A 115,343-nucleotide genomic window follows, 5' to 3' on the forward strand; every position below is an offset into this window, starting at 1 on the left:
ATTGTATATTTAATTTTTAAAAGTCACCCTTCGGATGGCTTGTTTGCTATGCCATCATATTTTTATAGCTATTCATACTTTAAATTTCAACCTTACTCCTTTATAGTTTATACTTTTTCTTAAGACGAAGAACTTCATCTCTAAGTTGGGCTGCTCTTTCAAACTGTAAATCTTTAGCAGCTTGCTTCATTTCCTTCTCTAGTTTTTCTACATGATTTCCTAAGTCTATTTTATCAGCTTCTAATGCCTCTTCTAAGCTGCCGTATTCCACAACTTCTTCTGCCACAGTAGATACTTCTAACAACTCCCTAATATCTTTCATTACTGTGGTAGGAGTGATGCCATGTTCTTCATTATATTCCATCTGAATTTTTCTTCTTCTATTAGTTTCCGATATAGCTCTATCCATAGAGTTAGTTATATTATCTGCATACATTATAACCTTGCTCTCTGAATTCCTTGCTGCTCTTCCTATAGTTTGAATAAGGGAAGTTTCACTTCTTAGGAAACCTTCTTTATCTGCGTCTAAAATTGCCACTAATGCTACTTCTGGAATATCCAGTCCCTCTCTTAAAAGGTTAATTCCAACTAATACATCAAATTCCCCTTTTCTTAAATCCCTTATAATTTTCATTCTTTCAATAGTATCTATGTCTGAGTGTAAATATGTAGTTTTTACTCCCATTTCCTTAAAATACTTAGTTAAATCTTCTGCCATCTTCTTTGTAAGAGTAGTAACAAGAATTCTAAAACCTTTTTTAACTGTAGACTTAATTTCTCCATACAAGTCATCAATCTGTCCTTTTATTGGCCTTATAACAACCTCTGGGTCTAAAAGTCCTGTTGGTCTAATAATCTGCTCTGCCACATTTTCCGAATGATCATATTCATACTTACTTGGAGTTGCACTTACAAATAGAACTTGATTAAGCTTACCTTCAAATTCATCAAATTGCAGTGGTCTATTATCATAAGCAGAAGGAAGTCTAAATCCATATTCTACTAAAGAATTTTTTCTTGATCTATCTCCGCCATACATTGCCCTAATTTGCGGCATAGTAACATGACTTTCATCTATAAATAGAAGAAAATCATTTGGAAAGTAGTCAATTAAGGTTTGTGGTGGAGTTCCTGGTGGTCTTCCATCTAATATTCTAGAATAGTTTTCAATACCAGAACAATATCCAACCTCTCTCATCATTTCTATATCAAAATTAGTTCTTTGCTTTAATCTTTGAGCTTCTAGAAGCTTGTCTTGACTCTTAAGTTCCTCTAATCTTTGTTCTAGTTCCATCTCAATTTGTGTTATAGCAATTTCTAGTCTATCTTTAGAGGTAGCAAAGTGAGAAGCTGGGAAAATAGATACGTGCTTTCTTCCACAGATTATTTCTCCTGTGAGCACATCAAATTCCCTTATCCTATCTATTTCATCACCGAAAAACTCAACTCTTACCCCTTTATTTGTAGAGGCAGCCGGAAAAATATCCAATACATCTCCTCTAACTCTAAAGGTTCCACGAACAAAGTTAATATCATTTCTTTCATATTGTATATCTATTAATTGCCTAATAACTGCATTTCTGTCCTTTTCCATACCCTCTCTTAAGGATACAGTAAGCTTTTTATACTCTTCTGGATTACCTAGACCATAGATACACGATACAGAAGCTACTACAATAACATCTCTTCTTTCAATTAATGCAGAGGTTGCGGAGTGACGTAGTTTTTCTATTTCATCATTAATAGACGCATCTTTCTCTATGAAAGTATCTGTTTGAGCTACATAGGCTTCGGGTTGATAATAATCGTAATAAGATACAAAATATTCTACTGCATTTTCCGGAAAAAATTCTTTGAATTCTGAGCATAACTGAGCAGCCAGGGTTTTATTATGAGCCAATATTAGGGTTGGTCTTTGAACTCTTTCTATAATATTGGCCATGGTAAAAGTTTTTCCTGAACCAGTTACACCTAACAGGGTTTGAAATTTTTTATCTTCTACAATCCCTCTTGCTATACTGTCTATAGCCTGAGGTTGATCTCCAGTTGGCTTAAATTTTGAGTGAATCTTAAAAGCTGTCATATATTCACCTCGCTATTCTTTGTTTTCTCCATCATCATCTTCTTGTTCATTTTTTCTTAATTTATTTAATACGTCTGTAAAATTTCCTTCTTCTGTTTTCATAATTCTAGCTTTAGAAGGAATATTTCTTGGAACAATAACTATTCCAATTCTCGATTGTTCCTTGGTTTTTGTATGACTAATTTCTTTAATTTCACCATTTACCTTCTTGATCTTCATCCAAAGATAACTAGGAATAGTTTCTAAAAAGTTGAACATCATCTCATCAGTAGTTACCTTGTTATCATTAATTTCTAGTATTAAGTCTCCAGATTTTAAGCCCATGGAACTTGCAAGAGATTTTGGCGCTACTTCAAGAATCCTTATGCCTTCTTCATTACTAGCATACATAGGTTCATGCTTTCTTTCCGTATATCTTTCAAATGCAAGCATAGCTTCATGAGCTAAAGGTGTAATTACTAATAGCAATATTTGAACTGGAACACCTAAATTACTTAATGTTGAAAGTAATGAAGTAAAAATACCAAATCCAATAATTAGAGTGCCAGAAAATAAGGTTTTTGCTTTTTTGCTCTTAGTAAAAGTCACTGAAGAATAGCCTACTCCAGCAAATAAAGGCATTGCTCCAATAACCATAGTTTCAAATAAAGCTTTATTTACGTTATGATTTACTATTGGCCACCATTGTGGAGTAGCTACAGCATTTCCTGATATAAAGTTTCCACTAGTAGCCTCCATCATCATTAGAATTGCCACAGGCATAATCCACTGTCTTTTAAAAGCGAAGCCTCCTACAATTTTTTTATCTCTTCCTCCAAAAACAGGAATGGCCCCTCTTCTCCCATCTAGCATTACTAATATTCCTTCAACTATGTGCATTACACCAATTAAGATTAAAAGACTAGTCACATCAACTTTTAAAAGGTCTAACTCTGGATCTTTTATAATATTGGAAATTAAATGCAAAAATATGGACGTAAGTCCTAATATGGCCCCTGAGTATGATAAACACACAAATCTAGGATTAATAAACATAAGTAAAATAGATATCATGAAAATTATGTAAATATTAGAGTTCATATGAAATACTACCCCTAAGTAAGTAAAGATAATACTAGCTAGCACTCCTCCAAATATGCCCATAACAATTTGAGAAATAGTAAGTTCAAAAGCAGAGGTGGTGTTTTCCCCCATAATCATCTTCTCAAGAGTAGTGGTTTTTCTATTTTTTGTATAAAACACAATCCCCATCATTATTAAAACAAAGGCATAGGTCGGTTCCACAATAGCATAGGATACTTGTGTTAAGGTATAAATAAGTAGCTCCATTTTTAATGCCTCCTCTCACATTATGCTAAAACTACAAATATACATATTAAATCAATAGTTAGTTTAATTCAATACATAAATTATTTTCTAAGCCTGTACTTACAAATTAAGTATCCGCCCTGAGATTTATAGAAAATAACTAACCCTGTAAGTATATCTCATAGCTTACACTTGTTATTTCATTGCATCCTCTCTGGCAGATACTTAATAAAACATTATTTTATTTTTCCTCTTGCAATCTCTAAGGCCTTTTGAAGTTGTGGATCTGCACTTCTATTATAAGGTTTTTCCTTTAGTTCTGTAGGATAAGCCACTTCTACATCTGGCATTATACCTATACCATGAATATTTTGACCATTTGGAGTAAAGTACTTAGAGATTGTAACTTTAAGTGCTGTTCCATCCCCAAATCCATCTTGATCTCTATAGAAAGTTGTTTGTACTACTCCTTTTCCAAAGGTCTTCTCTCCAACTAAAGTTCCTAATGCATAATCCTTAATTGCTCCCACAAAAATTTCCGAAGCACTGGCAGAGCCACCATCAATTAGTATAGTAAGCGGTAATCCTTCTGCTACTCCTCCTACAGAATCATAATTATTTCTCTTTTTCTGTTTATCTTCTGTGTAAACAATGTTTTTCCCTTTAGTTACAAAGTTAGAAGTCATTTTAACTGTTTGATCTAACAATCCACCTGGATTTTCTCTTAAATCTAACACTAAGCTCTTCATACCCTTTGAAGATAGGTCTTTTAAAGCCTTCTCAAAGTTAGCTGCAGTATGTTCATCAAACATGGATACTTGAATATATCCTATTCCATTTTCTATAATTTCACTTTTAACTGTTACAGTTTCTATTTCTGCTCTCTTTGCTTTAACTTCAAAGGTTCCTCTGGTTTGTCTTGAAAGTGTTAACTTAACCTCTTCTCCTGCTTTCCCCTTCATCATAGAGGTAGCCTTTTCCATATCTTGTGCTGCTACAGCTATGTCATTAACACTTTCAATTATGTCACCCTTTAGAATTCCAGCTTTCTCAGCGGGTGAATTTTCAAAAGTTGAAATAACCACTATTTTATCTTCCTTAGCTCCAATTTGAAGTCCAAGTCCCACATAGCTTCCCCCAGTTTGAGAAGCAAAATCAGAAAACTCTGCCTCATTCATATAAACAGTATATGGGTCTTTTAATGCTGAAGCCATTCCCTTGGCTGCTCCTTCAATGATTTTATTTTTATCTATTTCACCAATGTAATACTTATCTATCTTATCCTTTACGGTATACAACTTTTCAAAGTCCAGTACATTTTCATAGGTCTTTCTGCTAACTAAAACTTTTCCGTTAGGCATCTTAAAAGAAATAAAGTTTGTAATACCAAAAGTAAGGACATTGGTAAAAAGCACTATTGCCACAGTTCTTCTTATCCATTTTCTTTTTTCACTTTTCATATTCCCATTGTCCATGAAATCCACCCTCTCCATATAGTCCATATATATTATGTATGTAAATACTAAATAATTATAACACTTTCAGGTAATTTTTTATAATTATTTCAAGAAACCTTATGTTGGACCCTATAAATTCATTGCTAAACATGCAAACACTCATTCTATATTATTAACTTTAAATCATATTTTATCTATATGCAATAGAGACTAAGAAAATTTTTCTTAGTCTCATAAATTTAATCTTTAATTTTAAATTATGTTATTAATAATAATTACTATCTAACAATGAAATTAACGCTCTATAGCTTTTATTGCCTTAAGGGCTTATGAATATGAATTTTACTCATACTGAATAAGTTAAAATTCCATCATGGAACCCTTTAAAACACTAAATTTATCCCTTTAAACCTTTAAGAATTTTCTCATGGAAATAATACTGCCTACTGTCCCTATAAAGGTTCCTGCTAAAATAAATTCCCAAATTACTACTTTCCAAACATAAGATACCCCTATTAAAGAGAATCCCATTAATGCCTGAGAAGGCAATTTACTTACTAATAAATTATAAACTATGCTTAGAATAATAGTAGAAATTATCCCTCCAATTATACCAAGCATAACACCTTCAATAATGAATGGCCATCTTATAAACCAGTCTGTAGCTCCTACATATTTCATTATTCCAATTTCACGTTTTCTTGAATAAACAGTAATTTTTATAGTATTACCAATTAAGAACAGAGACACAATTATAAATACTACGAAGGATACAGCTCCAACTACTTTTACTGAATTAGTTAGTGCTGAAACTTTTTCTATTATATCTCTTGCATCTGCTATGCTTTCAACTCCTTCCGCATCCTTTACAGCTGCTACTATAACATCTATTACCTCTGGTTTATTAACTTTTACAGTATAAGAACCTGGAAAAGGATTTTTTGTTTCTAAACCAGCTGTCAAAACTCCAGCATTATCATTTAACTGTTCCTTCACTTTTTCTAAGGCTTGTTCCTTAGTTTCAATATTTACTTCCTTTACTCCCTCAATTTCGTCTAAGGTTTTTTTAAGAGAAGTTTTTTGTTTCTCGGTAATTTCATCCTTAAAAAACACTTTCATTTCAACTTTAGAACCTAACTGTTCCACTGCCTTATTAACATTTACCATGGTTAAGGTTATTACCCCTAAAATAAATAGTGTTGCTGCTACAGTTGCAACAGAAGCAATACTTAAAGTTTTATTTCTTTTAATACTCTTTAATGCATCATTAAAAAAATACTTAATAGAATCAAATTTCATATCCGTATTTACCCCTTTCCTCATCTCTAGCTACTGTACCTTTTTCAATGGCAATAACTCTTTTCTTCATAGCATCAACTATGTCCTTAGCATGAGTAGCCATAACAATAGTGGTTCCAGCTCTATTTATATCACTGATAATATCCATAATCTCTAAAGATGTTTCAGGATCTAGGTTTCCAGTAGGCTCGTCCGCAATTAATATAGATGGACTATTTACAATAGACCTTGCAATAGATACTCTTTGCTGCTCTCCTCCTGATAATTGGTTAGGAAATGCATTTCTCTTTTTAGTTAATCCAACCATGGCAAGAACAGATGGAACCTTCTTTTGAATTTCTCTTTCACTAGCTCCAATTACTCTAAGCGCAAAAGCCACATTTTCAAAAATATTTAAAGTTGGTATTAATCTAAAATCCTGAAATACCACACCAATCTTTCTTCTATAAAAAGGAACTTCCTTATGACCTAGTTTTGTAATATTAGTACCTGCAATTATAACTTCTCCTGCTGTTGGGTCTACTTCTTTTAATAACATTTTTATGAAGGTTGATTTTCCTGCTCCACTAGGACCAACAAGGAAAACAAACTCACCTTTATCTATTTGTATATTTAAATTCGATAGTGCAAGAACATTGTTATCGTAGACTTTAGTTACATTCTTAAATTCTATCATGTAGACTTTCACTCTCCTTAAAACTTTTTAAGCTATCTTTGTGCAAAATAAATCCATGTGTGTAAAAAATATATGTTCATTATAACATAAAAATACAAGATAAAATAACTAAAAACAAAAAATATGGTTGAAAACCGTTAATTTTGTATAAAAATTAATGGAAATGTTGTAATAACATTTCCACCTTCGACAATAATTGGCTTAAATTTTAGAAGAAATACATATTCCATAATACTACATCAAATATAAGAAAATAGAATAGTATTAATGTACAAATACACATTATAGCTCCAACTAAATTAAATTTAACAAAATACATTCTCCATTGTTTTTGGTAATTTAACGGCCCTAAAGTATCTGGTCTTAAAAACGCTAGGGCACAAATAAACAAACCAAAACAAGCCATAATTATCCCTGTGCTTCTAATACCTTTTAAAATTATTTCTAGAGTTATAGGATTTTTGCTTAACAAACAATATAACACAGTAATAACTAGACCTGCCAAAATTGGAATTACTGATATCTTTAGCGAAAGCTTTATGCAATATAAAAAATCCTCAAAAAAATCTGATATTGAACTTTTCATGGGCTTCTCTCCTTACTTAAATATAATTCCTAGGACACATTAAAATAAATAACAAGTCAAAGATGTGAATGATAACTTGAGTTCACAAGCAGGCTTGTGCCGACAATGAAACAGGTTCCTTAGGTGGTAGAGATATCTAAGATTCTATTGACATAGTATAAATCAAAATTAACGATACTACTGACTTATTTATTTTTTCAAGATGTCTAAAATGTAAAGCTTAAGCTTCTGTTAAGTTTTTGCTTTAGTTTAAAAATATTAAAAATATTAAAAATATAAATCCCTACCTCATAAGAAGGATTTTATTTTTCCCAAAAACTTTAGAATGAAACTAAACTTAACCTACAATAATTAAACCACCATCTTTTCAAAGTGTAAGTCAAATACCTACAATAACCAAATTATTCTTAGAAATGTTATGAAAGTAGTGTAAAAATTATATCATAATTTGTCTGAAAAATCACTAAATCTTGTAGATTTTATTTGTTAATACTTTTTTAGCTTTTAAATATCATTAAATTGACTTTTTAGGCTGTAAAGCTGTTGGTTTTGTTATCATAAGAATATCCTATATCCCTAAACTTTTTTTCTAATACTTCTATTTCTATATTATAATAAGAAGCAAGATCTTCTAAGGAACTAAATTCATCTCTGAGTTTCATATTCACAATGCTTAATGACATATAAGAATCCATATTTAACAAGCTATCTTTATCCATAACCTTCCTCCTCTTATTTAACCAAGTAATATAACTATATAAAATTAAAGGTGGATTTTAGAATCCACCTTTAGTAATTGATAACCTTATTTATAAAAATAAAATTATAATAGAATTATTTTATTTCAAGACCTTTTTTAACTGCTTTCACAATGTCTTCTGCAGTTAACCCATAAGCTTTTAAAAGCTCTGCTGGCTTTCCACTTTCTCCAAAAGTATCTTTAATTCCAACTTTTAATACAGGAACAGGATGTAAAGAAGTCACTGTCTCTGCAACGGCTGATCCAAGTCCACCAATTACACTATGCTCTTCTGCAGTAACAATAAGTCCTGTTTCTCTAGCTGCTTTAATGATTAACTCTTCATCAATAGGCTTTATTGTGTGTATATTAATTACTTTAGCCTTAATCCCCTCTTCTGCTAAAAGATTTGAAGCTTCAAGAGCAGCATCTACCATTATACCAGTGGCAACTATTGCCACATCTTTTCCTTCTCTTAAAGTAACACCTTTTCCAATTTCAAACTTATATCCTTCATTATCATTTATAACTGGAACACCACTTCTTCCTAGTCTTACGTAGCATGGTCCATTATATTTTACTATAGCTTCAATAGCTGCTTCAGCTTCCACTGCATCACTTGGACTTATAACTACCATATTCGGAATACTTCTCATTAGTGCAATATCTTCAACAGATTGGTGAGAAGCTCCATCTTCACCAACTGTTATTCCTGCATGAGTTGCACAAACTTTTACATTTAGTTTTGGATAGCATATTGAGTTTCTGATTTGTTCAAAAGCTCTTCCAGCTGCAAACATAGCAAAAGTTGATGCAAAAGGAATCTTACCGCAAGCTGCAAGACCTGCTGCTACAGTCATCATATTTCCTTCAGCAATTCCCATATTTATAAATCTATCTGGACAAACCTTTTTAAAATCTGCTGTCTTAGTAGATTTAGATAAATCTGCATCAAGAACTACAATATTTTCATTTTCTTGGCCTATTCTCGCAAGTGCTTTTCCATAGGCTTCTCTTGTTGCTATTTTACTCATTATGCTTCCCCTCCAATTTCACTTAACGCTTGTTCACATTGCTCTTTATTAGGAGTAGAACCATGCCAACCTGCTTCATTTTCCATGAAGGATACTCCCTTACCTTTTATTGTTTTACAAACTATCATAGTTGGTTTATCTTTAACTTTTTTACCTTCTTCAATGGCATTTTTAATTTCTACTAAATCATGGCCATCTTCTAAGTAAATCACATTCCAACCAAAAGCAACAAATTTGTCTGCAATTGGATTTGGATTCATTACCTCTTCTACATCTCCATCAATTTGAAGTCCATTGTAATCTACAAAAGCGGTTAAATTATCTAACTTATAATGAGCTGCTGACATTGAAGCTTCCCAAACTTGCCCCTCCTCAAGTTCACCATCTCCAAGTAATACATATACTCTATAGTCCTTTTTATCTAGCTTTCCTGCAAGAGCCATTCCTACTGCTGCTGAAATTCCTTGTCCTAAGGAACCAGTAGACATATCTACCCCTGGTATGTAAGTCATATTAGGGTGACCTTGTAACATTGCCCCAATTTTTCTTAACCCCATTAACTCTTCCTTATTAAAATAGCCTTTTTCTGCAAGGACACTATATAACACTGGTGCAGCGTGTCCTTTTGAAAGCACAAATCTATCTCTATTTGGATCTTTTGGATTCTTTGGATCCACATTCATTTCATTAAAATATAAGGTAGTCATAATTTCTACCGCAGATAAGGAGCCACCTGGGTGTCCTGAACCTGATTCTGTTAACATCTTAATTATATCTTTTCTTATATTCCTAGTAATACCTTTTAATGACTCTAGTGACTTTTCCATAGTATACCTCCTAGATTTACTTCTATGTTTATTATAACAATTTTCTTCTTTTTAACAATAGCTAATTATAATTTATTCAACATTTTCTTATTATAAAAGTATTTTTTATGTTACTCTAATAACAACCATCTCATTTCTATAAGAGAACTTTTCTATGAAAATTAAAGATTTATGATATCCTACTTAGCGCTATTTTACATTTATGCTATATCTTTTCTATGGATAATGCTGTTTATTCCTTATAATTCCATAATATATTATTCCTAATGTTACATCAACTTGCAAAATCATTTCTTTATCTCAAAGCTCTACTTTAGGCATTTGAAAATAAATAACAGGTCAAAGATGTGAAGGATATTTTGAGTTAGACCAGGAAACAGGTTCCGCAGATAGTAGCGCTATCTAAGGGTTCTGTTGACGCAGTATAACTCAAAATAGACAAACATACTGACTTACTTATTTTTCGAAAATGCCTTATTAGTTTTAACTATTTTCTGCTTTTTCAATACTTAATAAATTTATAAAATTTAAAAGACTGCTAACAAAGGTTAACAGTCTCAGTTTGAACTAATCTAATTAATTTAAACTAATAAATTAGTTTTATAAACTTTAATATATTAATTTTTACTTTTAACTTTTAAGTCTAAACTGATCATCAATGCAACATCTACTTTTTCCATGTCCTCATCTGTCATGTGACCAATCTTTTCTTTAAGTCTTCTTTTATCTAGTGTTCTCACTTGTTCTAGCAAAACTACTGAATCTTTATTCAAACCATACTCCTCTGAAGATATTTCAACATGAGTAGGGAGTTTCGCCTTATTTATCTGAGAAGTTATTGCTGCAACAATTACTGTAGGACTATATCTATTTCCAATATCATTTTGAATAATGATTACTGGTCTAATCCCACCTTGTTCTGAGCCAACTACTGGACTCAGGTCAGCATAAAAAATATCTCCCCTCTTCACAACAGTTGTCATGAGGCATTCACTCTCCTAAAGCCTAGCTTCATATTCAATTAAATCATACATATCCCTTTCAAAACCAATTTCTGCACTTTCCAGGTTCAACTCTGCCATAGCTAAATAGCCATGCTTCATTTCTTCTAAAAAAGTGGAAGATTTTCTCTCTTCTATATATAGTATTAACCTATCATCAATAAATCTACTAATTTTTTTACTTTCTTTTTGAAAAGCTTCATTAAATTCTTGGCAAAAAGTCTTTGAAAGTTCTGCGACCAATTTCTTTGAATTAGACATGGAAATTTAATACCTCCTGTTAACAATAACAACTATATGTACAGATTAATTATAATTCAACAACTGTCATTATGTCAAAGAAATTAAATCATTTTTCTACTTTTTACAACATATTTTTTAATAAGCTTCCCTAAAATTAAGACTTAATTATACATAATTCCTTACTTTCACAATTTTGCCACCCTTTTTGTAAACTCTTGGAACTCTTTTACTTACTGCACAAACTACTTCATAACTTATAGTTCCAAGTTGGTTAGCAATATCATCTGCGGTAATGACGTTGTTATACTCATCTTCTCCTATAAGTATAACCTCATCTCCAACTTTTACACCTTCTATATCTGTAATATCTATCATGCATTGATCCATACAAATTCTGCCTACTACGGGAGCTAATTTCCCACCTACAATAACTTTAGCCTTCTCAAACAATAATCTAGTAAATCCATCGGCATAACCAATTGGTAAGGTAGCAATTATACTTTCCCTTTTAGTTATAAAAGTTCTTCCATAACTAATATACTCGCCTTTTCCTAAGGTTTTTATGTGTACTATATTTGCTTTTATAGACATTACAGGGTTTACCTTAATCTTATCTTTCTGTACTTCTTGTGATGGATAATAACCATACAGTATTATTCCAGGTCTTACAGCATTATAGTGTACTGCTGGCAAATCAATTACTGCTGCACTATTGCTTAAATGTTTTATAGGAATGTTTATCCCAAGATTTAGTAGCTTTTCATTAAACTCATTATATTTTTTGATTTGAAGCTGTGAATAGGTTTTATCAAAATCATCAGCACAAGAAAAATGAGTAAAAAGGCCAACTATTTCTATATTAGGAAGTTTGCTTATATTAAATATTTCCTGAAGACTCTCTTCATTAGGCAAAAATCCTATTCGTCCCATTCCTGTATCCACAGCTATATGGACTTTACCAATTTTATTTTCTGAAACTGCCACTTTTGATAATGCTTCAGCATCACTAAAAGTATATATAGTTTGCTCAATATCATACTGAAGTATTCTTTCATGTAGAGTTGGAGGTGTAAATCCCAAAATCATTATAGGTACAGTAATTCCACTTTCTCTAAGTTCAATGGCTTCAGTTATTACAGCTACTCCAAATCTATTAGCACCATTTTCTAAAAGAACCGGAGCTATATCAACAGCCCCATGTCCATATCCATCTGCCTTTATTATAGCAATTATCTCTTCACTATTGGACACTCTTTTAATTTCTCTCATATTATTAGCAAGCACATCTAAATCAACTTCTGCCCAAACAGGCCTTAAATCTTTAAACAACTTATTCACCCCACTAGTCAATTGGAGGAATTAATTTATAACTCCTCATCATTAATTTTCTCAGTCCAATTAAAGTTGTCATAAGTGTATCTTACTCTCTCTTTTTCTTTTTCATCGTAAATCACTAGCTTCTTAGGTAAGTTGTCCTTTATACTTACATACATAATTCCTTTAAATAAGTTTCTGTTACTACCAGGAATTAAAATTTCTATAAGTAAGAAGTCTTCATCATTTATTGTTTCCTTCTTATAGCCTATATCTTCATTTGTATATATTAATCCTATGTATTCTCCAATAAATCCATACTTAAATACCTCATCAAAACTCTTATCAAGCTTATAGTCTTTGCTATTCTCTTTATCTACTACAGTTATTTCATCACCTTTAAAAGTAAAGTTTCTTCCTCCATTGAGGTCTAACTTGTAAGCTACATTTTTTTTATAAGTTTGATGACCAGTATAAACAAGAGTCTGCATGTCATTGACCACTTCAATAGTTACATCACTTCTGTATCCTGGCTTCTCTGCTAAAATGGTAATGATTTCTTCTGTGCTATGTGGTTTTGATAGCTTAGTTACACCCACCCCTATTAGTATGCATAGTAAAAAAGTTGTAACAACTCCTAGTAATGTAAAAATAACCTTTCTTTTCATAATTGCCCTCCAAGTAATTTATACACTACTATATTTATTATGGTAAATAACATACTATAACTAAGAATTTATATTGTAATATGAAATTGTGTAGTTATAATAGTTTATATTTTACTACTAAGTTTTATGTAACTGATTAAATATTTATCGGATCTTCTTTTAAGAACTAATTTAGTTCTTGGATAAATTAGATTAACTTTGCTTACTACTAATGATATCCTTCATTATAAAAGGTAATTCTTGTATTAAATGAGAGGCGCTAACACAAAACATCTCTTCTGCAAGCTTGTCTCCACAGTAGCCATGGATATATGCTGCCAAGTAGGTTGCTTCAAGTGGCTCATATCCCTGTGCTATAAATGATGCAATAATACCCGTTAGAGTGTCTCCCATTCCTCCTGATGCCATAGCACTATTTCCAGTTGTATTTAAAAATACATATTCTCCATCTGTTATAATAGTCCTATGTCCCTTCAGAAGTAGTATTACTCCATTTTCTTTAGCAAATTTCTTAGCCACCTTTACCTTATCTTCTTTTATTTCATCAATACTAATACCTGTAAGTCTTGCCATCTCACCATAATGGGGTGTAAGTATTATTTTATTGTTCTTACACTGTAAAAGTTCAAGTTTGTTTTGTAGTACATTTAATCCATCCGCATCTATTACTATTGGACATTCACTTTTTAGTATTGTTTCGCTTAAAATGTTATAAGTTAATCTACTATTTCCCATGCCTGGACCAATAGCTATAACGTTGCTTTTAGCTATGAGATTATTAATTTTTTCAGTATCTTCATAACTCAATGTCATAGCTTCTGTAAGTTTTATACTCATAATATCTTGTAGTTCTTTTGGTGTACAAAGTGTTACTAACCCAGCTCCACTTTTTACTGCTGCTTCTGTTGTCAAATAAGCTGCACCTGCATATCCCTTTGAACCAGCAATAATGAAAACTCTTCCGTAATCACCTTTATACCCTTCTTCTACCCTTGGTTTTAATAATGACTTTACAATACCTTCATCTATAGTTATTTCTTTATTACTAAATAAGAAAGCTCCTAATTTATTCTTCTTTAGTACATTCAAGGTTCTTTCCATTGGAATTCACCTCCAAAACTGCATAAGCTATAGCATTATCCTCTCCGTGAGAAATGCTTAATTGTAAATTATAATCCCCTTGTTTTTTAGCAATTAAATTTGCCTTTCCTTTTAACACAACAATAGGCTTTCCTAGAGTAGTACTTTCAATTATAATATCCTTTAAACTAAAGCCTCTAAATCCTGTGCCTAAAGCTTTTGAAACCGCTTCTTTTGCTGCAAATCTTCCTGCTATATACTCTGGTCTTAGATTTCTTCCCTTAAGATATTGAATTTCTTCATAAGTAAAAACTCTTTGTAAAAAGCTTTCATTTTTCTCCAAAGCCGCTTTTATTCTTCTTATCTCAACTATGTCTACTCCAACACCTATTATCACATTTCCACCCCCTTTATCCCAAAGAACCATTTTATTTAGTTTAAGGCATCTGAAAATAAATAATATTTTTTTGAAGATGCCTAAACTGTAACCAAACTAAATATCCCCATAAATTAATTACTAGGTTACTATGTATGAATAAAACCTCTAGTAAAATTTGGTTCTTTAAAATATCTTACCATAAAATCTAATTTTATTGTATAGCCTCACAAAATGAATTTTAATTTTATGCTATCTACCAACAAAATATTCTTATATTATTAATCCTTGAAATAAGGTTTAGGGATTTTACTAATTTATAAAAATAATAAAATATCTAGGAATATCTTAAACACTAAAACTTTCTGTTTAGGCCTTTGAAAATAAATAACAACTGAAGATAGATAAACATACTGACTTATTTATTTTTGAAGGAACCTTATAGCTTTATATAAAAAAAGGGAGTAAAACTCCCTTAGCAATTGGCTATTACTTTAAGCTCTTCATCAAAATCACTTATATACTCATCAATGTATTCTCCAGCAATATCTATAAAATGAATTGGTGATACCATATTATCATTTAACAATTTTAATAAAGCTTTTACCTTATGTCTTTGAGGACTTATATATTTTTCATGATCGCTATGAATCGTTGTAGCTTCTCCATTAACCATCTCTTGTGTTTCTACCTCAATTCCATATGCCTGTACATTTCTCTGGTTACCATCAACTTCTATAAGAAAATCACTTTTAAGAAGTTTATATACGTATGTAAACTCTCTTCCTTCTTCTACTACCTTATTCATCAAAGTTTCAACTACCACTTAGATAACCCCCTTGTTTTCACTAACTTTATGAATAAATTTTAACATTAAGAAAAAGAAAATTGTGTCACTTAATGGAGGTTTTTTTTAAATATTCTCCCTTAAAATTGACACAATTATCATAGAATTGATATACTAATGTACGAAACACAAGACCTTTTTCCTTACTTTTCCAATTGCTAGGTCATTATTGTTATTTTTATGTCGGAAACCTCTAAATTTGTCGTGGCTTTTTTGTAAAATAGTCACAACCTTTTTGTAGAAAATATACCTTTGATACTTCCACCTTTTTGTAAAATTCATAATTTTATCCAAACAGTCCTTAACCTTTTTGTAAAAAACTTCAATTATAACGCATGAACTAATTTCACAAACCATTATGTATGTCGAAATTTCATTAACAAATACATTAAATTAATCCAAATTACATAGTGGATAAGCTAAACTTTTAGGTATCATCTTTTATAGTTCCCATGATAGAAATTTACCTTATCCATATCCAAGATGTCTTAGGAAGATCAAAGTAGGGTTCATGCATAAGTAAGTCCTAACTTTGATTCCCCATACATTTAAAATAGCCTAAAGTTGTGACTTTATATTTTGTACAGCTCTTTTTACAGTTTCTAAGTTTTCATCTTTTAGTTCTCCTCTTGAAAACTTAGCTTTATTATATATATCTGTCATTTCATCCAGCTTATCTACATTATCTACTTTAATTTTGGTTACGTTTTTAAGCTGTGAAGCAGTCATGTAAGGTTTGAAAATTTCAACCTTTTCAGTAACTTTTTCAAATTCACTGTAGCTATAAAGAATTTCTTCTCTAAGATTTCCTCTTTTTCTAAATATAGTTTTTTTAAGTTTTTGGAAGATACCTTCTTTGTTCTTTTTCTTATTGATAAGCTTTTCCTTGAACTCAACATAGCCTTCTTCCCTTTTTTCCACTTTAACTAAAGCTGAAAGGCTTCTCACAATTATTATTAAAATAGCTGCCGCTAGGAAAATTTTTAGTAGTATTGCTACATATGCTATTGAAGCTTCATCTCTATACGTATCCTGCTGAAAAAGTAGTTCTGCTGGTATCTTAAGCTTATCAAATCCTTCAAATACAGATTTAGCCTTCATCGCTCTAATTGCAAATAGCTTACCTAAAAGCTCAGCTCCATATGCAATAGGATAACTAACAATAGTAATAATAATGTTGAAAATTATGTTTAATACATAAGTTATTCCTCCATATATTGCTCTAGTTATAGTTGAAAACATCTTATAGGTATGCTCTTGAAATATAATAACCATGAACCCTATAATTCCTAGATTTATATATTTAGAATGCTTACTTCTGATATTGTAGCTATATCTTAAACTTTCCCTTAAGTTTATAACCACTAAAATCAGATACATAACCAGTACTCTAAACATTTTTTCTAGCAATGGAGACGAAAAAATAAGAATAAATAAAGCAACTCCCACCATAAGATAAGCTCCAGAAATCCACTTTTGCTTATACTCATAGTAATTTATTTGATTAGGTTCTTCCTTATAAACTGCAATTATTGAAGTTATAAAGAATAAATAATTTAATACTGCTTTATAAAGATCATAATACATAACCCACAATATTACCGCTCCTATTATTATAGGAACAGAAAGGGTTATGTGTTTTTTATACTCTTTATCATACAAATACTCCATTAAAAATACATTAAATAATGTGATTAAATAAAGATTAAAGGATACTTCATTAGCTAGAAATGTACAAGTTAACATTGTCCAAATAATATATATCATCAGCACATAGGTTGAAGAGTACAGAGTTTTTATTTGCCTATACCAACTCATTATTTTACTCCCCCTTTATATACTATTTTTTCTACCCCGTCTATACTAGGTAAATTGGACTTTAAAGAAACATCTATAAGCTTCAACCTATAGCCATTTCTCCTAATTTTAGTTATTACATTTATATCCTTTTCATTAAAATATGGAGATATAATTACATAAGTACAATTAGGGTTAAAGTACTGAAGTCTGCTGGTTAAATACTCATTAAAATCACACTTTATGGCCAAATCCACCCTTGCACACATCTCCATAATACTACTAAAATTATTCATAGCTGGTTGTATTTCATTTGGAGCTTTAGTATCAAAGGTTACTAATTGTGCATTAGTCCATAGCCCCGTAGGGATACCTTCCTTTAAAGCTTTAGCTGCTAAAGAAGCTGCAATTCTAGCTCCTGAGTCAATGGCATCGTTTTGAATGTTTGTCCAATAAGGATCCCCACACTGAATATTCAAAATAATAACTAATTCTCGTTCAGAAGTGTAGTCATAATCCTTGACCATGAGTTTATTCATTTTTAAACTGGACTTCCAATGGATATCCTTCATTCTGTCTTCAACATTATATTCCCTAATACCTTTGATGAATAGTGGATCCTTGTGTACCCATCTTCTAACTGCATCTTCTCCCTGAAAGTTAGTAATATCAAATTCATACTTATTTATGCCATGAATTTTTGGATAAACTAAAATTTCTATATAGTCTTCTTTTTCCTTTGTACTGGCAGAGAACCCAAATATATCTCCTAAGTTTATTCTCATATTTTTTATCAAATAAGCGCCCCTTTGAGCACCTACTAGAGTATATATTCTTTTTTTCCTCTCATGCCACTTAACGGAATACTTACTAACATGCCAAATATCATTGCCTTCCTTAAAGATAGTGGCTTCTGTGCCATATTTCAATCCTGAAGGAATTTTTTCTTCAATTGCTAAGAAGAATAAGGGTAATCTCTTATTATTTTCTAGAACCATAGTCATTTCAAAGGTTTCACCTTCTACTATCCTATTATTTTCTATGGTCCTATATATTTTAAGATTATCAAAGCCCTTTCTTCTAGTAAAATCAGCAAATATCACAAGTAAAGCAACCAGAAATATAAAGAATAAATATTTAAGTAACATGGTATCACCCCTATATTTTTTCTAAGGGTGTTTCAACAGTATTCAATATATCATTAATTACGCTTTGTGCTTTATTATTTCCAATATTTATTTCATTTTTAACTATAATTCTATGACTCATAATTGGTACAGCAAGTTCTTTTACATCTTCTGGAATAACATAATCTCTTCCTTTAATAGCCGCTAAAGCCTGACACCCTTTCATTAGGTTTAAAGATGCCCTAGGGCTGCATCCAAGCTCTATTTCTTTGTGAGTTCTTGTAGCCTTAACAATATCTAGAATATAATTCTTAATTTCTTCACTTACATGAACCTTACTATAATTGTTTTGCACATACTGTATCTCTTCCATAGTCACTACTGATTGTAACGTTTCTAATGGATCCGAATCCATAAATCTATCTAGCATCTGCTTCTCTTCGTTATAGTCTGGATAACCCATGGAAAGCTTGATAAAAAATCTATCTAGTTGAGCTTCTGGCAATGGGAATGTTCCAAATTGCTCTACAGGGTTTTGTGTGGCTATAACAAAGAAAGGTTTTTTTAAAGGAATAGTGTTTCCTTCTACAGTAATTTGTCGTTCCTCCATACACTCTAAAAGTGCAGATTGTGTTCTTGGAGTTGCTCTATTTATCTCATCTGCTAATACTATTTGACTTAAAAGTGGTCCTTCCCTAAATTCAAATTCTTGACTACGTTGATTATAAAAATAAATTCCAGTTAAGTCTGATGGTAATAAATCCGGTGTAAACTGAATTCTTTTGAAACTACAATTCATAGTTTTAGCTAAACTCCTAGACAATTTTGTCTTACCAAGTCCTGGAACATCTTCTAACAATACATGTCCTGAAGTAATAAAGGCAACAACAATTTTGTCTATATTATCTGCCTTTCCTATTATTACCTTTCTAATATTCCCCCTAACTTTGTTTCTAAATTCTTGAAATTTAATAATCTCCATAAATTAACCTCCTAACTATATGAATATATTATACCAACTTTATGGGGTAATTTTATATAGTTTTAAATAGTTTTCAAAATATTAAAAATTCTGCTTTAATAGAACCCAATTTCTTATAAAAATAAAATTGCCTAGACAAAAGAGAGGTAAATACACATTAATAACTAATGTGAGATTTACCTCTCTTGCATATGTTTCTTTATGTCTTCTCTTAATCTATATAAACAACTCCAGTTATAAATAATTCAACTGCTTAAGCTGTTTATCTATGGAGAACTCTAATTACAATTCATCCTCCCTTGATTTACCCAAGGATTTTGAAATATGAATAAAATAAGGTATCATCTTCAAATCCATACTCCTAAAATAATTTTCAAGTCTAATTATGTATGTAAAAGTTTAGGAACTATCAAATAAAAATTTATTGCTTATTTTACTTATACTATCTTTTCGTTAACCCTTTTGCTGCTCATAAATTGAAACTCATCTGCAATCACTTCAGAAATAAATTTCTTTTGTCCCTCTGCATTTTCATAAACCTTAGTTTGTAACCTTCCAGTAACGCTAATTATACTTCCTTTAACTAAGTATTCACTAACAATTTCTGCTTTCTTGCCCCAAAGCACTACGGGTATAAAATCTACTTGCTTTTCACCTGCTGGAGTTTTATAAGGTCTATCTACAGCTAACATAATTCTAGTTAATACCTTGTTATTATCCTCCAGAACTTTCATTTCTGGGTCTTTAGTCAATCTTCCAACTAAAACAATTCTATTCATGGTTTACCTCCAAGATATATATTCTTCTTTTAAAGATTTTATCCATGATAGAAATTTATAATCATTCTAGGAAAAAATTTAATATAAATAAGTGTTAACACTTTGTAAATGCTTATTTTCTTAGGTTCTATTGGTTAACTTAAACATGTTAAATTATATAAGGTCAAAACTATTTTTGTCTACTATATACAACTTAGTTAATTGTAAATGTCCGAAAACTCCAGTTCAATTCTTTGAACGTTTCCTGCATTACCAGTTTTTCTTTTCTCAGCAATACTTTCCTTCTTTGATAATACATTAGGAAGTTCTACAATAAATTCACTCCCTCTATTCTCCTTGCTTCTAACATACACTTCCCCTCCATGAGCTTGTACAATAGATTTAACTAAAGATAATCCTATTCCACTACCTTCATGGGACCTAGTAAATAGTGACTCATTTTGAACAAACCTCTCAAATATCTTCTTATGCATTTTTTTAGGAATACCTATGCCGTTATCCTTAACAGATATTTTCACCTTATCCCCTAGGTCTGATAGTTTAACATAGATTTTCCCATTTTCTTTTGAAAACTTTACTGCATTAGAAAGAAGATTTAGCATCACTCTCTCCATATTTTCTCTATCAATGCCAATTATTTTTTCCTCTATGTCTGTGTCAAATACAATAGACATGCCCTTGTTTTCAATATATTCTACAGTAGATAGAGTAATATCTTCTATTACCTTTACTATGTCATAATTCCCAAAATCCATTTTTTGATATCCAACATCGATGCGAGTTATATCTATTAAATTATTTATAAGTCTCAGCAATCTATAGCAATTTTGCTTCATTATTTTAACATATTTCTTTTTATCTATATGCTCTGCTTCTTTTCCTTCATTAAATTCTAATACCTGAACAATGCTTAAAATTATATTTAACGGAGTTTTAAGTTCATGAGATACATTGGAAATAAATTCAGTTTTTAATTTATCATATTTTAAAGCTTGATCTAGTTTGAATTTATCCTTTTCCGCTTTTTTTCTTTCAGTTATATCATGAATTACAAAAATAATTGACATCTTGTTGTCAAAGAATATTGGAACGGCTCCCATCTCCACTTGAATCTTTGTTCCATTTTTTCTCTTCAAAATTACTTCCTTGAATTCTGATTGCTGAATATTTTGATATACTGTATTATACATTTCATAAGCATCTTTTAAGCTATCTTTATGTACAAACTCCATTATTTTCTTTTTGTTAAATTCATTTAAAGATTGAATTCCTAATATTTTAAACAATGCATCATTAGCAAATGTAACCTTATCTTCATTGTAAATACCTACTCCAAAAGGCATGAATTGAAGTATTTTTGAGTAGCTAGCTTGGCTCCTTTGAAGACTTTGCTCTACCACTACTTTCTTAGTAATATTTTTACCAATAAAGACGGTGTATATTTCATCCCCCTCTTTAAAACACATAGCTGTGAGCTCTACATATATTTGTGATCCATCTTTTCTCGTAAGCTTTCTCTCTACAACAGGAAGCATAGTATCACTTACCATTAACTTTTTAGCATCACATATAACATTTTCCTTTGCATCTAAGTCAAACTTTACTAAATCAACAAACTCTTGACCAACTACATCTTCTTCATTAGTTTTCCCAAGAAGTTCAATTCCAGCCTTATTTGCAAATAGGATTATTCCCTTTTTTACTAAAACTACAGAATTAGGTGTATGAGTAATTATAGTTTTTAATGTACCTTCACCAAGCTCATTTAATCCTTTTACATGAACATTGTCTTCTGCTGTTTCTAAGCCCTTGTATCCACTACTTGTTATATCAGCAAAGTAATCATTAACAAGCTTTTGCTCTTCATGTAATAAGTCATCTAATTTAAGCAAAAGAAGCATAGCTTCAACACCATCAAAAACTACGCCTTTTCCTACTATTTCTACTTTTATATTTTCTTGAAAAGATGTACTTATCTTGGTTTTTATTCTATTTAATATTTTTCTTTGGTTTAAAAACTCATAATCAAATTTTATTTCTTCATCACCCATAAACTGTACAAAGTTATCTAGTGGTAAATCCTTTATCTCCATTAAAGTAGAGAGTCTTAAAAATCTTATAGCTCTTTCATTGGAGTATAAAATCTTATTATTTTCACCAATAATTATTACAGGGTCTGAAAGAATATCATAAAATTCAACATCTACATTAGTAATTGAAATCATAGATATCCTCCTATATAATAGAAACTACTTTATTTATCACGAATAAATCATGCAGTTTATATTTTACACTAAAATATAAGGGTCTTTCACACATTTTTTCCGTTAAATTTCTTTTAAATTCTACATACTATGTCGATTATCTGTATTTTTTTAAATTTAATTATAGTTTTAAAATTATAATTACCACAGTATTACTTTTATTCTCTTTCTTTTAAACTACATTATTATTTTAGTAGGGCGTTGTATTAATATATCACATCCTTATAATGCCATTTTTGTAATGTTATTCAATCCTTCAATACCCTTAATTAATAAAGAGGTCATATGTCGAAGTAGCTATTCCATTTGTCGTAAAAAACTTGCAATGCTAATTATTTATCCTACATTAATTCCTAGTTTTCTCGTGTCCTATTCATATGTACTATAGAATTTTTCACATTACAGTTATCCTATTATTAGTTATAGCTCTTATAAGTTTAACTAAAGATTATCCCCGAGTATGAACTAGGCCCTATTTAAAAAGTAGTGACTACATATTTTTATCTATAATTTGAACCCTTCTAATTATAATTCACTGATACTATTTTCAGTGAAAAACCTTCAATTTCTTATATAATAAAATAGAACAAAAATGAATATTGGTTTAATACCCATCTTTGTCCTATTTTATAGATAATTAAATTTACTACACAATTATAAATAACCTTTTATAATTGACTAATTTATATTACTTTTCTACGCATTGAATTTTCTTATTTCTGCATCTTTTACATACTTTTAATTTAGTCCCATCTCCTAAAGTTTTATCATACAAAACCTTAATTCTTTCAGTTTTACACACTGGACAAGTCCCTCTTCCTCTTGATTGTAAGTTCCATAATGCTTTACCTCTGTTTTGTTTTGACATAAAAAATCCCCCACTTTACATTTAATTAGTATAAAGCTTAAACTCACCATGTCTTTATAAGTTTATTTAAGCTCCCAACTCGAAACCCATAAAAGAAAACTACTATGCTTCAATGTGCATCTTATAACTTTCTTTCACTGTCGTTTCCTTAAATATTATTATCAGTGAAGGATTTTTATGACTATTTTACTAGATCTTTTAGGTAGTTTTTAAACTCTTCTTTTAGATCTTCTCTCTTTAATGCATATTCAACTGTTGCTTGTAAGAAACCTAGCTTATCCCCAACATCATGTCTTCTACCTTCAAAAACATAAGCATACATTTCTTCTTTAGAAATTAAAGTTTTAAGCGCATCTGTAAGTTGAATTTCTCCACCTTTTCCAGGCTTAGTGTTCTCTAATATGTTAAATATCTCTGGTGTTATTATATATCTTCCTAAAATAGCTACATTAGATGGAGCTTCTTCCACCTTAGGTTTTTCCACCAAGTCTTCAACCTTATAAGTTCTATCTGAAACCTTTAATCCCTTAACTATTCCATACTTATTAACATTTTCTCTATTAACCTCTTGAACTCCTAGAATAGTAGCATTTTTTTCTTCATAGGCTTCAATTAATTGCTTTAAACATGGTACTTCACTATCAACTATATCATCACCTAACATAACTGCAAAAGGTTCATTGCCTACAAAAGCTTTAGCACAGCTAACAGCATGACCAAGCCCCTTTGGCTCCTTTTGTCTTATGTAATGGATATTTGCCATATTTGTACTTTCATTTACTATATCTAACAAATCTTGTTTTCCGCCCTTTTCAAGGTTTAACTCTAATTCTATGGCCTTATCAAAATGATCTTCTATAGGTTTTTTATTTCTTCCAGTTATAATAAGAATTTCCTCTATTCCTGCTGCTACGGCTTCTTCAATTATGTATTGAATTGTTGGTTTATCTACTATTGGAAGCATTTCCTTAGGCATTGCTTTTGTAGCAGGTAAAAATCTAGTACCTAATCCTGCTGCAGGTATTATGGCTTTTTTTACTTTCATTTACATCACCTCATAATATACTATGTAAAATATATAAGAAACTTATATTATTTTTATCATTTATCTTAAACATCTGAAAATAAATAATACTTCAAAGATATGAAAGATATTTTTAGTTCTCAATCAAGCTTGCGTTCACAAGCAAGCTTGTGCCGACAAGAAAAACTGAATTAATTTACATCCATTTATACTAATAGAACTATTTTACCATAAAACTGTAGGGAAAGTAAAAGATAGCGAAAACTTCGCTATCTTTAGGAGGATAGTTAGGATTATGAGTTATGGCACATAAACTTTAATTAGTTTAAGCTGTCCCAGAACTTCTACTTTTCCAAGGGAGCATGGTATTAATATACTTTCACCTTTAATTATTGACTCTTCTCCATGAGAATATACAATTTTACCCTCACCTTCTATACAACTATATAAAAAGAATTTTTGATTTTTTGTATTATCCTGAAATTTTTCTTTAATAATATACTCTTCAAGTGCAAAATACTTACAGTATATATACTTCCTTACTTCATATTCACTAGTAGTGAATACCTGTCCTTGAATCTTATTACTACTTAAACTAAAATCTATTACTTTCATAGCCTTATCCACATGAAGTTCTCGTCCTCTGTTATAGTCATATACTCTATAAGTAATGTCGCTACTTTGCTGAATTTCAAGGAGCACAACTCCTTTACCAATGGCATGAATTAGTCCACTCTCTATATAAAATGCATCACCCCTTTTCACTGGAACAATATTCAAGCATTTCTCTAAGGCTCCAGTTTCTATGCCCTTCATAAATTCATCCTTACTGCATCCTTTTGTTCCTATTATTAGATTGGCACCTTCCTCAGCTTCCAATACATACCAAGCTTCTGTTTTACCCCTATCATTTTCTAGCTCTTTTGCAAAATAATCATTTGGATGAACTTGAACTGATAAATTATCACTAGCACTAATAAATTTTAATAACAAGGGAAACTCTTCCTCTATAAAACCTTCACCTAAAATTTTATTCTTTTCTAAGGCAATTAAATGTTTTAAGGCAACTCCTTCATATTTACCATTTGAAATTATGCTGGCCCCATTCCCATGACAACTAATTTCCCAGCTCTCTCCGATATCTCCCTGTGGTAAGTTATCCTTTATAGCTTCTAATCCTCTACCTCCCCAAATTTTCTCAAAATATATGGGTCTAAATTTTAATGGATACACCTTATCACCTATTTAAATTGCTATGCTAAAGCTTTAAACTAAATAATAGGACATAAGTATTTAATTTAAAGGAAAAACTATGAAGAGGTTCTTCATAGTTTATTTAGCCACTTACTATATAATATTGATAAGGTTTGCTTTCTGTTACTTTATGTTCTTTTAATTTTTAGGCATTCTCAAAAAATAAATAAGCCAGTATGTTTGTCTATTCTATCTCTTATTTTCACTTAATCTATACCTTAATTCTTTATCATGAGCCAAAAGAGCATTTAACTCTCCTCCTAACAAAATTGTAGTAGATGTAATTTGAAGCCATAACATCAAGATTATTATTGCTCCTATACTTCCATAAATTGCTGAATAATTTCCATAGTTATTTACATAATAAGCAAATAACATGGATAGTACAATCCAAAGAAAACTAGTAAAAATAGCTCCTGGCATTACCTCTAACCATCTCAATCTTTTACAAGGTATATAGTAGTATAAAGCTGTAAAGACAACTATCATACCTAAAAAACCTATAGGATATCGAATTAGTTGAACATACCTAATGATGTTACCATCTAATCCCATCCATCCAATTAAATAATTTCCTATCATTTCTCCGAATACTAAAAATAAAAGAAGGAAGATTATTACTAAGGAAACTCCTATCATGAAAACTACAGAAATAAAAATTACCTTTATAAAGCTTCTAGTTTCCTTTTCTTCATAGGCTTCATTTAATCCATACATTATTGCTCTAAACCCTCTAGAAGCAGTGTATAATGAAAATATTAAGGAAATAGATAATAAGTTAGTATTTCTGGTTTGCAGCAGTTGCAAGGTTAAGGTGGAGACTGAAACATATAATTCTGATGGCATTAAACTTGCTAAAGTACCTAAAACTTCATTGGGATTTACCTTAGTAAAACCCACCATAGTAAGTAAGAATATTAAAAAAGGAAAAAAAGCAAACATCATATCAAAGGCCATTTGAGAAGCTAAGGCGGATACATTATGATGCTTATACCTTAATATCATTTTAATTATATATTGAGTTAATCTCATTTTTTCTTTCTCCCGTCAAAATAGAATAGTTATGATTATAATGTGATATTTTTTGCATTATAATATATTGTATTTATTTAAAACAAATTTATTCCATTAAAGAAATACTAATAAAATTTGATAATATAGTATAATTAATACAGATTAAGTTTTTTCAGTATTTTATAGAGATACTTTTTGTTGCTATTAAGAATCTTTAATTAAAAGTGAAAATCAATTTATCATCAAATCTTTTCACTATAGTTTCCATATTGATTTATTTCATATTATAAGTTAATCCTTAACTTATAAGCTATTCTACCTTGGTTCACATAAGGCTTTTTGAAGATAAGTAATAAATTTTAATCAAGAAAGCCTATAATAATATTAAATCCTATAACCAATATAATTATAACCGAAATTGGGTAATTATTACTATATGTTAAAAAGTTTAGTTTATTTGGAGGTAGTTCTATGAAAATTGCACTTGCTCAAACTGATATAATGTGGGAAGATAAAAAGGCTAATTTAGATATAGCTGAAACCTTTATTAAAAGAGCAGCTGAGGAGAAAGTAAAGTTAATTCTTTTTCCAGAAATGTCTTTAACAGGATTTACAATGAATGTTGAAGTCCACGGAGAATATTATGAGACTTCTAGTAAAAATATGAATAATGATAAAAGTCACTGGAATTTTAATCGTACTTTAGACGCTATAAAGCAGCTTTCAATTAAGTATTCAATAAATATTGGTATTGGTTATATTGAAAAAGAGTTAGAAGAATCTAAAGGAAAGAATAAATATGCTGTGATTTCAGCGTTAGGAGAAGTTATTAGCAATTATACTAAAATTCATCCCTTTACTTTTGGAACAGAAAGCAAATATTACTGTGGAGGAGATAAAATATCTTACTTTAACATAGATGACTTTAAACTATCCACTTTTATTTGCTACGACCTAAGATTTCCCGAAATTTTTCAAATAGCCTCAAGGGAAGCTGAACTTATAACAGTAGCTGCCAATTGGCCTAAAGCTAGAATTAACCATTGGGTTGATCTTCTTAAGGCAAGGGCCATTGAAAATCAATGTTATATAGCTGGAGTTAATAGAGTAGGACATGGGTATGGTATAGAGTATAATGGAAATTCTTTAATAATTGATCCTCTTGGAAATGTTATTGGTAACTGTTTAGAAGGTGTAGAAGGCTTGATTATTGCAGAATTAGATGTGGATTTGGTTCATAACCTAAGAAAAGACTTTCCACTAAAAAAAGATAGAAGGGAATCTTTATATAGGGAACTTGCTGGAGAAATTATAGAAAGTATTCATTAATCTAACTAATAAATCCAATACCTAATTATAAAATTATAACTACTACAACACTATAATTAACGAAAATTAAAGGACCACTGACATATCTTTTGCCAGTGGTCTTTTTTTCTAACAAATCTATAAGCTTATTTACTTCCCTATGGTATATCCTACTCCATTTACATTAATCCCCGTTTGAATCCCCTCTGTGGAAGTCTTATTAAGATTTACATATCTTTTACTTTTCTGATTTACCCCGTGATTTACTACATCTCTAAAATCACTACTTATAATATATAAAGCAACTACGATAAAAATTGGAATATTTGCTATAGCTATGGCTATTCTATAATTTTTCATAACTAATCCCCTAATTATTATTATTTTATAAACATTAATAATACAATTTAATTTATGGTTTTAAAGAAATTAAAACTTCAAAAATATACTTTGATTATAACACTCTCTTTAGTGTCTCTCCAATTTTGTCATATATAACTAAATCTGCTCTATTATCATATTGAGTTACGGATTTATTAATTAAAACTAATTTATCTCCCCTATAGTATCTAATAAGCCCTGCTGATGGGTAAACAGTAAGTGAAGTTCCGCCCACAATTAACACCTCTGCATTCTCAATAAATGAGATGGATTTATTGAGCACCTCTAAATCTAAGCTTTCTTCATATAATACTACATCTGGCTTTACAATATGACCACAAGCATCACATTTAGGTATATCAATAGAATTAATAACAAATTCTAAAGGAAAAAACTTACTGCAATTAGTACAATAATTTCTGTGAATTGAGCCATGAAGTTCTAATACATTATTACTACCAGCTTTTTGATGAAGTCCATCAATATTTTGAGTAATTACTGCCTTTACTTTCCCCGCTCTTTCAAGGTCTGCTAGGGCTAAATGCGCAACATTAGGCTTAGCATCATTGTAAATCATTTTCTCTTTATAAAATTCATAAAACTCCTTAGTATGTTTCATAAAAAATCTATGGGACAGGATATCTTCTGGTGGTAAGTAATTGTTAGTTTTCTCGCTATAAAGCCCATTAGCACTCCTAAAATCAGGAATATTACTTTCAGTAGATACTCCCGCTCCACCGAAAAAAACAATATTATTAGATTTATCTATGATTTCTTTTAGTTTAGTAATACTCATATTCTCACCTCGCTCTATATGATACAAATTATACCACTATTGTTAATTGAAATATAGAAATGTATTCAAAGCATTCTTGTAAATAATTTATTTTTATACACAAAAAGGATCCCCCAATCAAATAGTAAAACCAAATGATTGGGGTATAGCTTATAATATATTGATTTATTATAGTCACCTAATGATCTGTGGCATGCAATAATACCTAAAGATAAACTCTTTTAAAATTAAGTATTACGTACCTTCTCAAAAGAAATTAACTTGTGTATAGATCCATATCCTCAGATTGTAATTTATATAGTGCTCAATAATCTAATTCTAACTTTCACTTGTCTTTTTAGCCAACTTATCTTTTGCAAAAATTAAAGCAATCATTAAACATAGAATTAGGAAAGTTATATCTAAAATGCTTTGAAATAATGTATTTGACATGCTATATAAAGAATATGGCATTCTATATATTATTCCATATATCAGTACAAATATCATAAATATATTTATGCCCTTCTTATCTTTCTTATATGCAAAAACATAATATATTGCAAAACTAATTAATATTATTAATCTGCCTATATCCATAAATTTGATTCCTCCTTTCTACTTTATACTGTTAGATTCCCTCCTAATTGTGTCAACACTGTCAAACAATAATGACTCTAAACCATTAATATAATCAGTTTCTAAATAAACTTTATTGTTAATATATTAAATTAAATTTATAAAAAAAGATTATATTATACCTGCAATAATAATTTGAAACTGAAAATAAAAATTTACTGTTATATTGCAATTATATTCGTATTTATATTTCTAGTCTATAATATCTGTTAGACACTATATTGCATTTTTTTACATGGTTTCCCTTAATCATTACCTACTTTAACAATTCAATCTATCCTTAAAGCTTTTATATGTACTTTTATTATTTATAAACTTATGTTTTCATATTTATTAATTTAAACTATAAATTTTCGTTGAAATCAATATGTAATTATATTTTTATTTACTATCCTCTTTCTTTGTTATATTGGTAAACTCCTCAGTAATCTTAAAACCTAAGTTAATAGAAAGTTTATTTATTTTAGCTAATAGTTCTTCTTTTTTTACTCCTGTTAAAGGAGTAGGTCTATAGTCATTAACATTTTCCTTAGAGGAAATGCTAGCTGGAATTACTCTTACAGCATAATTCTCTAATTTTTTATTTATAAAATTCGCTTTAACTTGAAGTATGTATTTATCCTTATCTGCAGGGTTGCTATGACCTCCATAGGCAAAGTTCCCTAGACTATATGTTATTATTTTCCCTTGTAACTTTCTAATCCTTGAATAACATGCGGATGTTGCGAAGTAATAAAATCTGCTCCCTTATCTATATATTAGTTTTTTCCTTTTTGCTCTTCTTCTCTGTATCCTACCCATAGTGCCTCCTTTATCTTTAAACTTATAAAAGGGCTGCATCATAAAATATTTTTATGAGCAGTCCTTAACCTTCTTAAAATTTTTGGTAATTATATAGGCTTCCTGAGTGAAAATTATTCTATTCTTTATGAATTTTATTCATCTTTAAAAATCTAAAGTGATTCAAGAAAGTAGCTTCACTGTGTGAATTGAGTCTTAACTTTGGTTTCCTAAAATAAAACACTCACCTAAATTCCTACTTAATAAATTATAAAATTACTTTACTTAAAATTTCAATTCCTTCTTCTATATCTTTAACATTTACCATTTCTAAATTTGTATCCTTATATCTTACAGGATATACTAAGGTTCCTGTTTTTACTCCGTTACCTTCTTTATGAATTCTTGCTCCATCTCCACCTTGTTCACTAAAAATATAGTGAGGATTTTTCCCTAAGCTAGCGAAAGCTTCTTCAAGGATTTCTTTTATTTCATGATGCATTATTAAGGTTCTGTCCATAAACTTAATTCCAACACCATTCCCAAGCTTAAAGTTTCCTTTTCCACCTAAGTTATCTGTTGCTTCTTCTCCATCTATAACAATAGAAAACATTGGATTTATGCTGTAAGCCGCAGCTCTGACCCCTCTTGCTCCTACTTTATTTTGCGTAGAGAACACAAAGAATAATTCCTTATCTAACCCACTTAATACTTCTCTATTTTGGGCTAGGTTTTCCATAACCTTTAACACCATATAGCATCCAACTCTGTTGTCTAAGAAAGGAGCTATAATATTATTTCTTTCTTCAATAATATTTGAGCTAAATACAGCCACATCCCCTTCTTCTATAAGTTCAAGAGCCTCTTCTCTTGAAGATACTCCTAAATCTATATATAAATCCTCAATTTTTGGATTATCCTTTGTTGCACATATTCTTCCACTGTTACCATTTTCAAATTCCACAATAGTATTTATCATTGATGGTTCTTTAAAATCACCAATTTTGCCTACTCTTGCAAAACCCTTATCATCAATATAAGTTACAATTACTCCCATAGTATCCATATGAGCTGTAATCATAAGTCTTTCTTCTTCCTTTTCACTTCTCTTACCCATTTTTACAATTACATTGCCCATCATATCTACTTCATGACACAGTTCAAGTCTGTTAAGTTCTTCTATAATAACTCCACGTATTTCCTCTTCATGCCCACTAACACCAAAGGCACTTAGTAACGCTTCTAATAATCTATCCATTTTAGTTCCCTCCTATTATCCATTACAATATAAAACTCTAGAATCCGCATAAACACTATATCTTCTTATATTCTTATCTTGTTTTATAGTTATATTTATATATTTATAACTTCTTTTATTATTTTCTCTATATCTTTATAAGCTATAGAAATTTATCTTTATATTCCTATTATTTATCTTTTAATAAGTTCTAAGCCATTGATTTACTGATAATGTTCTATCCTTAAAGACTTTTTAAGTATTCCTTTAAAAGAAGCACAGTATTTTTAAAATCTTCTTTTGAGGCTACTGATACTGAGGAGTGAATATATCTGCAAGGCACAGATATTGTAGCAATTTTAGCTCCTTCTCCCACAGTATGAATTGCTCCAGCATCATTTCCTCCTGCTATGGCCTTTCTTCTTTGATATGGTATATTTTTTTCATCTCCTATAGCCATAATGTCTCTTGCAATATCTTGATCAAAAATACTTGTTAAATCCATGATAGATATAGCTGGTCCTTTACCTATTTCAGTGGCACTTAAGTGCTTTGGAACTGTTGGCATATCTGCACATATAGTGCCTTCAAGAGCAATACCTAAGTCAGCTTTAACATTCAAAGCAGAAATAAAAGTTCCTCTTTCTCCAACTTCTTCTTGTATATTAAAGGTACCGTATAAATCAACATTATAGTTTTCCTTTAGGATTTCTATAAGGATTAGGCAACCAATTCTATCATCAAAAGCTTTCCCTTTAATTAATCCTTCACCAAAACTATCATACTCCATATCAAAAACTACATAGTCTCCCATTTTTATAAGCTTCTTAGCTTCTGCTTTAGAATTTGCACCAATATCAATACAACAATCTCTATAGGATAAACCCTTTTCCCTTTCATCCTTACCTTGAAGATGAATAGGCTTTCCGCCTATTACTCCTGGTATTTTATCTTTCCCAATTAAGACTACCTTTGATGGAATAATTTTTTCATTTATTCCCCCAAGAGCTCTAAATTGTAAAGTTCCATCCTCATTAAAGCCAGTAACAATGAATCCTACCTCATCCATATGAGCATCTATTAATACTTTTTTTCCCTTACCCTTTTTATGAACAATAATATTTCCTAGTCTATCAACTTTCATTTCATCTACATAAGGGGCAACTTCACTTTTAATTAATTCTCTTACATCACCTTCAAAGCCTGAAGGACCTGGAAGAGAACAAAGTTTATCTAATAGCTCACCCTTTTCTAATAGGTTGTCTAATAGCATAGTAATCCCTCCAATTCTTCACCATTAAGTTTTTCTATAAGTTTAGCCATAATACGGCCTGTATTTTTAACATCCTTCATATTAACAACTTCTACAGAGGTGTGCATGTATTTAAGTGGTATAGAAATTAATAGGGTTGGTATTCCCTCTCCTGCTATTTGAATGTCCCAAGCATCTGTTCCTGTATTTCCTGGTTCTACTTCAACTTGATAAGGTATATTATATTCTTCAGCAACTTCCGTAAGTTTTTCTCTAACCTTAGGATGAATATTTGGTCCAATACAAATTACTGGTCCTCCTCCTAAATTATTTTCTCTTTCCTGAGCTCCCATCTTACCACTATCAAAGGTAACATCCACTGCAATACCTATATCTGGATTGATGCTATTGCTTGCTGTTTTTGCACCTCTATGTCCTACCTCTTCTTGCGCGGAGCATACAAAGTATACATCTAAATCATGATTTACGTTTTTGAGTTCTTTTGCACAGGTATAAAGAGAAACTACTCCTGCTCTATCATCAAGAGCTTTACAAGTTACATTATCATTTAGCAATTCTCTAAAACCTCTTTTTACAGTTACATAATCTCCAACCTTTACTATTTTCTCTAGAGTTTCCTTGGAATAACCTGTATCAATAAGCAATGATTCTAAAGTTATTGCCTTATTTCTTTCTTCGTCCTTCATTAAGTGCGGCGGTTTAATTCCTATAATTCCTAGTATATCTTTTTCGCCATGAACAACTACTTCCTGAGAAACTAGAGTTTTAACATCTATTCCACTAACTCTAAACTCCAAAAAACCATTCTCCTTTATGGCTGTCACAGACATAAATATTTCATCTAAGTGAGCCATAAGCATTATTTTCCCTTTGCCCTTTCCTTTTTTATGGATAATGATGTTATTTAAGTTATCTACAGAAACATGTCCAAATTCTGAAAAAGCTTTATGAATCTCATGATGTAACCAATGCTCCCTTCCACTAGGACCATGGCCCTCACAAAGTGTTTTCAGTAATTCCTTTTCCTCCATTGTGACTCCTCCTTAATGTTTAAGTATCGTAATTCATACTTAATTATTATTTTTTATATTAAATCCTCATTCCTTATAAAAGTTTATTTTGCAAAACCTAATACTACTACATAATGTAACTGTTAACTCTAGCCTTAAACATAACGTAATAACAACCTAGGCAAAAACCACCCTATTGGCAGCTAGATTAAAGTAAATATTATATTTGTTGGAAATTTCAAATAACTATACTTTTATTATAAGATTTTTCCAGTTAAAAATCAAAGGTCTTTATAAAATTAAATATTATGAAACCAAGTGCGCATATTTTGCTGTAACTACTAATATTTAATTGGATATAATAATATTTTCTTCAAGGTAAAGATAAAAGCACTATTTACAATAGTGCTCTTCTGATTTAACATTTAGTATTAAATTACGCTAATTTATATCATAATGATTTTTATAGTACAAACAACTGGCTTTCTTAAGATAGTATATACTATTTATTGCAACTTCATTAACCTTCTAAATAAAGTTTTATTGTATCTTTTAAAGATATAACCTCAGCAAAGCGCTTATCCCAAATTTTATAGTTATAGAATTCATAAAGTTTATTTGCTGGTAAAAACTCATTATCAAAAGTCGTATTTGTCTCTTCTGGCATTATAATTTTATATCCGTAATCAAAGGCACTTTTACAAGTAGCATCAATACAATATTCTGTTTGAAGTCCTACTAATATAATTGTGTCTATACCCTTGCTTACTAAATATTCCCTTAGGCTAGTTTTAAAAAAGGCACTGTTATACTGCTTTTCGAAGATTGCTTCGCTACCAGTAGGAGCTATATCCTCATAAACTTGCCACCCCTCTGTTCCTGGTTCAAGCTCACTGCCTTTTCCGTCATCGTGGCGTACATATATAACTTCCTTATTACTAGTCCTTGCACTGGAAATAAGTTTCTTAATATTTTCAATTACAGTTTCCTTATTATAAGGCTGAGCCTTAACAAGTGAATTTTGAACATCTACTATCATTAAAACAACATTGCTCATTTATTTCTTCCTTTCATTAAAGGATAAATAATTTACTAACCTATAGTAAATTACATTACCCTAATTATATAAAATAATTTTAATCTTTTTATGTAGCTTAATATAACTAAATTCTAATCTACATAAAATGCTTTATATTTTTATTATAAGAAATAGTATATAATTTGTATAACGAATATTATTGCTTATATTAATCTATTGTATCGATAGTAGGAGAAATATATATGAATTACGATTTTTATAAAACTTTTGTAGTATTAGCTGAAACTAAAAATTTTTCTAAGACCGCTGAAAAACTAAACATCGTACAATCAACTGTTTCTAATAGAGTACAAGAATTAGAAAAGTATCTTGGAATTGATTTATGTTATAGAACTAATAAATCTGTGTTACTAACACAGTCAGGTTTATGGTTCCTACCTTATGCAAAAAGAATAGTTGCAATGGAGGACGAGAGTATAAGGATGCTAACTAGCCTAAAATATAAGAATACTGTCAGAATAGGAACGGTTCACTCCTTATACTCAAGCTATCTTAAAAAGATGGTAAAAAAGTTTATGAAACTCAGTCCAGACACATCTCTTGAAGTTAAAATAAGTCATACCCCAAACTTGTTAGAAATGCTTTCTGATGGTCTTATTGATATTGGCCTTGTTTCTAATTTACCAAAATCAAATAAATTCACTTGTTCACATATGTTAAAAGATGAAATTATACTTACTACTAAAAATCATGAAAATTATTTTAGCTCTATATCTATGAGCGATGTAAAAAACATTCCTCTTCTTTATGCTGATTCAGGAGATAATTTCATTGAACATATTGAAAATTACCTTCAATGCAAACTTGAATTTAAATTTAGCATAGATCAAATATCTGAAATTGTAGAATACTTAGAAGAAGGCTTTGGATACGCCTTTGTTCCAAAATCACTAGTTAATAATGCTATTAAAGAAGGCTACTTAAAGGAAGTTTCAGTTAAAGATGCGCCACAATGTAATGCAAATGCATACGTTATTATAGAAAAAAATAATATTAAAAGAGAAATACTAAATTCATTTCTTCAATTGTTTTTAGATAATAATATAACTTCCTTAATATAATGCAACTGAAGTAAGTATCACGATTAATTTTTTGATAGATCTTAGAAAAAATCCATTCTATGTAATACTGGTTTTAAAAAACTTAGAATTTTTTATTATAATGAATCAAAACACTTTAACTTATAAACTGAACTTACCTTACTTACCTTAAATCTCTTTAAAGATAAATAAAGTTAATCATGAATAAATTAGACTTTGACTAAAGAAGCCTATATAAATACTTAAAATCAAAGCACTTGGTAATTAAACTTACTAAGTGCTTTCAATAGCTTATAAACTGTTTATTTAAATTCTATAATCATACTTCTGTGAAGAATTGTTTATTTACAAGATTCTACTCCTTTAAGCTCTTTATGTTGCTTAAGTACATAAACTATTATTTAACTAATCTAGAGTAATTTCTTAAAAAGCATTATCTTCCGCTTTAACTTTGTAATAATCAGCTTGTTTCTTTACTTGGTCCATGTTTCTACCAATATTAGGCAATATGTGATCAAAATAGTTAATAAGCTCATTATATAGAGTATCCCATAGTTTATTTTTAAAAGTTACTACCTTGCTATAAAGAAGCTGCTTTTTATCTTCTATAGTATTGCAATCCTTAAAATTCTCTTTTTCAAACAAAGTCTGAAATTCATCATCATTATAAATATATTCTTTAAAGAAATTTTTTTGTATATCATCTGTAACATCATAAAAGTTAATAAGTAAATTTAAAGATTGATCTTTTAAAATTTCTTCACTGTCATAAAACTTGTACAAATCTTCTAATCTACAGCATAATTTAATCTTTCTGTCTTCACTAAAGCAATTAACGTAGTTAATCCCATCTATAATTACTTTATGACAGTACATTTTCTCAAGAGTCTCCTTCTTGGTTGAAAGTTTTTTCATAATATAATCATAGTAGTTCTTTTTAAAGTCATTAAAAGTGCTGACTACAAAAGTGTACAATATGAAATGAAGTTTTTCACTAAATAGATCACAAATATTTTCAAAGTCTTCTATAGAATTAATAAAGTAAATAGGTTCCTCAAACTCTACATTAAATATTAAGTCTAGATTGTATTTTACTTCAGAAGTTAGAGTATCAAACTTAGTTTTACAAAGTCCAAAAATCTTTGAAAGATAGGTATATTGACAAATGAAAAGCTCTCTACAAATATTATAAATCTCAAACTCTACCTCTTGCGGACTAAGGTTCTCACCATATAAAACCTGGTTTTTCTTGCTGTCCTCTTGATCAACTTTAAAGCTTAAGTAATTTTTTATTATATTTCTATAATTTTGAAGCCTGTCTTTCATTCCTATTAGTAGGTTCTGTCTAATTTTTTCTACAAAATAAGCTACTACAATAAAAGTTATATCATTTTTTAGCTCTTCCTTAAAACTCTCTGTTGTAGAAATAAAAGTTTCTCTCATTTCTAATATCTTATCCACATAAATTTTTTCTTCTAGTGAGTCTCTTTCCTTTTCCATGTCCTTAAGAAATTTTTTAACTGTCCATAAGAATACTTCATAATCTTGAACCCTATCTTCAACTAACAGCCTAACCTTTTCCTCTGCTAGGTCAATTCCCTTATATAATTCTTGAAGCTTATCACTAAAACATTCCTTAGTTAATACTTTTAAGTCCTCTTTAATCTGTTGAGAAACATCATCCTTTTTAACAAAAGTAGTTAGTTCAAGTATGAACTCATGTTGATATAGGAATAAATTATCTTCAAGAACCCTCTTAATTTCACTCCCTATAGCAAATAAATCTTCTTTATCCAATCTAATGCTATAATCGCTTTTCTCTTTATTTATTATCAAAAAGGAATGAAATAACTGAAGAATATTATATTTAAAATTATAAAAATCATAGGTTTTATGCTCTACTATATGTTGTATTTCTGTTAAAATATCTCCTTCACTTTCTTCTCTGCCAAAGTAGCCCTCAAATATTTCAACTAAATTCTCTAAAAGCTCCGTGGCATCCACATAGGATTTTATATTATTATAAAGCGAAGTCTGTAATTTCTCTTCATTACACATAGAAATTCAACTCCTAATTTAGTTTCACTCTATTTATTTCTTTGATTAATTATTCTACATTCTTTAGTAAATACCTTTTAAAATTAATGAAAATTCAAAATGAAACTTAAGATTTTTGGGAGGAATTTATTTCAAAATAAAAATAGGCTAGTCTAAAATAACTTATTTAAGTCACTTTAGAAAGCCTATTTTACACCATTTAAATTTTATCTATGTTAACTTCCTTATCTATAGAGAATAGATACAAGCACTTTTCTTTTACCTCTTTACCTATTAATTTCTCAATCGCTTCTCCATAATAGTTAAGCTGAGTCCTATATCTATCTACAACTACCTGTTCTTCTCCCTTAGGCACATAGTCTGTCTTATAGTCTAGAATTATAGCCTTTCCTTCCTCTTCAAAGTAGCAGTCTATAATTCCCCTTAATACTATTTTTTCCTCATTATATATTTCACCTGATAGAGAATTATCTAAAAGGGTGCTGCTTACTTCCATACGGAAAGGAAGCTCTCTTTTTAAGGTTCCATTTTTATAGGCTTGTAACATTCTAACGCCTAGACCACTTTGGAAGAAATTATAAATTTTTTCCCCTTTAATTACTTTTGTTTCTTCTGGAGTTAAAATCTCTCTAAACTGCATTTGCTTTATTTGCTCTTTAATTTCCTCTAAGGTATTCACCTTTTCTAAATCTAATCTTTGCATCACTCCATGAAGAGCTGTTCCCACTTCAGCAGGGGTAAGTCCCTTCTTCTCTTGTAGAAATAGTGGAGCCTTCATAAGCGGCTTATTGTACTCCCTATGGTAATCATCCTGTAGCCTTTCTTCATCTTCAGTGAAGTTTTCCACAATATCCATGGATTTTAGCTTTGAAACTGTGATTACTGTTGGTAACTTTGTTGCTTCTTCATACTTATATTTGTAGTTTAAGTTCCTTTCAATAATTTCTCTATATTCTTCGTTAATTGGAGCTTCTTCTAGTTCCTTCAGTTTTTCTTCTATTGAGATAGTGGTCTCCTCTTCTTCAACAACCTTAGTAAAATCAGCTTTATTATGAAAAACTACTATCCATTTTGATTTATGGTGATTTATATCTTCTATATTTATATCATCTTCAAACTTTCTTAAAGACTCACCATCTATATGCTTCATAATAGCCGGTGCTACCCAATCCATATAGTTTTTTTGTCTTGAAGTATAGTTTTCTGATATTATATCTTCTTCATCCCTTGCCGCCTCTGCCCAGTCTTCTATTTTTTTATGGAGCTTTTTATGGGAAGAAACCAATATTAGTTTTTCCTTAGCTCTGGTCAGTGCAACATAAAGTAGTCTCATTTCCTCTGATTTGTTTTCACCTTCTATTTTCTTAGATATATAATCCCTTTGAGCAGTGCTTAAGGTTACTCTCTTTTCTAAATCAACATACATAGGCCCATAGCCTAACTCATTATGGAATAGAATCCTGCTCTTTAAGTCACTTTGATTAAACTGCTTACTCATACCACATAGGAATACCACGGGAAATTCTAGTCCTTTACTTTTATGAATGCTCATAACCCTTACCACATCTTCATTTTCCCCAATAATTTTTGCGGCACCTAAATCCTCACTATTCTTTTGAAGATTATTTATAAAGTTTATAAAATTATAAAGTCCCTTATAGCTAGTTCTTTCAAATTCCTTAGCCCTTTGAAAAAGAATTCTTAAGTTTGCTTGCCTTTGAATTCCTGCTGGCATAGCTCCCACATATCCATAATACCCCGTTTCCATACAAAGCTCCCAAATTAAATTGTTTATAGGAGTATACCTCGCCCTATTTCTCCACATCTGAAGTATTCTTAAAAATTCTTTAATTTTCCTAGTAAGAGGCTCTTCACTGTCTTCTGTTTCATTGTTTTCATTAAGAATGTCTAAATAATTATCTTCTTTAGCGAAGCTCATATTCTCAGATTCATTGCTTACATTAGAATCTTCGCTAGCATTTCTGCTAAATTGTAAGTTATAGTCTTCTATGACATCTAATCCAAGCTCTTCTTGTAAATTCACATCTTTTATTAAGCTATGTTCTCTCACATACTTCCTCATAGCATCATAAAAGTTAAGCTTCTTATCAATTAGTCTTATATCGGCTAGTTCCCCTGAGGTAAAGCCCCCAATAGGTGAGCGAAGTACTGCCACAAGAGGAATATCTTGAAGTGGATTATCTATAATTTGAAGTAGACTTATAATTGTTTTCACTTCTATGGTATCAAAATACCCTGTGCCACCCTCAGCATATAGGGGAAGATTCAAATTTTTAAATTCCTCTACATAAATTGGAGCAAACTTATTTGCTGAACGAAGAAGTATTACAATATCTTTAAATTGCACCTGCCTATAGCCCTTTAGGTTTTTATCATAAACCTTAAAGGTATCCTTGCCTCTATACTCCATAAGTTCTTGGATTCTTTTAGCCACTACCCTTGCTTCAATTTGAATTGCATCTAACTCTTCTTCCTCTAACTCTCCTTCCATTTCCTCCTCTAGATTTTCCTGTTCTTTGGATGAACTAGTAGTTTCTATTAAACTGATTTTTTCTAGAATTTTTTGTTCTCCTTTAAATTCACCATCACAGCTTACTTCATCTTCTCGCAATGTGATTTCTTCTTTGGACAATTCTACCTCATTATCAAGGGAAATTATGTGAAGCTCTACAGCTCCTCCCGCAACACCTTCCTCATCTAAAGGCTGAAACTCTGCTCCAAGCTTTAACTCCTCCTCTTCAGTATAATGAAGTTCCCCAACCTTTTCACTCATAGTAGAGTTAAAGATATAGTTAATGCCGTTAATAACTTCTTCTCTGCTCCTAAAGTTTTTGTGAAGGGTAATTAATCTATTATCTCCTCCCTCTTCTCTAGCGTAGCTATCCTTTTTTTCTTTAAATAATTCTGGTTTTGCCATTCTAAATCTATAAATACTTTGCTTTAAATCTCCTACCATAAACCTATTTCTAAACCCTGATTCTTTTCTTGAAATAAGATTTACTATTTCCTCCTGCACATCGTTAGAATCTTGATATTCGTCTACCAGTATTTCTTCAAACTTATTTCTTAAATCTAAAGCTACTTGAGAAGGTACTTCCCTGCCTTCTTCGTCAATAGTCTTTAGAATTTCAAGGGCAAAATGCTCCTGATCATTAAAGTCAATTATTCCTCTTTCTCTTTTCTTTTTAGAAAATTTCTCTCTAAACTCAATAACTAAAGTTGAAAGTTCCATCATGAGAGGATAAAGTTCCTTAAGTCTTTCAGCATTTTCTGGAGAAGTAAAGGAGAGAATTTTTTCACTGACTCCCTTATAAATATCCTTAGCTTTGTTCCTTAAGGTTTTAACTTCTTCTTGAAGGATTTTTTCCTCTTCATCTTTTAATCTAACTGTAACTAGTTTTCCAAAGGAAGTATCCTTTATGAAAGAGTTTAATTCTTCAAAGGATGTTTCCACCATTCCCTTTGCACCCTGAGTTATATCTAAGTCACTTTGAAGGTTTTCCCTATATTTTTCTAAAAAATCATTTTCATCAATGAGCCTTAAGCCTCGCTTTAAAAATTTTTCTCCTAGGGTTAACTCCTCTATAACTTCTTTTACAAATTCTTCTTTAAAGGAGAACTCTTTAAAACCCTCAGTTACATTAAAATCCTCAGCTTTTTCTAGAAGCCACTTCTTAGGATTTGGTGTGCTCATAGAAAAATTATATAACCTTTGAATTAAGTCATATAATGCTCTATCACTTTTATTGTTACAATAACTTTCCACAAGTTTATGAAAGCTTTCATTTTCTTCATTGTATTTTTCTTCAAAAACCTCATCTAAGGATTCTCCACGTAATAGAGCAATTTCCGTACTATCTCCCACTCTAAAGCTAGGATCTAAATCTATTTGATGAAAGTTATTTCTTATTAGGTTTAAACAAAAGGAGTGAAGTGTCGAGATATTAGCTTTATTCAAGAGAGTAAGCTGCTTTTGAAGATTACTGTTATTAGGATTTTTCTCAAGCTCCTTTGATATAGCTTCTCCTATTCTCTCCCTCATTTCTGCAGCTGCTGCATTAGTGAAGGTTACAATAAGCATTCTATCTATATCCACAGGATTATCTTTATTTGTAATTATCTTTATAATTCTCTCAACTAATACTGCAGTTTTTCCTGAGCCCGCTGCTGCAGAAACTAAAATATCCGCATGCCTAGTGTTAATTGCCTTCAATTGATCTTCTGTCCACTTGACTTCCGATGCTTTCTTTTCACTATGAGAAGCTTCCTTACTAGTTTCGTCACCAGTTAGACTAGCTCTATCTAATCCCGTATTATCATCTTCTCTATTTTCCATCTCTCTCATCTCCTTTCGCATTAGCTTCTTCTTCAATAATTTTGATTATATCCTTTTGAGGTAAAAGCTTAGGTGTATTGTATTTATTTAAACCTAAGGTGCTATCAAATTGACATATAGATAAAAAGTCACAATACTCACATTGAATAATAGTAGATTTCTTACAAGGCTCAATACTGATATTTCCGCTAAGCATTTCCTCACAAATTTTAATCACATTTTCCTTCATATGGTTTTTTAACACCTTAAAACCTTCGTAGGTTACAGCAGTGGTACCCCTATCTGAAAACTCCGGCTCCTCTTCACCTTTCTTAGGCTTTTTAAGACTTACTGGAATTACTGAAGAGGTTCCTCCTTCTTCAAGAGTTATATCCATTTCCCTTACTATATCTAAATCCTTTATTACAAGCCCATGCATTTTAAGGCTTTTTAACATTTCTTCCTTAAGCTCCTCATCGGTTAACTGCTTTTTAGCTTGAATTAAAGGATCATCAATAGAAAGGTACAGCATAGCTGCTGGATTTGTACTTTCCTTCTTAAAGGTTTTCTCTAAGGTTAAAATAGCATCTAAATAAGTTAACAGCTGAATTTGAAGTCCATTATAAACCTCATGTAAATTTAGCTCTGTTTTACCAGATTTGTAGTCCACTACCCTATAATAGGTCTCCCCATTTATTTCAGCTTTGTCTACTCTATCTATTTTTCCCTCCAAGGTAAGTCTTTCCCCACTAGATAAAGTAATCTCAATTGGAGGATAATCATCTTCTGGTCTAGAGCCAAAGGAAATTTCATAACCAAGAGGCTTAAAGTTTCCTCTTTCCATCTGCTCATCAATAATTAATACCATTCTGTGAAGAACTCTTTTTAGCCTTTTAATTACATATTCATGCCTTTTAGAACTACTTAAAATGGAGTTTTCATCAATGGAAATTAAGTATTCAACAACTTCTTCAATGGAAGCTTCAACAAACTTCTCTTCTAACTTACCCCAAGTTTTACCTTGTTTCTCCACTATTTCTGAGAACTTTTCTAATCCCTTGTGAAGAAAGTTACCTAAATCTGGAGGAGCAAAGGTGTAGACTTTCCTTTCTTTTGCTCTAAGTCCATATTGAACAAAGTAAGCAAACGGACAGTGAGCATATCTTTCTATTTTAGATACACTAAAGTTGTTTCCATAAAGCTTTCTTATTTTTTCAGCTTTAATTTCTTCTACAGCATTAGTATAAGAAAAACCTGAAAGTACTTTGTTAGTTACTTCCTTGTAATCCTCATGTTCCTTAAAATATCTATAAGCCTCTTTCCAAATTGGATGAATTTTATCTTCTTCTATATAATCCCTAATTTTACTTATCAAGTGATTAAAAGCAGGAGTTTTAGCCACTATTTCCTCATAGGTTTCTTCTTTAGCAACTTCTACTCCAATGCTACTATGCTCTGTAATTTTTCTAAACAAGGTTTTTAATCTTGGAATTATTATAGAATAACGCTTTGCCCTTCCTTCTGCATCTGCAATTGGGTATGATATACAAAGATACTTCCTTGGCAAAGTAAGAGTATTATAAATTAAAAACTGCTCTGCAAAGGCTTGTTGAAGGCTATTATCTGCTACACTAACTCCATTGCTTTGAAATAATCTTCTATCGGAATCATTAAATAAACCTTCATCATTACTGCTTCTTGGAAAGACTCCATCATTTACTCCAATTACATAAAGTGCCTTAATTTCATGGGTTCTAATTCGTTCTGCACTACCTACAATAACTGAATCTAAGGAGGGGGGAATTAATCCCATTTGATTTTGCATAATACCCATGGTAAAAATACTATTAAATTCATCAAGAGTTACTTCTTCATTTCCTAATACTTCTACTAGTTGATCCATGATTTCTATAATCAAATTCCAAATACTGCTGTATTCCTCAACTAAAAGCAAGTTATCCTCTGCTTTAAAAACTTCTATATACTGCTCTACCTTTTCATATACATTACCTGCTTTTAAAAAATTAAAAAGGCTAGTAGTAATTCCTTTAACAGTTTTTTCTCCCTTTAAAGTCTTCTGTAGAGAAACTATAGAACCTACAGCTTTATCCCTCAGTGCAATAATATTAGGATACTTTTCACTTTCCCTCCAAAACTTATCCTCTGTCCAACGTTTTTTGCTCTTTATTCCATATTCCAGTACGTAGTTTTCAAGCAAATCTACTTCTTCTCTAGATAAACTATTAAAACCAGCCTTAATATACCTTAAAACTGCCACATCGCTCCAATTTCTGATAAACACTTCAAGAATTGAGGTTATATATATTATCAAAGGATTTCCTGATACATCTTTTTTATTGTCAATGAAATGAGGAATTTCATATTCATTAAAGATTACCTTTGTAATTTCCTCATAGGCTTCTAAGTCTCTAGTTACTACTGCAATATCGTTAAACCTTAAACTCTTTTCTCTAACTAATCTTAAAATATCCTTTGCTATATATTCCATTTCCACATAGGAGTTTTGAGCTTTAAAAATCTTTATATCTTCTGTTTTCTCTTCAAAAGGTTTGACCCCAATATTAAAGTAATTTTTTTCAAGAAAAGCTAATTCTTTAGAGTTTTCAAATCTATGATTAATCTTTAAATATAGTGGGTTTTTAGGGTAAAATCCATAATCCTGTGCAGTCTTTATTAAGGTACTTTCTGTAATGAAAACAGGATAAAAAGGATTGCTTTCGTCCTCCTTATTTCTTACCTCATCACCACTATAAGGTAGTGTAATATTTACATTTTTCCCAAGCTTAAAAAGCTTTCCAATAACATTGTACTGTTGAGGTGTAAATCCACTAAATTCATCAATCCAAAATTCTGCTCCCTTTAAAAACTTACTCTCTTCTAATTTTTCATATAAAAGAGTAAGATCATCCTCTGGGTCAAAATATCCCCTATTAACCTTATTTTGAAAACTATTGTAAATTAAACTTATATCTGAAAGCTTATGAAATAATAGTGGATTATCTGAAACCTTATCCTTTAATTCTCCTAAAACTTCCGGGGTTACATTATGTCTTTTAAGCTCTGTAATCACATCAGATATGGTATCTACAAACCCTCGTTGCTTTGATACCTTTCCAAAGATACTTAATTCTTCCCTAGATTCCTGTAGTATCTTATTAATTATCATAGCTTTCCCAGTGGAATTCATATGCTTGTGCGCTATACCCCCAACTTCACTAAATACTGTAAATGCAAGTCTTTTAAAACTTAGTACATGAACATTATTTATTCCTGTAGCCCCGATTCTTTGAATCAATGATTTTTCTGCTCTGAAAGAAAGTTGTTCAGGAACCACAAGAATTAAGGGATGCCCAGCCCCTTCTTTGACTTTATTATAAATTTCTTCAATACAGGTGTAGCTCTTTCCTGTACCAGATCTTCCATATATAAATCTAATACCCATTATATTCACATCCTAATTATTCTTAATATATAAAGTTTACCAATCTCTTAACTCTTAATTGCTTTGCTAGAAGGATTTTTTTATCATAACAAAATTTCTTTTGTTTACAAAATTCTTTTTAATTATAAAGTTTCCCCTAAAGTTCTTATATCTAAGTGTTTAACTACAGGTTTAACTTCTTCTATAATTATATCTTAATTTTATATAAATAAACAAATGAATACTATGGGTTAAAAGCACTAATTTTTACAGAAATAAAGATTAAATGTAGTAAGCTATCACTTCCCAAATTATTGTACTTATTTACATTTTAAGCTACTAATATAGCAATTTATGGCTTAACACTCCTCAAAGTTAAATTTGAAAAACTTAGAATACTTTTAATTTAATATGAAACTTTTTGAAAATAGTGTATAATGATATTGTTTATAAATTGTTTTATATGGAGGGAAAGTTATGAACAAGATTATTACAATTGAGGAAGCTGTTTCGCACATTAATGATGGCATGACTGTTATGATTGGCGGATTCTTAGCTGTGGGAACACCTGAAAAACTTATAGATGCTTTAGTTGCCAAGGGTGTAAAGGATTTAACTATAGTAGGTAATGATACTGGCTTTGTTGATAAAGGAATTGGTAAGCTAATAGTAAGCAAACAAGCTAAGAAAACAATAGCTTCTCATATTGGTACAAACCCAGAAACTGGTCGTCAAATGAACGAAAAGGAAATGGATGTAGAGCTTGTACCTCAAGGTACTCTTGCTGAAAGAGTTAGATGTGGTGGTGCAGGACTTGGTGGTTTCTTAACTCCAACTGGTCTTGGCACAGTGGTTGAAGAAGGAAAAGAAAAAATTACTGTGGATGGAAAAGAGTACTTATTAGAAAAACCATTAAGAGCTGATGTAGCCTTAATTTTTGGTTCAAAGGTTGATAAAAAAGGAAATGTTTATTATAACGAAGCAACTAGAAACTTCAACCCATTAATGGCTACTGCTGCTGACTTAGTTATAGTTGAAGCTGAAGAATTAGTTGAAGTTGGTGAAATAAATCCAAATGAAGTTATGACACCTTCAATATTTGTAGACTACATCGTAAAGGGGGATAAATAACATGGATAAGAACATGGTTAGAGAAGTTATTGCTAAAAGAGTTGCAAAAGAATTAAAGGATGGAGACGTTGTTAATCTTGGTATTGGTCTTCCAACTTTAGTCGCTAACTATATTCCTGAAGGAATAGATGTTACTCTTCAATCTGAAAACGGATTTGTTGGCATTGGACCTGCTCCAGCTGCTGGCGAAGAAGATAAGGACTTAGTTAATGCTGGTGGCTTACATGTTACAGTACTTCCTGGAGCTGCTTTCTTTGATTCTTCAGTATCCTTTGGAATCATAAGAGGTGGACATGTTGATGCTACAGTTTTAGGCGCTCTAGAAGTTGACCAAGAAGGAAACCTTGCTAACTGGATGATACCAGGTAAAAAAGTTCCTGGAATGGGCGGAGCAATGGATTTAGTTGTAGGAGCTAAGAAGGTAATTGTTGCTATGGAACATACTGCAAAAGGTGCTCCAAAGATATTAAAGAAATGTACATTACCCCTAACTGCTGCACATCAAGTTAACTTAATCGTAACTGAAATGGCTGTAATGGAAGTAACTCCTGAAGGCTTAGTATTAAGAGAACTTGGACCAGAGTCTACAATTGAAGATGTTAAGAACGCTACTCTTGCTGACTTAATCATTCCTGAAAATGTAGGAAGAATGGACGTTTAAACATAATTTAAAAATAAAATAAAAAAATAAGACTGCTGGTATTTTTTCAGCAGTTTTATTTTTTTCTGTACTTTCTTCTGGTTCAGGGTTCGCATCTATTATTTTTACTAATGAAAATAATTTTTTAATAATATGAACTTGTAAAATCAAACTTTGCAGATTGGTTAAAAACTAAAAGTGAAAAGATAATCGTTAAAGATAAAAGTCAAAGAGTTTTTTAGGCTTAATTCTCTAGTCTTCATTATTTCCCGCAAATTATAGTGAAACTACAAATAAGAGTTTTAATTATTTTCTCTTACTTATTATTTATTACTTACTGATAAATTTTAATTAAAATTGTATAAATGTTAATTCTCATAAAATATATACTCCTTATTTATTTGAAATCTCCCCTGTTATTAAAACTTTTATCAAAATTTACAAAGGATAAAAACCTATCCTTTGCAGATAATAAACTTGTAATGAGAACTTCCACTAAGAGTTATCTCATTACTGCTAACAACTTTATTAGTTTTTAGCTAATCTTATAGCTGATTAACACTATTAATCTTTTATAAGGTAGAACTTTATGAGCTTAAAATTAAAATTAAAAGGAGTGGATTAACATGGAAAAAAACAAAAGTATAGGATGTATAGTTAGTGAATGTAAATATCATGCTCAAGAACAAAATTATTGTACATTAGACCAAATTCAAGTTGTTAAACATGAAGGTCATGCTGAATCAAAACAATGTACAGATTGTGGTAGCTTTGAACTAGGAAGACAATAATATTAAAATTTTAAAATCTAACATTAAAACAACTAATTATAAAGCATCATACTTTAATAGTATGATGCTTTATAATTTTACTTTAAAATCTCCTTCATACCCAATAATATAATTGAATACTACCTATTTTTATAATATAATACTTATGTCGATATATTTACAAATCTTTCTACATAAGAGTTTCATATAAACTCGGTTTTTTATTGTTTTTATAACATATTTTTTATTATCTTCAAGTTAGTACAAGCTATTATCAAATTTTTTTTATACTTATTAAACTTAGTTAGCAAATGCTAACCAAAGTTTAAAATTTACATAAAATATAATAAACAATTATTAAATTACTTATTACTTAAGGTTGTTCTTAAAAGTAACATTAACTAAATAAGGAGGATGATGGATTATGTTAGAAACTTCATCAAGAAAGAAAAAAAAGAAGAAGAGTTTCTTTAATAAATATATTATTTTAAGCATATTATGTATTGCGATAATATCAATACTGCCTTATACAAAATCTAAAGTTTCTCAATATGAATCTCAAAATCAAGAGCTAAGAAAACAAGTTGAAACACTAAAAAAAGAGAATGCTGATCTTGAAGAAAAAAATAATTCTCTTAGCAATTCTAAGAATCAGCTAGAGGAGAAAATCAATTCTCTTCCAAAATCAACTCAATAATGAATATAAGGGGAATGGGAGCTTATGAAGAATTCTAAATCTAATGTGTTTTTATTAATTGGCAAAACTGTATTTTTTCTTGCAGTGTTCCTTTGTTTAATAGGTACTGCATTTACTCAAAGTAAAGCAATTATGGCAAAATCCGAAACAAAAAAGCTTCAAGCTGAGCTTGATGAAATTAAATCATCTATTGATAGCTTATCTCAAAAAAATACTTCCCTTCAGACTGAAGTTAATGATAAAGAAAAAGCATATAAGGAAGCTATGAAAAACTTGAAATTTGCTTACTTAACTTTTGATGATGGCCCTTCTAACCATACAGGTAAAATTTTGGATACCTTAGATAGGTATAAAGTCAAAGCTACCTTCTTTGTTAACTACAAAGAAGGCAAGGATGAGGTATATAAGGAAATCGTAAAACGTGGACATGTTCTAGCAAATCATACTTACAGTCATGATTATAAAAAGATCTATTCTTCTAAGGAAAATTTTATTGCTGATGTTGAAAAACTAGACAATGAACTTGAAAAAGTTACTGGACAAAAGCCATCAAAGATTTTGAGATTCCCTGGTGGCTCTAATAATACAATAAGCTGGAATCATAGTGGTTCTTCTCGCTTTATGCCTAATTTAGCACAAGAAATGACCGATAAAGGCTATACCTTCTTTGATTGGAATATAGATTCAACAGATGCCTCAACCTTTAGACAAGAAAAACAGATTATTGTAAGTAGAGTTTTAGGGGATTGTAATTATGTTAAACATGCTAATATATTAATGCATGACTTAGATCCAAAGGATACTACAGTGGAAGCACTTCCTGAAATAATTGAAGGACTAAAGAATCAAGGCTTTATGTTTGATGTTTTGAGTCATGATTCACCAAAGGTACAATTTACAGAAGTAAATCAATAAAAAAAGAGGTTTCATTCTATTTAAAATGAAACCTCTTTTTTTATTGCTTATTTTTCTTATAATAACTTAACTCAATTATTTACTGTATTACTTTTAAAATTAAGTGAAAATCTAATACAGGCTCTATAATGTATATTATGAACTAATCCATCATTCGAACTATAACTTCTAAGGAGACCTCTTAACCATTTTCACCTATAATTGTGATTTTCTTTGAAAATACTTATTTACTAGTACCATGGCAAGAGTTGCACTAATGATCCCTATAACTGCTCCCCCTACTACATCTGATAAATAATGAACGTATAAGTACATTCTCGAAAAAGCCATAATTACTGCTATACCTAGGTAACCTAACTTATACCTATCCATACTTCTATAGAGAACCCAAGCTGCTGCAAAGGAAGAACTTGTATGTCCAGATGGAAAAGAATAGCTTGTTGGTACTTTAATTAAAGCATTTTCTATTGGATATAGGGTGATTGGTCTTGGCCTTTGAACTATCTTTTTTATACTTAAATCTGTAAAAAGCAAACTTATAAATAGAGCTATAATACAAGTTATCCCTACTTTTCTATACTTTTTTGTTGATATTAAGATCAAACTTATGATTATCCATATAATTCCGGCTTCCCCTAAGGCAGTAATCTTTGGCATTAGAAAATCAAATATTGAATTTTGAAGTCCATAGTGTATAAAATCTACAATAACTTTATCTAAGCTTTGTAAAAACTCCATCTAAAATTCCTCACCTTTAAATTCTTCTGGTTTTTCACAGCACTTATTAAACTTATATAATATACTTTCTACAATCCTCTTTGAAGCTTTTCCATCTCCATAAGGATTTATTGCTGACTTCATCTTATTATAAACCTGCTGATTATTTAAAACATCTTCAGTTTCCTTAATAATTTTATCATAGTTGGTACCTACCAATTTAACAGTACCTGCTTTTACAGCTTCTGGTCTTTCAGTAACATCTCTCAATACTATTACTGGTTTTCCTAAATGAGGAGCTTCTTCTTGAAGTCCCCCTGAATCAGTCATCACCATAAAACATTTATTCATTAAATTGTGAGCATCACTGGCATCTAAAGGCGGTAATAGATGTACTCTCTCTGTTTCTCCTAATACTTCCTTTACCATATCTTTTACTACAGGGTTAAGATGAACTGAGTAAATCACCTCTACATTTTCATTTCTACCAACTATTTCTTTTATAGCATTACAAATATTTCTTATTCCACTACCCCAGTTTTCTCTTCTGTGAGCGGTAACCATGATTATTTTCTTATTAAAATCTATTAAATTTAACTCTTCACATTTAAATTTATAATTATCTTGTACAGTAAAGTTCATAGCATCAATTACAGTATTACCTGTTACAAATATATCTTCTTCCTTTACTCCTTCTCTTAGAAGATTTTCTTTAGAATTAGCCGTTGGTGCAAAATGCATATCTGCTAAAACTCCTGTTAGCTTTCTGTTTATTTCTTCTGGGTAGGGAAAATGCTTATCAAAGGATCTCAATCCTGCTTCCACATGCCCTACTTGAATCTGCTTATAAAAAGCTGCAAGACTTGAAGAGAAGGTGGTAGTTGTATCTCCATGAACCAATATTAAGTCTGGAGTATACTGATTAAAAATCTCCTCCATACCTATTAATATTCGATTAGTAACTCCTGATAAGCTTTGCTTTTCTTTCATTACATTTAAATCAAAATCTGCAGTTATATTAAAATGCTCTAAAACCTGATCTAACATTTCTCTATGTTGTGCTGTTACACAAACCTTGCTTTCGATTTCTTCACATCTTTCTAATTCCTTAATTAGAGGTGCCATTTTTATTGCTTCTGGTCTAGTTCCAAATATAGACATAACCTTAATCTTTTCCATACTATTCTCCTTACTATTATATTTCTTCCTCTTTATACTCTTCTATTCCATTCATCGTTAGAAGTTCTTTAAATCTTCCTTCCTTCATTGCATCTCCTTCAAGAGTTTCAGTAAAGCCAAAAAAGTAAGCTCCTTTATTTTGTAAATACTCTACTAGTTCCGAAAAAAACTCTTCTTGCTCTATCCCACTGGATATAGAGATAACCCCATCTATACTAAAAGCATTTTCTCCTATTAATAAGTTTCTATCTAAATTCATTCTTTTTCTCTCCTACTAAAGCTTTACTCTAAAGATACTTTATGTATTTTAAAGTTCCTTAATCACTTATTATGATTATACCAAAATAATCTATTGCTATCCACAAAAACCCTTGACTGTATTTTTTATAGTGCTATAATTATATAAAATTTATTTTACTATTGACAACCATAATCTTTTGAAATATATTGTTTTTTGTGTAATAATCATAGTATGATAAACATATAATATATTTATATATTTTTTTAATTCGATGAAGAGAAGAGTAAGCTTCTAATCCATTTACAGAGAGAAGGTACAATAGCTGAAAGTACTTTTAAATGAAGAGTTGCTGAAAACCACCTCTGAGTGACTTTAATAAAGTTCGTTGACTACGTTATAGTCTTAAAAGTTGGCATAATATTTTTATGCAAATTGGGTGGAACCGCGGGTATAACTCGTCCCTTTTCATTAATGAAAAGAGACGAGTTTTTTTATTTCTCTTATACTATCTAGTAAACAAATAAGGCGGCTTTGAAAAATTCACCCTTATATTTGGAATTTTTTCTTTATATGCCTACTTCAAAATAGAAAACAATACCAGAAAGGAGTACTAAAAATGATAAAAGTAACACTTAAAAATGGATCAGTAAAAGAATATGAAAATCCAATATCAGTTCTTGATATTGCAAAAGACATTTCAGAAGGATTAGCTAGAGTAGCGACTGCTGGAAGTGTTAATGGAGAAACAGTAGATTTACGTTTTATAGTTAGTAATGATTGCGAGCTTAGCATATTAACCTTTGATGATGAGGAAGGCAGAAAAGCCTTTAGACATACTTCAGCTCATATCCTAGCTCAAGCTGTTAGCAGGCTTTTTCCAACTGCTAAATTAGCTATTGGACCTGCTATAGATAATGGTTACTATTATGATTTCGATACTGAAAGACCATTTACTAATGAAGACATTGACCACATTGAAGAAGAAATGAAAAAAATAGTTAAGGAAGACTTAAAAATAGAATTATTTGAACTTCCAAGAGAAGAAGCTATTGCCTTCATGCAAGAAAAGCAAGAGCCTTACAAAGTAGAACTTATTCAAGAGCTACCAGAAGGTGCAAAAATTACTTTCTATAGACAAGGTGAATTTGTAGACCTTTGTGCTGGTCCACACCTTATGTCTACAAAATCTGTAAAAGCTTTTAAATTAACAAAGCTTGCAGGTGCTTATTGGAGAGGTAATGAAAAAAACAAAATGTTATCTCGTATTTATGGAACTTCCTTTACTAAAAAATCTGATTTGGATGCACATCTTGAAGCGATGGAAGAAGCTAAAAAGCGTGATCATAACAAGCTTGGAAGAGAGCTTAAGTTATTTACAACTTCAGAGCCAATAGGTCAAGGACTTCCCCTATTAATGCCAAAGGGTGCTAAAATCATTCAACTACTTCAAAGGTTTGTTGAAGATGAGGAAGAAAGAAGAGGCTATGTTCTTACTAAGACTCCAATGCTTGCAAAAAGCGACCTTTACAAGATTTCTGGACACTGGGATCACTATAAGGATGGTATGTTTGTTCTTGGACATGAAGAAACTGACACAGAAGTATTTGCTCTTCGCCCAATGACTTGCCCATTCCAGTTTATGATTTATAAGAATGATAAGAAAAGTTATAGAGACCTACCAATAAGATACGGTGAGACTTCTACTTTGTTTAGAAATGAATCTTCTGGAGAAATGCATGGTTTAATTCGTGTAAGACAGTTTACAATATCTGAAGGACACTTAGTATGTACTCCAGAACAACTTGAAGAAGAGTTCAGAGGGGTTGTTGATTTAATCAACTTCATGATGAATACTTTAGGAATTCAAGATGATATAACTTACCAATTCTCTCTATGGGATGAATCTAGAAAAGATAAATATATAGATAGACCTGAAGAGTGGTATGCAACTCAAGATAAGATGAGACAGATTCTTGATAACCTAGGTATTAACTATAAAGAAGCTATAGGTGAAGCTGCCTTCTACGGTCCTAAACTTGATTTACAATTTAAGAATGTTCATGGAAAAGAAGATACAATAATCACTGTGCAAATTGACTTCTCTCTAGCTGAAAGATTTGGAATGACTTATATCGATAAGGACGGAAAAGAAAAACATCCTTATATCATTCATAGAACTTCTATAGGCTGCTATGAAAGAACTCTTGCTATGCTTATTGAAAAATATGCTGGTGCTTTCCCTGTTTGGCTTGCACCTGTTCAAGTTAAGGTTCTTCCAATCTCTGAAAAATACCATGATTATGCTGAAGAAGTTACTAAAGCCTTTAAAAACAAAGGAATTAGAGTTGAAACTGACTACAGAGCTGAAAAGATTGGTTACAAAATCAGAGAAGCTCGTAATGAAAGAGCTCCTTATATCCTAGTAGTTGGAGAAAAAGAAGCTGAAAACAGAGAGGTTGCAGTAAGAAGCCGTAAGAACGGTGATGAAGGTGCACTTCAACTAGATAGCTTTATTGAAAGAGTATTACAAGAAATAGAAACTAAGGAAAAATAATTTTTCCAAGTTCCAATAGATTAAGGCATCTGAAAATAAATAACAAGTCCAAGATGTGAAGGCTATTTTGCGTTCACAAGCAAGCTTGTGCCGACAAGGAAACTGGTTCCGCAGATAGTGGGGCTATCAAAGGGTTCTGTTGACGCAGTATATCACAAAATAGACGAGCAGATTGACTTACTTATTTTTTGAAGATGCCTAATGCTTTATATGTAATAAAATAGGGATATCCATTTGCGGATACCCCTATTTTTTTGCCTATTCTATAATCCTCTAAGCCTTTCATCTTTATAATAGCTATCATTTGTAAGAATATAATCTATTTCTTTTAGAATTTTATTTTTCTCCTCACTTAATACTCCTCCAAGATTTATATAATTAGAAGCATGGTTGCTTCTAAACACGGTATCTTTGACTTCAATATTCTCAAGAAATACTTTCATTTCCTCCATAATTTCCCTTGGACTTAGTAAAGAAAACTCACCTGAAGCTATTTTAAATTGTAATTCAGTTCCTTCTTCAATCATTAAAGTTAAAATTCCTAAATAATTAGGGTTTATGGCATTAATGATATTTGCACTTTCTATGGCATGTTCCACAGTATCTTCTCTTCCACCAAGACCTGAAATAAGAGTAACTGAAAGAGCTATCCCTGCTTCTCTCACCTTCTTACCAGCTTCAATAATTTCCTTAGAGGTTACCCCTTTATGTATGTCCTTTAATATTTTATCACTGCCACTTTCAATACCTAAATAAATTATTCCCAGTCCTTGATCTTTAAGAAATGTAAGTTCTTCGTTACTTTTTCCTAGTATAGACTTAGGTGATCCATATACTCCAACTCTCTTACACTCTGGAAATAGTGATTTTATGTTCTGAAGTATAGTTATTAAATCTCCTGTGTTTATAATCAGTGCATCTCCATCAGCTAAAAAAACTTTTTCGACCCTGGAATATCTCTTTCTTGCCTCCTTGAAATCCTCAATAATTTCCTTTAGAGGTCTAGTTCTAAAAGTCTTATTTTTATACATACTGCAAAAACTGCAGCTATTATGCGAACATCCAATGGTGGCTTGAACTATTAAACTATAGGCTTCACTTGGTGGTCTATATAAGGTTCCTTCATATCTCATTTATATCCTCCAATACATATATCATACTTCTTTTTTATAAACTTACTTCATCATTTAATAAACTACTGATGCAGTTAATATGATTTGTAATTAAGAGCCTCAAAAGTGCTCCATAATAAATAAGTCGATTTTCATCAATTTGTTTAAAATCTATACAAATTACATATTTTACACTGCACTATATAGTATCACCTCTTATAAGGTTCCATGGTAGAACTTTAACTTGTTCAATATGAATGAAATTCATATTGATAAATCCTTGAGGTAACTAGGGTAGGACTCGTATATAAGCTAAGTTTTACCCCTGTCTCCCTATATATAAGATTATACATAAAAATACAGTAAAATAAACAAAATAAAAATAGTTCTATTTTATAATATTGGAGGATTTCTTATGAAAAAATTTATATGCTTTATACTAGGACTTTTTATCCTAGGTTCAAACAATATTAGCTTCAAGAACTTTAACACTAAAACTATAGCCACCATTAGTCAAGAAGATACTACAAATACTTATGAATTGAGTACCTTTAATGCTCTTGAACCCTTGATTCCCCATATAACTAGTGGTATAAGTTCTTACTACGGAAGAAATAGATATATTGATTTTGAAAATGCAAAAGTAATAGACTTTAAACCCTTAAGTGATGATAACAAATACTATGAAGTTACTCTTCAATTAGTTACCTGTGAACCTGACCATAAGGGTCCCTATGGGGTAGATAGAATTACTTTAGTCCATGAGTTCGGTAATGTAAAAATTACTAACTTTATTCACATTGCTACTTCTCAGAAAAAGTGATAAGCTGTGCCTATTTAACATGTATATAAATGATGAGATTCTTTCTTTTCATAGTTGATTAAGATATACTCAAGGTATTTTCGTGTGTTCCATTATGGTTTAAATATCATGGTGTTCTTTTGGTTAAAACACCACCTTTTTAAAAACATTGTAAAAGAGCTATAAGAGCAGAATAAATTTTGCCCTTATAGCTCTAAAACTTTCATCCGAAAATTCCAGCTGCTTTATTATTTTGAAATTAAAAGAAGTAACTCTTTCTGATAAATTATTCGTTGATAAAATTAATTATCCATATAAAATCATCTTAAACTTTACTTCTAATTCAATTAGTTGAATTATACAGCCAATGGGATTACTACTTTTTATTATTAAAAGGATTTTTAAATTTAGTGAATTTTAAATTAAACTTCCTCTTAATAAATATTACAATTAAAGTTATTGCTCCAATTACTACTGCATAAGGAAGAATTGTAGCAATTAATATTAGGAAGCCTTTGCATAGTTCAATTAATCCTTTAGTTGAGCTTTTTAAAGCTGTAAGAATTTTTTCACCTAAAGTAACAGGGGTTTTCTCTTCTGGAGTTAGTTCTACAACCTCTAAAAGATTTATTGAAACTTGAGAGTAACTCACCATGCTTTCTAACTTCTTTAGAGTTCCTGTAAGAGATTCTATTTCGTATCTTAGTTCAGATAAGCGTTTTTCTAGTTCTATGATATCTTTAAGCTCACCAGATTTTTTTAGAAGGTCTAGGATTCTCTCTTCTTGTATTTTTAAAGTTTTAAGTCTAGCTTCAGTATCAAAATATTGGGAAGTTACATCTTCTCCGCTAATGCTTTTTGATATTACATTTCCAAAATTACCAATACCATTTATAAACCCATCAAAAGCATCTTTTGGCACTCTTGCTGTAATATTAGCATTTCTATTTTCCCTGTATATTGCTTTTCCACCTTCATTATATATTTGCTTACCATTAGTGTTTCCCTGAACATTTGAACTTTCAACATAGCCCCCCTTTGTTTCAATTTCCTTTAGAATACTATTTAGACTTTCTTCAAATTTTAGAGTTTCTAAAACTGCATTGCCCTTCTTTATTATTTTTCTTTCACTATCAACCATTGCCTTATTTTCAGTAGCTTTATCACTACTCGCTGCTGGTTTTTCACCTGGCTTTTGTATTCCAACTCCATTTTCACTTTTTACGTTGTCTGAAACCTGATTCTTCTCTAATGCAGCAGCGGGTGATTTAGTACTTGACCCATCTTTCTTACTACCACAACCAGTAAAAATAAACACAGATATTAATGCGGTGGCTAAAACCTTAAATAAAAACTTATTATCCTTCATAAAGCTCTCTCCTTTACTTTTACTACATATAAAAAATTAACTTACATATTAACTGATTATTTATGTACAATTATCAAATATTGTTATTATATATACGAAAGATAGTCATAAAAAAGTCATAATTCCCAAATATTTATTTCAGTTTAACCTTCAAATTAACTCTAATTTATGCTTTCACACCCATTATCAAATATAGTTATTACTTGTAAATTTTCACATATATTTCAAAAGTCATTAATTACAGCACAAAACTTGTTGATTTTCTATAGAGATATGCGAGTTCAAACTATTGAAAAAATACAAATTAAAATATCAATGAATTTCCTGATTTAAAAATATAACAACTATTGAGTTTTCTTATCTATACAGGACAAATTAAAATTGCTGCATAACCATAAAAGCTATGATATTTTAAGTCCCCTAACAATTCTTAAAATATCATAGCTCTTATTTAATATTTTTATTTAATCTATTACTTATAATAAGATAATGCATGCTTACCCATTGTTTGCCATATAGCTTTAAAGTTTTCTTTTGAAACACTTTTGTTTTTACTATTATCTAATGGGTCGTTATAGTAGACATTATTCTCATCATACCCTGTAAGTAGCACTGCGTGCTGTGATAAATTAACAGTAATATTTTCCCCATTACTAACCCATTGTGCTTGCCTTGTTGGTGGTTTAAAATCAACAGTTACCCATACAACCACTGGCCTTTTATCTGCTAAAACCTTCTCAATATCACTATAATCAACACCATTTAAGATTAAGGATTTTCCTGGCATGTATTCTTCAACTAAGGGTTTTAAAGGCTCTGGGTATATCGAATACCCTGGGCTTTTCCCAGTGATATCACCTACAAATCCCACATTAGGATTTCCCCAACTCCCTATTGAAGATCCATTGTAGGTTATTGGGGTAGTATCTTTTTTAACCTTATCTGCTAAGGTCATTTTATCTACTGAAATATTATTATAATTTAACATCATGGTAAGCGAAGTTATCTCACATCCGTTTTTAAGCTCTGGTAATTGACTAACAACTGGAATATCTAACAATACAGATTTTGGAGGATTCTTTTTTGCTTGCTCCTCTTCCTTTTTCTTCGCTTCTTCTTGCTGTTTCTTTTCAGCTGCAAGTCGTATTTCTTCCTCTTTTTTCTTTTTTTCTTCTTCTTTTTTTGCTTCTGCTTCTGCTTTTAGTCTTTCTTTCTCTTCTTTTTCCAACCTCTTCTTTTCTTCCTTTAACCTTTTTGCCTCTTCATCAGAATCTGTATATTCTATTTTTCCCTTAAAAGCAATTAGGCTCATATGACTCTTAAGTGCTAAAAGCTTATCATCTTGAAATTGGTAAAATAAGAAAGCACCAACTAATACACATACACTAATTATAAGCATAATTGTAGAAATAACCTTCTTCATAGCTTTTGCCATCCTACCTTAATCTGATTTATTTAGGTATCTGAAAATAAATAACAAGTCAAAGATGTGAAGGATATTTTGAGTTAGACAAGGAAACAGGTTTCTTAGGTAGTAGCGCTACCTAGGGGTTCTGTTGACGCAGTATAACGCAAAATAGACAAGCATACTGACTTGTTTATTTTTTGAAGATGCCTTATTACTTTATTATTCGGTATATTACCGAAAATCTTTAGTTATGCTTTTGATAAACTAATATAACTTAAGCTTCAACTTCAACTTCTTCTGCCTTATTATCAACGCTCACTTTTTGTGGTTTTGTAACTACATATACAGAATATATTATAATAATCGCTCCAAAAAGTTGCATAATAGTTAGTTTTTCTCCTAGTACTATAAAGCTAAATATAAAAGTAACCACTGGAAGTAAGTTCATAAATAGAGAAGTAATTTCCACTCCCAATTGCTTCATAGAAAAAGTGTAGGCAAAGTTTGCTGCTGAAGAACATATTATAGCTAAAAATAATAAATTAAATATTATAGTTCCATTAATCATATTAAACCTTATAGCTTCACCTTTTTCAAAAAGTAAAAAGGGAAATAAACCTAGGGTACCAAAGATAGCTTGATATGTTGTTATAGTAATATCTGAATACTTATTAAATAGTGGTTTTGTAAATACCATATATAAACACCACGATACTACACTTCCAAACATAAATATGTAACCTAAGGCTGTCCCACTTATAGCATCGTTTCCAATAACAAAATAAACTCCTATAATAGATAAAATAATGCTTCTAATACTTCTTAAGCTTATTTTACTTTTATATGCAATGGCATCTGAAATTAATGCACCTATAGGTAAGGTAGCTACTATAATGGCAGAGGTGTTTGCAGAAATCCTCATTACACCATTATTTTCACACCAAAAATATAAAGTGGTGGCAAAAAATCCAGTGAGAGCCATAAGCTTTAAATCCTCTTTCTTAACCTTTTCTTTATTTGTTTTCATTTTTACTACTATTAAAATACTAGTTGCTATTATGAATCTTACAACTGCAAAAGCTACTGGAGAAAATGCCTCTAACACTATTTTCATGCTAATGAAAGAAACTCCCCAGAACATAATAGTTCCAATCAGTGCCAAATATGCAGTGGTTTTTGTTTTATCCAAACTCCCAACCCCTTCTTTTCATCTTATAGTTTATTAATATTACAAATATCCAAAGCTAAGAATTTATTTTGTCCTTAGCTTTGAATAAAAGCTTGTTTTATCCTAATTATAAGTTCTCTTTTTCAAATTTTAGTAGCCATTCTTTTCTCCAAAGTCCTCCACCAAAGCCTACTAACGAACCGTTAGCACCTATTACTCTATGTCATGGAACAAATAGACTGTGAGGATTTTTGTTGTTAGCTCCTCCCACTGCTCTAACTGCTTTTGGATTATTTATGCTTATTGCTACATCTTTATAGGAAGCCGTACTTCCATAAGGAATTTTTTCAAGAGCTTTCCACACACTCTTTTGAAACTCTGTTCCTTTTTTATGTAGAAGCTTAATATTAAACTCCTTAAGATTTCCATTAAAGTACTCATCTAATTGATTTATTGCGTCCATTAAAGCCTGAGGTAATTTCTTATGATTCTCCTCCACCTCCATATCCTCATCAATAAAATCAATAAAAGAAATCCCTTCGTTATTTCCTTCTAATTTTATAACTCCAATTGGAGATTTATAGTATGCAAAACTCCATGTTTCCATAATTTCTCTCCTTATTCCTAATAAATATATCCCTTTCTAAGCCTAGACCTAGAATCATGTTAAGACAACACATTTATTATCTCAAATATTTACTCTAAAATCAAAGTTATTTCATGTTTTCTTTGTACTACTCGATGTTTTTCTAAATCAATAAAATAAAAAATCATCTTAGCAGTCTTTATTTAATATAATTATAATGTCATATATTTTTCTTGGAGGAATGCTATGAAATGTGGAATTATTTATTTTTCTGCTACTGGTAATACTGATTATGTAGCAAAGCTATTTAAACAAGAATTGTTAAAGTACAATATAAAAAGTGATTTAATAGAAATTGATAAAGCCACAGAATTTAAAGATGATTTTGACATGTTAATATTAGGTTGCCCAATCCACTGTGAGACCTACCCTGATTATTTTGTAAGATATGTACTAAATCATCTTAAAGTTGGTAAAGGAAGAAAGGTTATATTATTTTCTACTCAGACTGCTAGAGGCGGCTCTGGCCCAAAAATTCTTGGTGACAAGCTTAAAAAATTAGGTTTTAAAATTTATGGTGAAGTTTGTTTTACTATGCCAAATAATTACTACTTAACCCTATTCCCAAGTACACCAAAGGAAAAAGCTGAAAACCGCGTAAATGAAGCTAGTAAACGAATTTCAAAAGTAGTTAAAGGTTTTATGAGTGGAAATAGAACCATTGATTCAACTAAAAATATCAATGTTTTATTAGCTAAAGTAATTTATCCTATATACAAGTCCTACTCTTACAGTTGGGCAAGAAAAAAAATAAATATAGATGATAAACTATGTAACAGATGTGGAAAGTGTGTCCATGACTGTCCTACAAAAAATATTAAGCTGATTAATAACAACATTTATTTTAATAATAGTTGTATTAGCTGTCAAAGGTGCTTACATAAATGTCCTAAAAATGCTTTTATGTATAAACACAAACATTTTCAGCAATATAAACCCTTATTAAATAATAAATAGATTTTGTGTTGAATTTAAGTGCTATTTCTATAACTACAAAACACTATAAGCTTTAAGATTATTGCTATTAAAGCACAGATTAATCTTAAAGTTTATAGTGCCATTTAATAAGACAAATGCTATTAAAGCATTCAATGCCCCTATTTCTATGATAAGTTAATAAAAGTTTATGCTAATAATAATTTTATCTATCAAAATCAATTGAAAATAAGAGATTAAAGCTTCTTCATAACTTTACATTATCCAATAGTATTTAACACTACTTAATAAATCTAGTTATAAATTCCTCTACATGTTTTTTATATCCTTTTTCATCTACCCAATAGGCATAACCGTGCCCTGCTTTTGGAACAATGAATAATTCCTTTTCTGCATTTAATGCCTCATAAAGTGGATAAACCATTTTTGTTGGAACAAATTTATCCTCACTTCCATGGATAAAAATTATGGGCATTTTGCTTTTTTTAACCGCATTTAATGCAGATGCTTCCTCAAAAAAGTACCCTGCTCTAAGCTTACAAATAAGGCTTGTTACTTGCATTAGTGGAAATGCTGGTATATTAAACATTTTCTTCATTTGAAACAATAAAATATCTTTAGCAGAAGTATAAGCACAATCTGAAACAATGCATTTAACACTTTTAGGTAATTCTTCTCCACTAGTCATAAGCACAGTTCCTCCCCCCATGGATATGCCATGGAGTACTATCTGTGAAGAAGCCCCCTGTTTTTCTATAATATAATTAATCCACTGCATTAAATCTTTTCTATCATGCCATCCAAAACCAATATAGTTTCCTTCACTTTGTCCATGTCCACGCAGATCAGGCATTAATACACTATACCCTAGCTCTTCATAGTAATATCTAGCTAAAAATGCCATACCACTGCCCCTACCTGTATAACCATGAACTAATATTACAGTCTTATCAGTAGGTGCTTTTGCCTTTAAGTAAGCTCCGTAGAGGTTTAATCCATCAAAAGACTTCATCTGTATACTTTCCCAAGGCTTTCCTTGAAACCACTCTTTGCTCTCTCTCCAATTGCTTTCAAACTGATTATTTGATAAATCAGGATTTCCATCCATAAATTTTTTCTTTTTTCTGAGCACTCCATAGTTGTAGAAGTAATTCCCTCCAATAACAAGAAGTAGCACTATTACTCCAATAAATAGTCCAAGTGCTAGCATTATGTTTCCCTTCACCCTTAATTCCCCCTCTTAAACTTTTCCTACTATGTAAAAACTTATTATATACTCAGATTACTATAAAGTTGGGTACTTCTCCTTCTTTAAAGTGCTTGAAGATTTACCTTTCTATAAAGCATGTGAAATTTTCCCATAGATAAATCAAATAAAAATAATATTTCTTATAAATTAATATATAGTAACAAAACTCTTAATATTATATTATAACTATTTTTATAAATATTTACAAATTTCATATAAATCAAATTTACTAGAAAAAACAAGCCCATTGATAAATTTTACCCATGAGCTTATTATATATTTTATATTTTATATTTTTTCTCAAAGTAATGTACTATTTCATACATAGCATAAGCAATAACTGAAAGTACAATTATACTCATCATTACCATATCTAGTTGTGCCACTTGACCTCCATAAACTATTAAGAAACCAAGCCCTTCTTTAGCTACTAAGAATTCTCCCATGATAACTCCAACCCAAGAAAGACCTACATTGATTTTTAATGCTGATATAAGTGTTGGAACTGTAGATGGAATTATAAGATGTTTTAACGTTTGGAACTTGGAAGCTCCAAAGGTTTTTAATAGTTTAATCTTATCTTCATCAACCTCTTTAAAGCCTGCAAGGACACTTATTATAGTTACAATAATTGATATTAAAAGAGCCATTACAATAATAGCTTCCATGCCATTTCCTACCCAAAATATAATTATTGGTCCTAGGGCAACCTTAGGAAGGGCATTTAAAACTACTAAATAAGGATCTAAAACCTTGCATAAGAAATCTGACCACCACAAAATTACTGCTATTAGGGTTCCAAGTAATGTACCTAAAGTAAAGCCTACAATAGTTTCATAGCAAGTAACTAAAATATGCCTAACAAGGGTCCCCTCATTGTATATATTTATAGCACTTTGAAACATTCTAGAAGGGGTGCTAGTTAGGAATGGGTCTATAACCTTCAATCTTCCTAGTACTTCCCATAAAACAAAAAATACTACAAGAATTAATATTCTAGTAAATAAAATCTCATTTTTTCTTCTCTTAACTCTTCTTATATATTCTTTATGGTCATCACTAAAGTGGTGGTCATCACTAAAGTGATGGTCATTTACAACCTGCTGCTTATCGTTAATATCCCGTTCCTGAGTTATGACTAGTTCACCATTAATATCCTGTTGATTTTTTTTCTTATTATTATTTTCTTTCTTATTAGGTTTCATCATTAAAGTCCATCTCCTTCCATATTTCATTGAAATAGGTTCTAAACTCTGCTTCTTCTCTGCACTTTAATGGTGTTCTGCAATCACAGGTAAATAATATTTCTAATTCTTTTTTCAATTTAGCTGGTCTTTTAGAAAGTACTACAACCTTTGAGGACATAGATACAGCTTCTGAAATATCATGGGTGACCATTATAGCTGTTTTGCCCTCTTTTTTTATAATGTCATAAATTTCATCACTTACATTTAATCTACTTTGATAATCTAATGCTGAAAAGGGCTCATCTAAAAGAAGCACCTCTGGGTCTAATGCTAAAGTCCTAATTAGGGCTACTCTTTGTCTCATACCACCTGAAAGCTCTTTTGGATAATGATTTCTAAAATCCCAAAGACCGTAGTTTTTAAGCAAGTGCTGTAACTTGTCCTTACTATCCTCATTTAGACGATTCTTAATTTTAAGCCCTAAAGCAACATTATCCCATACAGTAAGCCATTCAAATAAATGATCTCTTTGAAACATATAACCAAGCTTTTCAGAATAGCTCCCTATGACTTCCCCGTCTAATAGCACTTCTCCCCTAGAAGGCTTAATAAGACCAGCAATAATATTTAAAAGAGTTGATTTTCCACAACCTGAAGGTCCAACTATACTAACAAAATCTCCTGCTTCAATAGAAAGGTTAATATTCTCTAGGGCAGAAGTTTCTCCCTTTAGAGAATGATAGTTCATATAAATATTTCTCAATTCTACTTTGCTCATCTGCTCATCTCCTTTTACTCTTGTATATAGGTAACCAAGTTCTAGAATTACTCATACATGAACTTTACCCTGTTTCTCTGAAGGCTTTTACGAGTAAATAAAGTAAGTTTTTATACCCATAGCCTTTAGAAAAACCAAAATGAAGACTTAAAAGGGCAAGTTACCCCTTAACTTTCCCTTTAAAATAATTAAATAAAGTTGTTCATGGTTTAATATATGATTAAGCCGTAAATATTGTTAAAGAAAAACTATTATTATAATATTAAACTCAAAAGTGGCTATCTCAAAATTTTATTTTGAGATAGCCACTTTTTATGCTTTTGTATTTATTATATCTTAGTATACTCTTACATTTCTAAAGATTAATCTACATACAATTCCCCTTTTGACATAATCTTGCCTGTTCCACCTATAATCACTTTAATATCCTCATTTATTCTACTAGCATGAACTTCTATTGTGCAAGGCATACCTACAATAACTCCTTGTTCAGCTTTTACTACTGTGTCATTATCATTCTTAAACTTATTTTTTAAAAGATAAGCTCCTAATGCAGCATTTCCGATTCCACACCCAGGATCTTCAATGCCCTCTCTTGGACATATATTTCTTGTGTGTATATCCAAGTTTTTGTTATATGTGTCAAAAGTAAAAACTTGAGCTTCACTAACACCATATTTATTACATATGCCTTTTAATCCTTTATTTCTTTTTACTCTCATCAAAACTTCTAAAGACGTTACGGGTACTACTAAATGCCCAAGCCCTGTATCAACTGGTTGAACTGGTAAGTCTGTCATTAATTCCTCTAGCTTTATTCCTAATACCTCAGCAACTTCTCTTCTCTGCTTAACAATATCATAAAATATTGGGGCTTTACTTTCCATTATTACAGAGAGTTTATTATTTTTATTTTCTACTTTTACTTTTTTATTTCCAGCTTTTGTCTTTATTGTAAAACTACTCTTCAAAAGAGGGTTTATGATCTTTGCATTTTCTAAAGCTACAAATGCAGCTACTGTAGGATGTCCAGCAATATCTACTTCCTTGCTTGGAGTAAAATATCTCAGTTCAAAGTCAGCTTCACTATCTCCACTTTTCACAAATACAGTTTCCACTAAGTTTAACTGCTTGGCTATAGCTTGCATAGTGCACTCTGCTAAGTCTTCACTTTTGAGAAATATGGCTGCTGGATTACCTTCAAAGGCTCTTTCTCCAAAACTATTAACAACATAATAAAATTTACTCTTCATTATAAAATCTCCATTAATTATATTTTATTATAAGTTTAAACAATCTTTTTAATCTCTTCATATTAAACTCGCATTATAAAATAATTTCCACAATTACCTTTTAACTATATTAGATATTAGTCAGTAAAAACGAATATCTAATATGACTGCTTTTCTTATACATTGTATTGCATCTTTTACTATATCTCTACAACCATCCCTGTTTTTACTTCGTCTAAAGTTTCTACATTTTTTCTTAAGTGATTGTAGGCTTCTTCTCCTGTGCAATGACAAGTATAATATTTATCAACACCACTATTATTTAAACTATCTGCAAGTTCCTGAAAGTAAGCTGTATTCTTAGAACTATTTACCTTCATCCCCATTAAGTGAAACCCACCGATAACTGTACTGATTTTTGTATTTGCAACAGTTTTAGCCTTTTCTATAATATTTACAATACCTCTATGAGAACACCCGCAAAATAAACTATACTTATTATTTTCATTAATTAAAAGGTTTATTTCATGGGCAAAGTCGTCCCTCTTTATTGTACCATCACTATACTTTTTCAATAATCTATCATTGCCTTTGGGTAAAAGCTTATTACCCTCAATATTATTAAATACAATTAATTCATCATCAACTGAAACTACTCCGTCCACAAACTCAAATCTATCACTTATTAGCTCTTTCTTTAAACCTATATTAAACTTAATTATTCCTAATAGTTTCGTTAAGTAATCATCAAAGGCTCCCTTACCTACATAAATCTTTGCCCTAGAATTTATCCTTAGAAATGCTTCTAGCCCTCCACCATGGTCATTGTGACCGTGAGATATTATTGCAATATCAACATCCTCCAAATTAACTCCTAATTTTGAGGCATTATAAACAAAAGAATCATCTGTACCAGTATCAAAAAGTATTTTGTGGTTCTTTGTTTCTATATATAGTGATAACCCATGACTACTCTTATATTCCTTTGATATACTTCTATTTTCAAATAATGTGATAACCTTCATAACCTCTCCCACTTCCCCTTATTATTTTCTATTTACCAATTTAATCATATTCTATTATGACAATTACTTTTTAAGTAGTTCTTCTGACATTGGCATACTCAATATATTGTTCATTTGAAATATCTAGTTATAATAAATTCAAAACCCTAATTGTTATACAACCTTATAAACTAATCTTGGAATTACACGTCCTTTAATCACAAGAGATTCTACTTCACCTTGAAGCTTTGCTCCCATTTTCATATAAAAATCTTTCGCCTGTGGGCTTGTGACTATTTCAAATTCCTTTATACTTAATTTTTTACATATATCTATTGCATGATCCCACAATAATCGACCATAACCTTTACCTATATACTTTGGTTCAATAAAAAAGTATTCCAGGGAGCTTTCTTTTTCACCAACTAAAATTCCATAAAATCCAATTATTTCTTCATTTTCTTTAATAATATAGGTTGAGCTATTCTTTATAAATTCCTGATCTACCTTGTAAGTTTCCTTAAATCTGTCCATATAATTACAATCATATCCCCAATATGCTTCAGACTTAATAGCTAAATTTGTAAGTTTCTCACAATCCCGGGAAGATGCTGGATATATACTAATCATTTTTTCACCTCATAAATTCTACTTTACTGTATAAGATAATGAGTTTTTTTGTTATCTTATATCACTAAGCTTTAAGCTTAAACTATTATAGGCATCAACAAGCCAAGGATGTACTACTTTCAAGTTTGATTTATTATCCATAAGATACTTTATATAGGCATATGCTCCATGCTCTAAGGATATATTTAGTCCGTTGACTACATCTTCTAAGTATGGTGGCCCCCCTTTTTGATCCCATTTAACTTTATCAGCAACAAATAATAATAAATCTAATTGTTTGTATTCCTTCTTTAAGGTTGTATGGCAACCAATTGCACTTAATATGTCCTCATTGCTAATGTTCCATATTTCTTTAGCCATAACTTGAGAAATTTTTTGATGAAGAATTAAAGGAAACTCTTCCTCCTCTTTTAACACTTGAATACCTAATAAATTTGATATTTCTAATCGCTGCTGAAATGGAAATATAGCACTAATGTCATGTAGAAGACCTGCTATTTCAGCAGCCTCTTCATTTATTCCAAATTTATTGGCTAGAGTCTTGCATTCTTCTGCTACTGACTTAGAGTGCTCTGCTACAACTTGTCTATTATGAAGTATTAGTAAGTTATAAGTGTCCTTATGCAAATCATCAGTAAATATAAATCCATCAAGTGACCTTTTAAAAACTTCTTTCATTATAATTACTTCAACTCCTTTAATCCTTGGCGTAATTTATCTATTGCCTGGATTACTTTACTCATATTTTCCTCAGTATTTAAATTATTTCTAGCATATAGCAGTACTGGTCTTAATGACTCTACTGAATGTCCAAATTCATACATCCACTCATATCTAGGAACCATCCATAAGTGAAAATGATGAGTAGTATCTTCATTATAAAAATAGTAAACTTTTTCTATACCTAAAGTCTTCCTCTGTACTTCCCTAATCTTATGTACCAATTCAATATACTCATGCATCTCTCCAACGGTTAGTTCATCCATGCAATAAAAATGTCTCTTAGATGCTAAGATTACTAAACCTGGTATTGGGTAAGCTACATCCTGATGCACATGAAAATGTTCAGTTTCTTTAATGACTCCGCCTGTAGGCTCAACTAAGCCACTCGTAATTGCACAACTTAAACATTGAACTTCTACTCTTCTTCCATCAGCTAAAGTTATTAATCTCCCCACTATATCACCATTCCTAATTAAAAATTGCTTTATTGTCTTTGTTTTATAAGTTAAATTATTATACTGCTTTTATATCAACTAGTGCCTACTAGTTTCATAACAAATTCTTATTTACTATATTTATATTATAAGTTACATTTTTACATAAAACTATATAAGACGTATAATTAACTCTTTGCTTAATTACCTTCCTGATTTAATAAATAGGTATTCATAACGAATTTTTATAAGATAACTTTTTGGTATTGATTATTTCTTTAAAGCTAGACAATTATTTTATATAAATGATATGAATATTACCTATTACAGTATTTATTGACAAAACTTAATTAAGCTTCTCAATAGAACATGAAGCTTAAAGTAAAGATTTGACCTTGTAAAATATCTTTTTTAAAGTATTTGTGAATTATATGGTAATATATGTTATAATTTATTATTGAATATTTTAAATATTTAGTTAAATATATAGTATATTTTGGTACTAATTTTAGGGGGAAGAAAATAATGCAAGTACAATTTGAAGAATTTACAAATGAAATTGATGATCTGATAAACTTTTTAACATCAGATACTTGGGAATTCCATGGGACACCGAATCCGAACCCAGACAGAATTCGAGTCAGCTACGAAAATCAGTATTACTCTAGTGATGATGCTAAAACCTTTTGGGTTGTTTCAGATTCAGATGCAAAGGTGGGGATGATTAGGGTTTATGACTTAGAAGATGGTAACCCATTATTTGATATAAGAGTTTCCAGTAAATACAAAGGTATGGGGGTAGGTACAAATACAGTAAAGTGGCTTGTTGATTATATATTTACAAATTATCCCGATAAAGAAAGAGTAGAAGCAACTACTAGACAAGATAACTATGCTATGAGATGTGTATTTCATAAATGTGGATTTGTGAAAGAAGCTCACTATAGAAGAGGTTGGGAATGCAGTGATGGCACCATATATGATGCAATTGGATATGGAATCACAAAAGAAGATTGGCAAAAGGGTCAAACTACTCCAGTAAATTGGAACGATTTTAAATTTTAGCTATATAAATAAACCTATATAGTAAAAAAAGTATAACAATGGAGGCTCTATAGCCTCCATTAACTTTCCTATAATACTTACAGCTTTTGCAATAGATTATATATTTTAATTTATCCTTAACCTAAAACAAGTCTATATATTGCTAGTCCTAATACTTGTGGGAAAAAACTAGTTATTTTTAGTAACCTCTAAGTACCTATTAATAACACGTTTATGTCTTTCTAAAGTATTATCTGGAATATGATTTATATCGAAAAAGCCACATTCAAGAGTTTCAATTCCGTCAGCTTTCAGATAGCCACTAAAATTCTTTGTGTAATAGGCAACTAGCACTACATAATATTCGTCCCCGTTTTTTAGCCTTACAAAATTATCACTTCCTGAGAAAACATCAACCAATTTTAAATTCTCTATAACTAACCCTGTCTCTTCAAATATTTCTCTTTTACCAGCATCTTCTGTTGACTCTCCAAGTTCAATTTGTCCTCCTGGCAATCCCCATGCTCCAAAGGGCTCACTCCTTTTTTGCAGTAATATTTCACCAGTCTCATTAACAACTACAACAGTTGTAGCAACAAAATTCACAGGTCTAGTGCCAATTATTCCTCTCAATTCTTCAACGTATCCCATCGTTATTCCTCCGTATTGTTATATTGTTATAAGCCAATAACTTTTCAATTTCCTAACTCCACTTATCATTTATTAAGTTGGTATTTCTAATATCTTCAATTCACTTTCTAATTCTCTACTACCCTTAAACCCTATAGCAAATCAAAATGGTTACTATTTACTCTTACTATCTAAACTTTCTATAAGAGTTCACCTAATATTACTACTCTACCACCATCTGGACACTTTGCTTGAAATTTAGTTGCTTTACTATTACCATAGTCTAAAGTTCCACCGTTTAATAAAACATAAATACTTGGGTAAATGCTATTCCATAGTTCATGACATATTGGTGCACAAATATCCTCAACTATATATAAATCATCTTTTTTATGATATCCACATCTACATTTGCTTTCTATAATTGTTAACTTAACTTTCGGCATCTTATCATCACCTGCTTACTTTCTAAGATGTGCTGCACCTATGTAGTTATGTGCTGTTAATATAGTTGTAACTATATCTGTAGCCCAATTATAATATTTCTCAAAGTACCCTTTTTCCTCAAAACCTTTCACCAACTTCAATCTATCATAGTCAACGTACTGCCTAGTTGTAGTAATACTTCCTTTAGAAACACCTAAGATAATATACTGCGCTCTTGAATCTCCATTAAATGGCATACCTGCAGAGCTTGGACATATAAATCTTTTGCCTTTTACCTCTTCATCCATAAACAAATGATAATGGCCAAAAATGCAAACATCACTGTCCATGAGCTTTGCAATTTCTTCAAGGCCTTTTATATTAGGCTGATTTCTCTCTTTTCGTAACTCATCAACTGATATGAACATTTCAATCTCTGATGGATTATGGCATAACTTTATTTTCATTCCTTCCTCTTCAACTAAGATACTTTTTGGAAGAGACTTAATAAAATTCACTCTGTTGTTCCCTAAATCTTTATATATTTGTTTATTTACTGGATATATCCATTCAGCATCTTCCTCAATTGGAGTTATTAATTCATCAATATTACCAGATATGATTAGGTGCTTTTTATTATCCTTTGATAGACTCATCAACAAATCCACAGTTTCATTGGATCCGTAACCTCCAAAAGCATAATCACCTAAAAAGAAAATCTTATCTACTTCCTTAGTTCTTATATCTTTTAGAATTGCTTCAAAAGCAATATGATTACTGTGTATATCAGAAACTACAGCTATCCTCATAAAAACTCCTCCATAGCTTAATATATTGAAACTCATTTAAAGTCAAACTTATTTATTCCCAATTATTTACAATAGATACTTTCCTATTTGTAGCATCAAGTTCAATGATTGCACCTATTGGTAAGGTCATCATTGGATGTGTGTGACAACAATCAAACTGTGCAATAAAAGGCAACTTTTTATCACTGCTGAACTTGTACCCAAATATGAATGGTTTCAGAAACCATCAGTTTACTAACTTTCAACTTATATTCCTTATCTTTTATTTTCATAATTCTTTTATCTACAACTTCCCAAAGCATATCTCCATCTAACTTGTTTACTTCTTTACCAATAAATTTATCTAGCTTTTCTTTAATATGCTTTTGCAGTGTAATTTTAGCTATCTCATCTTCTTCATTTTCTAAAGTAACTTCCACTTCTTTTACAACTAATTTCTTTTTGTTAATAACTTCTTCAAGTTTTTCTAATCTGGCATTTTTATCTTCAATTTCTGATTCTAAAGTTTTAATCTTGTGATGATATTGATCTATTCTATAACTAATAAAAGTGCTAAATGATACTATTCCTATAAGACCACCTAAAATAAATCCTGTAGCAAGAAAGAAAAAGTACCTATCTTTTTTTACTTTGTCCATAACTGGCCACATCTTTCTACTAGCTTCAAGGTGTAATATCCAAGATTAGCTCCTAATAATGCGGCTAAAACATATGCAATTTGCTTAATCATTAATCGCACTTCACCTTTAAAAACTCCCTCATCTAAAACTTGAAAGGAGGTGAAGGTACCCCCTAAAGCAGTAGCTATTGCCCATATCTTAACAGAACTTGCAAAGTCCATCATAGTCTTTAATGGTGGATGATTATTTATCATTGCTGCAACACCAGCAAAAGTGCATGCACCTAACATAACCCCAAAAGCAATAAAATAGCTATAGAATATATTTGAAATAAAGTTATTCATACTTTTTCCTTTTTTTAAAATTGATTTCTATATAAGCTATGCTTTTTTAAAGTGAAATATGTTTTGTGACGGAAGTCCCCATATATCCTCATAGCCACTTTTGTTTGCAGCAATATTTTCTTTGGCTTGTAAACTATAAATAATCTAAAGCATCAACTAATTGAAACTCATTATAGTCATTAACTAGGTCTCTGAGAATTTTGCAATGATCAGCCCCGTATATTACTAAAATCCTATCATCTTCCTTCGCTATAGCTTGAAGATTACTAAAGATATATATTTCTCCTATACCATTCTACAAGAACCTTGCTACCACAGTAATTATCTCCAGCACCTATTTGTACAGGACTTAGATATAAATTGCTATGGTCATTGTTGAACTTTTCGTTAGAATTAAGATATCTAAAAACTTCTATAACCTCATTATTATTTATGATATCATTCATCTGCTCTCCTACTACTTGAACCTTACTCATAAAGTTATTGAGGAATTGCTTATTATTGCTTTCTGCATAGCCAAGCATTTCTTCAATTGGCAATCCTACCGAATAATCTATTGGATATACTTGTTTATGGTTTAACATTTTCCCTAATCTAAATGCCACTTGAAAAACTTCGCTACTCTCATCCACTACAGGATTTTCTATAGGGTCTCCATTACAATACATTAAGTAAGCTTCATTTATCTCTGTCTCTTTTTCCTTACTTAGCTCTACTGCAATTTTATTAGGTTTAAATCTTTCCAGTGCTTCAACTAACTTCATAATTTCAAGTTGTCTTTTGTTTTTGGTCACATCTTCACCTTTAATCTTCATTAAATGTTCTCCACATAACCCAAAATGGTATGTGCCTAAAATAAGTATCTTTGCTTTTTCTTCCATAATTTAACCCCCATAATTACTTTTATAAATCCAATTTTAGTACTAGCATAGTGCAATCTAATTTAAAGCCTTGCTTTTGAAGAACTGCGTCTAGTGGGTAATTCTTAACATCAATATCTGCTATTACCTTTTTTATGTTATTGTCCTTAAAGGTTTTAAGACATTCTATAACCAAGTGGTTTATATAGCCTTGTCCCCTCTTTTCTGGAATTACACCAATGTAGTTGATACCACCAATACTTTCAGTTAATCTTTGGGGTACCACTAATCCTAATAGTTCTTGTTCCTCATTATAAGCTAGCTTCCACCAGTCTTCCTTATAGTCAATATCTTTTAATAGATTGAAATATTTTATTGCAGCTTCTTTACTTCCAAACTCTTTTACCCATGCTAAATCATCTTCATCTAAAGTTCCCTCTGTAACTTTTTCAATTGCATTAATAAACTCCTGGTCACCAACTTGTTCTAGTGATCTGAAACATAAATCTCCTGGTAAACTGCTAATGACCCCATCTTCCCAAACAAAGCTTTTCTTTTCTTGAGTAATTTTAAAATCAACTGATGCTAAAGCCTTTACATATTGTTGAAAGTTATTTTTATCAGAATAAAGATGACATTCTACGTTATTAAATCCCTTTAACTTCATTATTTTTAAACTTTCACTTAACAATTTTTCTTTTGTTTCATCATTAAAATTCTGCATCCATATATCTAACATTTTTAAACTATTGTCAAAGACCCCATATATTAGTCTCCCCAAAATATTCTCATCATCCTCAACAACAAAGCACCATTCTAACTTTGTTATTCCTTCATTAATCCAAGATTCCAATATATCCTTAAAGGAACTTTTCTCTGGTGTAGTAGCCTTAATAACTGACTCAATCTCACTTTTATTTATATTTCTTAAAATCATCTATTACCCACCCTTTTTATATCCTATAAAAACTAACTTTATAAAGATACCCTTATTTTCTATAATATACATTATAATCTATTTTTTTACATTAAACTATAAAAATAGACTTATTTTTGTAGTTATTGAAGCCTTTCTCATGCAACTTGCTATTTTATTTATCTTTGAGCTTATTTATCCATTAATTATTTCTTTTACATTTGATAAAAACCCAAGATATATAAATAATATGAGGAATAGTACATAATCAGCAAGTATAATAAGGTTCATATTTACTATTTCTCCTAATAATCCAGCAAGAGCCATACCTAATGGCATCAATGCAGATGATAAAGCATTTTTAAATCCAAAGACTTTAGATCTCATGTTTGGAGATACACAACTTTGCATCGTTGATTGAATTAATGATCCCATTATAGCTAAACTAAATCCATCAATAAAAAATAAGATACAAATCAAGTAAGGATTTAATGTAAGAGAATAAAGAATCATAGTGATAGATACTATTATTCCACTTGTAATGAAAGCAAAAAATCTTTTTTCTTTTTTTATTTCAATTGTGGATAACATGGTAAAACCTACAAACATACCAAGGGTGTTTATAGCCATTGCAACCCCATATAATTCAATCCCAAGTTCTTTGTTTGCTTTAAACCAAGGTAATGTTAGAGTCATTGACATAGATGCGAAAAAATTTAAAAATGCTATGGTTATATAAAGATATTTAAGACCATTTAAATTGTTAACATACCTTATTCCTTCTTTCATATCTTCCATAAAATTCAACTTTTGTGAAACCTGTTGAATCTTTGGTATATCAGTAAAATATTCTGCAATCCCTGATAATAAAAAAGTTGCTCCATTGAATATAAATAATAAAGGTACTGCAATTAGGTTCACTAAAAAACCACCTAATGCGTATCCAGCCATTTCATTAACCGAACTTACTAGCTCAAATATAGAATTTGCTTTTATCAATTTAGAATTTGAAACAACATTAGGTATAGATGAATTTATAGTGGGATTAAAGAAACACCTGCATATATCAACTATGATTCCTGCTATAAGAATCATCCATACTTGTAGAAAATTCATTACTGCAGCTACTCCAATGAAAAGAATAGTAACACCACTAATACCATCACAAACAATTAGTATTTTCCTTCTATCATGCCTATCAATAAATGTGCCAGCAAAGGGTGAAATTAATATCTTGGGTATAATTGTAATTGCCATTAATACACCCATTAAAGCAACTGAGCCAGTTTCAGCAAGAATCCAAAAGCGAAGTGCAATATCATAAATGTTATCTCCAAAAATAGATACCACTTGCCCTTGCAATAATAGAGTAAAGTTTCTGTTCCATAGTTTTTCACTTAACCTTTTTTCACTTGCTCTCTTATTATCTTTCCATTTTCCTAATCTCCTTTTATGGTTTTCCTTGTTTAGAATACTCTCTTTCATTTACCCTTACCCCCAATTAATAATATAAACTGTCCTCATGATTATTCACTTTTTTCATGTACTTAAGAGCATAAAAAATACCCTAAAACAATAAAATTAACTTTTTTACTGTTTTAGGGTATTCCCAAAATCCTATTAACTTATATACGTATCTCTTCATTAAAACTGTGTTTCCATCTAGTTCTTCTACTTGGTAGCTTCTATCTAATGTTTGTAGTTCATGATGTTTCAAACTATGTAGTCTTCGGTAACCTTTGCAGAGTTTGTTTTCTCCAAACAAATATATTAGTTTTTTCATAATATCTCTCCCTTCCTTTTATTAATTAAAACTATACTGATTTTAAAAAATAATTATAGCACTTTACAATTGATTTGTAAATACTGGAAGTATAGTTATACATAAAAATGCCACCATAATCTAATTAGGGTGGCATTTTTATAATAAAATTATTTATTATCCTCTTAAGCTAAGAAGCTTTTTCTTTAATTCCTGTTCAATTTGATTTAATTCCATTTCAGCTTCTTTACGTTTTTGTTTTCCTTCAGTTTGTATACGCATTACTTCGTCAAGAGTTGAAATTAATGACTGGTTTGTCGCACGTATTGTCTCTATATCTACAATTCCTCTTTCTGATTCTTTTGCAGTTTCTATAGTGGACATCTTTAAGGTTTCAGCATTTTTACGTAGAAGCTCATTAGTCATATCTGATACTTCACGTTGTGCTCTAGCTGCTTGGTTTGAATGAGCAACTCCCAAAGCTAATACCATTTGACTTTTCCAAAGAGGAATAGTATTCACAATAGTAGATTGAATTTTTTCACACATTAAGGTGTCATTATTTTGCACAAGACGAATTTGTGGTGCCATTTGAATCGAAATCATTCTTGTTAGCTCTAAATCATGAATTTTCTTTTCAAATCTATTACATAAAGCTGCAAAATCATTAGCTGCCTGAGCATCCTCAGGAAGTCCACTTATTCTAGCCTTTTCTGTTAATGCTGGCAATTCTTCTTCCTCTAATTTTGCAAGTTTCTTCTTTCCTGCTAAAATGTACATTGAAAGTTCTTTAAAATAAACTTTATTAAGCTCATACATCTTATCAAGAATTGCTACATCCTTTAAAAGCTGCATCTGATGATTTTCTAAGGCAGTACAAATCTTGTTTATATTTAAATCAACTTTATCATATTTTGCTTTCATTGCTGTTAACTTATTTGCGCTTTTCTTAAAAAATCCAAAGAAGCCCTCTTTCTCTTCGTTAGCATCAAAATTCTTCAATTCTAATACTACGTTAGAAAGCATTCCACCTATTTCTCCCAAATCCTTAGTTTTTACATTGTTTAAAGCGGTCTCGGAAAAATCAGCTATTTTCTTTTGAGAGCCAACTCCAAATTGTAAAATCATATTTGAATTAGTTATATCAATCTTAGCCGCAAAATCATCTACCATTTTCTTTTCTTCTTCAGTTAAAAAGCTATCGTCAAGTACTGGTGCTTCTTCTTTCTTCTCCTGTAATTCCACGATTTTAGTTTCTTCCTCGAAGGGTTCAAAAGTTAAGGTTGGAACCTCACCTATCCCATCTTTCATTTCATTATCCACCATAATATCCTCCTTATATCTGAAGTATCCACATAATTAGATACCTTTACTTCTTAAAATCCTTTTCTGTTAAGCCCTCTTGTGAAAGCAAGGTTTCTAGCACAGAAATATCTGAAGATATATCAAAAGCTATATCCCTAAATAAATCATCTAATAGTTTTTCAAAAGCTCCACTTATTGTATCTAAAGTATCCTCTATTTCTCTCTTAGCTGTCATTATATTTTCCCCTTGAACAGGTTGAGCATCAAGCTGCTCATAACCAGTTACTAGCTTAAGTGTAATAGGAAGATAATAGCTCATAAGCTTATGAAGTGCTGGGAGCTGCTCTGGATGCTGCTCTACATAGTTAAATATCTTTTCTGTAATTATCTCTAGCCTATAAAGCTTTCTTGATATTTCTTCTCCTGGTATAGCATCATTAGCTTCCCTAATTTTTCTAATATATCTTCTACCTTCTTCAATTGCCTCTCTAAGTTCCTTTTGAGAAGGATCATTTCTCTTTTCTGCTTCTTCCCTTTGTTTACTAGCCTCTTGTTCACTTTGTTTTTTTTGCTCATCTTGAGTTCTTTGATAATGTTCGTAGATTTCATAATTTAATAAAAGATAGTTTTCATTGTTATCAATATGACCCTCTGGAAACATACCTAAATCAATCATCTTTCTTAAATCCTTTACCACAAACTTATCTGTTTCCCCAATATGAGAAGCCAGTTCTTTAATAGAACAGTAATTGCGCCCTCTAAGTTGTCTTACATATTTTTTAAAACGTTTCACTCTTTTTCTTAACTTAACCCCTGTTAGAGCCATAGATAAGCTTCCAAATGCTAGTAAAAATAAAGTTCCAAAGCCAATAGCATTAATGGATGTCAGAGTACCTAAAGCAAGATTAACAATACCATATATTAAAGAAGTTGTACCAAATACTCCTGTTCCTATAAATCCAAATACCATATATAAGATACCTGAAACACTTCCTGCTGGTTTCTTGGCAATTTGTGTACTAACCATATTTTGAGTTTTCATTACTTGTTGCTTATCAAACCATTGTTCTGTGTAGTTCCCCCTATCTCTTGGATCATTATAATTTGGTCTAAACCCATTTCTTACTTCATTTAAAGTGTTCTCTGCAGTGAAACGTATTTCATCTTTTAATCTAGTAAAATCTCTAGTATTTAACGCATCCTGAACTGTAGACCAAATCTCATCTCCTAAATTCGAAAAATCCCACTTGTTCATATTAATTCCTCCAAATTATCTCTTAAAATTATTCTAAAAAAATAATTTTCCCTATAAGCTACTATCACTTTTTCATGTCTCTAATATATATCTACTTAGTGAAACCTTATTTTGTACATCTCTAAAAGTCTTAACGATGTCAATATAGGGTATTGTGTAAATTATCTTAATTTAAGACTTATATTAAGAGTCAATAAAAAATCCAGATAAAATATACGCCTATTTGCTTTTTATTATAAGTTGTTCTATATAGTTCTGTAACGTATAAATAATATCTCAACTTATATAATTTAATGAGTTAATTATATATTAAAATCATAAAAATAACAATTTTAAAAGTACTTATTAAGCCCTTAATAAAAATTTATTTTAAAGTTTTGAAAATTAACCTTTACCGTACATATTTACTATTAAAATTAAAGCTCTGCTTAGGTTTGCTATTTACTATTAAAACCTAACTCCTTATGTAAAAAACACTTAGTTAACTTCTTAATGATTAAAAGCTCGATAATATACAATCTTATCGAGCTTTCCCTCAGGCATTTTAAAAAAATAAATGAGTCAGTATGTTTGTCTATTTTCAGTTATACCGCGGAAGCTGATTCCTTGTCAGCACAAGCTTGCTTGTGAACTAAAAATATCATTCACATCTTTGACTTGTTATTTATTTTCAAATACCTTATTAATCATCTGCTTTTACATTCCAATTAATTTTATAGCTCCCCTTATGGTTCCCTTCAACTTTTATTTTATAGGTTCCATCCTTATCAACTTTTATATTTTTTTTCACTGGTTCTTTAGGATTTTCAATCTTAACCAGTTCCTTATTACTTTCGTCAATGAAAGATATTGTTAGATTCCCCTCCCTTGTAACTACCTGAACATCTAGATCTAGTATATCTCCCTGTTTAAGTTTTAATGAAGTGAACTTACTTCCTTTGAAACTCGAATAGGTCATTTCAGTTCCATTATTTGTACTATTTTCTGAGGACATGACGGTTCTGTAACTTCCCCCAGAACACCCTATTAGAAATACTGTCAGCAAAAGCATTGTTCCTATTGTTTTTAATTTTAATCTCCCCATATTAGACCCCTTTCCCTTTATTAATACTTATATATGCTTTTAATATACTGCTGGTGATTATAAAATCTATTTAATTCATCTACTTCCTCTAATTATATTATAAGTTATTTTCTTACAACTAGCCATAAAAATAAGTTCACCCACTTAATAGTGAATGAACTTATTTTTACTAAGCTGCTCTTATATTTATTACTTCAAGAATCAGATTCTTTTAAAATTATAATACATATTTTTTTTCTAGTTCTTCTAATATATTTATATATTTTTGCTGAATATTCTTCTCTTCCATTTCCTTTTCAAAAGCTTCACATTCCATGTCGATAGTGTTTAAGGTATCTCCGCTTAGCTTTCTATTAGCAAAAGTATACACAGTACTATCTTCCTTATCTATATGCCTTGTTAATAAGTGAGTGTAAGAAACTGCATTTGCAATTACATCAACCTTACTTTCGTCATCCCCTGATTTTACTCTTCCTAATGCTTCTTCTAATTCTTTCATATGAAGTCTTCCTAAGTCATGTTCTACAAGCATTCCTAGGTTAACTAATTTCTCAGCGGGACCTCCGATTTCAGTTACCATTCTATTAAAAAGAATTTTCTCCTCTTTTCCATGATGGTGATTATCTGCATAGCTTCTTACAAAGTCAATCATCTTTTCAAAATCCTCATAATCAACTTCTGCACCTTTTAAAATTCCATAGCTTGCTTTTCTTAAAACTACCAGCATTCTTTTAATATATTTATGCTCTTCAACCATTAAATTAATTCCATTCATAGTTACCTCTCCTTTTACCTAAATACTCTTTATTTATATTTTCCATTTAAATTAGTAAAATATTCTTAGACTAACTTCCTTTATAAGCTAATATAAAAATAAATTACTTTTTAAAATTTAATTTATGATTATGTTAACTTAATTATAGAACATACCTAGGTAAAATTCGGTAACTATAGATACGGATTTATGAAATATATAAAAACTATATTAAATTCTCCTATTTCTTCAAATACTAATTTATTTTCTTTTTCCTTGTTTATCAAATATTTTTCTTAAGTACATTTCATCATATAAAATCATTGCTAAAAACCCTAGTATAAAAATTATACCTTGAGTTCCTTCTGTTATACTTGTAAAAACATATTTAGCCATAAGGCCAATTATTATATAAATAATTCCTACTATTATTAATGTAGTAGCTGAAATTCCTTGTGCAACCTCCCAAGTATCTTGATTTTTCATGGCCAGATAGGTTCTATGACCATATATATGATTAATTTTCTTTGGTGGAAAAAGCTTAAATACTGCGCCAACAAGTAAAATAATTAATCCAACACTGTATAACATAACTTAATCCTCACTTTTTATTTTTATATATTATATGCAAGCGTCAACCAAATTCTACCAAATACTAACTCAGTCTATATATTTCATTGAGTTTAATACTGCTTCAATCTTGTTCATTCTAATATCTTTTAATTTAGGCTTGTTTTTGTAATAGTAATTATAAGCTAGCTCCATGCCTTCAGGCAGGGTAAGTTTTGGCATGTATAATCCATGTTCTTCTGCCTTTTTAGTATCTAGTACATAGGTAACATTTCTAAAGGGAAAATACTCTCTTGTATTTATATTTTCTTTTTCCTCATCAACTTCTACAGTATTAACTTTCTTGTTTACTACTCCCATAACAATGTTTACTAGAGTATTCCAAGTTATAATGTCAGTGTGAGTTACATTATATGCTTGTCCTATAGATTTTTCTATTTTTATAGCACTTTCAAATACCTTAACTAAATCACTGATGTGAATAAATTGAGTTTTCTTATTTCCACTTGGTATTGGTACAGCCAAACCCTCACTTATTCTATCAAATAAGTAAGCCTCTCTATACAAATTATTTTCTTCTCCATATATATAAGTAGGTCTAAATATGGTTATAGGAAACTTTTCTATTTCCCACATCTCAAATAGGTAATCCTCAGCTTCCTTTTTATCGTATCCATAACTACTCCAATTATAATTTTCTCCTCGAGTAAAGTCTTCACTAATCGTTTTCTCAGAGGGTATATATACTGCTCCTGAGCTGCAAAACACATATCTTTTTAAGTTATCTCTATTTAAAGCTTTAATTAACTTTTTTACATCATCCTTCACATAGGCTGAAATATCAAAGACATAGTCATAACTTTCATCTGAAAGATTTCTTTCTAAGTCTTCAATTAATTTTCTATCACCTTTTAGGTGTTTTCTAATACCTTCATATTTAATTTCCTTAATCCCTCTTGTGAAAATATCCACAGTATACCCTTTAGATATGAGATGTTTTGCTAAAGAACTGCTTACAAATTCAGTTCCTCCCATAACTAATACTTTCATAAGTATCACTCCTTACTTTATCTATCCAATTAATGAAATTAGTCCATTTGCCAAGGTTTCTCCCCAGGATAAACAATCATGTCCACTATTAAAATATTCAAAATTAACTGTGTATCCTTTTGAGATTAATGCATCTCTTAACTTTATATTTGTACCAATCATACGTTCTTCGTGTTCAAGAACACCTACATTCAAATAAAACTTCAGCGGTAGTTTGTCAATTGATTTAAATTCAGTACTTAGCCAGCAATCCATTTCTGTCCCTTCATAACCTTCTGCCTTGTACCAATACGAGCCTGACTGTGAAAGTACATTACCAAAAACCTCTGAATGTTTTAGCCCTAAATATGTAGCAGTTAAACCACCTAAACTAAATCCTCCAATAATAGCATCTTCTGCCTTATTTGAAATATTATACCTTTCTCTAACCCAAGGAATTAATTCTTTTACTACCACATCTCCAAAAATATCATTACAACGTAATTCCTCTCCTCTAGTTTCAGTTGAGTCTATAAATATTGCAACTATTGGAGGTATTTTTTCATCACTAATTAAATTATCTAGTACTTGTACTGTTGATAGAATATTGATATATTCATCTCCATCAGTTAAAGTTAAAACCTTATACGGTTTATCCTGTTTTTTGTAATCATGAGGTGTGTAAATTCTAATTCTACGTCCATCTTTAAAGTTTTTACTTTGAAATTCATATTCATGTAAGGTTCCCTTTAGAGTATTGCTTCTTTCCTTTACCCAAAAATGTTCCTCAGCTTTTGGCATTATGGCATAAGAATCTATTTTATCCCATTCCCCATTCTTACCTTTATAAACTAGTTTGTTTTTATTAAATTGGTCGTTTTCTAGCTTATCCCATCTCTCTGTAGAATTAGGATCAAGAGAATCATTAACAGAAAAAAAGTAACTAAACCTTATATCATTTTTTATTTTATAACTGGCATGCCATAAATTTGTTTTAAGTAGTCTTTCCATTTTGTTTTCAAGAAAGTTCATCCTTCCAACGGGAGGCATAAATACTACATTTTCAACCTCTTCATCCGCCTTGAAAACAAAAGTTACCAAAGCATTTTCAGAATCACCTTCTATATTCTCAATAATTGGAGTACCTTTATCTTTAAGCTTGTCCCAAAACGCCTGAAGAGCTTCCCTATTTCCTTGATTAATTTTATCTTCTAACTCTATGATTGTCTTACTTTTTGATAACACTCTTCCCATGACCGTTCCCCCTCATACTATATTTTTATACGTTGTCTTTTCCCATGACTTTAAACTCTCCTATTCCTTTACCAACTAGTTAATAATAGCATTTATCTAAATAAACCTATTTTTAGATAAAAACAATATAGATTCTTCTGTTTCTTCTAATTTAGTTTCTAATGACCATTTTGCATCTGGTGCATATGTTTCAAGCAATTCTAAAGTTTTTAAAATATTAATATCTCCATTACACAAACCATAGTGATTATCCGAAATACCATAATTATTATGTAAGTGTACATATTTAATCTCTTTATTTAAGCCTTTAATCCATTGTTCTATTGCTATTGACGAATTTACATTAGCGTGGCCTATATCAAGACAAGCAGAAAACCTAGGATTGTCTACCGCTTTTATTAGTTCCGCCATAAGATTCCATTGATCTTCACACACATTCTCAATATGTAGTTCTATATCATCACCGATATCTTTTAAATAATCCTTCCAAAATTCTGTTGAAGTATCTAGCCACTGTTTAGGGAAAAATGCCTTTGGCACATATCCTGCATGAAATATCAAGTGCTTAGCTTTAATACTCCTAGCAGTGTAGTAAGCATCCAAAAATCTACTTTTCACTACTTCAACTATTTTTGGATCTCTGCTTCCTGTAAATAAATCAACAAAAGGTCCGTGTAAAGATACTTGCTCTATACCTTCTAACTTACATCTTACAGTTTCAAGCTTTCTATTATAATCACCTATAGAGTATGGCTGAATAAAACTCTGGACTTCAAACCCTAACCCCATATCCTTAGCCAGCTTGAGAATTTTCTCTGACTCATCTTTTATAGTAGAAACATAAACCTCTTTCAACCAATCACCCCCTCAGAAACTTCCATTTAGTTTATCACTAATTCTCAATCCATCCACTCCATTTATAGTCTTTATGAAAATCTACTTCCACAATTCCACAGTATGGTATTGTAGGTTGAAATTTAAATTGTCTCATCACAACTCCATGAGTTACTACGATTATCTTGTCATAATCTAAATATTTTTCTAAAGCTTTAAAGGCTCTGCCTGCTACTGTGCTAAGCTTTTCCCATCCTTTTGAATCTTTCTCATCATACTCTCCCTTACAAAGGGTACATTCTCGTGCAGCTTGTTGAACTACTTCATCATTAACGTAATTATAAGTTAAATCTGGCAACCATTCATGAATATCAAGTTCAATGCTTATATCTAGTGAAGTCTCTTTGGATATAATTGCAGCTGTTTGCAAAGCTCTTGTATAAGGTGAAGACACAATAATGCTTGCGCCTTTTAATCTCTCATCTTTAGCCACAGCCTTTGCTTGTTCTATGCCTGCTGGTGTAAGGTGTCCTAAGTCTCTTCCATGTCCTTTAAAATTTCTTTCTGTTACATCACTGTAGTCTGGCTCCCCATGCCTTATAAGTATAAGTTTTGTCATAATACTCCCCCCAATTTATATAATTTTCTTATGCTCCTACTATTTTTTAGATTTAAAATCTTGAATTCCAATTATATACTTTAATTGTATTATAAGTCATACTTCTGCATAAAACTATAAAATACTACCAAAAGCCAATATTTATCACTATGAACTATCAAGCCATGCATGATACAAAAACTATTAAGCTGTTTATGCACGGCTATAGTATTACTAAGGAACTTTATTCATTTTGTAACATCGCATTTATCATTTGTTGTTAAAGTTCCTGAGCCTGTTGTCTAAAATGTTGAATAAATTTATTTCTGTCTTTCTTATAAAAATCCCTATAATCCTCATCAACAATATTGGGAATTTTATAAGCTCTAACAAATTCCTTACAAATTTCATATCCTGCTTTCTTAGTAACTGCAAAAAATATTATTAACTCATCTTCAAAATAAAGTACAATTCTATGTCCACTTTTTTTCCAATATTTATGTTTCACTATATAATCTGAAATTTTCAAAGGGTTATATTCTATCATTACTAATTTTTTAGCGTTATAAATATCAAACTCAGTATTCATTGGCGCATCATTACTTATAATATAAGAGTTTGTTAATAAAAAAGCAGAAGGTCCCCCATTGCTTATAACACTATTTGTTGCTTCACTTTTTACGCTTAATTCAAAAGCTAGAAAATCAGCCTCATTATTAAGATTAAATCTTTCTTCTATATTCTTATAAGCTTTAATCTTATGTAAATTACTAGCATAGGATAACGCCTTAATTATTCTATAAATGATATACAGTAAAAACGGCACAAAAAATACTCCAAGTATCCTTATGATTACAATACCATCTTCAGGAGAATTTTTATAAGTAAAATACGCAAAAAATCCCATAATACCACTAACTAAAAGTATAATTAATGATAATCTAAGTGCTACTTTTTTATTATAATTTCTTAAATTTTCACTTATAGTCTCCTCTTGTAAGTTCATAACTAATTTCTTCATCTCATTCCCTCCATACCCTAAATTTTTTTCTAAAAAACAAATTCAATCATATACTTCATATAAAGATTTTCATAAATCTTTAACTTTACAAACCCCTCTCAAGTAATTAATTAGAAGCATATATCCATGGCTATGGTATATTAATTGAAGTTATTTATTTACATACTAATTTTATTATTTTAGTAATTTAAAGTCAATATTTCCATATTTTACTTAGAGTCCCTAAATATAAACTTAAACCTTAGTCATCCTATTACCCACAATATTCCAAACTTTTAAAATACTGATATTTCATATATAATTACATGTATATACTATAGGTATAAGGGGAAGGGGTGAGTATTTAGGTCAACTATACTTCATATTTGACCTAAAAATATGTTATGAATACAAAAATTATAGATATTGAAACTTCAAGTATAGAGCTATGCACTATAGGCGATAATGGTCCCGTAGTAGTCTTGGAAACTGGAATGGGCTGCTCTTTTTATGAATGGAGTAATATTGCTTATGAAATATCCAAAGTAGCAAGAGTTATTTTGTGCCATAGAGAAGGCTATGGAAACAGTGCTTTAACTACTAATAAGTGTACAAGCTTAAGAATTGCTAAAAATTTAAAGCTAGTATTAGAAAAAGAAAATATAACTGAACCTATAATATTAGTGGGTCATTCTTTTGGTGGCATGTGTGCTTTACATTTCACTAAGTTATTTCCAGCCTATGTTTCTGGCTTAGTTTTAGTTGATTCAAGTCCAATAGAAATGTATAAAGTAGAAGAACTAAAAAGATCTCTGCCTTCTATTCAATCTACCTACCCTACTGTTAAGGCTTTAGAAAGAATGAGGCATATGGGAAGTATGAGTGAGGAACAAATCATTGAAGAAGTTAATCCTAAATTAGCACCCTGGCAACTCAAATTTCCAGCGACTATACAGGATAAAATAAAAGACTTTATTCGTAAATCTGATTTGTACAAAGCAACTGCCTCCGAGCTTGAAAATATGATTGCAAGTGGAAAAGAAATTGAGGATTTAGGTTCTATGGACTTAGGTATTCCGTTAAAAGTTTTAGGAAGAGATGGAAAACTTGAAATAAATAACTTAATTAATGCTGGAATAACCGAAAGCGAAGCTACAACTTTTGAAAATTTATTGCAAGAATTAAATAAATCCAAAGCATTATATAGCTCTAAAGGAGAGTTTACTTTAGTAAATGGTACAGGTCATAATATCCATCAATATTGTCCAGAAATAATAGTAGAAAAAGTTCTTGAAGTAGTAAATCAAATTAATAAGCAATAACCCTACTAGTTTAACCAATTATATACCTACTAATGTAGTTAGAGCTTTGAATTTAAAGTCATTTCAATAGCTAACCAATTATCAGTATAAGAAAATATGGAGATGATAATATGGAACTCAGCTTAGAAAAAATTAAAAATATGTTAGAAATTGAGAAACTTATTTACTTTGGAACAACAAAAGGTAAATATCCAGATAATTCTGCCATTTGCTTTGCATATGATGAGCGTTAATTATATGACATCCATGTATTTTTCCAGTGATAATTTAATTTATCCATTCTTAAACTTCTTAAGAGAATCAATGTAAATATAATGTATAAGTTAAGTTGAGACTTTGGTTCTTAAAATTTAAAAAGCTATCTCACAATGCTTGTCCATGCATTATGAGATAGCTTTTTATTGTATCTTTATAAAATAGTAATTTTGATACTCTTCAAGTTATATCAATATCAGTTTTATTTCATTATCATGCCTTTACTCTTCAAAGTCTATAATGCTCTCAATAGTAGTAGGCAGATTTCCTAGTCTATTTTTTATAAAGGTAGGATAAAAAGGTTCTTTTTTTATTTCATCTATTTTAACCCATTTAAACTCAAAGGTTTTATCATTTTCTGATACTAAAAATACATCTTCTTTAGTAATTGATTCCTTATCTTCACAATTAATTAGATAATAAAAACAAACTTCATGGTATTTGCTATCATCGCTTCCAAAAAAGCTTTGACATACCCATAGTAATCCTTCAATTTCAACCTGAAGTCCTAACTCTTCTTCCATCTCCCTTATAATAGTAGTTTCAGTATCTTCAAGGATTTCTACTCTTCCCCCAGGTAATGCATAAAAATCGTCATTTATTCTACGATGAATGAGTACTTTATTATCATGAAATAAAATTCCTGCAGTTCTAAAATTAAAAATCCCTTTTTCAGTTTTAAAATTAATCATCTTTTCCCTCCATTCAATTTCTTTAATTCTTACCTGAGTTAAAACTTAAATTAAGTTAAATGATAATGTAATTAGATTACTTAAAGCATGTATTGTTGCTACAATTAGATATGGATGATACTTCTTATCATCATAAATAATAAAAGTATATGCATAAATTATTCCGGGGAAAATCATAAATAACATATATATTGGACTATATCTATGTTCAAGTATAAAAGCAACCGCAGATATTAGCATTAGAACTTTTTTATTCTTTACTTTGAAAAAAATCTGAAGAACTCTTATAGTCCCTAATTGAAATATAAGGGTTTCAATTAAGGGAACTATAGTTACTCCGGTTAAAAACATGCCAAAATCCAGTGTACTATTTTCAAGTGGCCCACCTACTGCACCAATACTTTTAATATATATAATATATATTGGCCCCATGAGTAAATTAAATAAAACTTCCATAATGAGTATAGTAATAATAAATTTAACTGGTGTTAATCCTTTAAGGTAATTGTGTAATCTTATTATATTATTTTTCATTGGTATCCCCCTGATGCCTTTAAAATATATCTTATTGGCTTTCTTTTTTAAACAATATTATATAACATCTCCCTACATTGTAAACTATATTTTTTTGCTAAGACTTCCGCCTAAGTAAGAAACTCAAAGGCATATTTCCCTTTTTCTTCAAACCCCATAGCTTCATAAGTGTTTCTAGCTGCCATATTTGTCTGCCATGTTTCTAATACTGGTATCTTATTTTCTTTAATAGCAATTTCAATCATACGCCCAATCAATTCCTTGCCAAAGCCCCTATTTCTGTAGCTTTCATCTATATAAACACTTGTGATTTCTGCATAATTCTTTGTTTTACCTATAAATCTTGCCATTCCTATGGCTTTACCTTCATATTCTAGAAGATAAACACCTGACTTCATTTTTGGAAGTATTTTTTTATCATCAGTAATACTTCTTACTTCCTCTTCTGTTTCCGCCTCTAAAAAAGCTGCTGTAAACTTTTTAACCTTTTCTATATCCTGTTTGTTTAATGCTGCCAGTCTAATTTTAGTTCTATAATTTTTAGAAATTCCTTTGCATTTTCCAACATTTAATTTGTAGAATATATTCTCTTCTGGCTGTCTTTTATCTCCTAGCAGGTAAAGTAAAGCTGAGACTTTTTCTAATGTCCCTGCAAGTAGTATTTTTTTATAGTTTAGACCTTTAATTTCCTCTGCAATGGCTTTTAAGCCTTGTTCTGTACTATAATGAAAACTTGTGAAATCAGAATTTCCATCATTTTTTATATGAAGAATACCTATTATTTCTTTACTATCTTCACTTATAAATAGCTCTCCTAAGTTTTCAGAGTTATTTTCGATGAGTTCAATTAATATTGAATTATACATTTCATCTTTGTATAGATAATCTAATATACCTTGTTTAATTTCATTGGTTAATTGACTTATTTTTCTCATACCCTATCCTCATCTTTCTAACCCTTTATTTTTCTTAGTTCTTTTAGGGCTAAAGTATCTCTATCCACCCAAGGGTTTCTGTCATTAAAATCCTTTTTAAGGATTTCTTCATTTATTTTTATTGCTTCATCAATAAACAGCCATATAGGCTGAAAATCTAAATCTGCCTCGTAATCATCTAAGGTTTGAGCTGTCTTAATGTTAGACACCTCACATAAATAATAATGAGAAGTCATTTCAAACATTGAAGCTTCATCAAAGTCATCAATTTTTCTCTCAACCATTACTCCCATTTTCCCCAGTACATTACTAACTGTATATCCTGTCTCTTCACAAACTTCTCTCATTAAAGCTTCCTCAAAGGCTTCTTCCTTATTTACTCCTCCTCCTGGAAACTTATAATCACCTTTATTGGTATGTACCATCAAAATTTTGTTATCTTTGAAAATGATTGCTCTAACTGCTTGTCTATAATTAACCTTCCTGCTTTCCATATGTTCTTTTTCAAGTCCTAATTCATAGTTAAAAATCATAATTAAACTCCTCCTCTTCAAATATTTCCCCAATAACCTTGTATTTCATGATACCTTCCTTAATTACTTTATAAAACTTGGTCAACCTATGCTCCCATTGTAATATAATAAATATATAAATATTAAAAATTAGGAGAGGTTATAGTTGAAAAAATATTTTATTATCCTCACGGTGCTATTACTTTTCACTTTTCTTTTAAATGGCTGCAAAAGCAATACACAGGTGAAAAATGAAAATAACAACAATATAAATCTTAATAACAAAAATGATAACACTCAAGGTTCTAATAACCAGAATACTAATAACTCAACTAATAATAATTCAAACTCTGCCAAACCCGGCAGTACTGAACAAGAAAAACCTGCAGTTGAAAAACCAAATGAGCAAAAGCCAGGTAGTGTATCCCCTAATGAAAATAAACCTTCAATAAAAGATACTAATTGCAGATTGTATTTCTTCAATACAAAGGAACTTGCAATGTATTATGTAGATACTACTATTCCAGTAGAAGATAATGCCATAATTAAAGCTCTAACAAAAGAACTACAGAATCAAAATTATAGTAAGGACTTTTTAACCCTAACAAATAAAGTTCAAATTAAATCTGCAAAAGTAGATAAAGATAAAAAACTTCTCACAGTAGTATTTTCAGACTCTTACGTTAACCATATGACTTTAGGAAATGCTACTGAAAGTGGTATGCTTGCCACATTGCTCTCCACCTATGGCTATAACTTAGGAGTAGATAAAGTTGCTATATATTTTAATGATGAACTTTATACTAGTTTAAGAGGGGAGTTACCTGAAGGTTATTTTAAGGTTAACTATGATGATGCAAAGAAATTTGTTAAGTAAAATTCATAATTCTAATGCCCTCTAGGCATTTTACCATGGTGTAAAATTATGAAATCCATATATAAATAAAACATTATTATAAAGCTCTATAACTAGCTAATTATATGTAACTTTCTATAATGCTGCTCCATTTACACTACTATGGTGGAGTAGCATTTTTCATTCTACACATTGACCAATTTAAAGAAGACTTTTGAATTTCACTGCTTAAATGCCATAAATTATCTACTATTCTTAGCTCTACATTTCTCTTAAATAGCTCTGCAAAAATATCCTTTATAATAACCTGATTAATTGGAGTTTCTACTTCCTCACTTACGTAATATCCTGCAATTTCATCTTGAAGGTAAAACTTTGAAGGGTTAAATTCATACAAATACAAGGTTGTATTCTTCATAACTTCAAACCATTTATATTCTATTGCTATAACATGATTACAAGACTTTGAGGAAAAGTACTTGTCCTTATCCTCACTAGTTGATAAAGAACCTAACTGATAGGCAACTCTTGGACAATCCCTAGGGGTTAAAAAATTTGGTAAACACCTTTCATTAATTGCCCATACAAGCCCTTTTCTCTTATCTAAATCATCTCTATAGGGTATTCTTGGCTGGAATATTTTAATATTACTTTCCTCACTTACATGAAATAATCTCACTTTACTCACCTACTTTTTTATTTTAATTTTATTACTTTTATATTTTACCATAAAGTTACTGTAACAATATACCATAAAATCCTTTAATAGTGATTTTAATATACTCTAAAACTCACTTTGGCTTATCCATTTACTAGTAGTTTCTTTTAATGCTATTAAATGCAATTCTTTATATATCTTAAAATCTATATTACGAATCTATTAATTAACCATTTGAAAATAAATAACAATTCGAAGACGTGACAGATATTTTCCAGCTAAACAAGGAAACAGCTTCCTTAGGTAGTAGTACTTTCTAAGGACCCATATAAGGCCTTGCAACAGAAAATAAACAAATATAATGACTTATTTAATTATTGCATTGACATATGGAAAAAATCGGCTTAAAATTATACATAGATTAACTAGGCATAGTATAACTAGGTATAAAGGAGGATGTGTATGAAAGTCAATAAAGAATTACTTAAAGGTAGTACTACAACTTTGGTTTTAAGCTTATTAAATAGTCGACCTATGTATGGCTACGAGATTATTAAAGTAATTGAATTAAAATCTAATGGCATTTTTAGCTTTAAGGAAGGCACTCTTTATCCTATACTCCATAGCTTAGAAGGAGATGGAATGATTGAGTCTTCTTGGAACGAAAGCGAAGAAGGACGTAAAAGAAAATACTACAAACTCACTGAAAAAGGTAAGCTTCACATGGAGAGCAAAAAAGAAGAGTGGTCCATATTTCGTAAAGCAGTAGATGAAATCTTATGGGAGGATATTTCTTATGTCTAGAGAAAATAATAAAATACAAGAATATATCTCTAGTGTATGTAGCCTTATAAAAAATAAGGATGTGCATTATGATATTAGTCTTGAACTAAAAGACCATATTGAAACTTTGATAGAAGAATATATACATGGTGGTTTATCTGAAGATGTTGCAATTGAAAAAGCTATATGTCATATGGGTGATCCGAAGATTACTGGAAAACAGTTAGATAAAACTCATAAAGCAAAGGTTAGTTGGGGTGTAATAACTCCTTTAATTGCTATTTCTGTATTTGGATTTATAACCATGTATTTTATCCAATCCAATGGTTCTATTTTGCAAGGTAGCTATACAAGAATCCTTCAAAAAAATATTATATTTTATGCCCTTGGTATAGCTTTTGCTATAGGCTTATATTTCTTTGATTATAGAAAACTTTTGCCTTACTCAAAACTCATTTATGTGATTTCAATCCTTGCTCTAATCCTTCAACTCTTTGCTGGAGTATTTGTAAATGGTCGACCATACTTTAGTTTAGGGTTTTTAACTATTGATTTTGTGCCTATTTGCTCAGTTTTATTGTTAATTTCACTATCAGGTATGTTTAAGGATTGGAACTGGAAAAATCCCTATAAGTTTTTATTAGCCTTAGGAATTATCCTTGTGCCTGAACTACTTATACTATTCACTAAATCTGCCCGTGTTTACGTTTATATTCTAGGATGCACAACTTTAATGATTATTTCAAGAGCTAAAATACATGAAGTTGTTTCTTACATTGGAATACACCTTATATGCTTTTGGATATTAATTTCATCAGAACCCTATGGCGTTAATAGTTTTTCTATATTTTTAGATCCTAGTAGAGATCCAAATGGAGCTGGCTGGCAATATATACAACTAAAAAACCTTTTATCTTTATCCGGAATTTTAGGGAATAGCCAAAATATTCAACCCAAAACCATTCCTGAGCTTCATACTAATTTCATTTTTACTTATATTATTTACACCTTTGGATGGATTGCAGCTTTTGCTTTGATTTTAGTGATAATTACTCTAGTTTTAAAAATGATAAAGGTGGCAAAAGTCACAAAAAATTCTTATGGAAGACTATTACTTTCAGGACTTATTTCTCTAATAGCAACTGAATTTATTCTTAATATTGCTATGAATTTAGGGTTTACACCTATTTTGGGATTAGGTCTTCCTTTTATAAGCTTTGGTGGTTCCCAAATGATTATGAACATGATTATTATTGGGTTAATCCTAAGTGTCTATAAAAGAAAAGATATAGTTCATAATAATTTTGGTACAAGTAATTGCTCTAAAACAGTTTAATCATATTTTACTTCTGTATTACTTGATATATAGATTTAAATATTGTTTCTGCATTATAAGGTAATTATAAGCAACTTATATTAACCAGAATTCAAAGTACAACTAGCTATATTTATACAGTATCTTTATTACATTCTGTATATAATTTAAGCGCCCCTGTAGGATGTATTAATTTTACACATTCTACAGGGGTATTTAATCCTATTAGTTTGTTCTGTCATTCCAGCATCTAACCTCTTATATGTTTCAATTTTACTATGATTCGGTGCCATGCTTTTGCAATTTTACCTCTATTATCAGGAAGCAATTCTAAATTTGCTAAAGAGGCTATTTTCTCAACTACTTCCTCAATAGATAAGTTATCCGTATGAATGTGCTCCTTAAATAAGTCTTTTGAAAGGCCTTCTATACACCTGTCTATTTGCTTCGCAGCCCAAGAGTCTTTCCCCTCTGCCCTACTTTTTAATCTTTTAAGTAAGGTTTCTTTTGAAGCCCATAAAACAAAATGCTTTACTTCAATATTATCTACTCTTAATTTCTCAACAATATCTTTAAAATACTTTTGATTTACCACAGTCATCGGCACAATTATTGTTCCTTTGTAGTTATCATTAATATATTTCAGCATAGAAAAATTAAACTCTCTCCACATTTCAAAGTCTTGAAAATCATCTTTCTCTAGTCCACTTGGAATATTCTTTCTAATAAAGAAACCCACATTTTCTGGATCATACACATAAGAATTAGGAATTCTTCTGTGAAGCTCAAATGCAGTTTGAGTTTTTCCTGAGCCAAAAGCTCCATTTATCCAAACTATCATTTTATCTCTCCTTTAATATGATTAATCTTCTTTCCAGATTCTTTGAACTTTGATTAATTTTTCTCCATCAAAGCTTAGTTTATATATGTCAGGCATTTTAAGCGTAGTCCAAAAATCGTAATCATAGCTGCTATTAAAATAGTTCATTATCAAAACCATTATATTTCCATGGGTCCCAATTGCAATATTCTTTCCACTATATTTTCTTAAAATCCTTAAAATAGCTTTAGCTCCTCTTGATTGGGCTTCTAAACCAGACTCTCCACCTTCAAAAATGAAGGTAAAATCCTGCCAAACTCTTATTATAGAGTTTTCAAAATCCTCTACGGGATTTTCTGATAACTTTCGTTCTCTAAAGGCTTCCTCTATTTGAATATCTAAGTTTAAAGTTTTGGTTAACCCCTCTACAGTCTGTATTGCTCTTTTGTACGGACTAGCTATAATAAGATTAATGTTTTCCTCTAATAGTAAAGCTGCTACTTTTTCAGCCGCTTCAAACCCTTTGCTAGACAGTGGTCTATTTAACTCATCTGGCGTGTAAGCTGAATGAGCATGGCGAACTAAATATATATTAGTAATCATTTTATCACCTACTATCTTAATTAGTTGGTTCAGCTTTTTCTTTCAAAATTGCTAGAGCCTTATACCCATCACTTGTAACTCCACCATATGCACCCCACCAGCTTGGATATTTAATTGGAATTACAGTAACAATAAACTGAAATAAATTATAATAAGCTATAAGGGTAAATAGATTATTATAAATTGTATTTGACATCTTTCCTGCTATTAAAAGTGAACCCATGCCTACCATTAAAGATATCAATGGTCCACCTAAAGTTGATAGAAATTTTCCTATCCTTGTTAGTTTATCTCCATTCCAAAGAGCAAATCCTGTAAATGGATGAAAACCTCTAAATACCACTTGAAGCCCTCCAATTTTAAAGTTTCTTTTACTATTACCTACCCCAAGGTAAATTGTAACTTTATCCTTACTAAAAATTCTTGCAGGCACAGCATGTCCTAACTCATGAATGATTGTGGTTAGCTGAAATACTATGACAAATGCACATATATTAGCAACCATTTGTATGATTTCCATATTAATTCTCCCCATTAATTAATCTAGTTTTATTATAAGTAATATTATTCGTTAATACTTATTGAATTTCCCATTTTATTTTCATGAACTTTCCCTCTATATACTTTAGTAAAAATGAAAGGTAAAAATACAATAGCACTTGCTGCTAATCCTACCATTAAGTCCAATGGTAAAATAACCTGGGTATCACCACCATTGCCAGCATTAGCTGCCAAAATGTTGTTAATTAAGTGTATAATTATTACTGACCAAAGATTTTCTGTTTTCATATATGCATACCCCAGGAATATTCCCAGTAATATGCAATAAAACACATGACCTATCACACAGAGTATAGGAGTCTCTGGACTATATAACCTAAAACAAAGAGGTAAATGCCATATTCCCCAAATAAAGCCTAGTATAATAACCCCACTCTTCTTTCCAAAGAGAATTTGAAGCCTTATTTGTAAATATTCCCGCCAACCTAATTCTTCACCAAAAAATGTTATGTAAGATATGGCAATTCCAAAAGGAATACTAACTATGTTTAATATAATTTTAGGAACAAGTTCACTTATGGTTTCCCCTAATCCACCATAAATAATTACACCAGATATAACAACTATTATTTTAAGGCCAATAAATAACAAGCCTAATAAAGTCACTTTATTAAAATTCTTTGTAAAAACCATATTTACTTTCTCATATGCATCAGGATCTCCACTACAAATCATAATAAAGGTGGTTAAACTAGCTACAACAGTTAATCCGCCTAGTATGCTTGATACCTTAGTAGGAAAAACAAAAACTCCAAATGCAAAAACCCCCATAAACAAACCAAATATACCAATATAAATTTTGAAAAATCTCATTAACTCCTTAGGTATATTATCTTTTTCATAGCGAATCCGTACCATTATAGCTGCTAAAGCTGGATACAACATTTGTAGTAATCCGAAAGTGTCAGCTTTTATCCCAATATTAGTCTTTAGTGCAAAAAACATAACTACTCCCATGAGAAATGTAATTACAAAAGTAATCATCAAAAACATAGTAACTTCTTTTTTAATTTTATCTAATCTCATATTCATAAACCCTTTCATAGATAACCCTTTATATAGCTTTTACTGTTAGCTTCTATACTGTGAACTATCTACATTCTCACAAAATCATAAAGAAGGCAAAATAAGCTAAGAGTCACTACTAATCTATATCTTAGTTTATCTAGCCTTTTATATATTTTAAAAAACTCTGCTAACAACATTCCCTTTGAAATTTATGGAATCTTCAACTCTCAGTCTTTGAACTTCACTAAGCTCAGCTGTGTCTTCCCATTTGTATTCTGAATGCTCACTACTTAATTTTATAGCAGCTTCTTTTGGTAGTTCACAGTTAAAAATTCCTACTTGGGAATTAAAGCTTTTATGATAATATAATCCAGTAAAAGCTTTTACTATTATATCTATTCCTAATTCTTCCTTACATTCACGTATAATTGCTTGGTGTATTGTCTCCCCTGGCTCAACGCCACCTCCTGGAAGCCCCCATCGCTTATCACTATAAGTTTGCTTTAGCAGCAGAACTTTCCCTTCACTATTTGTAATTACAGCATGCACACTAAATCTGTAAAAATCATTAAATCCCATTACAACTTCCCCCTAAATCATAAAAATCATTACTGATAATTTTACCTACCCATCCTATGCCTTCCTCAACGTATTCCCTGCTAGGATTAGTTTCTGGAGTATGCTCAAAAATAAAGGTCACATCTTTGCATTGTGCTAAAAATTTGATTATTTCTTCAACCTTATGACTTTTTTCATCATTCTCTTGTGACGGATGTACTGGTGTCCAAATATAATCCTGTTCTTCATAGTAAATATTATGTAAGTGAGCCTCTACTATAAACTCTTTCCATTTTTCTAAGTAATCTAAAACTCTATCACTGGTAGCAATAATATAATCCCCAATATCTATGCATAATTTTATATTATATTTTTTCCATATATCTATAGGAAATCTTTGAAGATAATTAATTCCAGCACTAGACTTGTTTAGCCCTAACTTAGGCTCACAGACTAGCATAATTTCATACTTATCCTGAATACACTTTATTTTTTTTAACCCTTCTTCGATTAACGCATCTGTATTAACTTCCACATCTTCCTTAAAGTAAGGAAAATGAACTAAAATATATTCTGCTCCTAAGGCTGATAGTTTTTCCGCTTCAGCTTCAATCATGTCCCAAGCTTCACTTGGTTCATACCTTAGTTTTTCAATTAAATCATATTTGCTTCCACTTCGTAATAGCGGGGAGTGAATACCAAAGGTGCAACCTTTTTCATTACTAAGCTTTAAGAACTTACTGAAATCCTCTTCCTCTGAAAATTCACCAATTTCTATATGTTTAATTCCCTTCATAAATAATTGTGAATATAACTCTGGGTTAGAATAAATTATACTCCCTGACATCCCTACTCTATTTGCCATGACTTTCTACTCACTCCCAACTTCCAATTCATTTACAAGTTCATTAACCCATGTATAGCACTCTTCAAGCTCTTCATCACTTATTGAATTAGATTTATGTTCAAATAAAACCTTATAACTATCATTCACACTATTTAAAGCTACAAAATATTTAGTCATATCTCCCCAACCTTCTTCTATCTTAAGCGAAGGTAATGCTGGATAGTGGCCATTTGAATCTACTTTAGCATTCCAAAGATGAACTAAGTGTGCATATTTTCCAAACCTTTTAATTACTTCTATACCATCAAAATTTTTGTCTATGCAATCCTGTATATGTATTCTTCCAAAATCCAAGCATAATTTTATATTAGAGTACTCCTCTAATGATTCTTCCAGAAGTTTAGTTTCATAAATAAACTTATTTAATCCATCTAGCTCTAAAACCGGAGTAAAATTATATCTTTTCCCTTGTTCACATAAAAACCTAAAAAAGACTTTAGTTTTTTCTTCAAAAAATTCATAGTCTATTTCCGATTCATAGTAGTATTCAGTTTTATCATAAAATCTCCAAGATGACCAATCTACTTCATCATCTAAAATAACAGGCTTTGGATAATGAAGTAAGATATAATCAGGCTTAAATTCATGTGACCTTTTAAATTCCTCTTCCATATAACTTATGGATTCTTCATAAGTTATAATGTCTTTAGAAAGGTATTGTGGATCTCTTGCTCTCCATTGATTTTTTAACAATGGAAAATGAATACCCATTTTTAAATTTCTTTTATCTATATTTTCCGCAAGTATCTGAAGTTCTTCTAAGGATTCCATCTGAGTAGCTTCAATTCCATAGAAACCTTCTCTAAAGTCCCTTTCTTGCTTATGTACATCAAACTTCTCAAACTGTCCAATTAAAAACCTATTATTATATTTTAATTCACTATTTTTCATTATTTCATCTATTCCCATAGTTTATTCCCCTTTAAATTTATAAGTAAAGACTTTTCAATTTATTAACTAATAATAATTAGTGTTTTTCCTAGCTATTCTCATTTTTAAATCCCCCAAAATAGTTAGGCCACTTGTATTAATATTACAATTGTAACATTTTATTCAATACAATGCACCTTTTAGGTTTATTGTTATTTTAGAGTAAGTGCATCGCTTCCTAAATTTCCTTAAATGGTTTGCTTTTACCAAAATTCTTCACTTGCAATATGAACTTCTCTATTAATAGTGCTTTTCTGGTAACTTTTAATAAAAAACTTGAATTCCCAATATAAGAAAAATGTTTATATTCATGTTCGATTTTAAATAAGCCAAATCAGTTACATCTTTTCAAATAATGTTTAAAATTGCCTAATTATCATACTCTTTTAAGATTACTTTCAGAGCAAATGTAATTTCTCCACATAATAAAAATAGCCTCATGAGGTATAAAAGAATATATCTCATGAGGCTAGAGAAAATTATAAGGGATTTTGTGAAAGCTTAACTTAAATAAGAGTTAGTATAAATACTAATTGCTTGTGACTAATTATATATCAATCCTAATAGGCTCTTATTTTCAAAATTATAATTGAATTTACATTATAGGGAACCAAGTTAAAATCTATAATATAAATGACCCACCTTGGTTCCCTAAAGACTTTCTAAGATGAATAAAAAATTATTTCACCTTTAATCCTATAGTGATTTAGTTTATATTATTCTTCTAGTTTGTAATTAAAATTTCAATCTAGAATGTAGCTCTTAAGCTATAAGGTGTAGTAGTACTATATGCTCCGCTATAGCCAGAAACTTTGATATAGTATTTTCCTGTAGTAGGAACTGAATAGGATATACTTTCGCTAGTTGTACTTCCATTTTCTGATCTAGCAACTACTGTTCCAGCTGAGTTCACTAAATATAAATCATAATCCTTTGGAAGGTTTGTTAAATTTACTGTTATAGTTCTACCATAAGTTCCATTTACTGAATAATAATCTACATCTGTTGATGAGTAAATGTATGAACTGTAAGTTGTTCCACTAGTTAAAGCAACAGCTGCACTTATTGTGTTATTAGGTTCATAAGTATCTCCTGTTGGTGTACTAGAACCTACACCTACTGAAGTATAAGCATCAGCAACCTTAGTTGCTACAGTAGTATCTGTAGGATATAAATCCTTAGCAGCTTGTACCAAAGCATTCTTAGCATCTGTAAATTGAGCATATGGAGTTAAATATGAAGTTAATGCTCTATAGTATATTTGAGCCATTTTATTATTATCATTGATTGATGTTGCTGCAAGATAGAAAGCTTTGTTTGGAATTCCACTGTTTATATGAACTCCACCCCAATCTCCGTTTGATGTGTTAGGAAGGTTTTGGTATTGATTCATATGAGCTGGTTGATTATATAGAGTTGGATTAGATAAGCTTCTTAAAGCATCTCCAGGAGTTGATGGTGTATAGCAATCTTCTCCCATTAACCAGTCACTTGATTGACCTTCTATTAAATATCCAAAAACATCGGAGAAAGATTCATTTAGAGCTCCTGATTGATTTTCATACTCTAATCCAGCAGTTCTTTCTGTAACAGCATGTGTAAACTCATGTCCTACAACATCAAGAGCTGATCCAATATGTGCAAAGGTTGTACCACTGCAATCACCAAATACCATTTGAGTTCCATTCCAGAAAGCATTATCCATTGGTTGGCTTGGATATTGTGGATCTCTACCATTTACTGTTGCTTTTATAGTTGCTCCATTATTGTCAAAACTGTTTCTATTAAACTTATTTTTAAAGAAATCGTAAGTTTGAGCCATATTAGCATGTACATCAACTGCATCTAATTGAGATGATGCATTAAAAACATTATCCACGTCACTTACTATTGTTCCTGGGAAGTTTGCTGTTCTATTAGCATCATAAGTTTCGATTCTTGCTGCCTTTGTTAAATCTCTCATATAGTATCTTCCACTTACTAAATCAAGATTTAAATTTCTAGTTCCTAAAAGTCCTGAACCAGTTCCTGTAGCAGCTGCATTTTTTATTTCATTTCTTGACTTAATCACTTGTCCATCATTTGCATTAACAAAACTTTTTACATTTCCATAATAAGGAGCCATAAATTGAGTTGTTACGTAGTAAACTGGTACCCAATTTCCATTGTCATTATATATAAACTGCTCTGCCTTAGGATCTGCAGAATATTGAACTTCATCTTCTTTTATGTTTAATCCTTCAAGTGCTTTTTGAATGGCTTCTTCTGCTGAAAGTTTAAAGTCACCCTTCCATTGGTTTTTAGTTACTCCATTTTCAACATTTCCATTCACAGCATACACAGTTCCATTAGCATCTGTGTGCACTATAATTTCTGTTCCGTATACTGGAATACCATCGACTACTAATCTATTTTTATAATGTTTGTTATTTAAGTTATCAGTTTCAACGGATTGATTTACAAATTCCCCAACATTAACTTCAAACATATCCTTATTTTTACTGATAAACGCTGCTGCATCAGATGATCCATCTACTCCCTCTTCAGAAAGAGTTCCTGTGATAAAGCTTGGAATATTTTTATTACTATCCCACTTTATATCAAGATTTTTTCCTGCTTTTTCTGATCTCTCTCTTAATCTTTCGATAGTTTCCATTTTCTTTGGCCCATTTGTCTCATTACCTACTGTAGCTGCATAGGCAACTGAATTTAAAGAAAGTGCAGTTACCATTACTAAGCTTAGTACCTTTTTCATAATATTATCCCCCTTTTTAATATATATTTTTTGGTTTTTGAATTTAAAGTATAAACTTATACGTCAACTTTAAACAAAATTCTTCTTCAAGCCCTTTAAAAACAGTAAAACATATATAATTCCCCAATTACCTTACTGTTTGTAGAGCTTGTCCTTAACCTCCTTCCAATTTTTATTTGTTTTTATGTCAAATTTTATCAAGTGCTGATTACTATTATGTAAACTTATTGGAAACTTATATGGAATTGTATTAATTTTATGAAAATTAATAGCAAATCAGTTTCTAATTTATTAATAACTTTACAAATAGTATACACCTAAATTTTCATTAATGCAACTATTATTTTAAAATTTATTGTTGCCATTGTAATTTTTTATTATATTTTTTCTTTCACTAAAATATTGCTAAAACCTTCAATATTTTTACAATCATATTTTTCTTCGCAAAAGCAAAATAGCTCTATGAACTTTTTGTATCATAGAACTATAGAATCAAATATTGGTAAATTTATAATATTCCTTTAAATTTATTTCGTTTAAACATAAGAATAATATAAACTTACAAGAACAAATGGGTGTATTCACACGCCCTGTTAAATAGTCTGAAACTCTTTACATACATCTTAAAATCTAGTAGCTCCAACACCTTACATACGCTTTTTCAAGAAAGAAAGTTAAATTCCCTATATAATGAAAAAAGAACACATATTAATCCCATGTGTTCCCTTTCCATCTCTTATATATGCTCTAAATTAACTTAAGTGTATTGTTTGGATTTGACCTATTGGGCGTGGATCCTCTGAACTTCCACGTTCATACACAACATTTGCACCTAGACAAATAAGCATAGCCCCCAAAGTAACAACTAATAATTTTTTCATTTTTTTCACAATATATCCCCCCTATTACTTATTATAATTTTATTATATAATATTCAATCACCAATTTCCACTTATTTTTTGTGACAATTTTATAATGTTAGCAGCTTCCTCTAGTTTATTTTGCTTGATATATAATTCTACTAATTTTAAATACGCATTAAGTAATTCTAAAGAGTTATATTTTTCATCTGCTAAATCGATAATCTTATAATACAGCTCTTCAGCTTTATCAATTTTATTTAGCTTTTGATAAATTTCTATTAGTAATTTATACCCTAAAATTAAATAAAAATTATCATTATACTTTTGTGCAATATCACACCCCATTTTAAGTAGTAAGATTGCCTCTGTATAAAGTTCCTTCTCAATATATAACTCAGCCTTATGGATTATTGTATGAGCTAGCGATGATTCATCATACTCTATTCTTATAGACTCTGATTTATTAAAAGCACTAAGGCTATTATCATAATCACCTTTATCTAAATATAACCCACCTAAATTATTATAAATCATTCCTTCAGTATACTTTGTTATTCCTTTAAAATTACTCACTGTTTCTTTTAAAATCACTATCGCCTCTTCAATATTCCCCTGTGCTTTTATACAATTAGATTTTAAAATATTACCTTTAGCATACATTTCTTCATAATCATTAGAACCATTTATCTTATTTATATATATCTCAACATACTTTTTAGCTTCTTCTAACTTTTTCATTTTCTTATAGGTTAGTGCAATATTAAATATAGCTTTTACTTCTATATCATAATTATTAAGCTCAACGGCATACTGTTGAGCTCTAGTAAAATATAAAAGAGCCTCTACATAGTCTAGTTCATCATACTTACACATACCTAATCTATTAATTAAGTAACATTGTATATCTAACTTACCAATTGTTTTGCAAATATCCAAGGAATTATTATATGCTAAAAAAGCATCTAAATAGTGATATTCTTCATATTTCATATCCCCCATCACTCTATAGGCACTAGCCCCTGTTTCTTTAAGTCCATACTTTAAAGAAATTTCTATAACTGAATTTACTTGCTCCTCTGTAGGGTTATTGTCCATGATATTCTTACAATATCTTTCTGCTTCTTCTTCCCTTGACATAGTTAAATAATCTTCATCTATACTAATTTCAACATTTAATTCCTTAGCTCTTGCATTAAGTTTCTCTAGGATTATTCTTGCAATACTAGGATTTAAATTTCTCTTACCAACTTCTATCATACCAACATAGCTTCTTGTCATTGATTCATCAGCAAAATCACTTTGTGTCATATTCAATTCTTTTCTAATTTTTCTTAACTTCTCGCCCGGAGTTAAAAATTCCATACACATCATCCTTCTGGTATATTTACTTATTATGATTAATTTTATTTATATATATAGGGAACCAAAGACAAGGTTAGATTATACCGAGAACCATCTTGGTTCCCTTAAGGATTTCTGTAGGTAAATTTCATTCATCATGAATTAAATTCATCATGAATAAATTACATTTTTACAAAGGAATCCTATCTTAACGCCAATATTTTATTTTAAAATACACCTTAATTTCATAAGCATTTAGAAATATCTACTTTTTTTAAAATTATGAATTATAAAGCCATTTTAGTTAATCCTTATATTTTGTAATATGTATTAATATCTATTACTTGCAAAACTTACTTAACTTTGAAAATAGCTAAAAAACTTATCTCTTAATAAATTTTATGGTGAATTACAATTTCCGTTAATTTCATAACATATTAACATTATAATTTACTTTTGTAATTATTAACATATATTTTCATTATAAATTAGAAAAACTACTAAAATAATCTTCTATTTTAACTTCACCAAAAACTTCAGTTCCATAAAGTTCTTCTTTTAATCCACTGTTAAACTGAGCAATAAAATTCTTCTTTTCCTCTAAAATTTCTTTGCCAGCATCCGTATTTAAAATTTTGAAGCATTCCTCACAAAAATTCATTTCAAAAGTATCCAATCTATTGTAGAGTAATTGAAAAAAGTAAGGGTCACCCTTATCTATCCAATTAGATGCCATAAATATTGACATTGCACCTATTTCATCTAAAATATCGGCATCTTTTAGTACTTTTAAACAGTAATCTTCTTCATCTTGTTCTTTGTTTGAATGACTTTCAATTAACTTTAATAGTCTTTTAGTATCACCTATTACTTGAGATACATAGGAATTTTCCTTTAACCATTGCTCTACAATATTTCTCCCTAGTAAAGCATGTCCTTCTCTGGTATGAACCCTTCCCACATCATGTAATATGGCTGCAAGTCTAATTAATACTATTTCCTCTTCAGATAAATTATGATTTTCTCTGCTTAAAAGCTTTACTACATATCCCTCAACCCTAAGACAATGTAAAACCACGAATTCCCACTTATTTCTCCAAGGATGAATATTTCCATATTCAATATTTCTATCTTTTAAATAAGAAACCAGAAATTCCTTCCCTAAATTTAAAACATGCTCCTCCATGATACCCCCTAAACCCTAAGTATTTTTTAATTAAAACTTTCTTTACTTCTATAATACTATTTACTAAAATTGGTAGTCAATAAAAGCTTTAATTCTTCCTTCTATAATTACTTTTTTCACTCCATTGTTTCCACAATTAATATAAGATATAATAATATCAAGTAATATTAGGGTTTTAGGAGTGGTTATATGAATTATATGCAAAGATATTATGGTATAGATTTCTTATCAATTTTCTTGCTTATTCTAAGCTTCTTATTTGGTCTTTGGCATAGAACTAGCTCAATATCAATAATACTTTTTATATATTCCATCTTTAGGGTGTTTTCTAAAGATCTATATAAGCGCCAAAAAGAATATGATTTATTTTATACTTATGCAAATAAGGTTCTAAAAAAACTTGGATTACAACTTCCTTACAACACCATACCTTTAAACTTTAATTTTTTAACTTCTCATATAAACAATCTTAAATATAAGATAACGCAAAGTAAAAACTTTAAAATAACCAAATGTCCTTACTGTGGTCAAAAACTTAGATTGCCCAGGGGAAAAGGGAAAATCACCGTTACATGTAAGAAGTGTTTAAGAGACTTTAAATTTAAAACTTAAAGTCTTAAAAATGAACAGTTGTATTCACATCATCTTCTATAAAACTTCATCTACTTGAAATTTTACATGTCCTGTAAAATCTGATAATTATCAGGTTTTACAGACATTTTTTTGTATTAAAAGAAGATACATTTTTGTAAAATTTAATTAGCATACTACCGCTTCCCCTTTATTTAATATACATGTTTGAAATTGTTTTAATATTCAAGACACACCATATAAATAGAAACTTTTGAATAATAGGAAAGCCCTGCATAAATAGCGAAGAAACTCCTTTATTATGCAGGGCTTAATTAATATGAAACCAATAAGTGTTGACTTTACCATCTCCACTATACTATCATTAGCATTCTTTAATATTCTTCTTTTTTGCATTTCTCAATAGTTAACTCCCTGTTCACAAATTTATTTTACATATCTCAAATCATCTTTTCATTTATGCTTTTTATGACTTATTTTTATAAATTTCTCCATTTTTTATCTGATATGATAACATTTTCACCCTTTCCATAATTTACTTTCAGATAATTTTAAATTTTACTTCACTTCTGCAAAAATTCATGATACAATTACTTCACAAATAGTTCATAAATGCATTTACACTTTCTTAAAATGGACAACTTTTCTCACAATACTCATGTTTTATAGGCTTCTAAGACTGATGATTTTCTTATTTGATTCTAGAAATTTTAAGGAGTCAGTATAAATCTTGTTTAAGTTAGGTATAAATTTTATTTCTCTAGCTAAGGTTATTTATAAAGTCTAATTTATTTTCAAACTCCTTAAGGAATTTAAATTAAGCTAATGTATACTAATTTCTTAATTTAGCTTTCTATACTAAGATTGCTTTCTTAACTTTTAAATACTTTAGTATAACTAGTGAAAAACTTATGAAAACTCAATATTAATCTAGAAAGTCTATAGCATGATAACAATTGTAATTATTTCAAAATTATAAAAATTAGGAGGAATATTCATGGGAAAATTAATTAACGCATGGAATCGACTGAGCTTAGTAAAAAGAATAATTGTAGGTTTAGTTATCGGTATTATTTTAGCTATAACAGCACCATCTGTAGCAAAACCACTTACACTCTTCGGATCTTTATTTGTAGGTGCCTTAAAGGCAGTTGCCCCTGCCCTAGTATTATTTATAGTAACTGGAGCTATTTCTCAACATAAATCTGGTAAGCAAACTAATATGAAAACCGTTATTATACTTTATCTTTTAGGAACTTTCTTGGCTGGAGCTGCAGCTGTTGTGGCAAGCTTTATGTTCCCAGTAAGTTTAACTCTTGCGGCAGGAGCTGAAAACGTTACTCCTCCTGGTGGAGTTGTAGATGTTCTTAAAGCACTCTTATTAAATCTAGTAGATAACCCAGTGAAAGCACTTTTCAATGCTAACTATATTGGTATTCTTTCATGGGCAGTACTTCTTGGTTTTGCGCTAAAAAATGCTGCTGATTCAACAAAAACATTAGTTAACAATATTTCAGATGCTCTATCTCAAATAGTAATATGGGTTATAAACTTTGCACCACTAGGAATCATGGGACTTGTAATCGACACTATTGTTACAAGCGGAATTGAATCCTTACTTAGCTATGGAAAATTATTAGTACTTTTACTTGGATGTATGATATTCGTTGCTGTAGTATTAAACCCACTAATGGTATATGCTACTATCCGTCAAAATCCATACCCACTAGTATTTAAATGTTTAAAAGAAAGTGGTATTACAGCCTTCTTTACTCGTAGCTCAGCTGCAAACATTCCTGTAAACATGAGCTTATGCGAAGATTTAGGATTAGATAAAGATACTTACTCAGTATCTATTCCACTAGGTGCTACTATCAACATGGCCGGTGCATCTATTACAATTTCTGTGCTAACTCTTGCAGCTGTTAACACCCTTGGAATTCAAGTAGACCTTGGAACAGCAATAATTCTTAGCGTATTATCAGCAGTAAGTGCCTGTGGTGCTTCAGGAGTTGCCGGTGGTTCATTACTTCTAATTCCGCTAGCATGTAGTTTATTCGGAATCCCTGGAGATGTAGCAATGCAGGTAGTTGGAGTAGGCTTCATAGTAGGTGTTATTCAAGACTCCGCTGAAACCGCTCTAAACTCCTCTACAGATGCATTATTTACAGCAGCAGCTGAATTTGCAAAATGGAAAAAAGAAGGAAAAGAAATAATAATTAATAAAAAAGCTGCATAATAATTTAAGTCTTTTGGAAATTAATCATGATAATAACTATCACTCATAGCAGTTTACAAAAATTCTATAAAACTTTTAAATTAGATATTTTAAAATAATTGTTATTACTCTAATAAGTTAAACTATATATTCTTTTGCACATTAAAATCCCTTCTTGGCACCTTTATCTCAACCAAGAAGGGATTTGTGTTGTATTATTTTAATATATTAAATCCTTGAGTGCAAAAATATTATTATTTCATCATAATATAACTCAGTAAATTAATAGGAATTCATCTACAAAACCAAGTTTCATAATTTTCATATGTATTTGTTTATAGATTGTCTAATTGAGGTGTCTTTTTACTTAAATTTAAATAGCACATTCAATTTTTTAGCTAGGATTCCATAACTTTCATAGCAATATCATATTTCTCTTTATATATTTGCTTACTTGTTTCAGATAACTTGCTATAGCTGTTTATCAATTTATTTTTTACAAACTCTGCACCTTCTTTAATTGAACATCCTTCTACTTGATAAGCAAGCTGAAATAGTGCTGGCAAGTTCTCAAAGTTTGTTATGCCATCAGCATCTGCAACGCATATCTCTTCTACTGAAGATCTCGAATCAGACTTCACACTTCTATGATTTAATATGCACTTTTGTACCTTTTGTATTTTATCCTTTGGATAATCGTAGCTACTTAAAATATCACCAGCTATTCTTACTCCATGTAAATGATGATCGTTATAAAACTTATAGTCAGTAATAGCTGCTATATCATGAAGCCATGCAGATATTGCTACAACTTCAATGTCTGCATTGTTTTTTTGAGCTAAAATTATAGATTTTCTAACAACATCAACTATATGATAATATCCTCCTATTCCAAAATGGTTATTTTTACTCTCACACCTTCTTCTTACTTCATTTTTTAATGACTCTAAAATATCATCTCTCAAAATATACCCTCCCACTTACATAAATACTTTACTTGCAAATAAATATTATTTTATTTTACATATATATTTTACCATAATGTTCTATTTTTTTTCAAATTTCCCTAGGTTTTTTTGTAATTTTTAATTTTTATTTCATTTAATTCAATATTATGTAAAATATGTTATCATTTTATTCAACATCAACTTACATAATTTACAAACTAATAACTTTGTTTACAAAATTTAAGAAAAATGCTTATGAATTATTTCTTAGGTACTGAATCTTGAATGTATATTTAAAATAAATTCACCGTTATGTCTGCCTTATACTTATACTTATACTTATACTTATACTTCTGTAAGCAATAAAAATGTTTCCTTAAGAGATCATATTTGCAATTGATTTATTCGAACAAATTATTTGAATCAGTTATTTCTATAGCAGAACAAGTATACTAATAAGCTATACTATTAAATATAAAAAAAGCCTGGGAATATTCTTCACAGACCTTTTTATCTTATGTATTTTTCTACTTTTTCATTGCTAATTAAATCTATTCTATTCGCTACTTCTTGTTGAGTAATTCTTCAAATTGCTTTATGTTTGTGTTTCCAAATACTGCAATACGATTTAGGTTGTATAACCCATTTCTTCTTATAGCCTTCGCTGGAACTGTTCCCATTGCTAGATTATAATTTAATTTTCTTGTAATCATGATTGTGTCCTTATTAAATTGCCCATATGGAAAAGAAATGTACTTTATTTCTTTTCCTAAAATATCTTCTAGGATTTTCTTAGATTCACTTAACTCATAAAACTGTTGATCATAGGACATTTTATTTAACTCAAGATGACTCACAGTATGACTTTGTATGCTAACTCCATTTGCATCCATTTCTCTAAGCCTATCCTTATTTAAGTACAGTTTCTGATCTATCATAGAAGTAATCATAAATAATGTTGCCTTGAATCCAAACTCCTTTAATACTGGATAGGCATTCATGTAGTTATTCCAGTATCCATCGTCAAAGGTGATTATTATAGATTTATCATCAATTGGAGTCCCCTCTGTGTAATAAGCATATAAATCATCAAGACTTATCACGTTATAACCATTATCCTTTATAAATTTCATTTGTTCTCTGAATTTATCTTTATGAACACTCATGTAATCTTCTTTACCATCTGTAATGTTATGATACATTAATATAGTAACTTTTCCACTAGAAAACAAACTTCTGAAATTATCCATTTTCTGTTTATCATATCTAGTGGGAGTGCTTTTACCTGGTTCATTATTTTTATTAGTTTCACTATTCTGTTGCTCAATTTTACTTCCTAAAGACTGATTTACATTAATATCTTCCGATTCTGGATGATTGTCCCAAGTTGATATTGAGGTAGGCATATTTATTACAAGAGTTATAATCATAAAAATATAAATAAAACTCTCAAAAAATCTTCTACGTAGCTTCATTAGACTCCCCCACTTATACCCTAATTTTATTTAATTTATTTTACTTAAACTTATTATATATTGTTTCACTTTATTATATAATAATTTATTTTCTTAGTCTATTGACTTAAGTAAAATTTAAGATTTAAAGGAAAAATTTAAGATTTTTCAACTGTATTTCTTAACTTTATATAATTTAATTTAGACTGTAGAGCAAAGTTCTTTTAAAACTTTTGCTTTATATTACTTATGTAATGACAAAATTACTAAGTTTAAGGGATTTAAAAATTAGTGTAGTTTATCAAAATAGCTTTGATTCATTTTAACTCTCTTTCTTCAACCAACTTAGATTTTTAGACTTAAACCACTACTCTTTCAAAATATAATTAAATAACTGTAAATTTTGTAATATTGTATTGACACATAACTATTGTCATGTAATAATTATTATTACTTAGTAATCGTTATATGAATTGATAAATAGTAAGTAGCGCATAATAATCTAGGAAAATAAATAAAACCTTTTTATTTAAATTACTATTCCAATTCATACAGGCTTTCAGGATGAAAATTTGTTTTATTCATCTTCATTGTCCATAAGAGAATCAAGGTAGCTTTCATATATTAATAATTATGATTTTGCTGCCCTATAAATTAAATTTTAGGAGGAATTAATTATGTCATTAATCGGAACTCAAGTAAAAGAATTTAAAGCATCAGCTTTTCAAAATGGTAACTTCATAGATGTTACTGAAGAAAATTTTAAAGGTCACTGGAGTGTAGTTTGCTTCTACCCAGCAGATTTTACTTTCGTTTGCCCAACAGAATTAGAGGATTTACAAGATAATTACGAAACTTTAAAAAGCCTTGGAGTGGAAGTTTATTCAGTTTCAACTGATACTCACTTCACACATAAGGCATGGCATGATAGCTCAGAAACTATAAAGAAAATCCAATATATTATGATTGGTGACCCATCCCATACTCTATCTCGTAACTTTGATGTTCTAATTGAAGAAGCTGGTCTTGCGGATCGTGGAACATTTATCATTGACCCAGATGGAATTATTCAAGCAGTAGAAATTAATGCAGGTGGTATTGGCCGAGATGCAAGTACTTTAGTTAATAAAATTAAAGCAGCACAATATGTTAGAAATAATCCAGGTGAAGTTTGCCCAGCTAAGTGGAAAGAAGGCTCTGCAACTCTTAAGCCACATTTAGACCTTGTAGGAAAAATTTAAGGAGTTAATTCTATGATACTTGATGCAGAAATAAAAGCTCAATTATCACAATACCTTGAATTACTGGAAAACAATGTGCTGATTAAAATAAACCCAGGTTCTGACGATATATCTAAAGATATGTTGTCCCTAGTTAATGAGCTAGCTAGTATGTCATCTAAAATCACAGTAGAAAAAGCAGTGCTTGAAAGAACTCCAAGCTTTAGCATAAATCGTCCTAATGAGGACATTGGAATAACCTTCGCTGGCATTCCTTTAGGTCATGAGTTTACCTCCCTAGTATTGGCCTTACTTCAAACCAGTGGAAGACCTCCAAGGGTTGATGATAAAGTAATTAATCAAGTTAAAAACCTTAGTGGAAAATATAATTTTGAAACTTACATTAGTCTTAGTTGTCACAACTGTCCTGAAGTGGTACAAAGTTTAAACTTAATGAGTATTCTTAATCCCAACATTACCCATACCATGATTGATGGAGCTGCTTTCAAAGATGAGGTTGAAAACAGAAATATCTTGGCAGTGCCCTCAGTATATTTAAACGGTGAGTTCTTCAGCAGTGGACGTATGACTATTGAAGAAATTCTAGGAAAACTAGGCAGTGGTGAAGATATATCAGAACTATCTAATAAAGAGCCTTATGATGTATTAATTGTTGGTGGCGGTCCTGCTGGTGCAAGTGCTGCTATCTATGCAGCTCGCAAAGGCATTCGTACAGGTGTAGTTGCTGAACGCTTCGGTGGCCAGGTTATGGACACTTTAGGTATAGAAAACTTTATTAGTATGAAATATACAGAAGGTCCAAAACTTGTAGCAAGCCTTGAAGAACACGTTAACCAATACAATGTGGATGTAATGAAACTACAACGTGCAAAACACCTTACAAAGAAGGATTATATTGAGGTTGAGCTAGAAAGTGGTGCAATCCTAAAAGGAAAAACAGTGATAATTTCAACTGGTGCTCGTTGGCGTAAGGTTGGCGTACCTGGTGAAGAGGAGTTTAAGACTAAAGGTGTAGCCTATTGCCCTCACTGTGATGGTCCATTATTTGCTGGAAAAGATGTAGCAGTTATTGGTGGTGGCAACTCAGGCATAGAAGCTGCCATAGATCTTGCTGGTATTGTAAAACATGTAACAGTGCTTGAATTCATGCCAGAATTAAAGGCTGATGCTGTACTTCAAAAACGTCTTTACAGCCTACCTAATGTAACTGTTATAAAAAATGCTCAAACAAAAGAAATCACAGGTACAGATAAAGTTAATGGTATTTCTTATATCAATCGTGACAATGGCGAAGTTCATCACATTGAGCTTCAAGGAGTATTTGTTCAAATTGGTCTTGTTCCCAATACAGATTGGTTAGGAGAAGAAGTTAATCGTAGTAGATTTGGAGAAATAATTGTAGATAAATATGGTGCTACAAATATACCTGGAGTATTTGCTGCTGGTGATTGTACTGACAGTGCTTACAAACAAATTATCATCTCCATGGGTTCAGGTGCAACTGCTGCTTTAGGAGCTTTTGATTACTTAATTCGTAGTTAGTCATGAACTAAATAACTTTGCTCAAGATTTTAAAAAGTACTCAAACTCTCATCGGTGAAGTTTGGGTACTTTTTATAACTAATTCTACGAATTAACTATTAAGCTTAATTTCAAGCCTAACTTTTTTTATATATTACTCTTAAATTTATAATGAGCAATATGATAGAAATTAGAAGTATATAGTGTTTCCCATAACTAAAACTACCCCTTGTAAGACTAAATAAGTAAAAATCTTTAGTATGCTTTCCACCATCAAATAATTCAAAGAAATAATACATAAAAGCTACCATATATCCTAAAATATCATTTTCAAAGATATTACTAACAGTAATACCTATCATACCTAGAAAAAAAGTTGTTATGAAAGTTCCAGAAATTATTTCTACTACATTAAAGCTACTTTCATTATATATTTCTATAGCTGTTACAGTTGCTATGCACAAAATAGTGAAGAATACCATAATAATTATTCTTAAAAGCACTATGTTCATAAAGGTTGTTTTCTTAGTAAAAATAGTTTCTTTTATATTATTATTATATTCAATAGTACAAAGATACGGAAATAATATTATACCAATGATAGACACGTAAGTCTCACCTATAACAGCGGCTTCCCTATAAGTTAAAAACTTCATGTTCATCATTAAAGTAAGAATGATTAGAAATGCTCCAGCAATAGCTGTATTTAAATTCCCTATAAGCTTTAAATTATAATAAACTAAATTTTTCACCTATGGATCCTCGCCTTCTATCATATAAAAACACTGCTATAAATATTATCACTAGTGAAAGTAAAAAATAAAATGTCCTATTTACCTGAATACTATTTGCCCATTTCATGTATTCAACATTATTAACACTAGAGTTAAATCTTATAATATATTTGTCTAAACCATAACTTCCATATAAGTTAGGTATTGAACTGCACCATAGTAGAAACTGAATTATTATAGCTGCTATTGGTTTTTTAAAAATTACTCCGAATAGCATGCCCAGGGCTATAACAAACATTAAAGTAGGAACAATCCATAGTAACACATATTTATAAAAAGCAAAGTAATCTATAGAAATACCACTATTAGCTGCTAATCTTCCATAGGTCAATGTTCCGTGGGTTGCAGTAAATACATATGGTACCATCAGGGATACAATGGCGGCTAAGTATTTTGTTAAAACATATTTTAAGGAACTTGTTTTTTTTGAAAAGATTACTTCTTGTGCTCCACTTTTCAGATCCCTAATTAATATAAAGGCTGCTATAAACATTGGGAAAATTCCTGCTGTTATGCCCATGTAATCTGCAAATACCCGTCCT

109 protein-coding genes, 1 pseudogene and 1 other annotated feature (1 of these 111 running past the window's edge) are annotated in these 115,343 nt (G+C 30.4%); of the genes and pseudogenes, 19 read left to right on the forward strand and 91 right to left on the reverse strand.

Translation table 11 applies throughout. The annotated features are described in order from the left end of the window. Positions 1–100: 100 nt before the first annotated feature. From uvrB to J2Z44_RS08880, 25 genes are all read right to left on the reverse strand, one after another. On the reverse strand, positions 101–2,083 hold the full coding sequence (gene uvrB, locus J2Z44_RS08760; RefSeq protein WP_021282151.1) for an excinuclease ABC subunit UvrB: 1,983 nt from the start codon (positions 2,081–2,083) through the stop codon (positions 101–103). Positions 2,084–2,095: 12 nt separating this feature from the next. Continuing rightward, the gene (locus J2Z44_RS08765) at positions 2,096–3,412 is read right to left on the reverse strand and encodes a site-2 protease family protein (RefSeq protein WP_021282150.1); all 1,317 of its coding nucleotides are present in this window, start codon (positions 3,410–3,412) and stop codon (positions 2,096–2,098) included. A 215-nt stretch (positions 3,413–3,627) separates the two neighbouring features. Beyond that, entirely contained in the window at positions 3,628–4,866 is a 1,239-nt protein-coding gene (locus tag J2Z44_RS08770; protein WP_021282149.1) for a S41 family peptidase, read from the reverse strand. A gap of 387 nt (positions 4,867–5,253) precedes the next feature. Next, positions 5,254–6,147, reverse strand: coding sequence for a permease-like cell division protein FtsX (gene ftsX, locus J2Z44_RS08775; RefSeq protein WP_021282148.1), 894 nt, complete (start codon positions 6,145–6,147; stop codon positions 5,254–5,256). Further along, positions 6,137–6,823 (reverse strand): cell division ATP-binding protein FtsE, encoded by a 687-nt coding sequence (gene ftsE / locus J2Z44_RS08780; protein WP_021282147.1) that lies wholly within the window; start codon positions 6,821–6,823, stop codon positions 6,137–6,139. The genes ftsX and ftsE overlap by 11 nt, the downstream gene beginning before the upstream one ends. 208 nt (positions 6,824–7,031) lie before the next feature. Then, on the reverse strand, positions 7,032–7,409 hold the full coding sequence (locus tag J2Z44_RS08785; protein WP_021282146.1) for a hypothetical protein: 378 nt from the start codon (positions 7,407–7,409) through the stop codon (positions 7,032–7,034). Positions 7,410–7,936: 527 nt separating this feature from the next. After that, complete coding sequence (locus J2Z44_RS08790) at positions 7,937–8,128, reverse strand: DUF4250 domain-containing protein (RefSeq protein ID WP_209649501.1); 192 nt, start codon at positions 8,126–8,128, stop codon at positions 7,937–7,939. A gap of 115 nt (positions 8,129–8,243) precedes the next feature. After that, positions 8,244–9,182 (reverse strand): transketolase family protein, encoded by a 939-nt coding sequence (locus J2Z44_RS08795; RefSeq protein WP_245353173.1) that lies wholly within the window; start codon positions 9,180–9,182, stop codon positions 8,244–8,246. After that, positions 9,182–10,009: a transketolase gene (locus J2Z44_RS08800; RefSeq protein WP_021282143.1), complete on the reverse strand. Its 828-nt coding sequence runs from the start codon at positions 10,007–10,009 to the stop codon at positions 9,182–9,184. Before J2Z44_RS08800 ends, J2Z44_RS08795 begins: the two co-directional genes overlap by 1 nt. A 617-nt stretch (positions 10,010–10,626) precedes the next feature. Next, positions 10,627–10,992, reverse strand: coding sequence for a type II toxin-antitoxin system PemK/MazF family toxin (locus J2Z44_RS08805; protein WP_021282176.1), 366 nt, complete (start codon positions 10,990–10,992; stop codon positions 10,627–10,629). Between the two features lie 15 nt (positions 10,993–11,007). Continuing rightward, positions 11,008–11,271 (reverse strand): hypothetical protein, encoded by a 264-nt coding sequence (locus J2Z44_RS08810; protein ID WP_021282175.1) that lies wholly within the window; start codon positions 11,269–11,271, stop codon positions 11,008–11,010. Between the two features lie 147 nt (positions 11,272–11,418). After that, a complete protein-coding gene (gene alr / locus J2Z44_RS08815; protein ID WP_021282174.1) occupies positions 11,419–12,582 on the reverse strand; it encodes an alanine racemase in 1,164 nt (387 codons plus the stop codon). A 35-nt stretch (positions 12,583–12,617) separates the two neighbouring features. Beyond that, on the reverse strand, positions 12,618–13,235 hold the full coding sequence (locus J2Z44_RS08820; protein ID WP_209649502.1) for a germination lipoprotein GerS-related protein: 618 nt from the start codon (positions 13,233–13,235) through the stop codon (positions 12,618–12,620). A 192-nt stretch (positions 13,236–13,427) separates the two neighbouring features. Then, complete coding sequence (locus J2Z44_RS08825) at positions 13,428–14,336, reverse strand: NAD(P)H-hydrate dehydratase (protein ID WP_021282172.1); 909 nt, start codon at positions 14,334–14,336, stop codon at positions 13,428–13,430. Then, positions 14,302–14,712 (reverse strand): holo-ACP synthase, encoded by a 411-nt coding sequence (acpS, locus tag J2Z44_RS08830; RefSeq protein WP_021282171.1) that lies wholly within the window; start codon positions 14,710–14,712, stop codon positions 14,302–14,304. The genes J2Z44_RS08825 and acpS overlap by 35 nt, the downstream gene beginning before the upstream one ends. 454 nt (positions 14,713–15,166) lie before the next feature. Beyond that, complete coding sequence (locus tag J2Z44_RS08835; protein ID WP_021282170.1) at positions 15,167–15,517, reverse strand: DUF6514 family protein; 351 nt, start codon at positions 15,515–15,517, stop codon at positions 15,167–15,169. Between the two features lie 579 nt (positions 15,518–16,096). Beyond that, a complete protein-coding gene (locus J2Z44_RS08840; RefSeq protein ID WP_021282169.1) occupies positions 16,097–17,356 on the reverse strand; it encodes a hypothetical protein in 1,260 nt (419 codons plus the stop codon). After that, on the reverse strand, positions 17,356–18,483 hold the full coding sequence (locus J2Z44_RS08845) for a DUF58 domain-containing protein (protein ID WP_021282168.1): 1,128 nt from the start codon (positions 18,481–18,483) through the stop codon (positions 17,356–17,358). The genes J2Z44_RS08840 and J2Z44_RS08845 overlap by 1 nt, the downstream gene beginning before the upstream one ends. A 10-nt stretch (positions 18,484–18,493) precedes the next feature. After that, positions 18,494–19,444: an AAA family ATPase gene (locus J2Z44_RS08850; RefSeq protein ID WP_021282167.1), complete on the reverse strand. Its 951-nt coding sequence runs from the start codon at positions 19,442–19,444 to the stop codon at positions 18,494–18,496. A 437-nt stretch (positions 19,445–19,881) separates the two neighbouring features. Beyond that, positions 19,882–20,223 carry a single-stranded DNA-binding protein gene (locus J2Z44_RS08855; RefSeq protein ID WP_021282166.1) on the reverse strand — a complete coding sequence of 114 codons (342 nt, stop codon included), beginning with the start codon at positions 20,221–20,223 and terminating at the stop codon, positions 19,882–19,884. Between the two features lie 197 nt (positions 20,224–20,420). Beyond that, complete coding sequence (locus J2Z44_RS08860) at positions 20,421–22,448, reverse strand: sensor histidine kinase (protein WP_021282165.1); 2,028 nt, start codon at positions 22,446–22,448, stop codon at positions 20,421–20,423. A gap of 727 nt (positions 22,449–23,175) precedes the next feature. Then, on the reverse strand, positions 23,176–23,355 hold the full coding sequence (locus J2Z44_RS08865) for a hypothetical protein (protein WP_021282164.1): 180 nt from the start codon (positions 23,353–23,355) through the stop codon (positions 23,176–23,178). Positions 23,356–23,536: 181 nt separating this feature from the next. Then, positions 23,537–24,400, reverse strand: a complete 864-nt coding sequence (gene galU, locus J2Z44_RS08870; RefSeq protein ID WP_021282163.1) for a UTP--glucose-1-phosphate uridylyltransferase GalU — start codon at positions 24,398–24,400, stop codon at positions 23,537–23,539. A 279-nt stretch (positions 24,401–24,679) separates the two neighbouring features. Then, positions 24,680–25,612 carry a type I phosphomannose isomerase catalytic subunit gene (locus J2Z44_RS08875; protein WP_021282162.1) on the reverse strand — a complete coding sequence of 311 codons (933 nt, stop codon included), beginning with the start codon at positions 25,610–25,612 and terminating at the stop codon, positions 24,680–24,682. Between the two features lie 210 nt (positions 25,613–25,822). Continuing rightward, positions 25,823–26,665, reverse strand: a complete 843-nt coding sequence (locus tag J2Z44_RS08880; protein ID WP_209649503.1) for a YihY/virulence factor BrkB family protein — start codon at positions 26,663–26,665, stop codon at positions 25,823–25,825. Between the two features lie 453 nt (positions 26,666–27,118). On the opposite strand from J2Z44_RS08880, the gene J2Z44_RS08885 reads away from it, so the two are divergent. Beyond that, the gene (locus J2Z44_RS08885; protein WP_021282159.1) at positions 27,119–27,976 is read left to right on the forward strand and encodes a nitrilase-related carbon-nitrogen hydrolase; all 858 of its coding nucleotides are present in this window, start codon (positions 27,119–27,121) and stop codon (positions 27,974–27,976) included. A gap of 129 nt (positions 27,977–28,105) precedes the next feature. On the opposite strand, the gene J2Z44_RS08890 is transcribed toward J2Z44_RS08885, so the two are convergent. From J2Z44_RS08890 to J2Z44_RS08925, 7 genes are all read right to left on the reverse strand, one after another. Continuing rightward, complete coding sequence (locus tag J2Z44_RS08890) at positions 28,106–28,315, reverse strand: hypothetical protein (RefSeq protein ID WP_021282158.1); 210 nt, start codon at positions 28,313–28,315, stop codon at positions 28,106–28,108. 94 nt (positions 28,316–28,409) lie between these two features. Next, on the reverse strand, positions 28,410–29,132 hold the full coding sequence (locus tag J2Z44_RS08895; RefSeq protein WP_209649504.1) for an NAD-dependent protein deacylase: 723 nt from the start codon (positions 29,130–29,132) through the stop codon (positions 28,410–28,412). A 318-nt stretch (positions 29,133–29,450) separates the two neighbouring features. Next, a complete protein-coding gene (locus J2Z44_RS08900) occupies positions 29,451–29,711 on the reverse strand; it encodes a hypothetical protein (protein ID WP_021282155.1) in 261 nt (86 codons plus the stop codon). A 1,087-nt stretch (positions 29,712–30,798) separates the two neighbouring features. Beyond that, positions 30,799–31,788, reverse strand: a complete 990-nt coding sequence (locus tag J2Z44_RS08910) for a M42 family metallopeptidase (RefSeq protein ID WP_021282154.1) — start codon at positions 31,786–31,788, stop codon at positions 30,799–30,801. A gap of 223 nt (positions 31,789–32,011) precedes the next feature. Next, the gene (locus J2Z44_RS08915; protein ID WP_021282153.1) at positions 32,012–33,040 is read right to left on the reverse strand and encodes a M42 family metallopeptidase; all 1,029 of its coding nucleotides are present in this window, start codon (positions 33,038–33,040) and stop codon (positions 32,012–32,014) included. Then, a complete protein-coding gene (locus J2Z44_RS08920) occupies positions 33,031–34,071 on the reverse strand; it encodes a M42 family metallopeptidase (RefSeq protein ID WP_021282152.1) in 1,041 nt (346 codons plus the stop codon). The genes J2Z44_RS08915 and J2Z44_RS08920 overlap by 10 nt, the downstream gene beginning before the upstream one ends. Positions 34,072–34,570: 499 nt before the next feature. Then, positions 34,571–35,107 (reverse strand): cysteine hydrolase family protein, encoded by a 537-nt coding sequence (locus tag J2Z44_RS08925; RefSeq protein WP_021281616.1) that lies wholly within the window; start codon positions 35,105–35,107, stop codon positions 34,571–34,573. Positions 35,108–35,331: 224 nt separating this feature from the next. Between J2Z44_RS08925 and J2Z44_RS08930 the strand changes: the two genes are divergently transcribed. Continuing rightward, positions 35,332–36,210, forward strand: a complete 879-nt coding sequence (locus J2Z44_RS08930) for a LysR family transcriptional regulator (RefSeq protein WP_021281617.1) — start codon at positions 35,332–35,334, stop codon at positions 36,208–36,210. 402 nt (positions 36,211–36,612) lie between these two features. On the opposite strand, the gene J2Z44_RS08935 is transcribed toward J2Z44_RS08930, so the two are convergent. From J2Z44_RS08935 to addB, 3 genes are all read right to left on the reverse strand, one after another. Continuing rightward, complete coding sequence (locus J2Z44_RS08935) at positions 36,613–38,247, reverse strand: hypothetical protein (protein ID WP_209649505.1); 1,635 nt, start codon at positions 38,245–38,247, stop codon at positions 36,613–36,615. A gap of 199 nt (positions 38,248–38,446) precedes the next feature. Beyond that, positions 38,447–42,604: a UvrD-helicase domain-containing protein gene (locus J2Z44_RS08940; RefSeq protein WP_209649506.1), complete on the reverse strand. Its 4,158-nt coding sequence runs from the start codon at positions 42,602–42,604 to the stop codon at positions 38,447–38,449. Continuing rightward, on the reverse strand, positions 42,594–46,046 hold the full coding sequence (addB, locus tag J2Z44_RS08945) for a helicase-exonuclease AddAB subunit AddB (RefSeq protein ID WP_209649507.1): 3,453 nt from the start codon (positions 46,044–46,046) through the stop codon (positions 42,594–42,596). Before addB ends, J2Z44_RS08940 begins: the two co-directional genes overlap by 11 nt. Positions 46,047–46,502: 456 nt before the next feature. On the opposite strand from addB, the gene atoD reads away from it, so the two are divergent. The 5 genes from atoD (at position 46,503) to J2Z44_RS08970 (ending at position 50,178) form a co-directional block, all read left to right on the forward strand. After that, positions 46,503–47,156 carry an acetate CoA-transferase subunit alpha gene (gene atoD / locus J2Z44_RS08950; RefSeq protein ID WP_021281625.1) on the forward strand — a complete coding sequence of 218 codons (654 nt, stop codon included), beginning with the start codon at positions 46,503–46,505 and terminating at the stop codon, positions 47,154–47,156. Position 47,157: 1 nt separating this feature from the next. After that, positions 47,158–47,817: a 3-oxoacid CoA-transferase subunit B gene (locus tag J2Z44_RS08955; RefSeq protein ID WP_021281626.1), complete on the forward strand. Its 660-nt coding sequence runs from the start codon at positions 47,158–47,160 to the stop codon at positions 47,815–47,817. A 605-nt stretch (positions 47,818–48,422) separates the two neighbouring features. Continuing rightward, positions 48,423–48,587 (forward strand): DUF1540 domain-containing protein, encoded by a 165-nt coding sequence (locus J2Z44_RS08960; RefSeq protein WP_021281627.1) that lies wholly within the window; start codon positions 48,423–48,425, stop codon positions 48,585–48,587. 403 nt (positions 48,588–48,990) lie between these two features. Continuing rightward, positions 48,991–49,263, forward strand: coding sequence for a hypothetical protein (locus tag J2Z44_RS08965; RefSeq protein ID WP_021281628.1), 273 nt, complete (start codon positions 48,991–48,993; stop codon positions 49,261–49,263). 24 nt (positions 49,264–49,287) lie between these two features. Then, a complete protein-coding gene (locus J2Z44_RS08970; protein ID WP_021281629.1) occupies positions 49,288–50,178 on the forward strand; it encodes a polysaccharide deacetylase family protein in 891 nt (296 codons plus the stop codon). A gap of 195 nt (positions 50,179–50,373) precedes the next feature. Here the strand turns inward: J2Z44_RS08970 and J2Z44_RS08975 are convergent, their stop codons facing one another. Genes J2Z44_RS08975 through J2Z44_RS08985 form a run of 3 tightly spaced genes read right to left on the reverse strand, consistent with a single transcriptional unit; the run spans position 50,374 to position 52,333 of the window. Next, the gene (locus tag J2Z44_RS08975) at positions 50,374–50,916 is read right to left on the reverse strand and encodes a phosphatase PAP2 family protein (protein WP_021281630.1); all 543 of its coding nucleotides are present in this window, start codon (positions 50,914–50,916) and stop codon (positions 50,374–50,376) included. Continuing rightward, a complete protein-coding gene (gene wecB, locus J2Z44_RS08980; RefSeq protein ID WP_021281631.1) occupies positions 50,917–52,074 on the reverse strand; it encodes a non-hydrolyzing UDP-N-acetylglucosamine 2-epimerase in 1,158 nt (385 codons plus the stop codon). It abuts the gene before it with no gap. Positions 52,075–52,090: 16 nt separating this feature from the next. Continuing rightward, a complete protein-coding gene (locus J2Z44_RS08985) occupies positions 52,091–52,333 on the reverse strand; it encodes a hypothetical protein (RefSeq protein ID WP_021281632.1) in 243 nt (80 codons plus the stop codon). A 244-nt stretch (positions 52,334–52,577) separates the two neighbouring features. After that, positions 52,578–52,781: a binding site (T-box leader), on the forward strand. A 150-nt stretch (positions 52,782–52,931) separates the two neighbouring features. Here J2Z44_RS08985 and thrS point away from each other — a divergent pair. Continuing rightward, positions 52,932–54,869 (forward strand): threonine--tRNA ligase, encoded by a 1,938-nt coding sequence (gene thrS / locus J2Z44_RS08990; protein WP_021281633.1) that lies wholly within the window; start codon positions 52,932–52,934, stop codon positions 54,867–54,869. A 263-nt stretch (positions 54,870–55,132) separates the two neighbouring features. On the opposite strand, the gene J2Z44_RS08995 is transcribed toward thrS, so the two are convergent. Continuing rightward, positions 55,133–56,002 carry a radical SAM protein gene (locus tag J2Z44_RS08995; protein WP_021281634.1) on the reverse strand — a complete coding sequence of 290 codons (870 nt, stop codon included), beginning with the start codon at positions 56,000–56,002 and terminating at the stop codon, positions 55,133–55,135. Between the two features lie 394 nt (positions 56,003–56,396). Between J2Z44_RS08995 and J2Z44_RS09000 the strand changes: the two genes are divergently transcribed. Beyond that, complete coding sequence (locus J2Z44_RS09000; protein ID WP_021281635.1) at positions 56,397–56,804, forward strand: DUF3888 domain-containing protein; 408 nt, start codon at positions 56,397–56,399, stop codon at positions 56,802–56,804. Between the two features lie 355 nt (positions 56,805–57,159). Here the strand turns inward: J2Z44_RS09000 and J2Z44_RS09005 are convergent, their stop codons facing one another. The 4 genes from J2Z44_RS09005 to J2Z44_RS09020 form a co-directional block, all read right to left on the reverse strand. Then, entirely contained in the window at positions 57,160–58,152 is a 993-nt protein-coding gene (locus J2Z44_RS09005) for a DUF4349 domain-containing protein (protein ID WP_021281636.1), read from the reverse strand. Positions 58,153–58,624: 472 nt separating this feature from the next. Continuing rightward, positions 58,625–59,575, reverse strand: coding sequence for a C39 family peptidase (locus J2Z44_RS09010; protein WP_021281637.1), 951 nt, complete (start codon positions 59,573–59,575; stop codon positions 58,625–58,627). A 259-nt stretch (positions 59,576–59,834) separates the two neighbouring features. Next, entirely contained in the window at positions 59,835–60,749 is a 915-nt protein-coding gene (locus J2Z44_RS09015; RefSeq protein ID WP_209649508.1) for a DMT family transporter, read from the reverse strand. 106 nt (positions 60,750–60,855) lie between these two features. Continuing rightward, positions 60,856–61,335, reverse strand: coding sequence for a methylated-DNA--[protein]-cysteine S-methyltransferase (locus J2Z44_RS09020; protein WP_082206852.1), 480 nt, complete (start codon positions 61,333–61,335; stop codon positions 60,856–60,858). Positions 61,336–61,560: 225 nt separating this feature from the next. Here J2Z44_RS09020 and J2Z44_RS09025 point away from each other — a divergent pair, with 225 nt between their 5' ends. After that, positions 61,561–62,331 (forward strand): EFR1 family ferrodoxin, encoded by a 771-nt coding sequence (locus tag J2Z44_RS09025; protein WP_021281641.1) that lies wholly within the window; start codon positions 61,561–61,563, stop codon positions 62,329–62,331. Between the two features lie 259 nt (positions 62,332–62,590). Here the strand turns inward: J2Z44_RS09025 and J2Z44_RS09030 are convergent, their stop codons facing one another. The 8 genes from J2Z44_RS09030 to J2Z44_RS09065 form a co-directional block, all read right to left on the reverse strand. Continuing rightward, positions 62,591–63,535, reverse strand: coding sequence for an alpha/beta hydrolase (locus J2Z44_RS09030; protein ID WP_021281642.1), 945 nt, complete (start codon positions 63,533–63,535; stop codon positions 62,591–62,593). A gap of 305 nt (positions 63,536–63,840) precedes the next feature. After that, complete coding sequence (locus J2Z44_RS09035) at positions 63,841–64,767, reverse strand: ABC transporter permease (RefSeq protein ID WP_021281643.1); 927 nt, start codon at positions 64,765–64,767, stop codon at positions 63,841–63,843. Then, positions 64,754–65,524, reverse strand: coding sequence for an ABC transporter ATP-binding protein (locus J2Z44_RS09040; RefSeq protein WP_021281644.1), 771 nt, complete (start codon positions 65,522–65,524; stop codon positions 64,754–64,756). Before J2Z44_RS09040 ends, J2Z44_RS09035 begins: the two co-directional genes overlap by 14 nt. Positions 65,525–65,886: 362 nt before the next feature. After that, positions 65,887–66,777 (reverse strand): PhzF family phenazine biosynthesis protein, encoded by an 891-nt coding sequence (locus tag J2Z44_RS09045; protein WP_021281645.1) that lies wholly within the window; start codon positions 66,775–66,777, stop codon positions 65,887–65,889. Between the two features lie 179 nt (positions 66,778–66,956). Then, positions 66,957–67,781, reverse strand: coding sequence for an MBL fold metallo-hydrolase (locus J2Z44_RS09050; RefSeq protein ID WP_031270928.1), 825 nt, complete (start codon positions 67,779–67,781; stop codon positions 66,957–66,959). 153 nt (positions 67,782–67,934) lie between these two features. Continuing rightward, on the reverse strand, positions 67,935–68,390 hold the full coding sequence (locus J2Z44_RS09055) for a GNAT family N-acetyltransferase (RefSeq protein WP_021281647.1): 456 nt from the start codon (positions 68,388–68,390) through the stop codon (positions 67,935–67,937). A gap of 51 nt (positions 68,391–68,441) precedes the next feature. Further along, positions 68,442–69,068 (reverse strand): bis(5'-nucleosyl)-tetraphosphatase (symmetrical) YqeK, encoded by a 627-nt coding sequence (gene yqeK / locus J2Z44_RS09060; RefSeq protein ID WP_021281648.1) that lies wholly within the window; start codon positions 69,066–69,068, stop codon positions 68,442–68,444. A 5-nt stretch (positions 69,069–69,073) separates the two neighbouring features. After that, positions 69,074–69,568: an HIT family protein gene (locus J2Z44_RS09065; RefSeq protein WP_021281649.1), complete on the reverse strand. Its 495-nt coding sequence runs from the start codon at positions 69,566–69,568 to the stop codon at positions 69,074–69,076. A 504-nt stretch (positions 69,569–70,072) separates the two neighbouring features. On the opposite strand from J2Z44_RS09065, the gene J2Z44_RS09070 reads away from it, so the two are divergent. After that, positions 70,073–70,612 (forward strand): GNAT family N-acetyltransferase, encoded by a 540-nt coding sequence (locus J2Z44_RS09070; protein ID WP_021281650.1) that lies wholly within the window; start codon positions 70,073–70,075, stop codon positions 70,610–70,612. A 168-nt stretch (positions 70,613–70,780) separates the two neighbouring features. On the opposite strand, the gene J2Z44_RS09075 is transcribed toward J2Z44_RS09070, so the two are convergent. The 20 genes and pseudogenes from J2Z44_RS09075 to J2Z44_RS09170 form a co-directional block, all read right to left on the reverse strand. Next, complete coding sequence (locus J2Z44_RS09075) at positions 70,781–71,242, reverse strand: NUDIX hydrolase (protein ID WP_021281651.1); 462 nt, start codon at positions 71,240–71,242, stop codon at positions 70,781–70,783. A gap of 179 nt (positions 71,243–71,421) precedes the next feature. Further along, the gene (locus J2Z44_RS09080) at positions 71,422–71,667 is read right to left on the reverse strand and encodes a TIGR04076 family protein (protein WP_021281652.1); all 246 of its coding nucleotides are present in this window, start codon (positions 71,665–71,667) and stop codon (positions 71,422–71,424) included. 15 nt (positions 71,668–71,682) lie between these two features. Continuing rightward, positions 71,683–72,456 (reverse strand): metallophosphoesterase family protein, encoded by a 774-nt coding sequence (locus tag J2Z44_RS09085; protein WP_021281653.1) that lies wholly within the window; start codon positions 72,454–72,456, stop codon positions 71,683–71,685. Positions 72,457–72,508: 52 nt separating this feature from the next. Further along, on the reverse strand, positions 72,509–72,631 hold the full coding sequence (locus tag J2Z44_RS22060) for a hypothetical protein (RefSeq protein ID WP_378109329.1): 123 nt from the start codon (positions 72,629–72,631) through the stop codon (positions 72,509–72,511). A 7-nt stretch (positions 72,632–72,638) separates the two neighbouring features. Continuing rightward, complete coding sequence (locus tag J2Z44_RS09095; protein ID WP_021281654.1) at positions 72,639–73,094, reverse strand: sporulation membrane protein YtrI; 456 nt, start codon at positions 73,092–73,094, stop codon at positions 72,639–72,641. Then, positions 73,082–73,420 carry a YtrH family sporulation protein gene (locus J2Z44_RS09100; RefSeq protein WP_021281655.1) on the reverse strand — a complete coding sequence of 113 codons (339 nt, stop codon included), beginning with the start codon at positions 73,418–73,420 and terminating at the stop codon, positions 73,082–73,084. Before J2Z44_RS09100 ends, J2Z44_RS09095 begins: the two co-directional genes overlap by 13 nt. Before the next feature lie 133 nt (positions 73,421–73,553). Next, positions 73,554–74,301, reverse strand: a pseudogene (locus tag J2Z44_RS09105) (DUF5694 domain-containing protein). 22 nt (positions 74,302–74,323) lie between these two features. Then, on the reverse strand, positions 74,324–75,217 hold the full coding sequence (locus J2Z44_RS09110; RefSeq protein WP_021281657.1) for a GNAT family N-acetyltransferase: 894 nt from the start codon (positions 75,215–75,217) through the stop codon (positions 74,324–74,326). 174 nt (positions 75,218–75,391) lie between these two features. Beyond that, positions 75,392–76,681: an MFS transporter gene (locus J2Z44_RS09115; RefSeq protein WP_021281658.1), complete on the reverse strand. Its 1,290-nt coding sequence runs from the start codon at positions 76,679–76,681 to the stop codon at positions 75,392–75,394. Between the two features lie 82 nt (positions 76,682–76,763). Then, positions 76,764–76,979: a hypothetical protein gene (locus J2Z44_RS09120; protein ID WP_021281659.1), complete on the reverse strand. Its 216-nt coding sequence runs from the start codon at positions 76,977–76,979 to the stop codon at positions 76,764–76,766. A 156-nt stretch (positions 76,980–77,135) separates the two neighbouring features. After that, positions 77,136–78,284, reverse strand: a complete 1,149-nt coding sequence (locus J2Z44_RS09125; RefSeq protein ID WP_021281660.1) for a toxic anion resistance protein — start codon at positions 78,282–78,284, stop codon at positions 77,136–77,138. Between the two features lie 43 nt (positions 78,285–78,327). After that, positions 78,328–79,518: a 5-bromo-4-chloroindolyl phosphate hydrolysis family protein gene (locus J2Z44_RS09130; protein ID WP_209649509.1), complete on the reverse strand. Its 1,191-nt coding sequence runs from the start codon at positions 79,516–79,518 to the stop codon at positions 78,328–78,330. A 682-nt stretch (positions 79,519–80,200) separates the two neighbouring features. Further along, entirely contained in the window at positions 80,201–80,602 is a 402-nt protein-coding gene (locus J2Z44_RS09135; RefSeq protein ID WP_021283908.1) for a hypothetical protein, read from the reverse strand. 217 nt (positions 80,603–80,819) lie between these two features. Next, complete coding sequence (locus tag J2Z44_RS09140) at positions 80,820–81,377, reverse strand: hemerythrin domain-containing protein (RefSeq protein ID WP_021283907.1); 558 nt, start codon at positions 81,375–81,377, stop codon at positions 80,820–80,822. Positions 81,378–81,617: 240 nt separating this feature from the next. After that, on the reverse strand, positions 81,618–81,947 hold the full coding sequence (locus tag J2Z44_RS09145; protein ID WP_021283906.1) for an SdpI family protein: 330 nt from the start codon (positions 81,945–81,947) through the stop codon (positions 81,618–81,620). Between the two features lie 69 nt (positions 81,948–82,016). Continuing rightward, a complete protein-coding gene (locus tag J2Z44_RS09150) occupies positions 82,017–82,976 on the reverse strand; it encodes an SDR family oxidoreductase (RefSeq protein ID WP_021283905.1) in 960 nt (319 codons plus the stop codon). A gap of 21 nt (positions 82,977–82,997) precedes the next feature. Continuing rightward, on the reverse strand, positions 82,998–84,209 hold the full coding sequence (locus tag J2Z44_RS09155) for an alpha/beta hydrolase-fold protein (RefSeq protein ID WP_021283904.1): 1,212 nt from the start codon (positions 84,207–84,209) through the stop codon (positions 82,998–83,000). A gap of 96 nt (positions 84,210–84,305) precedes the next feature. Next, positions 84,306–85,064, reverse strand: a complete 759-nt coding sequence (locus J2Z44_RS09160; RefSeq protein ID WP_021283903.1) for a sugar phosphate isomerase/epimerase family protein — start codon at positions 85,062–85,064, stop codon at positions 84,306–84,308. Between the two features lie 37 nt (positions 85,065–85,101). After that, on the reverse strand, positions 85,102–85,662 hold the full coding sequence (locus J2Z44_RS09165; RefSeq protein WP_209649510.1) for a histidine phosphatase family protein: 561 nt from the start codon (positions 85,660–85,662) through the stop codon (positions 85,102–85,104). A gap of 259 nt (positions 85,663–85,921) precedes the next feature. Beyond that, on the reverse strand, positions 85,922–86,662 hold the full coding sequence (locus tag J2Z44_RS09170) for a hypothetical protein (RefSeq protein ID WP_021283900.1): 741 nt from the start codon (positions 86,660–86,662) through the stop codon (positions 85,922–85,924). A 383-nt stretch (positions 86,663–87,045) separates the two neighbouring features. Here J2Z44_RS09170 and J2Z44_RS09175 point away from each other — a divergent pair, with 383 nt between their 5' ends. Further along, positions 87,046–87,963, forward strand: a complete 918-nt coding sequence (locus tag J2Z44_RS09175) for an alpha/beta fold hydrolase (protein ID WP_021283899.1) — start codon at positions 87,046–87,048, stop codon at positions 87,961–87,963. Positions 87,964–88,073: 110 nt separating this feature from the next. Continuing rightward, positions 88,074–88,196: a hypothetical protein gene (locus J2Z44_RS21815; protein ID WP_021283898.1), complete on the forward strand. Its 123-nt coding sequence runs from the start codon at positions 88,074–88,076 to the stop codon at positions 88,194–88,196. A 243-nt stretch (positions 88,197–88,439) separates the two neighbouring features. Here J2Z44_RS21815 and J2Z44_RS09180 read toward each other — a convergent pair whose 3' ends face one another. From J2Z44_RS09180 to J2Z44_RS09195, 4 genes are all read right to left on the reverse strand, one after another. Then, positions 88,440–88,910, reverse strand: a complete 471-nt coding sequence (locus J2Z44_RS09180; protein WP_021283897.1) for an NUDIX hydrolase — start codon at positions 88,908–88,910, stop codon at positions 88,440–88,442. 45 nt (positions 88,911–88,955) lie between these two features. Beyond that, the gene (locus J2Z44_RS09185; RefSeq protein WP_021283896.1) at positions 88,956–89,444 is read right to left on the reverse strand and encodes a CPBP family glutamic-type intramembrane protease; all 489 of its coding nucleotides are present in this window, start codon (positions 89,442–89,444) and stop codon (positions 88,956–88,958) included. A gap of 110 nt (positions 89,445–89,554) precedes the next feature. Next, complete coding sequence (locus tag J2Z44_RS09190; RefSeq protein ID WP_021283895.1) at positions 89,555–90,379, reverse strand: GNAT family N-acetyltransferase; 825 nt, start codon at positions 90,377–90,379, stop codon at positions 89,555–89,557. Positions 90,380–90,396: 17 nt separating this feature from the next. Continuing rightward, a complete protein-coding gene (locus J2Z44_RS09195) occupies positions 90,397–90,912 on the reverse strand; it encodes an NUDIX hydrolase (protein WP_021283894.1) in 516 nt (171 codons plus the stop codon). A gap of 145 nt (positions 90,913–91,057) precedes the next feature. Between J2Z44_RS09195 and J2Z44_RS09200 the strand changes: the two genes are divergently transcribed. Further along, a complete protein-coding gene (locus tag J2Z44_RS09200) occupies positions 91,058–91,768 on the forward strand; it encodes a GerMN domain-containing protein (RefSeq protein ID WP_021283892.1) in 711 nt (236 codons plus the stop codon). Positions 91,769–91,907: 139 nt separating this feature from the next. On the opposite strand, the gene J2Z44_RS09205 is transcribed toward J2Z44_RS09200, so the two are convergent. Continuing rightward, a complete protein-coding gene (locus J2Z44_RS09205) occupies positions 91,908–92,426 on the reverse strand; it encodes a DUF6886 family protein (RefSeq protein ID WP_209649511.1) in 519 nt (172 codons plus the stop codon). 441 nt (positions 92,427–92,867) lie between these two features. On the opposite strand from J2Z44_RS09205, the gene J2Z44_RS09210 reads away from it, so the two are divergent. After that, positions 92,868–93,209 (forward strand): PadR family transcriptional regulator, encoded by a 342-nt coding sequence (locus tag J2Z44_RS09210; protein ID WP_021283889.1) that lies wholly within the window; start codon positions 92,868–92,870, stop codon positions 93,207–93,209. Continuing rightward, positions 93,202–94,524, forward strand: coding sequence for an FtsW/RodA/SpoVE family cell cycle protein (locus tag J2Z44_RS09215; protein ID WP_021283888.1), 1,323 nt, complete (start codon positions 93,202–93,204; stop codon positions 94,522–94,524). Before J2Z44_RS09210 ends, J2Z44_RS09215 begins: the two co-directional genes overlap by 8 nt. A gap of 229 nt (positions 94,525–94,753) precedes the next feature. On the opposite strand, the gene J2Z44_RS09220 is transcribed toward J2Z44_RS09215, so the two are convergent. The 11 genes from J2Z44_RS09220 to J2Z44_RS09270 all read right to left on the reverse strand — a co-directional run bounded on the left by J2Z44_RS09220 (position 94,754) and on the right by J2Z44_RS09270 (position 106,035). Further along, positions 94,754–95,344 (reverse strand): AAA family ATPase, encoded by a 591-nt coding sequence (locus J2Z44_RS09220; RefSeq protein WP_021283887.1) that lies wholly within the window; start codon positions 95,342–95,344, stop codon positions 94,754–94,756. Between the two features lie 21 nt (positions 95,345–95,365). Continuing rightward, positions 95,366–95,926 (reverse strand): histidine phosphatase family protein, encoded by a 561-nt coding sequence (locus J2Z44_RS09225; RefSeq protein ID WP_021283886.1) that lies wholly within the window; start codon positions 95,924–95,926, stop codon positions 95,366–95,368. Between the two features lie 16 nt (positions 95,927–95,942). Then, complete coding sequence (locus J2Z44_RS09230; RefSeq protein ID WP_021283885.1) at positions 95,943–96,446, reverse strand: zinc metalloprotease; 504 nt, start codon at positions 96,444–96,446, stop codon at positions 95,943–95,945. 44 nt (positions 96,447–96,490) lie between these two features. Beyond that, positions 96,491–97,531, reverse strand: a complete 1,041-nt coding sequence (locus tag J2Z44_RS09235) for a CPBP family intramembrane glutamic endopeptidase (protein WP_021283884.1) — start codon at positions 97,529–97,531, stop codon at positions 96,491–96,493. Positions 97,532–97,669: 138 nt separating this feature from the next. After that, positions 97,670–98,074: an NUDIX hydrolase gene (locus J2Z44_RS09240; protein ID WP_021283883.1), complete on the reverse strand. Its 405-nt coding sequence runs from the start codon at positions 98,072–98,074 to the stop codon at positions 97,670–97,672. Further along, complete coding sequence (locus J2Z44_RS09245) at positions 98,064–98,918, reverse strand: TIM barrel protein (protein WP_209649512.1); 855 nt, start codon at positions 98,916–98,918, stop codon at positions 98,064–98,066. The genes J2Z44_RS09240 and J2Z44_RS09245 overlap by 11 nt, the downstream gene beginning before the upstream one ends. Before the next feature lie 6 nt (positions 98,919–98,924). Next, a complete protein-coding gene (locus tag J2Z44_RS09250; protein WP_209649513.1) occupies positions 98,925–99,869 on the reverse strand; it encodes an apurinic/apyrimidinic endonuclease family protein in 945 nt (314 codons plus the stop codon). A 769-nt stretch (positions 99,870–100,638) separates the two neighbouring features. Next, the gene (locus tag J2Z44_RS09255) at positions 100,639–102,645 is read right to left on the reverse strand and encodes a M4 family metallopeptidase (RefSeq protein ID WP_021283878.1); all 2,007 of its coding nucleotides are present in this window, start codon (positions 102,643–102,645) and stop codon (positions 100,639–100,641) included. A 752-nt stretch (positions 102,646–103,397) separates the two neighbouring features. Continuing rightward, on the reverse strand, positions 103,398–103,535 hold the full coding sequence (locus J2Z44_RS09260) for a hypothetical protein (protein WP_021283877.1): 138 nt from the start codon (positions 103,533–103,535) through the stop codon (positions 103,398–103,400). A gap of 48 nt (positions 103,536–103,583) precedes the next feature. Further along, positions 103,584–104,870, reverse strand: a complete 1,287-nt coding sequence (locus J2Z44_RS09265; RefSeq protein ID WP_021283876.1) for a helix-turn-helix domain-containing protein — start codon at positions 104,868–104,870, stop codon at positions 103,584–103,586. A gap of 460 nt (positions 104,871–105,330) precedes the next feature. Beyond that, on the reverse strand, positions 105,331–106,035 hold the full coding sequence (locus J2Z44_RS09270) for an HD domain-containing protein (protein ID WP_021283875.1): 705 nt from the start codon (positions 106,033–106,035) through the stop codon (positions 105,331–105,333). Between the two features lie 1,588 nt (positions 106,036–107,623). Between J2Z44_RS09270 and sstT the strand changes: the two genes are divergently transcribed. Further along, a complete protein-coding gene (gene sstT, locus J2Z44_RS09275; RefSeq protein ID WP_021283871.1) occupies positions 107,624–108,865 on the forward strand; it encodes a serine/threonine transporter SstT in 1,242 nt (413 codons plus the stop codon). Between the two features lie 377 nt (positions 108,866–109,242). Here sstT and J2Z44_RS09280 read toward each other — a convergent pair whose 3' ends face one another. Together J2Z44_RS09280 and J2Z44_RS09285 are read right to left on the reverse strand one after the other, a co-directional pair. Continuing rightward, positions 109,243–109,809, reverse strand: a complete 567-nt coding sequence (locus tag J2Z44_RS09280) for an HD domain-containing protein (protein WP_021283870.1) — start codon at positions 109,807–109,809, stop codon at positions 109,243–109,245. A gap of 545 nt (positions 109,810–110,354) precedes the next feature. Beyond that, positions 110,355–111,266, reverse strand: coding sequence for a polysaccharide deacetylase family protein (locus J2Z44_RS09285; RefSeq protein ID WP_021283869.1), 912 nt, complete (start codon positions 111,264–111,266; stop codon positions 110,355–110,357). Between the two features lie 656 nt (positions 111,267–111,922). Here J2Z44_RS09285 and ahpC point away from each other — a divergent pair. Continuing rightward, positions 111,923–112,486, forward strand: a complete 564-nt coding sequence (gene ahpC / locus J2Z44_RS09290; RefSeq protein WP_021283868.1) for an alkyl hydroperoxide reductase subunit C — start codon at positions 111,923–111,925, stop codon at positions 112,484–112,486. A 12-nt stretch (positions 112,487–112,498) separates the two neighbouring features. Next, on the forward strand, positions 112,499–114,028 hold the full coding sequence (ahpF, locus tag J2Z44_RS09295) for an alkyl hydroperoxide reductase subunit F (protein WP_209649514.1): 1,530 nt from the start codon (positions 112,499–112,501) through the stop codon (positions 114,026–114,028). A gap of 116 nt (positions 114,029–114,144) precedes the next feature. Here the strand turns inward: ahpF and J2Z44_RS09300 are convergent, their stop codons facing one another. Further along, a complete protein-coding gene (locus J2Z44_RS09300) occupies positions 114,145–114,759 on the reverse strand; it encodes a hypothetical protein (protein ID WP_209649515.1) in 615 nt (204 codons plus the stop codon). Beyond that, on the reverse strand, positions 114,737–115,343 hold the 3' portion of the coding sequence (locus J2Z44_RS09305) for an ABC transporter permease (protein WP_209649516.1). 578 nt of this gene lie beyond the right edge of the window; only the last 607 of its 1,185 coding nucleotides appear in the window; its start codon lies off the right edge, out of view; it ends in the stop codon at positions 114,737–114,739. The genes J2Z44_RS09300 and J2Z44_RS09305 overlap by 23 nt, the downstream gene beginning before the upstream one ends.

The sequence above is a fragment of the Clostridium punense genome (genome assembly GCF_017874425.1).
In the GTDB taxonomy this organism is placed as follows: Bacteria; Bacillota; Clostridia; order Clostridiales; family Clostridiaceae; genus Clostridium_J; species Clostridium_J punense.

Bases quoted from the DNA above. Each gene is read 5' to 3' on its own strand.
- uvrB (WP_021282151.1), bottom strand. From the start codon at position 2,083: ATGACAGCTTTTAAGATTCACTCAAAATTTAAGCCAACTGGAGATCAA.
- J2Z44_RS08765 (WP_021282150.1), bottom strand. From the start codon at position 3,412: ATGGAGCTACTTATTTATACCTTAACACAAGTATCCTATGCTATTGTG.
- J2Z44_RS08770 (WP_021282149.1), bottom strand. From the start codon at position 4,866: ATGGACAATGGGAATATGAAAAGTGAAAAAAGAAAATGGATAAGAAGA.
- ftsX (WP_021282148.1), bottom strand. From the start codon at position 6,147: ATGAAATTTGATTCTATTAAGTATTTTTTTAATGATGCATTAAAGAGT.
- ftsE (WP_021282147.1), bottom strand. From the start codon at position 6,823: ATGATAGAATTTAAGAATGTAACTAAAGTCTACGATAACAATGTTCTT.
- J2Z44_RS08785 (WP_021282146.1), bottom strand. From the start codon at position 7,409: ATGAAAAGTTCAATATCAGATTTTTTTGAGGATTTTTTATATTGCATA.
- J2Z44_RS08790 (WP_209649501.1), bottom strand. From the start codon at position 8,128: ATGGATAAAGATAGCTTGTTAAATATGGATTCTTATATGTCATTAAGC.
- J2Z44_RS08795 (WP_245353173.1), bottom strand. From the start codon at position 9,182: ATGAGTAAAATAGCAACAAGAGAAGCCTATGGAAAAGCACTTGCGAGA.
- J2Z44_RS08800 (WP_021282143.1), bottom strand. From the start codon at position 10,009: ATGGAAAAGTCACTAGAGTCATTAAAAGGTATTACTAGGAATATAAGA.
- J2Z44_RS08805 (WP_021282176.1), bottom strand. From the start codon at position 10,992: ATGACAACTGTTGTGAAGAGGGGAGATATTTTTTATGCTGACCTGAGT.
- J2Z44_RS08810 (WP_021282175.1), bottom strand. From the start codon at position 11,271: ATGTCTAATTCAAAGAAATTGGTCGCAGAACTTTCAAAGACTTTTTGC.
- J2Z44_RS08820 (WP_209649502.1), bottom strand. From the start codon at position 13,235: ATGAAAAGAAAGGTTATTTTTACATTACTAGGAGTTGTTACAACTTTT.
- J2Z44_RS08825 (WP_021282172.1), bottom strand. From the start codon at position 14,336: ATGGAAAGAACCTTGAATGTACTAAAGAAGAATAAATTAGGAGCTTTC.
- J2Z44_RS08840 (WP_021282169.1), bottom strand. From the start codon at position 17,356: ATGAGTTGGTATAGGCAAATAAAAACTCTGTACTCTTCAACCTATGTG.
- J2Z44_RS08845 (WP_021282168.1), bottom strand. From the start codon at position 18,483: ATGTTACTTAAATATTTATTCTTTATATTTCTGGTTGCTTTACTTGTG.
- J2Z44_RS08850 (WP_021282167.1), bottom strand. From the start codon at position 19,444: ATGGAGATTATTAAATTTCAAGAATTTAGAAACAAAGTTAGGGGGAAT.
- J2Z44_RS08855 (WP_021282166.1), bottom strand. From the start codon at position 20,223: ATGAATAGAATTGTTTTAGTTGGAAGATTGACTAAAGACCCAGAAATG.
- J2Z44_RS08860 (WP_021282165.1), bottom strand. From the start codon at position 22,448: ATGATTTCAATTACTAATGTAGATGTTGAATTTTATGATATTCTTTCA.
- J2Z44_RS08865 (WP_021282164.1), bottom strand. From the start codon at position 23,355: ATGTCAAAACAAAACAGAGGTAAAGCATTATGGAACTTACAATCAAGA.
- galU (WP_021282163.1), bottom strand. From the start codon at position 24,400: ATGAAAGTAAAAAAAGCCATAATACCTGCAGCAGGATTAGGTACTAGA.
- J2Z44_RS08880 (WP_209649503.1), bottom strand. From the start codon at position 26,665: ATGAGATTAACTCAATATATAATTAAAATGATATTAAGGTATAAGCAT.
- J2Z44_RS08885 (WP_021282159.1), top strand. From the start codon at position 27,119: ATGAAAATTGCACTTGCTCAAACTGATATAATGTGGGAAGATAAAAAG.
- J2Z44_RS08890 (WP_021282158.1), bottom strand. From the start codon at position 28,315: ATGAAAAATTATAGAATAGCCATAGCTATAGCAAATATTCCAATTTTT.
- J2Z44_RS08895 (WP_209649504.1), bottom strand. From the start codon at position 29,132: ATGAGTATTACTAAACTAAAAGAAATCATAGATAAATCTAATAATATT.
- J2Z44_RS08900 (WP_021282155.1), bottom strand. From the start codon at position 29,711: ATGGATATAGGCAGATTAATAATATTAATTAGTTTTGCAATATATTAT.
- J2Z44_RS08910 (WP_021282154.1), bottom strand. From the start codon at position 31,788: ATGGATAGATTATTAGAAGCGTTACTAAGTGCCTTTGGTGTTAGTGGG.
- J2Z44_RS08915 (WP_021282153.1), bottom strand. From the start codon at position 33,040: ATGCTATTAGACAACCTATTAGAAAAGGGTGAGCTATTAGATAAACTT.
- J2Z44_RS08920 (WP_021282152.1), bottom strand. From the start codon at position 34,071: ATGGAGGAAAAGGAATTACTGAAAACACTTTGTGAGGGCCATGGTCCT.
- J2Z44_RS08925 (WP_021281616.1), bottom strand. From the start codon at position 35,107: ATGAGCAATGTTGTTTTAATGATAGTAGATGTTCAAAATTCACTTGTT.
- J2Z44_RS08930 (WP_021281617.1), top strand. From the start codon at position 35,332: ATGAATTACGATTTTTATAAAACTTTTGTAGTATTAGCTGAAACTAAA.
- J2Z44_RS08935 (WP_209649505.1), bottom strand. From the start codon at position 38,247: ATGTGTAATGAAGAGAAATTACAGACTTCGCTTTATAATAATATAAAA.
- J2Z44_RS08940 (WP_209649506.1), bottom strand. From the start codon at position 42,604: ATGGAAAATAGAGAAGATGATAATACGGGATTAGATAGAGCTAGTCTA.
- addB (WP_209649507.1), bottom strand. From the start codon at position 46,046: ATGGGTATTAGATTTATATATGGAAGATCTGGTACAGGAAAGAGCTAC.
- atoD (WP_021281625.1), top strand. From the start codon at position 46,503: ATGAACAAGATTATTACAATTGAGGAAGCTGTTTCGCACATTAATGAT.
- J2Z44_RS08955 (WP_021281626.1), top strand. From the start codon at position 47,158: ATGGATAAGAACATGGTTAGAGAAGTTATTGCTAAAAGAGTTGCAAAA.
- J2Z44_RS08960 (WP_021281627.1), top strand. From the start codon at position 48,423: ATGGAAAAAAACAAAAGTATAGGATGTATAGTTAGTGAATGTAAATAT.
- J2Z44_RS08965 (WP_021281628.1), top strand. From the start codon at position 48,991: ATGTTAGAAACTTCATCAAGAAAGAAAAAAAAGAAGAAGAGTTTCTTT.
- J2Z44_RS08970 (WP_021281629.1), top strand. From the start codon at position 49,288: ATGAAGAATTCTAAATCTAATGTGTTTTTATTAATTGGCAAAACTGTA.
- J2Z44_RS08975 (WP_021281630.1), bottom strand. From the start codon at position 50,916: ATGGAGTTTTTACAAAGCTTAGATAAAGTTATTGTAGATTTTATACAC.
- wecB (WP_021281631.1), bottom strand. From the start codon at position 52,074: ATGGAAAAGATTAAGGTTATGTCTATATTTGGAACTAGACCAGAAGCA.
- J2Z44_RS08985 (WP_021281632.1), bottom strand. From the start codon at position 52,333: ATGAATTTAGATAGAAACTTATTAATAGGAGAAAATGCTTTTAGTATA.
- thrS (WP_021281633.1), top strand. From the start codon at position 52,932: ATGATAAAAGTAACACTTAAAAATGGATCAGTAAAAGAATATGAAAAT.
- J2Z44_RS08995 (WP_021281634.1), bottom strand. From the start codon at position 56,002: ATGAGATATGAAGGAACCTTATATAGACCACCAAGTGAAGCCTATAGT.
- J2Z44_RS09000 (WP_021281635.1), top strand. From the start codon at position 56,397: ATGAAAAAATTTATATGCTTTATACTAGGACTTTTTATCCTAGGTTCA.
- J2Z44_RS09005 (WP_021281636.1), bottom strand. From the start codon at position 58,152: ATGAAGGATAATAAGTTTTTATTTAAGGTTTTAGCCACCGCATTAATA.
- J2Z44_RS09010 (WP_021281637.1), bottom strand. From the start codon at position 59,575: ATGAAGAAGGTTATTTCTACAATTATGCTTATAATTAGTGTATGTGTA.
- J2Z44_RS09025 (WP_021281641.1), top strand. From the start codon at position 61,561: ATGAAATGTGGAATTATTTATTTTTCTGCTACTGGTAATACTGATTAT.
- J2Z44_RS09035 (WP_021281643.1), bottom strand. From the start codon at position 64,767: ATGATGAAACCTAATAAGAAAGAAAATAATAATAAGAAAAAAAATCAA.
- J2Z44_RS09040 (WP_021281644.1), bottom strand. From the start codon at position 65,524: ATGAGCAAAGTAGAATTGAGAAATATTTATATGAACTATCATTCTCTA.
- J2Z44_RS09045 (WP_021281645.1), bottom strand. From the start codon at position 66,777: ATGAAGAGTAAATTTTATTATGTTGTTAATAGTTTTGGAGAAAGAGCC.
- J2Z44_RS09050 (WP_031270928.1), bottom strand. From the start codon at position 67,781: ATGAAGGTTATCACATTATTTGAAAATAGAAGTATATCAAAGGAATAT.
- J2Z44_RS09055 (WP_021281647.1), bottom strand. From the start codon at position 68,390: ATGATTAGTATATATCCAGCATCTTCCCGGGATTGTGAGAAACTTACA.
- yqeK (WP_021281648.1), bottom strand. From the start codon at position 69,068: ATGAAAGAAGTTTTTAAAAGGTCACTTGATGGATTTATATTTACTGAT.
- J2Z44_RS09070 (WP_021281650.1), top strand. From the start codon at position 70,073: ATGCAAGTACAATTTGAAGAATTTACAAATGAAATTGATGATCTGATA.
- J2Z44_RS09075 (WP_021281651.1), bottom strand. From the start codon at position 71,242: ATGGGATACGTTGAAGAATTGAGAGGAATAATTGGCACTAGACCTGTG.
- J2Z44_RS09080 (WP_021281652.1), bottom strand. From the start codon at position 71,667: ATGCCGAAAGTTAAGTTAACAATTATAGAAAGCAAATGTAGATGTGGA.
- J2Z44_RS09085 (WP_021281653.1), bottom strand. From the start codon at position 72,456: ATGAGGATAGCTGTAGTTTCTGATATACACAGTAATCATATTGCTTTT.
- J2Z44_RS09095 (WP_021281654.1), bottom strand. From the start codon at position 73,094: ATGGACAAAGTAAAAAAAGATAGGTACTTTTTCTTTCTTGCTACAGGA.
- J2Z44_RS09100 (WP_021281655.1), bottom strand. From the start codon at position 73,420: ATGAATAACTTTATTTCAAATATATTCTATAGCTATTTTATTGCTTTT.
- J2Z44_RS09110 (WP_021281657.1), bottom strand. From the start codon at position 75,217: ATGATTTTAAGAAATATAAATAAAAGTGAGATTGAGTCAGTTATTAAG.
- J2Z44_RS09115 (WP_021281658.1), bottom strand. From the start codon at position 76,681: ATGAAAGAGAGTATTCTAAACAAGGAAAACCATAAAAGGAGATTAGGA.
- J2Z44_RS09120 (WP_021281659.1), bottom strand. From the start codon at position 76,979: ATGAAAAAACTAATATATTTGTTTGGAGAAAACAAACTCTGCAAAGGT.
- J2Z44_RS09125 (WP_021281660.1), bottom strand. From the start codon at position 78,284: ATGGTGGATAATGAAATGAAAGATGGGATAGGTGAGGTTCCAACCTTA.
- J2Z44_RS09130 (WP_209649509.1), bottom strand. From the start codon at position 79,518: ATGAACAAGTGGGATTTTTCGAATTTAGGAGATGAGATTTGGTCTACA.
- J2Z44_RS09135 (WP_021283908.1), bottom strand. From the start codon at position 80,602: ATGGGGAGATTAAAATTAAAAACAATAGGAACAATGCTTTTGCTGACA.
- J2Z44_RS09140 (WP_021283907.1), bottom strand. From the start codon at position 81,377: ATGAATGGAATTAATTTAATGGTTGAAGAGCATAAATATATTAAAAGA.
- J2Z44_RS09145 (WP_021283906.1), bottom strand. From the start codon at position 81,947: ATGTTATACAGTGTTGGATTAATTATTTTACTTGTTGGCGCAGTATTT.
- J2Z44_RS09150 (WP_021283905.1), bottom strand. From the start codon at position 82,976: ATGAAAGTATTAGTTATGGGAGGAACTGAATTTGTAAGCAGTTCTTTA.
- J2Z44_RS09155 (WP_021283904.1), bottom strand. From the start codon at position 84,209: ATGGGAAGAGTGTTATCAAAAAGTAAGACAATCATAGAGTTAGAAGAT.
- J2Z44_RS09165 (WP_209649510.1), bottom strand. From the start codon at position 85,662: ATGACAAAACTTATACTTATAAGGCATGGGGAGCCAGACTACAGTGAT.
- J2Z44_RS09170 (WP_021283900.1), bottom strand. From the start codon at position 86,662: ATGAAGAAATTAGTTATGAACTTACAAGAGGAGACTATAAGTGAAAAT.
- J2Z44_RS09175 (WP_021283899.1), top strand. From the start codon at position 87,046: ATGAATACAAAAATTATAGATATTGAAACTTCAAGTATAGAGCTATGC.
- J2Z44_RS21815 (WP_021283898.1), top strand. From the start codon at position 88,074: ATGGAACTCAGCTTAGAAAAAATTAAAAATATGTTAGAAATTGAGAAA.
- J2Z44_RS09180 (WP_021283897.1), bottom strand. From the start codon at position 88,910: ATGATTAATTTTAAAACTGAAAAAGGGATTTTTAATTTTAGAACTGCA.
- J2Z44_RS09185 (WP_021283896.1), bottom strand. From the start codon at position 89,444: ATGAAAAATAATATAATAAGATTACACAATTACCTTAAAGGATTAACA.
- J2Z44_RS09190 (WP_021283895.1), bottom strand. From the start codon at position 90,379: ATGAGAAAAATAAGTCAATTAACCAATGAAATTAAACAAGGTATATTA.
- J2Z44_RS09195 (WP_021283894.1), bottom strand. From the start codon at position 90,912: ATGATTTTTAACTATGAATTAGGACTTGAAAAAGAACATATGGAAAGC.
- J2Z44_RS09210 (WP_021283889.1), top strand. From the start codon at position 92,868: ATGAAAGTCAATAAAGAATTACTTAAAGGTAGTACTACAACTTTGGTT.
- J2Z44_RS09215 (WP_021283888.1), top strand. From the start codon at position 93,202: ATGTCTAGAGAAAATAATAAAATACAAGAATATATCTCTAGTGTATGT.
- J2Z44_RS09220 (WP_021283887.1), bottom strand. From the start codon at position 95,344: ATGATAGTTTGGATAAATGGAGCTTTTGGCTCAGGAAAAACTCAAACT.
- J2Z44_RS09225 (WP_021283886.1), bottom strand. From the start codon at position 95,926: ATGATTACTAATATATATTTAGTTCGCCATGCTCATTCAGCTTACACG.
- J2Z44_RS09230 (WP_021283885.1), bottom strand. From the start codon at position 96,446: ATGGAAATCATACAAATGGTTGCTAATATATGTGCATTTGTCATAGTA.
- J2Z44_RS09235 (WP_021283884.1), bottom strand. From the start codon at position 97,531: ATGAAAGGGTTTATGAATATGAGATTAGATAAAATTAAAAAAGAAGTT.
- J2Z44_RS09240 (WP_021283883.1), bottom strand. From the start codon at position 98,074: ATGGGATTTAATGATTTTTACAGATTTAGTGTGCATGCTGTAATTACA.
- J2Z44_RS09245 (WP_209649512.1), bottom strand. From the start codon at position 98,918: ATGGCAAATAGAGTAGGGATGTCAGGGAGTATAATTTATTCTAACCCA.
- J2Z44_RS09250 (WP_209649513.1), bottom strand. From the start codon at position 99,869: ATGGGAATAGATGAAATAATGAAAAATAGTGAATTAAAATATAATAAT.
- J2Z44_RS09255 (WP_021283878.1), bottom strand. From the start codon at position 102,645: ATGAAAAAGGTACTAAGCTTAGTAATGGTAACTGCACTTTCTTTAAAT.
- J2Z44_RS09265 (WP_021283876.1), bottom strand. From the start codon at position 104,870: ATGGAATTTTTAACTCCGGGCGAGAAGTTAAGAAAAATTAGAAAAGAA.
- J2Z44_RS09270 (WP_021283875.1), bottom strand. From the start codon at position 106,035: ATGGAGGAGCATGTTTTAAATTTAGGGAAGGAATTTCTGGTTTCTTAT.
- sstT (WP_021283871.1), top strand. From the start codon at position 107,624: ATGGGAAAATTAATTAACGCATGGAATCGACTGAGCTTAGTAAAAAGA.
- J2Z44_RS09285 (WP_021283869.1), bottom strand. From the start codon at position 111,266: ATGAAGCTACGTAGAAGATTTTTTGAGAGTTTTATTTATATTTTTATG.
- ahpC (WP_021283868.1), top strand. From the start codon at position 111,923: ATGTCATTAATCGGAACTCAAGTAAAAGAATTTAAAGCATCAGCTTTT.
- ahpF (WP_209649514.1), top strand. From the start codon at position 112,499: ATGATACTTGATGCAGAAATAAAAGCTCAATTATCACAATACCTTGAA.